Source organism: Methylobacterium sp. Gmos3, assembly GCF_056430985.1.
Window position 1 is genome coordinate 1 of record NZ_JBWJYL010000010.1, and the last position, 114,714, is coordinate 114,714.

Annotated in this window: 91 protein-coding genes and 1 tRNA gene (1 of these 92 only partly in view); 46 read left to right on the forward strand and 46 right to left on the reverse strand. The window is 68.6% G+C overall.

Going from position 1 to position 114,714, the window contains the following annotated elements; all coding sequences use genetic code 11:
- Positions 1 to 374: 374 nt before the first annotated feature.
- Together ACS5Q7_RS20660 and ACS5Q7_RS20665 are read right to left on the reverse strand one after the other, a co-directional pair.
- Positions 375 to 4,664, reverse strand: a complete 4,290-nt coding sequence (locus ACS5Q7_RS20660; protein WP_478341145.1) for a diguanylate cyclase domain-containing protein — start codon at positions 4,662 to 4,664, stop codon at positions 375 to 377.
- A 433-nt stretch (positions 4,665 to 5,097) separates the two neighbouring features.
- Complete coding sequence (locus ACS5Q7_RS20665) at positions 5,098 to 5,556, reverse strand: Ros/MucR family transcriptional regulator (RefSeq protein ID WP_478341146.1); 459 nt, start codon at positions 5,554 to 5,556, stop codon at positions 5,098 to 5,100.
- A 433-nt stretch (positions 5,557 to 5,989) separates the two neighbouring features.
- Here ACS5Q7_RS20665 and ACS5Q7_RS20670 point away from each other — a divergent pair, with 433 nt between their 5' ends.
- A complete protein-coding gene (locus tag ACS5Q7_RS20670) occupies positions 5,990 to 6,940 on the forward strand; it encodes an AraC-like ligand-binding domain-containing protein (protein WP_478341147.1) in 951 nt (316 codons plus the stop codon).
- 128 nt (positions 6,941 to 7,068) lie between these two features.
- Positions 7,069 to 9,465, forward strand: coding sequence for a PAS domain S-box protein (locus tag ACS5Q7_RS20675; protein ID WP_478341148.1), 2,397 nt, complete (start codon positions 7,069 to 7,071; stop codon positions 9,463 to 9,465).
- 71 nt (positions 9,466 to 9,536) lie between these two features.
- Here ACS5Q7_RS20675 and ACS5Q7_RS20680 read toward each other — a convergent pair whose 3' ends face one another.
- Entirely contained in the window at positions 9,537 to 10,331 is a 795-nt protein-coding gene (locus tag ACS5Q7_RS20680) for a Crp/Fnr family transcriptional regulator (protein ID WP_478341149.1), read from the reverse strand.
- Positions 10,332 to 10,397: 66 nt separating this feature from the next.
- Positions 10,398 to 11,495 (reverse strand): two pore domain potassium channel family protein, encoded by a 1,098-nt coding sequence (locus ACS5Q7_RS20685; RefSeq protein WP_478341150.1) that lies wholly within the window; start codon positions 11,493 to 11,495, stop codon positions 10,398 to 10,400.
- Positions 11,496 to 12,130: 635 nt separating this feature from the next.
- On the opposite strand from ACS5Q7_RS20685, the gene ACS5Q7_RS20690 reads away from it, so the two are divergent.
- A complete protein-coding gene (locus ACS5Q7_RS20690) occupies positions 12,131 to 13,306 on the forward strand; it encodes a zinc-dependent alcohol dehydrogenase (protein WP_478341151.1) in 1,176 nt (391 codons plus the stop codon).
- Positions 13,307 to 13,332: 26 nt separating this feature from the next.
- Positions 13,333 to 13,923, forward strand: coding sequence for a hypothetical protein (locus tag ACS5Q7_RS20695; protein ID WP_478341275.1), 591 nt, complete (start codon positions 13,333 to 13,335; stop codon positions 13,921 to 13,923).
- Positions 13,924 to 13,999: 76 nt separating this feature from the next.
- Here ACS5Q7_RS20695 and ACS5Q7_RS20700 read toward each other — a convergent pair whose 3' ends face one another.
- The 3 genes from ACS5Q7_RS20700 to ACS5Q7_RS20710 form a co-directional block, all read right to left on the reverse strand.
- Positions 14,000 to 14,695, reverse strand: coding sequence for a type 1 glutamine amidotransferase domain-containing protein (locus ACS5Q7_RS20700; protein ID WP_478341152.1), 696 nt, complete (start codon positions 14,693 to 14,695; stop codon positions 14,000 to 14,002).
- Between the two features lie 87 nt (positions 14,696 to 14,782).
- On the reverse strand, positions 14,783 to 17,476 hold the full coding sequence (locus ACS5Q7_RS20705; RefSeq protein ID WP_478341153.1) for an excinuclease ABC subunit UvrA: 2,694 nt from the start codon (positions 17,474 to 17,476) through the stop codon (positions 14,783 to 14,785).
- 105 nt (positions 17,477 to 17,581) lie between these two features.
- Entirely contained in the window at positions 17,582 to 18,352 is a 771-nt protein-coding gene (locus ACS5Q7_RS20710) for a helix-turn-helix domain-containing protein (protein WP_478341154.1), read from the reverse strand.
- Positions 18,353 to 18,553: 201 nt separating this feature from the next.
- Between ACS5Q7_RS20710 and ACS5Q7_RS20715 the strand changes: the two genes are divergently transcribed.
- The 12 genes from ACS5Q7_RS20715 to ACS5Q7_RS20770 all read left to right on the forward strand — a co-directional run bounded on the left by ACS5Q7_RS20715 (position 18,554) and on the right by ACS5Q7_RS20770 (position 29,543).
- The gene (locus ACS5Q7_RS20715) at positions 18,554 to 19,066 is read left to right on the forward strand and encodes a redoxin domain-containing protein (RefSeq protein WP_478341155.1); all 513 of its coding nucleotides are present in this window, start codon (positions 18,554 to 18,556) and stop codon (positions 19,064 to 19,066) included.
- Positions 19,032 to 19,562 carry a DsbA family protein gene (locus ACS5Q7_RS20720; protein WP_478341156.1) on the forward strand — a complete coding sequence of 177 codons (531 nt, stop codon included), beginning with the start codon at positions 19,032 to 19,034 and terminating at the stop codon, positions 19,560 to 19,562. Before ACS5Q7_RS20715 ends, ACS5Q7_RS20720 begins: the two co-directional genes overlap by 35 nt.
- Positions 19,563 to 19,673: 111 nt before the next feature.
- Positions 19,674 to 21,581, forward strand: a complete 1,908-nt coding sequence (dnaK, locus tag ACS5Q7_RS20725; protein WP_478341157.1) for a molecular chaperone DnaK — start codon at positions 19,674 to 19,676, stop codon at positions 21,579 to 21,581.
- A 140-nt stretch (positions 21,582 to 21,721) separates the two neighbouring features.
- Positions 21,722 to 22,342 (forward strand): nucleotide exchange factor GrpE, encoded by a 621-nt coding sequence (locus ACS5Q7_RS20730; protein WP_478341158.1) that lies wholly within the window; start codon positions 21,722 to 21,724, stop codon positions 22,340 to 22,342.
- Between the two features lie 56 nt (positions 22,343 to 22,398).
- Positions 22,399 to 23,274: a DnaJ C-terminal domain-containing protein gene (locus tag ACS5Q7_RS20735; RefSeq protein ID WP_478341159.1), complete on the forward strand. Its 876-nt coding sequence runs from the start codon at positions 22,399 to 22,401 to the stop codon at positions 23,272 to 23,274.
- 14 nt (positions 23,275 to 23,288) lie between these two features.
- Positions 23,289 to 23,612: a chaperone modulator CbpM gene (locus tag ACS5Q7_RS20740; protein WP_478341160.1), complete on the forward strand. Its 324-nt coding sequence runs from the start codon at positions 23,289 to 23,291 to the stop codon at positions 23,610 to 23,612.
- 145 nt (positions 23,613 to 23,757) lie between these two features.
- Positions 23,758 to 24,057 carry a putative quinol monooxygenase gene (locus ACS5Q7_RS20745; RefSeq protein ID WP_478341161.1) on the forward strand — a complete coding sequence of 100 codons (300 nt, stop codon included), beginning with the start codon at positions 23,758 to 23,760 and terminating at the stop codon, positions 24,055 to 24,057.
- 320 nt (positions 24,058 to 24,377) lie between these two features.
- A complete protein-coding gene (locus ACS5Q7_RS20750; RefSeq protein ID WP_478341162.1) occupies positions 24,378 to 25,532 on the forward strand; it encodes a glutathione-independent formaldehyde dehydrogenase in 1,155 nt (384 codons plus the stop codon).
- 85 nt (positions 25,533 to 25,617) lie between these two features.
- The gene (locus ACS5Q7_RS20755) at positions 25,618 to 25,947 is read left to right on the forward strand and encodes an FmdB family zinc ribbon protein (RefSeq protein ID WP_478341163.1); all 330 of its coding nucleotides are present in this window, start codon (positions 25,618 to 25,620) and stop codon (positions 25,945 to 25,947) included.
- A 59-nt stretch (positions 25,948 to 26,006) separates the two neighbouring features.
- Complete coding sequence (locus ACS5Q7_RS20760) at positions 26,007 to 26,573, forward strand: type 1 glutamine amidotransferase domain-containing protein (RefSeq protein WP_478341164.1); 567 nt, start codon at positions 26,007 to 26,009, stop codon at positions 26,571 to 26,573.
- 176 nt (positions 26,574 to 26,749) lie between these two features.
- A complete protein-coding gene (locus tag ACS5Q7_RS20765) occupies positions 26,750 to 27,670 on the forward strand; it encodes a Vgb family protein (RefSeq protein ID WP_478341165.1) in 921 nt (306 codons plus the stop codon).
- Positions 27,671 to 27,779: 109 nt separating this feature from the next.
- Positions 27,780 to 29,543 carry a PQQ-dependent sugar dehydrogenase gene (locus ACS5Q7_RS20770; RefSeq protein ID WP_478341166.1) on the forward strand — a complete coding sequence of 588 codons (1,764 nt, stop codon included), beginning with the start codon at positions 27,780 to 27,782 and terminating at the stop codon, positions 29,541 to 29,543.
- Between the two features lie 656 nt (positions 29,544 to 30,199).
- Here ACS5Q7_RS20770 and ACS5Q7_RS20775 read toward each other — a convergent pair.
- A complete protein-coding gene (locus tag ACS5Q7_RS20775; protein ID WP_478341167.1) occupies positions 30,200 to 32,770 on the reverse strand; it encodes a PAS domain S-box protein in 2,571 nt (856 codons plus the stop codon).
- A 692-nt stretch (positions 32,771 to 33,462) separates the two neighbouring features.
- Between ACS5Q7_RS20775 and ACS5Q7_RS20780 the strand changes: the two genes are divergently transcribed.
- Together ACS5Q7_RS20780 and glxR are read left to right on the forward strand one after the other, a co-directional pair.
- On the forward strand, positions 33,463 to 34,233 hold the full coding sequence (locus ACS5Q7_RS20780) for an HpcH/HpaI aldolase family protein (RefSeq protein ID WP_478341168.1): 771 nt from the start codon (positions 33,463 to 33,465) through the stop codon (positions 34,231 to 34,233).
- Between the two features lie 27 nt (positions 34,234 to 34,260).
- On the forward strand, positions 34,261 to 35,160 hold the full coding sequence (glxR, locus tag ACS5Q7_RS20785; protein ID WP_478341169.1) for a 2-hydroxy-3-oxopropionate reductase: 900 nt from the start codon (positions 34,261 to 34,263) through the stop codon (positions 35,158 to 35,160).
- A 14-nt stretch (positions 35,161 to 35,174) separates the two neighbouring features.
- On the opposite strand, the gene ACS5Q7_RS20790 is transcribed toward glxR, so the two are convergent.
- The 6 genes from ACS5Q7_RS20790 to ACS5Q7_RS20815 form a co-directional block, all read right to left on the reverse strand.
- Entirely contained in the window at positions 35,175 to 36,269 is a 1,095-nt protein-coding gene (locus ACS5Q7_RS20790; protein WP_478341170.1) for an ABC transporter ATP-binding protein, read from the reverse strand.
- Between the two features lies 1 nt (position 36,270).
- Positions 36,271 to 37,992: an ABC transporter permease gene (locus tag ACS5Q7_RS20795; protein WP_478341171.1), complete on the reverse strand. Its 1,722-nt coding sequence runs from the start codon at positions 37,990 to 37,992 to the stop codon at positions 36,271 to 36,273.
- Positions 37,993 to 38,002: 10 nt separating this feature from the next.
- Positions 38,003 to 39,094: an ABC transporter substrate-binding protein gene (locus tag ACS5Q7_RS20800; RefSeq protein ID WP_478341172.1), complete on the reverse strand. Its 1,092-nt coding sequence runs from the start codon at positions 39,092 to 39,094 to the stop codon at positions 38,003 to 38,005.
- Positions 39,095 to 39,200: 106 nt separating this feature from the next.
- The gene (locus ACS5Q7_RS20805; protein WP_478341173.1) at positions 39,201 to 40,178 is read right to left on the reverse strand and encodes a 2-hydroxyacid dehydrogenase; all 978 of its coding nucleotides are present in this window, start codon (positions 40,176 to 40,178) and stop codon (positions 39,201 to 39,203) included.
- A gap of 427 nt (positions 40,179 to 40,605) precedes the next feature.
- Positions 40,606 to 41,373 carry a YfdX family protein gene (locus tag ACS5Q7_RS20810; protein ID WP_478341174.1) on the reverse strand — a complete coding sequence of 256 codons (768 nt, stop codon included), beginning with the start codon at positions 41,371 to 41,373 and terminating at the stop codon, positions 40,606 to 40,608.
- Between the two features lie 1,372 nt (positions 41,374 to 42,745).
- A tRNA-Ser gene (locus ACS5Q7_RS20815) sits at positions 42,746 to 42,835 on the reverse strand.
- Between the two features lie 229 nt (positions 42,836 to 43,064).
- On the opposite strand from ACS5Q7_RS20815, the gene ACS5Q7_RS20820 reads away from it, so the two are divergent.
- The 3 genes from ACS5Q7_RS20820 to ACS5Q7_RS20830 all read left to right on the forward strand — a co-directional run bounded on the left by ACS5Q7_RS20820 (position 43,065) and on the right by ACS5Q7_RS20830 (position 48,397).
- The gene (locus ACS5Q7_RS20820; RefSeq protein ID WP_478341175.1) at positions 43,065 to 45,212 is read left to right on the forward strand and encodes a xanthine dehydrogenase family protein molybdopterin-binding subunit; all 2,148 of its coding nucleotides are present in this window, start codon (positions 43,065 to 43,067) and stop codon (positions 45,210 to 45,212) included.
- 270 nt (positions 45,213 to 45,482) lie between these two features.
- Positions 45,483 to 47,366, forward strand: a complete 1,884-nt coding sequence (gene mdoH / locus ACS5Q7_RS20825) for a glucans biosynthesis glucosyltransferase MdoH (protein ID WP_478341176.1) — start codon at positions 45,483 to 45,485, stop codon at positions 47,364 to 47,366.
- Between the two features lie 362 nt (positions 47,367 to 47,728).
- Entirely contained in the window at positions 47,729 to 48,397 is a 669-nt protein-coding gene (locus ACS5Q7_RS20830) for a L,D-transpeptidase (protein WP_478341177.1), read from the forward strand.
- A gap of 260 nt (positions 48,398 to 48,657) precedes the next feature.
- On the opposite strand, the gene deoA is transcribed toward ACS5Q7_RS20830, so the two are convergent.
- The 7 genes from deoA to ACS5Q7_RS20865 form a co-directional block, all read right to left on the reverse strand.
- On the reverse strand, positions 48,658 to 49,953 hold the full coding sequence (deoA, locus tag ACS5Q7_RS20835) for a thymidine phosphorylase (RefSeq protein ID WP_478341178.1): 1,296 nt from the start codon (positions 49,951 to 49,953) through the stop codon (positions 48,658 to 48,660).
- Between the two features lie 2 nt (positions 49,954 to 49,955).
- Positions 49,956 to 50,687, reverse strand: a complete 732-nt coding sequence (deoC, locus tag ACS5Q7_RS20840) for a deoxyribose-phosphate aldolase (protein WP_478341179.1) — start codon at positions 50,685 to 50,687, stop codon at positions 49,956 to 49,958.
- Entirely contained in the window at positions 50,684 to 51,502 is an 819-nt protein-coding gene (locus ACS5Q7_RS20845; protein ID WP_478341180.1) for a purine-nucleoside phosphorylase, read from the reverse strand. Before ACS5Q7_RS20845 ends, deoC begins: the two co-directional genes overlap by 4 nt.
- Positions 51,499 to 51,915, reverse strand: a complete 417-nt coding sequence (cdd, locus tag ACS5Q7_RS20850; RefSeq protein WP_478341181.1) for a cytidine deaminase — start codon at positions 51,913 to 51,915, stop codon at positions 51,499 to 51,501. Before cdd ends, ACS5Q7_RS20845 begins: the two co-directional genes overlap by 4 nt.
- Before the next feature lie 42 nt (positions 51,916 to 51,957).
- A complete protein-coding gene (locus ACS5Q7_RS20855) occupies positions 51,958 to 52,704 on the reverse strand; it encodes an anti-sigma factor family protein (RefSeq protein WP_478341182.1) in 747 nt (248 codons plus the stop codon).
- A 78-nt stretch (positions 52,705 to 52,782) separates the two neighbouring features.
- Positions 52,783 to 53,379, reverse strand: coding sequence for a sigma-70 family RNA polymerase sigma factor (locus tag ACS5Q7_RS20860; protein WP_478341183.1), 597 nt, complete (start codon positions 53,377 to 53,379; stop codon positions 52,783 to 52,785).
- Between the two features lie 39 nt (positions 53,380 to 53,418).
- Positions 53,419 to 54,543 (reverse strand): patatin-like phospholipase family protein, encoded by a 1,125-nt coding sequence (locus ACS5Q7_RS20865; RefSeq protein ID WP_478341184.1) that lies wholly within the window; start codon positions 54,541 to 54,543, stop codon positions 53,419 to 53,421.
- Between the two features lie 241 nt (positions 54,544 to 54,784).
- On the opposite strand from ACS5Q7_RS20865, the gene ACS5Q7_RS20870 reads away from it, so the two are divergent.
- Positions 54,785 to 55,945: an iron-containing alcohol dehydrogenase gene (locus ACS5Q7_RS20870; protein ID WP_478341185.1), complete on the forward strand. Its 1,161-nt coding sequence runs from the start codon at positions 54,785 to 54,787 to the stop codon at positions 55,943 to 55,945.
- A gap of 22 nt (positions 55,946 to 55,967) precedes the next feature.
- On the opposite strand, the gene ACS5Q7_RS20875 is transcribed toward ACS5Q7_RS20870, so the two are convergent.
- From ACS5Q7_RS20875 to ACS5Q7_RS20890, 4 genes are all read right to left on the reverse strand, one after another.
- Positions 55,968 to 57,809, reverse strand: a complete 1,842-nt coding sequence (locus tag ACS5Q7_RS20875) for a glycosyltransferase (protein ID WP_478341186.1) — start codon at positions 57,807 to 57,809, stop codon at positions 55,968 to 55,970.
- Positions 57,810 to 57,851: 42 nt separating this feature from the next.
- Positions 57,852 to 58,157: a glycosyltransferase family A protein gene (locus ACS5Q7_RS20880; RefSeq protein WP_478341276.1), complete on the reverse strand. Its 306-nt coding sequence runs from the start codon at positions 58,155 to 58,157 to the stop codon at positions 57,852 to 57,854.
- 62 nt (positions 58,158 to 58,219) lie between these two features.
- Complete coding sequence (locus ACS5Q7_RS20885; protein ID WP_478341187.1) at positions 58,220 to 60,277, reverse strand: glycosyltransferase family 2 protein; 2,058 nt, start codon at positions 60,275 to 60,277, stop codon at positions 58,220 to 58,222.
- A gap of 222 nt (positions 60,278 to 60,499) precedes the next feature.
- Positions 60,500 to 61,729 carry an ABC transporter substrate-binding protein gene (locus ACS5Q7_RS20890; protein WP_478341188.1) on the reverse strand — a complete coding sequence of 410 codons (1,230 nt, stop codon included), beginning with the start codon at positions 61,727 to 61,729 and terminating at the stop codon, positions 60,500 to 60,502.
- A gap of 257 nt (positions 61,730 to 61,986) precedes the next feature.
- On the opposite strand from ACS5Q7_RS20890, the gene cpaB reads away from it, so the two are divergent.
- The 7 genes from cpaB (at position 61,987) to ACS5Q7_RS20925 (ending at position 69,915) form a co-directional block, all read left to right on the forward strand.
- The gene (cpaB, locus tag ACS5Q7_RS20895) at positions 61,987 to 62,799 is read left to right on the forward strand and encodes a Flp pilus assembly protein CpaB (RefSeq protein WP_478341189.1); all 813 of its coding nucleotides are present in this window, start codon (positions 61,987 to 61,989) and stop codon (positions 62,797 to 62,799) included.
- A gap of 35 nt (positions 62,800 to 62,834) precedes the next feature.
- On the forward strand, positions 62,835 to 64,370 hold the full coding sequence (locus ACS5Q7_RS20900; RefSeq protein WP_478341190.1) for a type II and III secretion system protein family protein: 1,536 nt from the start codon (positions 62,835 to 62,837) through the stop codon (positions 64,368 to 64,370).
- A gap of 37 nt (positions 64,371 to 64,407) precedes the next feature.
- Entirely contained in the window at positions 64,408 to 65,163 is a 756-nt protein-coding gene (locus ACS5Q7_RS20905) for a CpaD family pilus assembly protein (protein WP_478341191.1), read from the forward strand.
- A 66-nt stretch (positions 65,164 to 65,229) separates the two neighbouring features.
- Entirely contained in the window at positions 65,230 to 66,483 is a 1,254-nt protein-coding gene (locus ACS5Q7_RS20910; RefSeq protein ID WP_478341192.1) for a CpaE/TadZ family protein, read from the forward strand.
- 18 nt (positions 66,484 to 66,501) lie between these two features.
- Positions 66,502 to 67,938: a CpaF family protein gene (locus ACS5Q7_RS20915; protein ID WP_478341193.1), complete on the forward strand. Its 1,437-nt coding sequence runs from the start codon at positions 66,502 to 66,504 to the stop codon at positions 67,936 to 67,938.
- 5 nt (positions 67,939 to 67,943) lie between these two features.
- Positions 67,944 to 68,933 (forward strand): type II secretion system F family protein, encoded by a 990-nt coding sequence (locus ACS5Q7_RS20920; protein WP_478341194.1) that lies wholly within the window; start codon positions 67,944 to 67,946, stop codon positions 68,931 to 68,933.
- Positions 68,934 to 68,946: 13 nt separating this feature from the next.
- Complete coding sequence (locus tag ACS5Q7_RS20925) at positions 68,947 to 69,915, forward strand: type II secretion system F family protein (RefSeq protein ID WP_478341195.1); 969 nt, start codon at positions 68,947 to 68,949, stop codon at positions 69,913 to 69,915.
- A 46-nt stretch (positions 69,916 to 69,961) separates the two neighbouring features.
- Here ACS5Q7_RS20925 and ACS5Q7_RS20930 read toward each other — a convergent pair whose 3' ends face one another.
- Complete coding sequence (locus ACS5Q7_RS20930) at positions 69,962 to 71,329, reverse strand: MFS transporter (protein WP_478341196.1); 1,368 nt, start codon at positions 71,327 to 71,329, stop codon at positions 69,962 to 69,964.
- A 350-nt stretch (positions 71,330 to 71,679) separates the two neighbouring features.
- Here ACS5Q7_RS20930 and ACS5Q7_RS20935 point away from each other — a divergent pair, with 350 nt between their 5' ends.
- The 5 genes from ACS5Q7_RS20935 (at position 71,680) to ACS5Q7_RS20955 (ending at position 76,209) form a co-directional block, all read left to right on the forward strand.
- On the forward strand, positions 71,680 to 72,444 hold the full coding sequence (locus ACS5Q7_RS20935) for a GntR family transcriptional regulator (protein ID WP_478341197.1): 765 nt from the start codon (positions 71,680 to 71,682) through the stop codon (positions 72,442 to 72,444).
- Positions 72,445 to 72,512: 68 nt separating this feature from the next.
- Positions 72,513 to 72,800: a UxaA family hydrolase gene (locus tag ACS5Q7_RS20940; protein ID WP_238247734.1), complete on the forward strand. Its 288-nt coding sequence runs from the start codon at positions 72,513 to 72,515 to the stop codon at positions 72,798 to 72,800.
- 7 nt (positions 72,801 to 72,807) lie between these two features.
- Positions 72,808 to 74,085, forward strand: coding sequence for a UxaA family hydrolase (locus ACS5Q7_RS20945; RefSeq protein WP_478341198.1), 1,278 nt, complete (start codon positions 72,808 to 72,810; stop codon positions 74,083 to 74,085).
- A gap of 64 nt (positions 74,086 to 74,149) precedes the next feature.
- Positions 74,150 to 75,142: an Ldh family oxidoreductase gene (locus tag ACS5Q7_RS20950; protein WP_478341199.1), complete on the forward strand. Its 993-nt coding sequence runs from the start codon at positions 74,150 to 74,152 to the stop codon at positions 75,140 to 75,142.
- A gap of 134 nt (positions 75,143 to 75,276) precedes the next feature.
- Entirely contained in the window at positions 75,277 to 76,209 is a 933-nt protein-coding gene (locus tag ACS5Q7_RS20955) for a hydroxyacid dehydrogenase (RefSeq protein WP_478341200.1), read from the forward strand.
- A 340-nt stretch (positions 76,210 to 76,549) separates the two neighbouring features.
- Here the strand turns inward: ACS5Q7_RS20955 and ACS5Q7_RS20960 are convergent, their stop codons facing one another.
- Both ACS5Q7_RS20960 and ACS5Q7_RS20965 read right to left on the reverse strand, forming a co-directional pair.
- Positions 76,550 to 79,687 (reverse strand): efflux RND transporter permease subunit, encoded by a 3,138-nt coding sequence (locus ACS5Q7_RS20960; RefSeq protein WP_478341201.1) that lies wholly within the window; start codon positions 79,685 to 79,687, stop codon positions 76,550 to 76,552.
- A complete protein-coding gene (locus tag ACS5Q7_RS20965) occupies positions 79,680 to 80,702 on the reverse strand; it encodes an efflux RND transporter periplasmic adaptor subunit (protein ID WP_478341277.1) in 1,023 nt (340 codons plus the stop codon). Before ACS5Q7_RS20965 ends, ACS5Q7_RS20960 begins: the two co-directional genes overlap by 8 nt.
- Before the next feature lie 240 nt (positions 80,703 to 80,942).
- Here ACS5Q7_RS20965 and ACS5Q7_RS20970 point away from each other — a divergent pair, with 240 nt between their 5' ends.
- Entirely contained in the window at positions 80,943 to 81,947 is a 1,005-nt protein-coding gene (locus ACS5Q7_RS20970; protein WP_478341202.1) for an SDR family oxidoreductase, read from the forward strand.
- A gap of 2 nt (positions 81,948 to 81,949) precedes the next feature.
- Positions 81,950 to 82,828: an alpha/beta fold hydrolase gene (locus ACS5Q7_RS20975; RefSeq protein ID WP_478341203.1), complete on the forward strand. Its 879-nt coding sequence runs from the start codon at positions 81,950 to 81,952 to the stop codon at positions 82,826 to 82,828.
- A 6-nt stretch (positions 82,829 to 82,834) separates the two neighbouring features.
- Here ACS5Q7_RS20975 and ACS5Q7_RS20980 read toward each other — a convergent pair whose 3' ends face one another.
- The 4 genes from ACS5Q7_RS20980 to ACS5Q7_RS20995 all read right to left on the reverse strand — a co-directional run bounded on the left by ACS5Q7_RS20980 (position 82,835) and on the right by ACS5Q7_RS20995 (position 90,067).
- The gene (locus ACS5Q7_RS20980) at positions 82,835 to 83,161 is read right to left on the reverse strand and encodes an NIPSNAP family protein (RefSeq protein WP_478341204.1); all 327 of its coding nucleotides are present in this window, start codon (positions 83,159 to 83,161) and stop codon (positions 82,835 to 82,837) included.
- Between the two features lie 82 nt (positions 83,162 to 83,243).
- The gene (locus ACS5Q7_RS20985; protein ID WP_478341205.1) at positions 83,244 to 85,619 is read right to left on the reverse strand and encodes a bifunctional diguanylate cyclase/phosphodiesterase; all 2,376 of its coding nucleotides are present in this window, start codon (positions 85,617 to 85,619) and stop codon (positions 83,244 to 83,246) included.
- Positions 85,620 to 85,773: 154 nt separating this feature from the next.
- Positions 85,774 to 86,805, reverse strand: coding sequence for a fumarylacetoacetate hydrolase family protein (locus ACS5Q7_RS20990; RefSeq protein ID WP_478341206.1), 1,032 nt, complete (start codon positions 86,803 to 86,805; stop codon positions 85,774 to 85,776).
- Positions 86,806 to 86,890: 85 nt separating this feature from the next.
- Positions 86,891 to 90,067: an efflux RND transporter permease subunit gene (locus ACS5Q7_RS20995; RefSeq protein ID WP_478341207.1), complete on the reverse strand. Its 3,177-nt coding sequence runs from the start codon at positions 90,065 to 90,067 to the stop codon at positions 86,891 to 86,893.
- Positions 90,068 to 90,166: 99 nt separating this feature from the next.
- Here ACS5Q7_RS20995 and ACS5Q7_RS21000 point away from each other — a divergent pair, with 99 nt between their 5' ends.
- Together ACS5Q7_RS21000 and ACS5Q7_RS21005 are read left to right on the forward strand one after the other, a co-directional pair.
- Positions 90,167 to 91,378 (forward strand): efflux RND transporter periplasmic adaptor subunit, encoded by a 1,212-nt coding sequence (locus ACS5Q7_RS21000; RefSeq protein ID WP_478341208.1) that lies wholly within the window; start codon positions 90,167 to 90,169, stop codon positions 91,376 to 91,378.
- On the forward strand, positions 91,365 to 91,667 hold the full coding sequence (locus ACS5Q7_RS21005) for a hypothetical protein (RefSeq protein WP_478341209.1): 303 nt from the start codon (positions 91,365 to 91,367) through the stop codon (positions 91,665 to 91,667). Before ACS5Q7_RS21000 ends, ACS5Q7_RS21005 begins: the two co-directional genes overlap by 14 nt.
- 30 nt (positions 91,668 to 91,697) lie before the next feature.
- Here ACS5Q7_RS21005 and ACS5Q7_RS21010 read toward each other — a convergent pair whose 3' ends face one another.
- Together ACS5Q7_RS21010 and ACS5Q7_RS21015 are read right to left on the reverse strand one after the other, a co-directional pair.
- A complete protein-coding gene (locus ACS5Q7_RS21010) occupies positions 91,698 to 92,438 on the reverse strand; it encodes an aspartate/glutamate racemase family protein (RefSeq protein WP_478341210.1) in 741 nt (246 codons plus the stop codon).
- 64 nt (positions 92,439 to 92,502) lie between these two features.
- Positions 92,503 to 93,771, reverse strand: coding sequence for an MFS transporter (locus ACS5Q7_RS21015; protein WP_478341211.1), 1,269 nt, complete (start codon positions 93,769 to 93,771; stop codon positions 92,503 to 92,505).
- Between the two features lie 285 nt (positions 93,772 to 94,056).
- Between ACS5Q7_RS21015 and frc (ACS5Q7_RS21020) the strand changes: the two genes are divergently transcribed.
- Positions 94,057 to 95,334 carry a formyl-CoA transferase gene (gene frc / locus ACS5Q7_RS21020; RefSeq protein WP_478341212.1) on the forward strand — a complete coding sequence of 426 codons (1,278 nt, stop codon included), beginning with the start codon at positions 94,057 to 94,059 and terminating at the stop codon, positions 95,332 to 95,334.
- A gap of 48 nt (positions 95,335 to 95,382) precedes the next feature.
- Here frc (ACS5Q7_RS21020) and ACS5Q7_RS21025 read toward each other — a convergent pair whose 3' ends face one another.
- The 3 genes from ACS5Q7_RS21025 to ACS5Q7_RS21035 all read right to left on the reverse strand — a co-directional run bounded on the left by ACS5Q7_RS21025 (position 95,383) and on the right by ACS5Q7_RS21035 (position 97,790).
- Positions 95,383 to 95,532 carry a hypothetical protein gene (locus ACS5Q7_RS21025; RefSeq protein ID WP_478341213.1) on the reverse strand — a complete coding sequence of 50 codons (150 nt, stop codon included), beginning with the start codon at positions 95,530 to 95,532 and terminating at the stop codon, positions 95,383 to 95,385.
- Positions 95,533 to 95,734: 202 nt separating this feature from the next.
- The gene (locus ACS5Q7_RS21030; RefSeq protein WP_478341214.1) at positions 95,735 to 97,504 is read right to left on the reverse strand and encodes a DEAD/DEAH box helicase family protein; all 1,770 of its coding nucleotides are present in this window, start codon (positions 97,502 to 97,504) and stop codon (positions 95,735 to 95,737) included.
- Positions 97,505 to 97,508: 4 nt separating this feature from the next.
- Positions 97,509 to 97,790 carry a hypothetical protein gene (locus ACS5Q7_RS21035; RefSeq protein ID WP_478341215.1) on the reverse strand — a complete coding sequence of 94 codons (282 nt, stop codon included), beginning with the start codon at positions 97,788 to 97,790 and terminating at the stop codon, positions 97,509 to 97,511.
- 382 nt (positions 97,791 to 98,172) lie between these two features.
- On the opposite strand from ACS5Q7_RS21035, the gene ACS5Q7_RS21040 reads away from it, so the two are divergent.
- Positions 98,173 to 98,856, forward strand: a complete 684-nt coding sequence (locus ACS5Q7_RS21040; protein ID WP_478341216.1) for a GntR family transcriptional regulator — start codon at positions 98,173 to 98,175, stop codon at positions 98,854 to 98,856.
- A gap of 57 nt (positions 98,857 to 98,913) precedes the next feature.
- On the opposite strand, the gene ACS5Q7_RS21045 is transcribed toward ACS5Q7_RS21040, so the two are convergent.
- From ACS5Q7_RS21045 to ACS5Q7_RS21055, 3 genes are all read right to left on the reverse strand, one after another.
- Positions 98,914 to 100,110, reverse strand: coding sequence for an HPP family protein (locus tag ACS5Q7_RS21045; RefSeq protein WP_478341217.1), 1,197 nt, complete (start codon positions 100,108 to 100,110; stop codon positions 98,914 to 98,916).
- 88 nt (positions 100,111 to 100,198) lie between these two features.
- Entirely contained in the window at positions 100,199 to 101,449 is a 1,251-nt protein-coding gene (gene frc, locus ACS5Q7_RS21050; protein WP_478341218.1) for a formyl-CoA transferase, read from the reverse strand.
- 50 nt (positions 101,450 to 101,499) lie between these two features.
- On the reverse strand, positions 101,500 to 101,943 hold the full coding sequence (locus ACS5Q7_RS21055; protein WP_478341219.1) for a PAS domain-containing protein: 444 nt from the start codon (positions 101,941 to 101,943) through the stop codon (positions 101,500 to 101,502).
- Between the two features lie 203 nt (positions 101,944 to 102,146).
- Between ACS5Q7_RS21055 and ACS5Q7_RS21060 the strand changes: the two genes are divergently transcribed.
- Positions 102,147 to 102,590 (forward strand): OsmC family protein, encoded by a 444-nt coding sequence (locus ACS5Q7_RS21060; protein WP_478341220.1) that lies wholly within the window; start codon positions 102,147 to 102,149, stop codon positions 102,588 to 102,590.
- Positions 102,587 to 102,994 (forward strand): hypothetical protein, encoded by a 408-nt coding sequence (locus ACS5Q7_RS21065; protein ID WP_478341221.1) that lies wholly within the window; start codon positions 102,587 to 102,589, stop codon positions 102,992 to 102,994. The genes ACS5Q7_RS21060 and ACS5Q7_RS21065 overlap by 4 nt, the downstream gene beginning before the upstream one ends.
- Here the strand turns inward: ACS5Q7_RS21065 and ACS5Q7_RS21070 are convergent.
- The 6 genes from ACS5Q7_RS21070 to ACS5Q7_RS21095 form a co-directional block, all read right to left on the reverse strand.
- On the reverse strand, positions 102,960 to 103,661 hold the full coding sequence (locus ACS5Q7_RS21070) for an alpha/beta hydrolase (protein WP_478341222.1): 702 nt from the start codon (positions 103,659 to 103,661) through the stop codon (positions 102,960 to 102,962). The two genes, ACS5Q7_RS21065 and ACS5Q7_RS21070, sit on opposite strands and share 35 nt — an antisense overlap.
- Before the next feature lie 208 nt (positions 103,662 to 103,869).
- Complete coding sequence (gene oxc / locus ACS5Q7_RS21075; RefSeq protein ID WP_478341223.1) at positions 103,870 to 105,630, reverse strand: oxalyl-CoA decarboxylase; 1,761 nt, start codon at positions 105,628 to 105,630, stop codon at positions 103,870 to 103,872.
- 178 nt (positions 105,631 to 105,808) lie between these two features.
- Complete coding sequence (gene oxlT / locus ACS5Q7_RS21080) at positions 105,809 to 107,143, reverse strand: oxalate/formate MFS antiporter (RefSeq protein WP_478341224.1); 1,335 nt, start codon at positions 107,141 to 107,143, stop codon at positions 105,809 to 105,811.
- A 449-nt stretch (positions 107,144 to 107,592) separates the two neighbouring features.
- Positions 107,593 to 107,823: a hypothetical protein gene (locus tag ACS5Q7_RS21085; protein WP_478341225.1), complete on the reverse strand. Its 231-nt coding sequence runs from the start codon at positions 107,821 to 107,823 to the stop codon at positions 107,593 to 107,595.
- A 54-nt stretch (positions 107,824 to 107,877) separates the two neighbouring features.
- Positions 107,878 to 108,165 (reverse strand): hypothetical protein, encoded by a 288-nt coding sequence (locus tag ACS5Q7_RS21090; RefSeq protein ID WP_478341226.1) that lies wholly within the window; start codon positions 108,163 to 108,165, stop codon positions 107,878 to 107,880.
- An 86-nt stretch (positions 108,166 to 108,251) separates the two neighbouring features.
- Positions 108,252 to 110,636 (reverse strand): hybrid sensor histidine kinase/response regulator, encoded by a 2,385-nt coding sequence (locus tag ACS5Q7_RS21095; protein ID WP_478341227.1) that lies wholly within the window; start codon positions 110,634 to 110,636, stop codon positions 108,252 to 108,254.
- Between the two features lie 354 nt (positions 110,637 to 110,990).
- Here ACS5Q7_RS21095 and ACS5Q7_RS21100 point away from each other — a divergent pair, with 354 nt between their 5' ends.
- The 4 genes from ACS5Q7_RS21100 to ACS5Q7_RS21115 form a co-directional block, all read left to right on the forward strand.
- Positions 110,991 to 111,590 (forward strand): cysteine hydrolase family protein, encoded by a 600-nt coding sequence (locus ACS5Q7_RS21100; RefSeq protein WP_478341228.1) that lies wholly within the window; start codon positions 110,991 to 110,993, stop codon positions 111,588 to 111,590.
- A gap of 182 nt (positions 111,591 to 111,772) precedes the next feature.
- Complete coding sequence (locus ACS5Q7_RS21105) at positions 111,773 to 112,645, forward strand: type 1 glutamine amidotransferase (RefSeq protein WP_478341229.1); 873 nt, start codon at positions 111,773 to 111,775, stop codon at positions 112,643 to 112,645.
- Positions 112,646 to 112,697: 52 nt separating this feature from the next.
- A complete protein-coding gene (locus tag ACS5Q7_RS21110) occupies positions 112,698 to 112,907 on the forward strand; it encodes a hypothetical protein (RefSeq protein WP_478341230.1) in 210 nt (69 codons plus the stop codon).
- A 103-nt stretch (positions 112,908 to 113,010) separates the two neighbouring features.
- A protein-coding gene (locus ACS5Q7_RS21115; RefSeq protein WP_478341231.1) for an ABC transporter ATP-binding protein crosses the window boundary here: on the forward strand, positions 113,011 to 114,714 show its 5' portion. It continues 156 nt past the right edge of the window; the window shows 1,704 of its 1,860 coding nt (coding positions 1–1,704); the start codon lies at positions 113,011 to 113,013; its stop codon lies beyond the right edge, outside the window.

The window sequence follows — 114,714 nt, forward strand, 5'->3', positions numbered from 1 at the left end:
TTTGCGAGCGACAGCGAAGCAATCCAGGGCAGCGGGACCTGAACGGATGTGGCGGATCCCTGGATTGCTTCGCTTCGCTCGCAAAGACGGGAGACGCAGCATGATCCGGGTTTTCCCGAAAACGCGCTAGCGTCGCGGAGTGCCGCCGCCGTACGCCCGAGCCCAGTGCAAATAAAAGGCTTTTGCTCGCTCCAAGTCCGCGCTCCGTAGGAACTGTTCGGGGCATCCGTCAAACGATGGGAACGGGTTCGACAGTGCGCGATCGTCCGTTGGCGAGGCCGCCGGATAACGGTGTGCAAGGGGCAGTCATGAACGGCCTGTAGCGTTGAGTCACACCGTCCGGCAGCTCGAATTCCGCTGGCGTCACCGAGCCATCAAGCCGAGCCTCCCGAGAACCATCGACCGACGGCAGCGCTGGGGTTCCACGTCTCCAGCAGCAACGGCACGTGCGTTCCGGCCATCGGCTGGGCATAGAGGTAGCCTTGAGCGTAATCGCAGCCCATGGCCGCGAGGTGCCGAGCCTGCTCGACCGTCTCCACGCCTTCCGCGGTGACGGTCATCCCGAGGTTCCGGCCGAGGCCGATCACGGCTGCGACGATCGCCGCGTTGTCCGCGTCCTGGTCCAGATCGCGCACGAAGCTCCGGTCCACCTTGATGTGATCGACCGGGAACTGCTTCAGGTGCGTGAGCGAGGCAAAACCCGTCCCAAAATCGTCGAGCGCGATCCTGATGCCGCTGGCATGCAGGCGTTCGAGCGTCGCAGGCACGGTTTCCGCACCCTGACCGAGGAACACAGTCTCGGTTACTTCAACCTCGAATTGTGCTGCGGGGACCTCGAAGCGGTTCAGAACATCGAGGATCAAGCCGGCCAGGTCAGGCTTGCGAAACTCGGCGGCAGCGAAGTTGACCGCCACGCGCCCGAAGCTGAGGCCCCGGTCGTTCCAGGCGCGCATGTCGGCCGCCGCGGTTTCGAGAATTGTGTCGCCGATCGCCGTGGACAGCTCCGGATCTTCGAAGGCCGAACCGAAATAGCCCGGCGTCAGCAGACCGTTCTCGGGGTGCCGCCAGCGTGCCAGGGCTTCGAAGCCGACGATCTGGCCCGTCGTGATGCAGACCTTCGGCTGGTAATACGGCACGATCTGCCCGGCCGCGAGGGCGGCGCGCACCTCGGCGGCGATCCGCACCCGGCGCAGGGCGTCCACCCGCATCGGGGCCGAGAACAGGACGACGCGGTCCCGACCCCGCACCTTGGCCTGGGACAGCGCGATGTCGGCATCTTTGAGAAGCTCGCGCAAATCGGTGTGGTGATCGGGGTAGGCCGCCACGCCGATGCTGGCCCTGCATGTCAGCGTCTGGTCCCGGATCTGCAACGGCTGACGCAGGCGCGCGATCAGCGCTTCCGCGTGCTGGACAGCGTGGGGCAGGCGCAGCGGGTGGACAAGGATGAGGGCGAACTCGTCGCCCGTGAGCCTCGCGAGCGTATCGCAGGGCCGCAGACCGACTTGCAGGCGGTCGGCGACCTCGCGGATCACGGCATCGCCGACATCGTGGCCGAACGCGTCGTTCACGTCCCTGAGATGGTCCAAGTCGATCAGCAGGAGGCTGACGCAGGTCCCGTCCCGCTCCGCCGCCGAGAGCGCCGCCTCCACACACCCGCGGAACAGTTGCCGGTTCGGCAGGCCCGTGAGCGCGTCGAGGTTGGCCGTCTGCCATAGCTTCTCCTGCGCGAGCTTGCGGTCCGTGATGTCGAAGGTGATCCCCACGAGCCGATCCGCACCGACCCGCTCAACCGACGAACACAGCCACTTCATCCGTCCGGCGGGCGACATGTACCGGAACTCGCGTTCCTCCCGCACAGCGCCGGTTCGGATGAAGTCCGCGATCTGAGCCCGATCATCCGGGTGCACGAGATCGAGGAACTCCGCTCGCGACTCTGCCGCGAGGCCGAGAACCTGTTGGGCATTCTCGGTTCGGGTGATCTGACCCGTCGTGAGATTCAGCTCCCACGCCACCATCCGGCCGGCTTGGAGGGCGAGACGCAGGCGCTCCTCGCTGGTGCGCAGCGCGGCGATCGCCTGCCGCTCCTCGGTCACGTCACGCACCGCACCGACCATCCGGATGGCCCGCCCCCGCTCGTCCCGGACGACGAAGGCTTGGTCGATCACCTCCTTGTAGCTTTCGGCGCCGGCACGGTAGCGGTACTCGGCCTGCCACCGGTCGTCCGTGCCGTCGATGGCTGCGGCAAAGCTTGCGGTCACACGCGCGCGGTCCTCGGGATGGATCGAAGCCGTCCAGCGCGACCACGAAGGCTTGCTCTCGTCGTCCGTGTAGGTGCGCACTTCGCCCGTGGCTTTGATCCAGGCGACATCGTCCGACGCCACGTCCCAGTCCCAGATGCCGTCCTGCGTGGCGCGCACCGCCAGACGATACCGCTCCTCCTGAACACGGATGGTCTCGGCGGCCTCGTGACGCTCATGAATGTCGGTGATCGTGCCGACCCACTCCCGGACCCGACCCGTCTCATCCTTCAGGGGAACGGTCCTGCCCAGGACCCAGCGATACCGGTCCTGGGCCTGCCGGACCCGGTAGGTGGCACTGGCCGCTTCTCCTGTCGCCATGGTCGCCTGCCAGATCGCGGCGATCGTCTCCCGATCCTCCGGGTGCACAAGCGTCAGCCAGCCATCGCCGAGATAGGCGTCCGTGGCCTGTCCCGCATAGGTCGCCCAGCCGCGGAGCTCGATGATGCAGCCGGCAGTGTCTGCGCGCCAGACCATCGTACCGGTGGCTTCGATCAGGGCCTGATAGCGCCGCAACGTGGTTTGCAGTTCGGCATCCAGAGCGACCTGGGCGGTGATGTCCCGGGACACGGCCAGAATGCGCCCGGAGCCGTCTTGGCCGCCCGCGAGCGGGCTCAGGTTGACCGCCCACCATTTCGGCTCCCCCGAGGGCGTCGGGCACAAGCCGCGGAAGCTGGCGCTTCGCCCGGCCCTCGCGGTCGCGAGCGCTGCCTCGGCCCTGTCGCGATCCGCTCCGTGCCAGAAGCCGAGCCAGGATCGTCCGAGGAGCGGCTGGATGTCGTCGATCTCCATCAACTTCCGACCGCCGGCGCTCATGAACTGGAGGTCGCCTTCCGGATCGACGAGCATCACGCAGTCCGTGTCGCTCTGGAGCAAGCCGCTGAAGAGCGCGTCGAACAGCCCGCGTTCGGTATGACCCGGGCAGGCAATGTCCGTCGTCAGGTCGCGTCCTCGCTCGTCCGCCGTCCAGGCGGCCCCTACCTCCCCGGACCCGTAGACGCGATAGCCGCCACGACCGTCGGCCTTGGCGCGGTAGAGCGCCTGATCCGCGCGCGACAACAGCCTATCGGCGTCAAGCCCGTCGTCCGGCGCCCGTGCGATCCCGATGCTGAGACCGATGCGCGCCGGATGGCCACCGAGATCGACCGGCGTTGCCACGGCCGCCAGCAGCCGCTCGGCGAGCGCGACCGCTTCCGCGACGCAGCCGTTCCCGGTCCGGATGATGACGAATTCGTCGCCGCCCAGGCGCGCTACCATGTCGGCGGCGCGCAGGACGCCTTTCAGCCGCTGCGCGACCGTGCGCAGCAGGCTGTCGCCTGCCTGATGGCCGAGCGTGTCGTTGATCGGCTTGAACCGATCCAGGTCGAGGCAGAATAGGGCGAAGCCGCCGCCACCGCGCTGCGCCCGCGCGATCTCCCGCGTCAGCCGCTCGCGGAAGAGGAGCCGGTTCGGGAGGCCCGTCAGCGGATCGTGACGCGCCATATGCGCCATCTGCCGCTCCGCCTCCTTGCGCTGGGAGATGTCCCTGATGACGGCGACGTAGCCGTCCGATGCCCCCGTCATCGGGTTGGTGGCGAGGTTGAACGAGACCTCGACCCAGACCCACCCGCCGTCCTTGCGGCGGTAGCGCTGCTGGCAGACCGCTTGGCTGAGCGTCCCACGCCGCACCTGTTCGAGCAGGCGCGCGAAGGCTTTGGCGTCCTGCGGGTGGACGGAGTCCATCGGCCTCGTGCCGACAAGCTCCTGCGGCTCGAAGCCGAGGAGCCGTTTTGCTGCGGGCGACACGTAGCGGCGCGTCCCGTCCAGGTCGCAGCGGACGATCACGTCGGTGGCGTTGTCAGCGAGCAGCCGGTACAGCGCCGCGCTTTCACGCGCCTCACGCTCCGTCTTGCTCATGCGCAGCATGGTCACGGCGATCTGCGCCAGGCTTCGAAGCTGCTCCTGCTGCTCGGACGAGAACGTTCGCGGCACCCGGTCGATGACGCAGAGGGCACCGAGTTGGATGCCAGGCGCCAGCACGAGGGGGGCACCGGCATAGAAGCGGATGTGTGGTTCGCCCGTGATCAACGGATTGTCGGCAAACCGCTCGTCTCGCGCGGCATCCTCGACCACCATCACCGCGTCGGACAGAATGGTGTAGCTGCACAGGGAGACCCCACGCGGCGTGCCGGGCGCTTCGAAGCCGCATCGACCCTTGAACCGCTGCTCCCCCTCGCCGACAAGGCTGACGAGGGCGATCGGAACGCCGAACAGCGCCTGCGCGGTCCGGCAGAGTGCGTCGAACTGGGGCTCGGGCGGAGTGCCGAACACGTCGAGCTCGTGCAGGACCTCCAGACGCCTCATCTCATTCGGATGAACCGGATGCATGTCTGATCCACTCAGGTTCGCTCGTACCCCTGCGGCTGCCTCGCCGCACTCGACCCGAGAACCAGCCCATCGAAGCGAATGCCGACAATTACTGTTTCAATGACGCAGATATTGAACAATCTATTGAGCTTATTGCCAATATTTCGGCAGAGTGCAGACTTATGCAAATATAAATGAGCTGCTCGCACCGAATAGACAATGATGCTCGCCCCCCGATCAGGGCCATTCACCCGGTCTCATCCTGCGCATCGCTCCCCGGGATGCGCGCCAATCTCGACACGGTGAAATTCTGAACGCGGCAGGAGCGCCGCCGTTCGTGAGCGTGACCCTCTCCCCCGGCTGGTATACGGACGATCCGTGACGGATACCAAAGCCGGCGGGCGAGACGAGGGACTGCGCGCAAGTATCGAGAATGACTTCAAAGATTCCATTCTTATCGGCCGCCACGCGTACCAGTCCTGCGTTGTTCGGCGCCCGCTCTCGACTGGCCGAGGCCGATCGCTTTGGCGATTTTGGAGCGCTGCTCGGCGTAGCCCGGGGCGACCATCGGGTAGTCGACAGGCAATCCGTAACGCTCGCGGTAGCTCTTCGGGTCGAAGCCGTTAACGGCCAAGTGCCGCTTCAAGGTCTTGTACGCCTTGCCATCGATGAAACTGATCAGCGCATCCGCCGTGACCGACTTGCCGATCTGCGCGGGGGTCGCCTTTCTTTCGCTCTCGATTGGTGGCTGAGGCGAAGTTCCGTCCACGAGCCCATTGAGAACCGCATGGATCCGGCCGATGAGGTTCGGAAGCTCCGACGCGGGGACGGAATTGTTCGCAACATAGGCCGAGACTATGTCGCCGGCTAATCCTATCGAACGGAAGGCTTTTCGCTCACTGACATCCATCATACGCCCCGTACACTCGATAATTATGTTTATTCTGGTTCGAAGTCGATCCAATTTACATTTTACTTCGTTGTACTTTTTGCATTTATCTGCGTCATATGCCGAATAAAAAACGATGTTATTCTGTTATGATATTGTGTATTGATATATGACAACTTGTATTATCTAAAACTTACGACGGTCGATGTTGACTCTAGCGGGATCGACGGGCTTCGTGCCGGATACCGATCTACGTTTGCTCGCTTGCCCATCGACAATGCAGCTCAGACGCACTGAGCATGCGCGTGCGAATTATCAGCATAACCAATTTTCTGTAATTCGATCTGGCGGAGCCCGATGCAGTCAGTCTACTTGATGGCCATATGCATCTCTTAGCGCGACTTTGGCTCGGCCGAGTCGGCCCTCATTATCGGCTATTCGAACGGGTCATTGCCAATTGAAGACCGTTTTTTCGACAGAGGATGTCCACCCACGTGATCGGTTCGATTTCTGGCACGACGTGGCGCGAAAGGATGTCGTCGATCACGCCTCCACACCAAAATGCCGGAACACTTTTCGCGCTCAGCTGCGCTCGGGAGCTGTCGGCTCCATCGGCTTGGTGTCGTTCGCGAACGCCGCGATGTCGGTCACCCATGCGCGACGCCACATCGCGCACACGAACACCGACGAGGTGCTGATCTGCCGGCAACTCGATGGCCAGGTCGCCCTCGAGCAGGACGGCCGACACGTCGTACTGGAGCCGGGGGATATCACTGTGATCGACCCGCGCCTGCAATACGAGGGGCGGTTTTCCGAAGCGTCGGACGTGCTTGTGTTGAAGATCCCACGGCACCTCTTGGAGGCCCGCCTCGGGGAGATCCGGGAGATGACCGCGCGCGCGATCAAGCCCTGTACGGCCGAGAACGGTCTGCTCTCGGCCAGCCTCGCGATGCTTCCGACCCACACGCAGAATCTGGGCGCGGCCGCTGAAGCGCTCCTCGAAGCCCACCTGCTCGATCTGTTCACCGTGTCGGCCGGTCAGACGATGGGGCAGGACAAGTTGCGCGCACCATCGTCCCGCGCCCTCGTCCGCGTGCGGCTGCGGGCCGTGATCGAAGCGCGCTTGGCCGACCGAACCCTCGATGCCTGTACGGTCGCAAGCGCAGCCGGAGTCAGCGTTCGATACGCCAATGCTGTGCTGGCTGACGAGAACACGTCGATCGTGCAGCTTGTCCAGGCAAGGCGCCTCGCCCGCTGCCGGCAGGCGCTGGAAGACCCGATGCAAAGGGGCCGGACGGTCAGCGAGATCGCCTATGGCTGGGGGTTTTCGGACATGACCCATTTTGGCCGCCGGTTCAAAACCGCCTATGGCGTCCTGCCCAGTGAGCATCGTCGTCGCGCGGGGTAGACGCGCTGAGCCACTCTGCAATCCTGAGGGTGCCGCGCACCTATCCTGCCTTGCGAATGACGTTTTCACGTATCGCACTGTGCTTCTCTTGGAAAAATGCGAACATGATGTTCCTCGCGGAAACATAGTTGACCGCAATTGTATCAAGCGCAAAGATTTATTTGATTCACGACGTTGCTGTTACCAGAAATGTCTCGAACTGTTTGACGAGGGATCGCCAGCGTGCGGATCTTCCGGACTATGCCGCGCTTCTCAAGAACGGCATTTCGGCGTCGGCGCAGAAAGTCGAGGCGAGGGTGTGCCAAAACACGAGCCCACAGGGAGGCGACAGGGCCGCTTCGCATGCGTCGGGCATGGATGGCTCGCGGCACCGCTTCGACGCAGATATTCCGTTCGCCGCGTTCGTTCGGCAGGCGCAGGTGTTCATCGGGATCGCCGACGCCAATCTCAGACTGGTCTACCTGAACCCGGCCGGACGCAGGATGGTCGGACTCCGACCCGCCGACGACATCTCGGCCATTCCGATCCCGGACTTCGTTCATCCCGCCGACCAGGCCGTCATCCGCGACGTCGCGTTGCCGACGCTATGGAAGGATGGCCGCTGGGAGGGCGAACTGCGCTTCCGCCATTTCGGAGGCGGTGCCGGAACGGCGGTCCGGTGGCGCGCCTTCACGCTCTACGGTGAGGATGGAAACCTCATCGGTGCCGCGATGATCGGGACGGACATCTCGGCGCGCAAACGCGCCGAGGCCCGGCAACGCGCGAGTGAGACCCGGCTGCAGGCCGCCATCGACCTCGTCGACCTCTCGGCCTATTCCTGGGATCCTCGCACCGGGGCGCTCGATTGGGATGCGCGCCTGAAGGCTCTGTGGGGCCTGCCACCCGACGCGCCCGTCGACGAGCAGGTGTGGCTCTCCGCCATCCACCCGGACGACCGTCCGCGCGTCGAGGCGGCGGTGGCACGCTGCACGGATCCGGCGGGGGACGGGGTCTACCACATCAAATACCGCGTGATCGGTATCAGCGACGGGGTCGAGCGCTGGGTCTCGACGCACGGCCGGACCAGCTTCGAGGACGGTCAGCCGGTGTCGTTCGTCGGCGTCGTGGTGGAGATCACCGGGCAGATGCGGGCCGAGGCGGCTCTGCGCGAGAGCGAGCATCGTCTCTCGGCGACGCTCGCCCAGTTGCCGATCGGCGTCGGCCTTGTCGATCCGGACGGCAGCATCGCGCTGGCGAACCGAGCGCTCGGACGCTACGCGCTGAAACAGATTCCCTCCGCAACGATTGAAGCGGGCGAGCGCTGGCGGGCCTACGCACCGGATGGGCGACGGCTGGACCCGTCGGAGTACCCGGGAGCCCGGGGTCTGCGGGGTGAAACCGTCGTCCCGGGCGTCGACTTCCTCTTCACCGACCCGAACGGCACCGAGTGCTGGACGCGCGTGAGCGCCGCGCCCTTCCACAGCATCGACCACGTGATCAACGGCGCCATCGTGGTGGTGCAGGATGTCGATCGGGAGAAACGGGCCGAGGCGGCTCTGCGTGCGAGCGAAGAGCGCTTCCGGCGCTTCGCCGAACATTCGGCGAACGTGCTCTGGCTCGCCGACCTGGAGAGCGGGCGGCTCGACTATCTCAGCCCGGCCTTCACGCAGGTCTGGGGCATGCCGCCCGAGGATATGCCGGACGTCGCGGCTTGGCTCGCCAGCGTCCATCCGGAGGACCGCGACGGCGCGGTGCGAGCGCTGGAACGGGTCGGCGCTGGCGAAACGCTGGTCCTGGAGTACCGGATCGTGCGTGCCAAGGACGGCGACGTGCGCTCCATCCGCGACACCCTCTTTCCGATCCCGGCAATGGATGGGCGCATCCGGTCCGCGGGCGGGATCGCTCAGGATGTGACGATCGACACCGGTCAGCAGACCTACGTGATCGCGGCCGGGGACGATGTCCGGCGCCAGCTCGGCGGCGCCCTGCAGGCCGCTGGTTGCGGAGTGCAGGCTTTCGCCAGCGGCCAAGCCTTTCTCAAGGTGAAGGACTCGCTGATGCCGGGCTGCGTCGTGCTCGATCTCGGTGACTCAGACGATCTGGGCGTTGCCCGCGAGCTGAAATCCTCGCGTGCGCATTTGCCCGTGGTGGCGGTCGGCGCGAGCGGGGGTGACGTCAGCTTCGGGGTACATGTCATGAAGGCGGGCGCGGTCGACTTCCTCGAAGCGCCCTGGGCACCGGACGTGCTGGTGTTCGCCGTGAGGACGGCATTGGCCGAGATCCACGATACCGAGAGGCGGACACGCGGGCACGACGAGGCCCGGGATCGGATCGCCACCCTGACGGAACGGGAGCGGGCCGTGCTGGAGGGCCTGCTCGCGGGCGGTACCAACAAGACCATTGCGCGCACCCTCGGCCTGAGCCCGCGCACGGTGGAGATCCATCGCGCCAAGGTCATGGAAGCGCTGGGCGCCCGCACCCTGCCCGAGGCGGTTCTCATCGCGACGGCGGCCGGGGTACGCCCCGCCGCGCAGCCTGCCACCTAGCGCTCCCGGGAGCATTTTCCGCCGAGGTGGGCGTCGGTTCGGCGTTCAAAAAATGCTGCAAGAGCAGAGCCCTAGAGATACCCGGCCTCGAACTCCGCGACCTGAGACAGTCGTTGCGGCGCGAGAACCTGCAGGCGGCGTCCTCGCGTCGCGATCAGCCTGTCGCGCCTCAGGGCTTGCAGCACGCGGTTCACGTGCACGCTCGACATTCCGAGCGCATCGGCGAGATCCGCCTGCGTCAACGGCAGATCGTATTGGCCGTTCGTGACGTGGCCGATCGACCCCAGGCGCTCCAAGAGTTCGCACAGGAGATGCGCCATGCGTTCGAGGCCCGAGCGCATGCCGGTACTGACCATCCATTCCCGGGCCGTCGCCTCCTCGGCGAGCCTCGCGCGCTGCAAGGCGAGGGCGATGCGTGGATGCCGACCGAGCAGGTCGAGGTAGGCCGGGCGGGGGACCATTGCGACCTGGCATTTGGTCAGGGCCTCGATCTCGTGGTCGAGCGCGTAGCCGTGCAGGGCCCCGCGGTCGCAGAAATCGCCCGGTACCAGAAAGGCTAAGATCTGGCGCCGGCCGGATACGCGGCGCTTATACCGGCCGGCGAACCCGGCGAAGACGATGAGCGCGTGATCGGCCACGCCTCCTTGCTCCGCGAGGACGGCATACCGCTCCACCGGGCGGACATAGCCGCCCAGATCCTCGAGCGCCGCGCGATCCGGGTTTGTCAGCGAAGCGAGGCCATCGAGCTTACGGGCCAGGGCACAGACGGGGCTGCCCGCTTCCGACGCCAAAGCCACATGCCTCGGGAGGCATGCGGCTCCGGAGACGCGGGCAGCCATTGCGGTGAACGGGACAAGTGTCTCCATCGGTTTTCCTCCAGGATGGGTGCCCATTCTCCCGTCACCGTGAGGTGAGTACATCCGGCCCGTCCCTTAGGGTGCCTCCGATCCGGTTCCCTCGATCTCGTCGCTCCGATAAGCCATCGCGGGGGCAAGCCGTGCGATGTGCGGGGACCATTGCGCGCGCAAGTTCAGGTAGGCCTGTGCCGCCGCGTCCTCATGCGCGGCTGCGATGTTTTCCTTGGCGAGCAGGGATACGGTGCTCGCCCAATGATCGCGCCACCGCTGCCGCTCCCCCGGGTCGGTGGCCGTCGCCCCCCGCGGATCCCCTGGGAGGAAGGTCGTTTCCAGTGTGACGATCAGCTTCTGAGCCACGCACCAGAGTGCCTCGACGGCCGCAGCCTCCTTCAGCCAGGCCGTCTCCTCGCCGGCGAGCGTGCTGCGGATCAAGGACACCGTGTCGAGGACGAGGTGTGCCTGCGCCGAAACCGAGTAGTACGGCTGCCGGAACCGAAAATAGAACAACACCGGGTAGAAATGGTGTGTCTCCTTCATCGCGGCCATCGCGTCGCCTAGCGAGACGAGATGGCTATAGCCGGCGTTGAACTGTCCCCGGGGGCCGAGCCGCGCCAGCAACACTCCGGCGTCTGAGGTTTCCCCCGAGAGAACGTGGAGTTGCAGCCCGAGCGCATTGCGCTGCCGTAGGGCGCCGTAGACCTGCATGACGTAGGTCAGGACCAGCGAGGTGACCGACAATCCGACCAGCGAATTCACCAGATAGAGGATGCGATAGGCATCGGTCGTCGGCTTGAAGTCGCTCGCGCCGACGATCGCCATGCTGCTGCCTCCCGCGTAGAGCGCGGTGACGAGATCCGTGGACGTTGGGCCGCTGCTCGCCTGCACGCCCGTGCCGAGCCCGGGATGGATGACGAGCCCTGCGCCGAGGGTCAGGCCGACTGCCCAGATCAAGACGTAGAGCAGAAGGATGACTGGGCCGCAGAAGGATAGCACCGTGCCGCTTCGCGAGCCGGCCGCGTCGGCAGCGCGACGCATCACGCTCCACGTGAAATGCGCGGCACGCTCGGCGATCAACCCGGTGCCGATGCGGGCGTAGAGGACGGTCAGGAATACGTCCAGAAGGACGATCCCCATCACGACGACGCCGGATGCGCCTTCAACGACGCGCAGCATGTGAGCCTTCCGCGAAGCCCCGGACTCCGGAGGCGGCACTTACGTCCCGAACCGGCCGTTGCCGTGCCCGTTCCTGCGAGAGATCCGTAGGACGATCCCTACCCGTCCCGGGCCGCGGGCGAGCGACCGTCCGGGGGCGCCCTCGGACCCGTCTCGGACACGCCAGCGCGGGTGGCATCCAGGCGATAACACCGATCGACGGCGGCCCAGAAGGCGACCTTAAGCCCGGGACACCGACGCTCGAGCACAGCCTCGATGTCCGCGGCGGCCGCACGCGCGTCGGCGTCGCGGTCATCGTGCGTGAGCGTATCGCTCATGGCGGAGCTCCATTCCGGCAGGGGCCAAGGCCCCCCGCGTCAGCGCGAGGGTGACGGACCGGATGCCGCTGGACGATCCGGGGATGTCCTTAGGCTGGATGCGGATTCGGGCTGACCGCGAGGCAGGTCCTGCCACGGCTTGAGGAATCCGCGCGTACCGGAGCCTTCCTAAGGATCGGTCCGCAGGAACGGGGCACCGTTCGCCCCGGTTCGCCCTGTCGAGAGCCCGAACCGTCATCGTTGCGAGGCTCCCCCTCCTGCAGGGCCCTACCGCCTTGCCGTCGGCTCTCGCCCCAAAACCGATGGGAGATGAATGCCATGCGAGCCCTGGTTTGGCATGGGAAGGAAGATATCCGCTGCGATAGCGTCACCGATCCGGAGATCGAAGACGGGCGTGACATCATCGTCAAAGTCACGAGCTGCGCGATCTGCGGCTCGGACCTGCACCTGTTTCACAACCTCATCCCCGCCATGCTCCCCGGCGACGTCATGGGTCACGAGACCATGGGCGAAGTCGTCGAGACCGGGCGCAGCCTCAATGGCAAGCTGAGGAAGGGCGACCGGGTCGTGGTGCCCTTCACCATCGTCTGCGGCGAGTGCGACCAGTGCAAGCGCGGATACTTTTCGGTGTGTCAAAGAAGTAACCGAAAGAAGCATCTCGCCGACAAAGCCTTCGGGCATACGACCGCCGGCCTGTTCGGCTACACGCATCTTACCGGCGGCTACCCCGGCGGCCAAGCCGAGTACCTACGCGTGCCGTTCGCCGACTCGACGGTCCAGAAGGTGCCCGACGGTATTTCCGACGAGAAGCTGCTCTTCCTCTCGGACATCCTCCCGACCGGTTGGCAGGCGGCCGTCCAGGCCGACATCCAGCCCACCGACACCGTCGCAATCTGGGGTTGCGGCCCTGTCGGCCAGATGGCGATCCGCTCGGCCGTCCTCCTGGGCGCCGAGCAGGTCATTGCCATCGATCACCTGCCCGAGCGGCTGGAGATGGCCGAGGCCGGGGGCGCCATCACCATCAACTTCGACGAGGAAAATGTCGTCGAGCGCCTGAACGAGCTGACCGGAGGCGAAGGTCCCGAGAAGTGCATCGACTGCATCGGCATGGAAAGCCACGTCACCCCGTCCATGCCGGATACGGTCTATGACCGCGCCAAGCAGATTTTCCTGGCCGAGAGCGACCGGCCGCACGTGCTGCGCGAGATGATCTATGTCTGCCGCCCCGGCGGGCTGATCTCGGTTCCAGGGGTCTACGGCGGCTTCGCCGACAAGGTCCCCATGGGGGCCGCGATGAACAAGGGCCTCACCTTCCGGATGGGGCAGACCCACGTCCAGCGTTGGACCGCCGACCTCCTGCGACGGATCGAGGAGGATCAGATCGACCCCTCCTTCGTCATCACCCACGAAGTTCCCCTCGACAAGGGTCCTGAGATGTACCGGACGTTCCGGGACAAGCAGGACAGCTGCATCAAGGTCGTTCTCAAACCCTGACACTTCGCGGAGGGACCATGACGAACATGTCGAACATCGCGAGCCTCTCGCACATCACGCGCTCCGAGGGGGACCCGAAGGTCATCCACGCAGGACCGAGTTCGCGCGGCGTACCGGACAGCCTCGCCAAGGCGCTCGGCTGGTTCAGCCTCGGCCTGGGTCTCACCGAACTCCTGGCTCCCCGGCGCATCACCTCCGCCCTCGGCATGGAGGGCAAGGAGGCGTTGGTGCGTGCCTACGGCGTCCGGGAGATCGGCAGCGGCATCCTCTCGCTGTCGGTCGATAAGAAGCTCGGGCTCTGGAGCCGGGTCGCCGGCGATGGCGTCGACCTCGCGACCGTGCTGTCGGCGCTGCGGTCGGACAACCCGAAGCGCGACAATGTCGTCGTCGCTTTGGCGCTGTTGCTCGGCATCACGGCGGTCGACGTGATCGACGCCCAAGCGACGACGGCGCGGCACAGCCGGAGCGTCGGCCGGAGACGATCCTACCAGGACCGCAGCGGCTTCCCGCGAGGCGTCGAGGCATCCCGTGGCGCGGCGCGGGACTTCAAGACGCCGCCCGACTTGAAACACGCCCCTCCCCTCGCGACGGTCTCGAAGCGTGCGTCGACCGCGTGACGCAGCCTCAAACAGCGGGCGGGCCGAGCGAGGTTTTGCCCGTTCGGTCCGCGGGTCAAGCGGCGGATTTACCGCCCTACTCTCTAGCCGCCTGGAGATCCGGATAGTCCTTGAGGCGCACGGCCGTCGGCCCGGAGGAGGCCGGGTTCTGGCCGGTGATCAGCAGCCCGTCCCCCACCACGTAGGGCTGCCAGTCGGCGGCCTTTGAGAACACCCCGCCCTTCCGCTTGAGCTCGTCCTCGACGAGGAACGGGACGATAGCGGTCAGGCCCACGGCCTCCTCCTCGGTGTTCGTGAAGCCGGTGACGGCCTTGCCCGCGACGAGCGGCTTGCCGTCGGGGGCCTTGGCGTGACGCAGCACGCCGGGGGCGTGGCAGACGAGGGCGACAGGCTTGCCGGCTTGGAGCGTCGTCTCGATCAGCCGGATCGAGGCGGGGTCCTCGGCGAGGTCCCACAAGGGACCATGCCCACCGGGATAAAACACCGCGTCGAAGCCCTCGTGAGTGACGCCGTCGAGCCGGACTGTGTTCGACAACGCGGCGTTGGCGTCGCCATCCGCCTCGAAGCGGCGGGTCAGGTCGGTTTGAGCGTCCGGTTCGCTGCTCTTGGGATCGAGCGGCGGACGCCCACCCTTCGGCGAGGCGAGGACTATCTCCGCCCCGGCATCCTTGAACACATAGTAGGGCGCAGCGAGCTCCTCCAGCCAGAAGCCTGTCTTGCGGCCGGTGTCGCCGAGCCGGTCGTGCGACGTCAGCACCATCAGAATCTTCATCGTTGGTCTCCGGGTCCGGTTTGAGGTCCGTCGTTCGAGAGGCCGTCGGCGTCTTCCGGTGCCGATCCAGCCCAGACTCCGTGTCGATCAGGGAAGTGGGGGTCGCGGGCCGCTGCCTTCGTCGGCGTCGAGCTCCTCCCGCAGATAGGGTGCCGTGCGGCTCGCTTGCGCCCGAGCCACGATCTCGGGGCGGCCAGCCGCCACGATGGTGCCGCCCAGGTCGCCGGCGCCGGGCCCCACGTCGATGACGTGATCCGCTCCCGCGACGACGCGCATGTCGTGTTCGACCATGACGACCGTGTTGCCCGCATCGACCAAGCCGTTGAGCTGCAGCATCAGGCGATCCACGTCGGTCGGGTGCAATCCGGTCGTCGGCTCGTCGAGGACGTAGAGCGTGCCCCCGCGCTGTCCCCGCTGTAATTCGGTCGCGAGCTTGATGCGCTGGGCCTCCCCACCGGAGAGTTCGGTCGCAGGCTGACCCAGGCGCAGGTAGCCGAGGCCGAGATCCCGCAGCACGATCAGCGGCCGCAGCACGGCGGGCTCATCCGCGAAGGCCGCGCAGGCGCGCTCGACCGTCAGCCCGAGCACGTCCGCGATGGTCAGCCCGCTCCAGGTGACCTCCAACGTATCGGGTGCGTAGCGGGAGCCGTGGCAGGTCGGGCAGGGGGCGTAGACGCTCGGCATGAACAGGAGCTCGACGCTGACGAAACCCTCGCCCTCGCAGGCCGGGCAACGGCCCTTCGCGACGTTGAAGGAAAAGCGCCCGGCGTCGTAGTGGCGCCGGCGTGCCTGGGGCGTGGCGGCGAACAGCTTGCGGACGGCGTCGAACAGGCCGGTATAGGTCGCGAGGTTCGAGCGGGGCGTGCGCCCGATCGGTTTCTGATCGACCTGGACCAACCGACGGATTCCCTCCATGCCGCCGACGATGCGCCCCTCGGTCGGGGCCGGCGCGTCGTCGAGAGGATCTTCCGGCTCGTCATCGGTGGCGATGGATCTGCCGAGGTGGTCGCCGACGAGGTCCAGCAAGGCCTGGCTGACCAGGCTCGACTTGCCCGAGCCTGAAATGCCCGTGACGGCGGTGAGGCATCCGAGGGGAAACGAGGTCGAGACGCCACGCAGGTTGTTGCGGGTGATCCCTTCCAGGTGCAGCCATCCCGTGGGCCTGCGCTGCGGACGCGTTGGCGGCTCGGCGAGTCCGAACAGGTGAAGGCGCGTGCGCGACGCCTCCACCGCGCGCAGGCCCTCCGGCGGGCCGCTGTAGAGCACGGTGCCCCCTTGCTCGCCCGCATCCGGGCCGACATCGACCAGCCAATCGGCGCGGCGCATCGTGCCGATGTCGTGCTCGACGACGAACAGCGAATTGCCCGAGGCGAGCAGCCCGGCGAGGGCATCGTGCATGGCATCGCCGTCGGCGGGGTGCAGCCCCGCCGTGGGCTCATCGAGCACGTAGGCCACGCCAAAGAGTTGCGAGCGGAGCTGAGTCGCGAGGCGCAGGCGCTGCAACTCGCCCGACGACAGGGTCGTGGTCACCCGGTCCAGCGACAGGTAGCCGAGGCCCAGCTCCGTGAGCGTCCCGATCCGATCGATGAGATCGGCGGCGAGGCGCTGGGCGGCGAGCCGTTTCTCGATGGAGAGGTTCGGCGTCGCGCGAACGTCCGGTGCACCGGCATGGGCCGACGCCCCGGAGGCGGCACGCTGGGCCCGATCTCGCCGGCCCGCTTCGCGATCGAGCGTCCCGGGGGCGGCGTTTCCGTCGGAATCGGACAGCCGGTCCTCGGCGGCCGGTCGCATCGCCTCGGCGAGGTCGGAGAGCGGCATGCGCGACAGGTCCCCGATATCGAGGCCGGCGAAGGTGACCGAGAGCGCCTCGGGCTTCAGGCGCTTGCCTTGGCAGCTGGGGCAGTCCTCGCTGACGAGGTACCGCGCCGCCCGTCGGCGCATGAGCGCGCTCTGTGAGGTGGTGAAGGTGCCGAGCACATGGCGGCGGGCGCTCGTGAAGGTGCCCCTATAGCTCGGCTCCAGGCGGCGCTTGCGGGCGAGCCGCGTCTGCTCCGGGGAAAGCCCGGCATAGACGGGCTCTTGCGGCTGGTCGTCCGTGAACAGGATCCAGTCCCGGAGCGTCTGCGGCAGGTCCTTCCAGGGCGTGTCGACATCGACTCCCCGGCTGACCAGGATGTCCCGCAGGTTCTGCCCGCCCCAGGCTTGCGGCCAGGCCGCCACGGCGCGCTCGCGGATCGTCAGCGAAGGGTCGGGCACCATCGACGCCTCGGTGGCCTTGTAGACTCGTCCGAGCCCGGCGCAGGTCGGGCAGGCACCCTGGGGCGTGTTGGGCGAGAAGTCCTCCGCGTAGAGCATCGGCTGGCCCGGCGGGTAGGTGCCGGCGCGCGAGTACATCATCCGCACGAGGCTCGACAGGGTGGTGACGCTGCCGACCGAGGAGCGGGCGCTGGGCGTGCCGCGCTGCTGCTGGAGGGCGACGGCCGGGGGAAGCCCTTCGATGGCATCGACGTCGGGCACGCCGACTTGGTCGATCATCCGCCGCGCGTAGGGGGCGACCGACTCGAAGTAGCGCCGCTGGGCCTCGGCATAAAGCGTGCCGAAGGCGAGGGAGGACTTGCCGGAGCCGGAGACGCCCGTGAACACCACAAGGGCGTCGCGCGGCAGTTCCACGTCAACGTCGCGCAGGTTGTGCTCCCTGGCGCCCCTCACCGTGACGTAGCCCGGCCGTCCCGCGCCGGATCGAGCGATCCCGACCGGTTCTCTGGGCTTCGGCTGATCCATCGAACATTCCTCTCGATGCCACTTCACCCGCAGGACACCGCATGTCGCCGCGCGGACGACGTGCTCGGCGAGATCGGCTAAAAGGTGCTCCCGACAGCTGAAAGACTAGCGCGCGTCGCGTATCTGGCCGCCGTTCATGCGCCGAAGGGCGCCCGGATCGAGGAGGGTGACAGTGCGGCCGCGCGTGGCGATCAGCCCGTCGCGGCGCAGCGTAGTGAACGTCCGGCTCACGGTCTCGTTCGAGAGGCCGAGATAGTCGCCGATGTCGGTGCGTGACATCGGCAACGCGATCGATCGACCGCTCGACACCCGGTCTATCAGGTCGATCAAAAAATACGCGAGCTTCCGCGTGGCGTTGGCGCGGCCGAGCGCCGAGAGATCCTGGGCGCGCTCGGTCATCCGCAGCAGCCACAGGAGAAGTTCGCTGGCGATCTGCGTATCGGACGCCGCGAGCGCGTTCAGCCGGGCACGGGAACAGCGTATGGCCCGCGTGCCGCTCACCGCCTCTGCGGAAGAGGCATGCAACGGGGACCGCTCCAGACCGAAGAAATCGCCGGACAAATGAAACCCGCGCACGACCCGATTGCCGTCGCGACCGACGTTGACCGTGCGGACCATGCCGGCAACCACCCAGTAGACGAACTCGCCAACATCGCCTTCGGCATAGAGTGTCGTTCCGGGCGAGAAATGCGCAACCCGGCCGAGGGCGGTGATGCGTGCCAGCGTGAGAGCGCCGGCGCCCAGGGCCGTGACAGGTGGCCGATGAACCTGCGGGCCGGGAGTGGGCAGGACACGACTATACTGCAGCATGTTGCTCCCCACGCGCGAGATCTCGAAGATCGGACATCGCAGCAGGTCGCACCATGCGGAGGGCATCTAGGGACTATCCCGGACCCCTCTCGCTCTCTGCGGCTCCGCGGCATCGGCGGCGCCTGTGCGCCGCAGGGACCGGCGCGGACGCGTTGAAGAAGCAGCCCGAATATCCGCCATCGGAACTGACGCTCGTCAGTGCCACGGCCCCATGCCGCGTCGTCAAATGCGCCATGGCCGCTCCGCAGGCCATCCAGGAGATGCAGGATGGGACACATCTTAGCGCCCGGAGTTACGGCGCCCGATTTCACACTGCACGTTACGCCGGATCAGACCCTTTCTCTCAATGATCTGCGCGGACGCCCCGTTGTTCTAGCGTTCTACCCCGCGGATTGGAGCCCGGTCTGCGGGGATCAGATGGCGGTCTACAATCAGGTCTTGCCGGAATTCCGGCGGCATGATGCCGAAGTCATCGGAATCTCGGTCGATGGTGCCTGGTGCCATCAGGCCTTCGCCGAGACGCGCCATCTCCATTTCCCCCTGCTCGCGGACTTCGAGCCGAAGGGCGCGGTCGCCCGCCAATACGGGGCCTACCGCGACGGCGACGGTGTCTGCGAGCGGGCGCTGTTCGTCGTGGATCGCGAGGGCCGCATCTTCTGGAGCTACCGCTCCCCGATCGCCGTCAACCCCGGTGCGGACGGCATCCTCGATGCGCTGGATCGACTTGATACTCAGGAGACAAGCGATGGCCGAACTCAGAGTGCCAGTGTCGGCGGCTGATCATGTCCGAGGCGGTGCCACCGGGCGGGTGGTGCTCGTCGAGTACGGCGATTACGAGTGCCCCTATTGCCGCGCCGCGCATGGTGAGGTCCTCCAGCTCGGCAGGCACTTCGGCGACGACCTCACCTACGTGTTCCGCCATTTCCCGCTTACCGAGATCCACCCGCTCGCGGAGCCGGCCGCGGAGACCGCTGAATTCGCGGGGGCGCAGGGTCGGTTCTGGGACATGCACGATGCGATCTACGCGCATCAGAACCAGTTGAGTCTGCCGTTCCTCGTGGGCGCAGCCCGGGCGCTCGGCCTGCCGGAGCGCGAATTCGAGCTTGCCCTCGAGACGAAGACCTATGCCCCGAAGGTCGCGCAGGACTTCCTGAGCGGAGTTCGAAGTGGCGTCAACGGGACGCCGACCTTCTTCGTCAACGGCCATCGGCATGATGGTCCGTTCGATTATCGGCATCTGGCGGATGCCATTCAGTCTCTGCGTTCCAGGCCATAGTCCACGTTTTCGGCGGCCGGCTTCACGCGGCCTGCGGGCCGCTGCAGGAGATAGCGATCCGGCCTCGCTCTCGATCGGTCCGCACTGCGCAGACAGGAAGGAGTATCTCCCATGGCGAAAGTGATCGGCATTGATCTCGGCACGACGAACTCATGTGTCGCGGTGATGGATGGCAGCAAGGCCAATGTCATCGAGAACGCCGAGGGCGGTCGCACCACCCCATCGGTGGTGGCCTTCACGGAGGCCGGCGAAGTTCTGGTCGGGCAGCCGGCCAAGCGACAGATGATCACGAACCCGGAAAACACCATCTTCGCCATCAAGCGGTTGATCGGGCGGCGTTACGACGATCCGGTCACCAAGAAAGATATCGGGATGGTGCCCTACAGAATCGTATCCGGGCGGAACGGCGACGCCTGGGTCGAGATCAAGGGCAAGACGTACAGCCCGAGCCAGATCTCGGCCTATATCCTGCAGCGCATGCGGGAGACCGCCGAGCTGAAGCTCGGTCAATCCGTGACGCAGGCGGTCATCACGGTGCCGGCCTACTTCAACGACGCGCAACGGCAGGCCACCAAGGATGCCGGCAAGATTGCCGGCCTCGAGGTGATGCGCATCATCAACGAGCCGACGGCCGCCGCGCTCGCTTACGGCCTCGACAAGAAGGGCAGCGGCCGCGTCGCGGTCTATGACCTCGGCGGCGGCACCTTCGACGTCTCGATCCTGGAGATCGGCGACGGTGTGTTCGAGGTGAAAGCCACGAACGGCGATACCTTCCTGGGCGGCGAAGACTTCGATAACCGCGTGGTCGAATACCTTGCGGCCGAGTTCAAGAAGGATCAAGGCATCGACCTGAGCAAGGACAAGCTCGCGCTCCAGCGCCTCAAGGATGCCGCCGAGAAGGCCAAGATCGAGCTGTCCTCGGCCACCCAGACCGAGGTCAACCTGCCCTTCATCACGGCCGATCAGGCCGGGCCGAAACACCTGAATATCAAGCTCTCCCGCGCCAAGCTCGAAGCCCTGGTCGACGACCTGATCAAGCGCACGATCCGGCCATGTGAGGCTGCGCTCAAGGATGCCGGGCTGCAACCGTCCGACATCGCGGAGGTCGTCCTCGTCGGCGGCCAGACGCGGATGCCGAAGGTGCAGGAGGTGGTCCAGTCCCTGTTCGGGCGCGAGCCCCATCGGGGCGTCAACCCCGACGAGGTCGTGGCGATCGGTGCCGCGATCCAGGCCGGCGTGCTCCAGGGCGACGTCAAGGATGTGCTGCTCCTCGACGTGACGCCGCTGTCGCTCGGCCTCGAAACGCTCGGCGGCGTGATGACCAAGCTGATCGAGCGCAACACCACGATCCCGACGAAGCGCAGCCAGACCTTCTCGACGGCGGAGGACAATCAGAGCGCCGTCACGATCCGGGTCTTCCAGGGGGAGCGCGAGATGGCGGCCGACAACAAGATGCTCGGCCAGTTCGATCTCGTCGGCATCCCGCCGGCGCCCCGCGGCACGCCGCAGATCGAGGTGACCTTCGATATCGACGCCAACGGCATCGTCAACGTGACCGCCAGGGACAAGGCCAGTGGAAGGGAACAGCAGATCCGCATTCAGGCCTCGGGCGGCCTGGACTCGAGCGAGATCCAGCGCATGGTGCGGGAAGCCGAGGCCCACGCGGAAGAGGACCGGCGCCGCCGGGAACTGGCCGATGCCCGCAACCAGGCCGATGCCGCGATCTACACCGCCGAGCGCAGCCTGGACGAGGCAGGCGAGCGCGTGCCGGGCGATCTGAAGACGGAACTGCAACAGGCCATCGAGGGTCTGCGCGGGGCGATCGGCGGCGAGGGTCTCGACCGCATCCGGCAGGCGACCGGGCGCCTGTCGCAACTGGCGCAACGCTTGGCTCAGGTGATGAGCGCGCAGCCCGAAGCACCCGAAGCCGGTGCGCGCGGCGGCGGAAGCGGCCCGCAGCCGGAGGTCGTCGACGCGGAATTCGAGGAGCACGGCCGGGGGGACCAGAGCGTGCACTGAAGCCGTAGTCCCGTCCCCCATCATCGGCTCGACGCGCTCGCGCCGAGCCGCTTTCACCACGTCGCAACCGAGCAGCCTGCCTGACCCGTTTCCGAGGCTTCCGGCAGCCTGACTTCATCCGCGTCGGAAGGAGGCATGCTATGGCCGAAAAGCCTTTGGATCACGCCGGCTCTCCGCCCGTCTCCCTGCGGCAGTTCTCGTCGCCGGATACCCCGGAGGTCGGTGCAGCTCCCGGCGCGGGGGTGGGCGAGACCGCCGCCCTGAAGATCGAGAATGCTGCGCTTCACGACCGGGCCTTGCGCGCCCTGGCTGAAGCGGAAAACACGCGGCGTCGATCGCAACGCGACTTGGAGAACGAGCGGAACTACGCGGTGACCGGCCTCGCCCGCGAGCTTTTGCCGGTTTTGGACAATCTGCGCCGGGCCATCGTCGCGTACGAGCAGGCGCCGTCCCAAGGGGCGTCCCAAGCGGCGTCCCTTACCGACGGGGTGCGCGCCACCGAGCGTCTGCTCACGGCGGTCCTGCAGCACGTCGGCGTGCAGCGGGTCGATGCCCTTGGCGCTCCGTTCGACCCGTCGCGGCATGAGGCCATGATGGAGGTCGATGACCCGGCGACCGCGCCCGGGACCGTCCACGACGTCATGGAGGAGGGCTACCTGCTCCACGATCGGCTGCTGCGCCCCGCTCGAGTCACCGTGACCCGTCGCGGCGTGGCTCGGGATGATCCCGGAGAGACCATTCCCTCGAATGAGCATTCCTAGAGCTTCGTCCGCAACGGGTGCGGGCTGCACTTCACGACGGCAGCAGGGAGGAGGCGTTGAGCGACGATCCCTATGCGATTCTGGGTGTGAAGCGCGACGCCTCGCCGGAGCAGATCCAAAAGACCTACCGCAAGCTCGCGCGCAAACTGCATCCGGACCTGAACCCGGGCAACAGGGAGGCGGAAGAGCAGTTCAAGAACGTGTCGCGGGCCTACGACCTGTTGAACGATCCAGAGAAGCGCGCACGGTTCGATCGCGGCGAGATCGACATTTCCGGCGTCGAGCGGCCAAGACAGCGCTACTATCACGACGTGTCGGAGCCATCCGCCGACCATGCCTATGCCAGCGACGCGGGCTTCGCGGATTTCGAGGTCGACGACTTCCTGTCCGAGATCTTCGGCCGCCGGGGCCGGGCGGATGTCCGACGCCGGGGCGCCGATGTCCGCTACCGCCTCGACCTCGATTTCCTCGATGCGGTCAACGGCACCACCCGGTCGGTAACCCTGCCGGACGGCGCGACGCTCGATGTCCGCATCCCGCCGGGCACGAGCGACGGGCAGACCCTGCGCTTGCGCGGCAAGGGCGAGCCGGGTCGGAACGGCGCGCCGTCCGGCGATGCGCTGATCGCAGTGGATGTGCGACCGCACCCCGTCTTCCGGCGCGCGGGCGACGACATCCATTTCGACCAGGGCGTCCCGCTGCACGTGGCGGTGCTCGGCGGCCGGATTGCCGTGTCGGCCCCGTCCGGGTCCGTGACCCTGACGATCCCGAAGTGGAGTACGTCGGGCAAAGTGCTTCGCCTCAAGGGCAAGGGCGTCCCGCGCGCGGACGGGACCGCGGGGGACGCCTACGTCAAACTGCTGATCAAGCTGCCGGACAAGCCCGATCCCGAACTCGAACGCGTGATCGCCGCGTGGCACCGGCCTGCATGAGGAGGGGTGACGGCATGGATGCGCGCGAATTCCAGGTCCGCTCGGACCTGCCCCCCGAAACGCTTGCGATCTGGCTCGACAGCGGCTGGCTCCAGCCGGCGCTCCGGGATGGAGCCTGGCACTACGTCGAGATCGATTTGGCCAGGGTCCAACTGATCCGGGATCTACAAGCCGATCTCGGTATCAACGACGAGGGTATCGCGGTCGTCCTCGACCTCATCGATCAGGTCGGCGGCCTGCGGCATGTGCTGCACGCGATTGTCCGGGCCTTGCAGGCGCAGCCCGACCTCGTCCGCCGGCAGATCGTCGAGGCCTGCGCGGCGCAACGCCGATCCTGACGGCGAACTGACCAGCATCAGGGCCGCCTCGCGGCCGACCGGCTAATTCGACACGAACCCGTCGCGACCAGGAAAGCGGGCCGGACCGGATCCCAAACGGCGGCGACGTCCGCAGTCACCCGGACTTTTCGAAAGGAACAGGCAGATGGTCAAGTTCGCGCTTCTCGTCGTCCTGAACGCCAAGCCCGGACAGGAAGCGGCGGTCGAGACGTTTCTGGCGGATAGCCAGCCCATCGTGCAGGACGAGCCCGGAACCATCGCGTGGTTCGGCCTCCGCCTGGGTCCTTCGACCTTCGGGATCTTCGACGCGTTTCCCGACGAGGCGGCACGGGACGCCCACCTCTCCGGCCGCGTGGCGGCGGCCCTGATGGAGAGGGCCCCCGATCTGTTCGTCACCGACCCGCAAATCGAGAAGCTCGACGTGCTCGCGGCGAAGCTGCCGTGACCTGTGGACCGGATCTCGTGCCGAAGCGACGCTCGCATCGGCAGGTGCGACCTCGAAGCATCGTCTGTCTTTTATACCTCACGTACCGACATCGTCATTTGCGAACGAAGCGAAGCAATAAGGCTTCGCGTCGAGCAAATTCGGCTGCCAAGACACAGTTTTTTCCATCATAAATCCAATCTGCCGATACAGACGAGGAGCATTTCTTACGAGCCTGGCGCTGCATTACGGAGAACACCGTAGGCATCGACCGGATAGTATGATTACCGGCGGCATGTACTCATTCGGGCCGGCAAACGACTTCAGATCAGGAGAGCGTGATGCGAGCAGTCGTCTACAATGGTCCACGTGACGTGGCGGTGCAGGACGTACCCGACGCGCGGATTGAGCGGCCGACCGACGTGCTGGTGCGCATCACGAGCACCAACATCTGCGGCTCCGACCTGCACATGTACGAGGGCCGGACCGACTTCCCGCGTGGGGGCGTCTTCGGGCACGAGAATCTCGGACAAGTGGCCGAAGTGGGCCCTGCCGTCGATCGGGTGAAGGTCGGGGACTGGGTCGCCCTTCCCTTCAACATCGGCTGCGGCTTCTGCAGGAATTGCGAGCGTGGCTTGAGCGCGTTCTGCCTGACGACGGCCGATCGCAGCGTCATGCCGAACATGGCCGGCGCCGCCTATGGCTTCGCCGACATGGGGCCGTATCGGGGCGGCCAGGCCGATCTGTTGCGCGTTCCCTACGGGGATTACAATTGCCTGAAGCTGCCGCCGGACGCGGAGGAGCGACAGAACGACTATGTCATGCTGGCCGATATCTTCCCGACCGGCTGGCACGCCACCGAGCTCGCGGGGCTGCGTCCCGGCGAGTCGGTCGTCATCTACGGCGCTGGCCCGGTTGGCCTGATGGCGGCCCTCTCGGCGATGATCAAGGGCGCCTCCATGGTGATGGTCGTCGATCGCCATCCCGACCGCTTGCGCCTCGCGGAGTCGATCGGCGCCCTGCCCATCGACGATTCGAAGGGCTCTCCGGTAGACCAAGTGCTGGCTTTGACGAACGGCATTGGCGCCGACCGCGGCTGTGAGTGCGTGGGCTACCAAGCACACGATCCGCAGGGTCACGAGCACCCGAACATGACCATGAACGACTTGGTCAGATCGGTGAAATTCACTGGCGGCATCGGCGTTGTCGGCGTCTTCACGCCGCAGGATCCGGCGCCGCAGGACTCTCTCTACAAGCAGGGCGAGATCGTATTCGACTACGGCCTCTTCTGGTTCAAGGGTCAGAAGATCGGCGTCGGTCAGTGCAACGTGAAAGCCTATAACCGGCAGTTGCGCGATCTCATTGCGGCGGACCGCGCGAAGCCGTCCTTCATCGTCTCCCATGAGCTTCGTCTGGGAGAAGCGCCGAAGGCCTACAAGCATTTCGACGCCCGTGACGAGGGTTGGACGAAGGTGATCCTCAAGCCGGCCGCCTGAGCTGCCGAGCCGATCTCTCGATCCGGGCGGTCGCTCGCCCGGCTTCTTCCCCGTCTCGACGGACAGGCTGGAGCGCGAGGACGCCATGCCGATCTACGATTACGCCTGCGACCTGTGCGGGCCGTTCACGGCCATGCGGCCCATGGCGCAGTTCCAAGCCCCCTGTGCCTGCCCCGAATGCGGTGCCGAGGCCGCACGGACGGTCCTGAGCGCACCGGCCATCGTCGGCGGCAACGCGGGTGGCCGCGCCGTCTTCGCTGCGACCGAAACGAGTACGCCCCCCTCGCGACCGGCTTCGGGGGGCCACCCGGCCGGCTGTGGCTGTTGTGTGCGCCGCCTGCCGCTTCCGGGCGCCCTGGCCGGAAGCGGACGGGTCTTCATGGCGCACGGACCAGTCCGGCATGGCGGTCCGTGAAACAGCCCGCAGGGGGCTGCCCCCATCGCACGCAAACCCGGCCAGACCGAGGAACAATCATGGCTTCCGACACCCTCACCGGCCTGAAGGTCGCAATCCTGATCACGGACGGTTTCGAGCAGGTCGAAATGACCGAGCCGCGCAGGGCGCTGGACGAGGCCGGTGCCGAGACCCGGATCGTGTCGCCGAAGGACGGCGCGGTGAAGGCCTGGAGATTCACCGAATGGGGCGATCAATTCCCGGTTGACGTGCGCCTGAACAGCGCTCGCCCCGATGAGTACGACGCTCTGCTGCTCCCCGGCGGCGTCATCAACCCCGACACGCTCAGGACGATCCCCGAAGCCGTGGCTTTCGCGAAAGGCTTCTTCGACGGAGGCAAACCCGTCGCCTCGATCTGTCACGGCCCCTGGACCATCATCGAGGCGGGCGCCGCGCGCGGGCGACGCCTGACCTCCTGGCCGTCACTCCGGACCGATCTCCGAAACGCGGGAGCCGATTGGGTGGATGAGCAGGTGGTCGTGGACGGGAACCTCGTCACCAGCCGCAAGCCCGATGACATCCCTGCGTTCAACCGGGCGGTGATCACGCTGCTTTCTGGCTCACGAGGGGGCGTTCGGCCCACTTGAGCCGCAACGACCACGCTCGATCGCACAGGGGCTCTCGCCCTTTCCCGCAGCCGAACGGAGATCCCGCCATGGGGCGAACCGAGGTCCGCGTCCCGCCGTCCGGAAACGTGCCGCGCCGAAGCGTCAGTCTCGCGCTGGCCGGGTGCCTCATCCTCGCGGCCGTTGGAGCCGGGACGATGGCGCGGGCCCCCCCCCGGGACACACGCGAGATCGCGCTGCCCGGAGAGGCCGCGTATCCCGAGAGCATCACGGCTACCGCGGATGGCACCCTCTACGTCAGCAACTTCGCGGGGGGCGGCGTCACCCGGATCGGGCCTGGGGCATCTTCGGGCGAGGTCTGGATCGCGCCCGGCGCGTTCGGGACCCGCTCGACCTTCGGCGTGCTCGCCGACGAGGCGTCGGGCACGCTCTGGGTCTGCTCGAACGATCTCTCGGCGCTCGGCATCCCAGGGCCCAGCGATGTCAAAGGCGCCGCGCTGAAGGGCTTCGACCTGAAGACCGGCGCCGGCAAGATCAGCGCGCCGTTCCCCGTCAGCCCGGCGATCTGCAACGACATCGCCCTCGGACCCGACGGGGCGGCCTACGTCACCAACACGCTGGGGCCGCAGATCCTGAGGCTGAAGCCCGGCGCGCAGACGCTGGAGGTCTGGAAGAGCGACCCGCAGCTCGCGCCCGCGGGCAAGGATGCCGGGCTCGACGGCATCGCCTTCGGTACCGACGGCAACCTCTACGTCGACACCTTCACCAAGGCCAAGCTGTTCCGGATCGACGTGAAGGACGGGGAGGCCGGCGCGGTGACGCCGCTGACGCCCTCGCGTCCGCTGGTCCTCACGGACGGCCTGCGGCCACTCGGTGACGGCTCCTTCCTCATGGCCGAGGGCGGCGGCCGGCTCGACCGGATGACCGTCTCCGGGGATACGGCGACCGTGGAGGTCTTACGGGACGGCATCGCCGGCGGCGTCACCAGCGCGGCCAAGGTCGGCGCGATGGTCTTCGTCACGGAGGGGCAACTCGCCGTCATCACCGAGCCGGCGCGGAGGGGCACCAAGCCCGAACTTCCGTTCCGCGTTCTGGCGGTGCCGCTGCCCAATCGCTGACGACCGCGGGCGCGCGAGGATTTCGCCATCGCACCGCCCGTGATCGGCCGCCCGTCTTCGGCTAGATCTTGCAACCGTGGTTCGTGGCATCGCCCCAGGAGGGCACACCATGCGTCGTATCCGTTCGTCGACCCTTGCCCTGTCCGCCGGCGTCGCGACCGCCGCCCTTCTCGCCGCCTGGCCGGCGGCTCGGCCCGCGCGGGCCGCCGACTCGACCTGTGACGGTGGCACGGGCGGCCTGAGCCTGCCGGCCGGCTTCTGCGCCTCGATCTATGCGGATCACATCGGCCATGCCCGGCAGATGGCCGTGGCGGTCGACGGCACGCTCTACGTCAACACGTGGAGCGGCGTGTACTACAAGAACGACACGCCCCCGCCGGGCGGCTTCCTGGTCGCGCTCAAGGATACCGATGGCGACGGCAAGGCCGACGTCACGGAGCGCTTCGGCGAGAGCCAGGCCGAGGGCGGCCATGGCGGCACCGGGCTGGCGCTCTACCAGGGCGCGCTCTACGCCGAGAGCAACGACCGCATCATGCGCTATCCGCTGACGACGGGCGAGAGGGCGCCCAAGGCCAAAGGGGAGGTCGTCATCTCCGGCCTACCGTTGACGGGTGACCACCCGATGCACCCCTTCGCGATCACGCCGAAGGGCGATCTCCTCGTCGATCTCGGCTCAGCGACGAATGCCTGCGAGGTGAGGAACCGCGTACCAGGTTCGCCCGGCAACGAACCCTGTACCGAGAAAGAGACCCGCGGCGGCATCTGGCGCTACGACGCGAAGGGGCGCGATCAAAGGTTCTCGCCCGCCGAGCGGTATGCGGCTGGCATCCGCAACGGCGAGGGCATCGCCCTCGACGCGCAAGGGCGGGTCTTCTCGACCCAGCACGGGCGCGACCAGCTCCACGAGGACTGGCCGAAGCTCTACACGGCCAAGCAGGGCTACGAGCTGCCCTCCGAGGAAGTGGTCGAGCTGAAGCAGGGCGCCGATTACGGCTGGCCGGAATGCTACTTCGACCCGGCGCAGAAGAAGCTGGTGCTGGCCCCGGAATACGGCGGCGACGGCGGTCACAAAGTTGGGCTGTGCGCCGACCGGCAGGGGCCGGTTGCGTGGTTCCCGGCGCACTGGGCACCCAACGACATGAAGTTCTACGTCGGGACCGGGACCGGATCGGCCTTCCCGACAGCCTATCGCGACGGCGCCTTCATCGCCTTCCACGGCTCGTGGAACCGGGCACCCGGCCCGCAGGGCGGCTACAGCGTCGTCTTCCAGCCGTTCAAGGACGGCAAGGCCGCGGGCGACTTCGTGGTGTTCGCCGATGGCTTCGCCGGCGCCGTGAAGGAGCCGGGCCGGGCCGAGTACCGGCCGTCCGGCCTCGCGGTCGGACCGGACGGGGCGCTCTACATCTCCGACGACGTGAAGGGGCGCATCTGGCGCGTCACCTACACGGGTGGCGATCCGAACGCGGCGGTTGCGGCCGCGCCGCCCCCGCGTAACGCCGCGACCGCGTCCAGGGAGGCGCCGCCGCCGGAGGGCGTGCACCCGGTTGCCGCGCTGCCGGTTCCGAAGGGCGCGACACGCGAGCAGGTCGCGCTCGGCGACCGGATCTTCCACGGGGAAGCGGCCGGCGCCACCTGCGGCGGGTGCCACGGCTCGGACGGCAAGGGCTCACCGGTGGGGGCGGATCTCACCAGCGGCCACTGGCTCTGGAGCGACGGCAGCTTGGCGGGCATCGAGCACACGATCGCCGCCGGCGTGCCCGAACCGAAGGAACACCAGAACGCGATGCCGCCCATGGGCGGCGTGGAGTTGTCCGAGACCGATCTGAAGTCCGTCTCGGCTTACGTCTGGGCTTTGGGCCATTACGGGAAGTAATGGGTCTCACCGCCGGGCGCGCCCACGCTGGCCGATTGGCATGACCCAACATACCGGGGGCGTGGCAGACGAGGACGACGGGCTTGCGGGCCCCAGAGCGTCATCTCGATCAGCCGGTCTGGGAGTGACGTGAGGCCTTCGCGCTCGTCCCGCGAGGCATGAGGGATGGGCGGTTCGCCGAACCGCGCCGGCTGGCGCGGTCACCGGGACCGTCCTTAGGGACACCCCTTAGTAAACCGGGGGCTCCCGCCTACGTTTGTCCACCACGACAAGGGTCGAGATAGGGGGCGACTCAGCACGCCGCCGACAACGCCGGCGTCGGCGCGCTCTCGCTGACGGAGGCTGATCTCAGTCAGCTCGACGCGGCATTCCCGCTCGGCGATCGGCCACGTCATCTTCCGATGCTGTAGGCCCGTGATGTCCGTGGAGCCGGAGCGGTCGCTCGCGCCTGGATCGTGCGCCTCGTCCGACCGGATGGACAGGTAGCAAAGGCCTCCCGTGTTTCGGCTTGCAACTTTATGTCCGACTCAATCTTGGTCCAAAGCCAACCGGTCAGGTCGCGGCGCTGCCCGTATCTCGGCCGCGCACGTGTAGCGGTCGCAAATTGGCGCCCCCCACGCGAAGGTATGTTTCCCGCTAGGGCGCTGGACTTTGAGTTAGTTGCCCTCGTGATTGTTGGGGCGTACGCCCGCTGCGGTCGCGATGAGAACGGCCTCGGGCAGGGTGTGAACGCCGAGCGTTTCCATGACCCGGGCACGATGGATCTCCACGGTGCGCGGGCTCAGGCCCAGCGTCCGGGCGATGGTCTTGTTGGTTCCGCCAGCGAGCAAACCCTCCAGCACCTCGCGCTCGCGCGCGGACAGTGTTGCGATCCGGCTCCGGGCCTCGTCGTCCCCGCGTGCCCGATCGGCCTCGGTATGGATCTCGGCAAGCGCCGATCTGACCGCGAACAGCAAGGTCTCGGGCAAACACGGGGCTTCGAGGTAATCGACTGCCCCCGCCTTCATGACGCGGACCCCGAAGCCGACATCGCCCCCGCTCGCGCCGACCGCCACGACGGGCAGATGCGCGCGGGCCGCTTTCAAATCGCTTAGGACAGCAAGGCCGCTGGCATCACCCACGCTGACGACGACGCAGCCCGGTATCAACGAACCCGCCATCTTGAAGAAGGCCTGACCGCTGCCGAATGCTTGCACCGCGTACCCGGCGGTCTGAAGTGTGCCGACGAGATCACGCCGGGCGTCATCCCCGGCCGCGACGACGTAGGCGCGCAGGCCCTTGTCGACCGTGACGTCCTGCGCGATCCCACCCGCCGACCGGATCCGTCCGTCACGGCCGGGGATCGGAAAGAAGGTGTCGCGGATACGGCGGACGGCGTGGTCCGAGGCGCGCTGGATGCGGTACTCGAGCACGAGCGTCTCGCCGTTGCCGACGCGCTCGACCGCCTGCGCGGCGGCGGCGCGGTCCTCGGGGTGAACGCTGACGAGCCAAGCTGCAATATCCGGCATGTCTTCAGGAGCCATACCCCAGACTTGCGTAAAAGCCGGGCTGAGGTAATCGAGCGCACCACTCTCCAAATCGGCGAGCCAGAGCACGTTCGCTGAATGCTCAGCGAAGCGCCGGAAGCGCTCCTCGCTTTCGCGCAGGGCCGCCTCGGCCTGATGGTGTTCGGTGACGTCGAGGGTGATCGCAAGGCCGCCAACGATGGCACCCGACCCATCGCGAAGGGCGCTGACGACGTTGCGCACCCACACTGTCCTGTCATTCGGACGCAGGTAGCGCTTCTCGATTGTGAAAGCTTCGCCTTCTGCCATCGCGCCCTGGTAGAGGGGTGCGTTGAACGTCCAATCCTCCGGGCGTGTCAGCTCTTCCACGGTGCGGCCGAGCAGATCATCCCGTGGGCGCCCCAGGATCTCGCAGTAGCGTTCATTGACGAAGCTCATCCGGTGGCTGGCATCGACGATGACGATGCCAGCCTCGGCTTGCTCGGCCACGGCCCGGAATCGCTCCTCGCTCTCGCGCAACGCCGCTTCCGCACGCTTTCGGCCGGTGACGTCGCTAAAGACAATCGCGACGCGGCGCCACTCCGGTTGTCCGATGCGGAAGGCATTGGCTTCGAACCAGCGGCCACCGAGCGCCATGCCTTGCGCCTCGAAGCGGTGCGGCTTGCCTGACAGCGCCACCTGGCCATACCGATCGAACCAAAACTGCTCATGGTCGGGCGCGATCTCGCGCATCAGTCGGCCCTTGGCTTCGTGTATGCCGGTATGGCGTTCGAAGGCGGGATTGACGTCGAGGAAACGATAATCGACTGCGGTATCGCCATCGAAGATCACCTCGATGATGCAGAAGCCCTCGCCGATCTGCTCGAAGAGCGAGCGGTAGCGCTCCTCGCTTTCACGCAATGCCTCCTCAGCTTGCTTGTGGGCATCGATGTCGATGTTCATCCCGACCCACTTCTCGATGCCTCCCTCGGCAGAGAGCACAGGGGCGGCGCGGACGTTGGTCCAGCGCCAGCCGGCATTGGGGGTACGAAGGCGGAACTCTGCGTTGACGAGCCCGCGAGCGGCGACTGCGTCTTGCCATTGCTGCTTGGCATAGGCGCAGTCATCGGGATGAATCGCGTTCAGCCAACCGTAGCCGAGCCACTCCTCCAGGGTCTGGCCGGTATAAGCACGCCAGCTCGGACTGTCGGCGGCCACAACGCCGGCGGAGTCGGTCTCCCACACCGCCTGCGCCCAGCTCTCGATCAGGAGGCGATGGCGTGTCTCGCTGGTGCGAAGGTCGCGCTCCGCCAGATGCTGAACGGTCGTCTCCTTGAACGTCCAGAGGACCCCGGCGATGCCGCCGGCGTCGTCGTGGACCGGAGCGTATTCCACATCGAACCAAGCCTCTGCGAAGCTGCCATTCCGAAGTACAGGGTATCGTTGGCCAGTCAGCCGAGCCGACGACCCAGCCATGCCTGCCGCCAATTCTTTGGCGAAGACATCCCGTGAGCGAGCAAAAATTTCGCAGGCCGGCCGACCCAAAGAGAGTTGGCCCTGCTCGCGAAGCAGTTCTGCAAAACTATCATTGTAGAGGTGGATCGCCTCCACTCCCCAAACAAGGCTCATTATGCTGGGCGAACGGAGCATTAGGTCGACGATGGTCTTCAGGCTCTGCGACCAGCCGGCGATCGGCCCAAGCGGCGTCGTCGCCCACGCGAAACGGCGAATGCGCCGGGCCATCTCGCTGTCGGCACTGGGCCATGAGTCGTTAGAGTAGACCATAGAAATATCAGGCAACCAGAATTCTCTGTGGTCAACTGATCCAGATTACCCTTTTATCGCGGCCGCCTCCACCTGGGCCTCATCATGTACTACCCCGTCCCGCTCTTGGTCGGGGATCGGATACGTGAACGCGTTATTCTGCGTGCCGGCACGGATGGTCATGTCCGTCCGGTTTCGGACACATCGTTAGTTCACTTCGAAATCTGAGTTGGGTTGGAAGCAGGTCGTCCGCTTTTCCGAGCGGCCTTCTCCGAAGTGGTCATTCCGCTATCGGCCAAATGCGGTCCCGTTAGCGGGGGCTCTAAATGACTGCGTCGGGTGGTTTCCTGTCCTTCTGCTTTCGGGTGCAAAGATCAAAAAAACGGATGTCCGGGGTCCGGCAGAAGCCGTCCGAGCGCAGACCAGCTGCTTCGAAGAGAGTAACTGCCATATTGAACAGGGCTCTACGGCTGCGGCGCGACTCTGTGAACCTCGCGTCGCTACGCGAAGTTCGCACGGATTGATGCACGTTTCACATCAATCAATCCAATTTTGGCGTTTGACCGAATACATCTCTCCATTCACGCTCGTCCAAGCAATGGCCGCATCGGGGGAGCCCCTGAAAGAATGGCCAGGCGCAGAATGCGCGACATCGTGGAGAGAAACAGACGATGATCAAGTGGAGGAACACGCTCAAGGAAGCTCTGCAGGGCGGCGAGCAGCAGATCGGTCTCTGGTGCAGCTTAGCCAACACCATTTCCACTGAGGTGGTCGCGGGGGCGGGCTTCGATTGGCTGCTTCTCGACATGGAGCATTCACCGAACGATCTGCGGGATGTCTACAGCCAGCTTCAGGTCATGACCGGCGAGGGCACCCAGCCCATGGTGCGAGTGCCGAGCGCCGACCCGATCGTCATCAAGCGGATCCTCGACGCGGGCGCCCAGTCGCTCATGATCCCGAACATCGACGATGCCGAGCAGGCCCGCATCGCCGTGGCGGCCACCCGCTACGCACCGCGCGGCGTGCGCGGTTTCTCTCAATCGCCCCGGGCCGCCCGGTTCGGGCGTATCCCGGATTACCACGCGACGTGCGAGGCCGAACTCCTCGTGGCCGTTCAGGTCGAGTCGCGCCACGCGCTCGACAATCTCGAGCAGATCGCAGCGGTGGACGGCGTCGACTGCGTCTTCATCGGGCCCGGCGACCTCTCGATGAGCCTCGGCTATCTCGGCCAGCAGAATCACCCCGAGATCGTCCGCATCATCGAAGAGACGATCCAGCGCATCGTGCGCACGGGCAAGATCGCCGGCATCCTGACCGCCAACGAGGATCTGGCCCGGCGTTACATCGCGGCGGGCACGCGCCTCACGGCGATCGGCTCGGATGCAGGTCTCCTGGCCCGTGCCTCGGAGGCCCTGGCGGCCCGGTTCAAGGATAAAGCCTGACCCGTCGCAACGAAGAGGACGACGCGCATGAAGATCGGATTCATCGGGCTCGGCATCATGGGCCGCCCCATGGCGGCGAACCTGATGAGGGCTGGCCACGACCTCTTCCTGAAATCGGGATCGAGGCCGGTGGCGGAGGATCTGGTCTCGGCCGGCGGCCGCGTCTGCGAGAGCGCCCGCGCCGTGGCCGAGCAGGCCGACGTGATCATCACGATGGTGCCGGACACGCCGCAGGTCGAGGCGGTGCTGTTCGGTCCCGCCGGTGTCGCGGAGGGCCTGAGCCCCGGCAAGCTGGTGATCGACATGAGTTCGATCTCGCCGATCGCCACCAAGGACTTCGCCCGCCGCATCAACGAACGCGGCTGCGACTACCTCGATGCGCCGGTCTCTGGCGGCGAGGTCGGGGCGAGGGCCGCCTCGCTCACCATCATGGTCGGCGGGCCCGAGGCTGCCTTCGCGCGGGCGATGCCGCTGTTCGAGGCGATGGGCAAGACCATCACCCTCGTCGGCGGGAACGGCGACGGCCAGACCACCAAGGTGGCCAACCAGATCATCGTCGCACTGAACATCGAGGCCGTGGCCGAGGCGCTGGTCTTCGCCGCGAAGGCCGGAGCCGACCCGGCCCGCGTGCGCCAGGCCCTCATGGGTGGGTTCGCCGCGTCTCGCGTCCTCGAGGTGCACGGCGAACGCATGGTCAAGGGCACCTTCGACCCGGGCTTCCGGATCGAACTGCACCAGAAGGACCTGAACCTCGCGCTCCAGGGCGCCCGGACGCTCGGCGTGCCGCTGCCCAACACGGCGACCGCGCAGGAACTCTTCAACACCTGCGCGGCGCAGGGCGGCCAGGGGTGGGACCATTCCGCGATGGTCCGGGCCCTGGAGCTCATGGCGAACCGCACCCTGGCCGGCCCGCCCGAGGTCGCCTGACCCCGCCGGGGAACTCAGTGTTCCAGCAGGATGCAATGGTCCGGGTCGGCCGACAGGGAGGCCGACTGACCCTCCGACCAGGGTTGCATGCCGGTCTGGCGGACGACCAATTCACGGCCGCCCCACTCCACATGAACCTGGGTGAGGTCGCCCAGGAAGATGGCCCGCTTCACGGTCACCGGCCACACGTTCGTGTCATGCGCCGGCGCCTGCGGCGTCAGCTTGAGATGGACCGTCCGGACGGAGAAGCTCGGCCGGTCGCCGACGGCGCGGCCGTGGGCCGAGCCGTGGATGAGGTGGCCGCCCGGGGTCTCCAGGGCGATCGCGTCGCCCCGGGTCAGGTCTGGCCTGATCCGGCCCTGGATGAGGTTGGCCGAACCGACGAAGTCGGCGACGAACTCGGTGCGCGGATAATTGTAGATCTCGGAGGGCGGGCCGCTCTGCTCGATCTGCCCGGCGCGCATCACGACGATCTTGTCGGACATCGCAAGCGCCTCCTCCAGGTCGTGCGTGACGTAGAGCGAGGTGACACCGAGCCGGTGCTGGAGCTCGCGCAGCTCGATGCGCATGTCGCCCCGCAACTTCGCGTCGAGGTTCGACAGCGGCTCGTCGAACAGCAGGACCGAGGGCGAGAAGGCGCAGGCCCGCGCCAGCGCCACCCGCTGCTGCTGCCCGCCCGAAAGCTGCGAGGCGTGGCGGTCGGCGTACGGCCCCATCTGGACGAGGTCGAGGGCGGCGCCTACCCGCTCGCGGATCTCGGCCGCCCCCTTCTTGCGCACCCGCAGGCCGTACGCGACGTTCTCGAAGACCGTCATGTGCGGCCAGATCGCGTAGGATTGGAACACCATCGACAGCCCCCGCGCCTCGGCGGGAACGTCGATGCCGCGCGCCCCGTCGTAGACGGTGCGGCCGCCGATGCGGATCGCGCCCGCGCTCGGCTTCTCCAGCCCCGCGACCGCGCGCAGCGTCGTCGTCTTGCCGCAGCCCGAGGGCCCGAGCAGCGTGAGCTGCTGGCCTGCGGCGACCGTGAAGCTGACCGGACCGACCGCAGCCACCGCGCCGTAGCGGATGACAAGGTCCTCGACCTCGATGTGCTGTCCCGGGTTCATGCTAGGCTCCGATCCGTCCATAGCGGCGGGTGATGGCGAGGAAGACGAGCATCGCGACCCCGACGAAGGCCGTCTGGATCAGCGCCATCGCCGCGGTGAGTTCACTCGATGAGGAGAAGAACGCCTCCACGATGGCGGGGGTCAGCACCTTCGAATCGGGCCCCATCAGCAGGATCGAGGCGCCGAGCTCCCGCACGCTCGCCACGAAGATGAGCAGCCAGGCGGCGAACAGGCCGGGCTTCAGGAGCGGCATGGTGATGGTGCGCAGCCGCTGGCCCCAGCTCGCACCGCACACCTCGCCACATTCCTCCAGGCTCTTGTCGAGCTGGACCAGCACGCCGCTGATCGCACGCACGCCGAGCGGCAGGAACACGGTGAGATAGGCGATCAGCAGGATCCAGATCGTGCCGTAGACCGGTATCGGGAAGACCAGCCACGCCCACATCATGCCGAAGGCGAAGACCAGCCGCGGCACCGCCTGCGGGAACATGACGATGTATTCGAGCATGCCCCGCCCCGCGAGGCGGGAGCGCTGGATCAGCCATGCGAGCAGCCCTGTCACGACGACACCGATCGTTGCGGTCAGCACGCCGAGGAACAGGCTGTTCCAGATCGCCTGCCGCACGGCGTTGAGCGAGAGCGCGGTGCGGTAATGCTCCAGGGTGAAGTTGTCGGCCGAGGGCAGCGCCACCGCGAGCCGCTGGACCGAGGCGTAGCCCAGCGTCGCGATCGGCAGGACGACCGAGAGGACGACATAGGCGATGCACAGCGCGAACAGCGCCCAGCGCAGGCCCCCGACATCCATCGGGCGCGGCCGGAAGGCCTTGCCGGTCACGGTCACGTAGCTGCGGCCGCGGGTGATGCGCCGGTAGGCGTAGAGCATCGCGAACATCACGACGAACAGCGACACGCCCATGGCGGCGGCGAGCGGCAGCTTCGGGGGGTACTGGGAGACGAGCTGATAGATCGCCGTGGTGATCACGTAGAAGCGGTTCGGCGTCCCGAGCACCAGCGCGGCCGCGAACGACCCGAGCATCTCGGCGAAGACGAAGAGCGCGGCCCCGAGCACGCCGGGGGCGACGAGCGGCAGGGTCACCTTCAGCATGGTGCGCAGCCGGCTCCCGCCGAGGATCTGGCTCGCCTCCTCTAGCGACGGATCCATCGACTTCATCACGGCGCTGATCATCACGAAGGCGACGGAGCCCTCGAACAGCGCCATCACCCAGGCAATCCCGACGGGCCCCGTGATGTCGACGATCGCCCCGGCGCCGCCCAGCGCACGCCAGATCTGGTTGATGAAGCCGCTCTCGGGCGCGCCGAGGAAGTTCCAGGCCAGCGCGCCGAGCAGCGGCGTGACGTAATAGGGCACCGCCATCAGCTGCTCCAGCGTGCCGCGGAAGGGCACGTTGGTGCGCGTCAGGATCCAGGCGAAGAGGAAGCCGAACACCATCGCCATCGCCGTCGCGGCGAAGGCGACGACGAGGGTGTTGAGCATCACCTCCCAGTAGTTCGGGAGCAACGCGTAATTGTCGAGGCCGTAGGCGGTCGGCGGCCGCACGTTCGGGTCGCCGACGTCCAGGGAGGCCTGGATCAGGTAGTAGATCGGGTAGAGCACACACAGCGCGGCGGTGATCGCCACGGCATAGCCGACGACCTTCTGCGTCGGGAAATGCCGGCGGTGCGCGACCATCGGCAGGGGCGGGGCGTCCGTAAGCGCGGTCATGGCCGGCGGCTCACAGGCCCATCATCCCGTTCCATTCCTTGACGAAGGCGGAATGGGACTGGGCAAGCTTCTCGATGTCGGGAAACAGGAGCTTGTACTCGCGCAGGTTGACCCCGCCGGGCATCGGCGGCGCGTCCCTGCGCAGGGAGGGATAATAGTAGAACGGGTTGTTCTGGTAGACGGCCTGCCCGCGCGGCGACATGAGCCAGTCCAGGAACAGGCGGGCGGCCTGCGGGTGCGGCGCCTTGGTGGCGAGGCCGGTGGCGAGCGTCGCGGTCGGCGCCCCATCCTCCGGCACCACAAACCGCACCGGAGCGCCCTTGTCCTTGGCGAGTTGGTAGCCGGCCCATTCGGCCATGCCGCAAATCTTGTCGTCGCCCTTCGCGAGTCGGTCGAAGATCTGGGCGCGGGAATCGAAGCCGCGCGGGCGCTGCTTGGCGAAGTCCTTCCAGAAGCCGTCGCCGTAGAGCCGCCGCAGCTCGTACCATTGCACGAACTGCGATCCGCTCGTCACCTGCTTGGTGCTGATCGTGCCGCGCCACTTCGGGTCGAGCAGATCCTTCCAGCTCTTGGGCGCCTCGGCCTCGGGCACGCGGTCGGTGTTGTAGGCGATGCCGATGGGCAGCACGCCGGAATGGAAGAAGTAGCCGGGCGGGGTATCGAGCGCGGTCTCAGGATAGGCCTTCGCCTGCGGCGAGACGTAGAGTTCGAAACCGTCCCTCTTGCGGAAGTCCATGGCGGTCGGGACTTCGGAGAACTGGATGACGTCGGCGGCGAACCGGCCGGCCGAGCGTTCGGCCAGGAGCTTGCTGTAGAGCGCGCCGGTCTGGGCGCGCAGGTAGTTGCCCTTGATCTTCGGGAAATCGGTCGAGAAGGCCTTCATCAGCGCCGCCGCCGCAGGATCGCTGTCGTGCGTGTAGAAAAGGATCTCGCCCTCCTTCTCGGCGGCCGCGACGTCGGCGCCCGTCTCGAAGCCGTGGACCGTGGTGGTCGCTTGGCCCTGCGCCCAGGCCTGCCGCAGGAGCGCGGGCGCGAGCGGGAGGGCGAGGCCGCCGGCGAGCAGTCCGCGCCGGGACGGCCCGCCCTTCGTCAATTCCGTCATCATGTCCTCCCGTATTGTTGTGATTTGGACGCCGCCTCCGGTCTTCGCCGGGGTTCGGCCCTTCCGGGTCCGCGTGGGGCGCGGCCTCGCCGACGGCCGTCTGGCTCTATGCGGCCGTGCGCGGCCCGGAGGTTTCCGGCACCGGTGTCAGCGGTCCCTTCCCGGCGAACCACGCGACGAGGTTGTCGACGACGAGGCGGGCCATCGCGTCCCGGGTGTGATGCGAGGCGGACCCGATATGGGGGAGCAGCACCGCATTGGCGCAGGCGAGCAAGGCCTCGGGCACCTGCGGCTCGTGCGCGAACACGTCGAGCCCGGCGCCCGCGATGGTGCCGTCGGCGAGCGCCCCGGCCAGGGCCGCCTCGTCGATGATCGAGCCCCGGCCGACATTCACCACGATGCCGTTCGGACCCAGGGCTTCCAGCACCGCACGCCCGACCAGGCCGTCGGTCGCGGCCCCGCCCGGCGCCGCGATGACCAGCGTGTCGACGGCTCCGGCGAGGTCGAGCACGTCCGCGTAATAGGGGTAATCGACCTCGGGCTGGTTGCGGCGGCCGCAATAGCTGACAGGCAGGCCGAACGCCTCGACCCGGCGGGCGATCGCCTTGCCGATCCGGCCGAGCCCGAGGATGCCGACGGAACGCCCGCGCAGGCTCGCCGTGGGGGGGAAGGCGCCCGCGAGCCAGGCGCCGCTCCGCAGGAAGCGCTCGGCCTCGCCCGTCCGGCGCACGGTCGAGAGCAGGAGGGCGAGGGCGATGTCGGCGACGTCGTCGGTGAGGACATCGGGCGTGTGGGTGACGACGATGCCGCGCCGGGCCGCCTCGGCGGCGTCGATGTGGTCGTAGCCGACGCCGAAGCTCGCGACGATCTCGAGATGGGGCAGACGGTCGAAGAAGCGCGCGTCGATCGGGTCATGGCCGCCGCCGGCCGCGATGGCCCGGATCGACGCCGCCTCGCTTCCGGCCAGCCCGGAATAATCCGTGTCGTTCGGGATCCGGACGGGCGTGAAATGCTGGGAAATCCCCGCATCGATCAGTGGCTTGGAGATGCCGTAATGCAGCACATGAGGCGCCGGCGAATGCATCGCGATAAATCCCCTCCCGGCCTATCCACTTGACGTGAGTGGATATTTGCTTTGATGACCAAGCCAACATTGTTGCTCGATCATGTCCAGTTCAAATGTTGCATTGATTGTTGCGCTTCGAGCATCAATCGCCGATGACAGGACCTGGATTGCGACGCGGCACTGCCACCACCGTCTTCTCGCAGCGATCAGTGCAGGCTGCCGAACCTTGCCACGTCCCGCGTCCAGGCGAGCGCCTGTTCGCTGAGGCTGATGCCGAGACCGGGGCGGGTCGGCGCCAGCATCCGCCCATCCTGATGGCCGTCGGCCGGTCCCGTTGCTGGTTGGCGTCGACCATCAGCGGGAAGGCGGCTCGATCGCGGAGCGGCGTCGGGTGGTCTGCCGGCCACAGCATCATCCGCTGCGGCCGAACCGGAGTTCGAGGTCGCTACTTATTGGCCTTCCCGGCGGCGGTAGAGCCGGTCGTCTGCGAAGAGGTCGTGTTCGCGGCACCCGCCTTCTGCGGTACCGCGATGGCGTCGATCACGTCGAAGCGCACCGCGTCCTGGGCGGTCTTCAGGACGGCGTTGGCCTCATAATACTTGCCTTGATTGATCAGCGTCGCCACCTGTTCCACATCCGAGATTGTCTTGTTCAGCGGCAGGACGGCCATGGTGAAGTCGACATCGACGTGGGCGAGCTTAAGCTTCTCCAGGGCGCCCTTCTGGTCCCCGTGCGCAAGGTTCTTGTTCGCCTCGGTGACGGCGGAGGCCTTCTCCGGTGTGGCCACGAAGTCGTCCCCCAGCGTCAGTTGTGCGTCGACGGGTACCCAGGCGACCTGCTCCTTCGATCCCGGCTTGGCCTCGGGCGTCGCGGCCTGCATCGTCCCCTTGTGGCCGGCGAGATCGGCCGGCGTCTTCAGATCAGCCTCGGCCTTGGTGAACTGCGCATCGTCGGTCTTCGCCTTAGCGAAGGCAGCCTGCGCCTTGGCGATCATGTCTTTAGCCTGGGCGGGGTTCGCCTCGAAGATGGCTAGGCGCGTCAGCTGAAGATCCCTGTAGCCCTGCGCCCCATCCTTCGACAGCTTGCCGACATCCTTGTCGATCATGCTCGTCTGCGAAGTGCTCTGCTGTGCAGCTTGCTCGGCGGCGAAGGCGGTTCCACCGAGGATCGTCGTGAGCACGAGCGCTGCAGCCATGGATCTGCGATAAGCCATTGTCTGTCTCCATCAGAGCGCGAAACACGGGATGTCGATTGCTTCGATCCGCTTGTCCCGTGTTTCAACAATAGCCGCCGCGACTGTTAATGGCGTGTCCAATAAGTTAAATTTCGGCAATGTAGAATGGAAAGGCAGGACAAGTTCTGGGTATACGTGATGCCATCCAGCGTAGAGTTGAGAAGTGAGCGGGCTGTGAGCCACGTCGCTAAGCGACCCGACCGGAATGAACGATCGTGGGGGTTGGCGTCACCCATGGAGCATTCGGTGCAGCGTCCATCCTGACGCAACTCTTCGGCTCGGTAGGCCGCAGAGCCCGATCCGGCCGCCTATGTTATTACCTTTGGTGTGTCTCGGACATTCGGCCAAGGCAGCGGAGGCGGCACCTGGCATCCCGCCCCGGGGCTAAGCGATGATGAAAGCCATCCTTCTCGCCCATGCTCTATCGCTAGCGTAAAGCCTTTCGGGGCCAGAGTCGGGCGACTTGCCGATGTCTGCCGATTCTGACAGATCTCGGATATCCGGGCGCCAGTGAAACAGGCGATCCACGGAACCCAACGTCGGTGCCACTATAGTCCCGTGCAGCGACGAGAATACGCGTGGTTTCCTCTTCGGTGTAATCACGCTTTGTGGATCGTCGCTGCCCTTTCACGGCAGGCCGAGGCTGCTTCAGACCGGAGAACGGATTGATCGGGCATTTCCCGTTCGCCACGGCCCATCCGTAGATCGCTTTAACCGCGTGGAGATCATTGGAGACACTCTTCACAGAGCGTTCACCGCGAGAGGCAATCTTCCAATCCGATGCATCCGACAGGGTCGCCCGATGGAAGGCGACACCACGCTCCGCCAGGATGGCGGTCCACCGGCGGATCTTGCTGGAGACGGTGTAGAACGTTTTTTCAGTCGGCTTTTGGTCGTTTCTTCACCACCCAAGAATCTCCTCAGGAGTCGATGCATCTGCCTTCCCGGGGGGCGACCAAGAACTGCGCTCCGGGCTTCCAGAATCATCACTTGATCGAAGAGCTGGAGTCGGTCGAGTGAGCCCGCTTTGTCGATCTCGGATGATAGTCATCACCTCGATCTCGGCTTCGACGAATGCGATGGAGAGGCGTCGATCCGCGGGTGATCCAAATTCGATGTTCAATCCTGCGTCGCCGACAGTCCTCATCGCATCGATGTCGAAATGAGTGGCGCCACAATCGCCGCGCGCGTTCGCGTCGCGTAGTTCAGCCTCTCCCACCGCGATGGCCTGCCCGAGGGCGTCGAACGCTTCGCGAGACATCGCTTTGGTAGCACTCCTTCGTGGCAGAAGCGCACTCAGAAGCCCGCGAAATCCAAAAAATATCGTTATTTCAGTGGGTTAGGGGGTAACTGGCGGAGAGGGGGGGATTCGAACCCCCGATGGGCTTGCACCCATGCCGCATTTCGAGTGCGGTGCATTCAACCGCTCTGCCACCTCTCCAGCCCGGCTCAGGCAGGACACCAGGGTGTCTCAACCGAAACCGTGCGCCGCCGAAACGGGGCCGGCACGGGGCGCGACCGTCGAACTCTGCGGATAGGCGCTCATAATCGGCCGAGGCGCCGAGGGCAAGGGGTTGCTGCGCTTGCTTCGCGCCGAGCCCCAGCGCCGCAGGGGGGAGCCCCCGGCGGGGCTGGCCGGTTGGCCTTGGCGCGGACGGCGGGAGGCGGCGATGGAATCGGTGCTCGGCAGGAGCCACACTCGGGTCGAGGGGGCCACCAAGGTCACCGGCTCGGCCGTCTATGCCTCCGATACGCCCCGCAGCGAGGCCGGAGGCGAGGTCGCGCACGCGGCCCTCGTCACCAGCACCATCGCCCGGGGGCGGATCGTCGCGTTCGATCTCGCCGCCGCGCAGGCGGTGCCGGGCGTGCTCGCCGTGTTCACCCATCGCGAGTGCGCCGGCAGCGTCGCCCCCGTGCCGCATCTGATGGCCGGCGGCTACGTCAACTCCTCGCACCGGCCGCTCGAGTCCGATGCGGTCGCCTATGCCGGGCAGATCGTCGCCCTCGTGGTCGCCGAGACTTCCGAGGCCGCCGCAGCCGGGGCCGCCGCCGTGCGGGTCGCCTACGACGAGGCGCCGGCCGCCGCCGGGTTCGATGCGCCCGGCGCCGAGACCATCCGCCTCGCGGACCTGAAGGCCCATCACGAGGATGTCCGCGTCGGCGATGCAGCGGCGGCGCTGGCGGCTTCGGCTCATCGGATCGAGGCGCGCTACGCCACGCCGATCCAGCACCACAACCCCATCGAGTTGTTCACCACCCGCTGCGCCTGGGAAGGCGACCGACTCACCGTGCACGAGCCGACGCGCTTCGTCGGCGCCGTCCAGCATGGGCTCGCGGCGCAGCTCGGGCTCGATCCCGCCAAGGTGCGCGTGGTCTCGGGGCTCATCGGCGGGCATTTCGGCTCGAAATTCGCCCTGTCGCAGCACACGGCCCTCGTGGCGCTCGCCGCGCGGCGCCTCGGACGGCCGGTTTCCCTGGTGCCGACAAGGCGGCAATGCTTCACCATCGCCAATTACCGGCCCGAATCGCGCCACGACATCCGCCTCGCCGCCGATGCGGAGGGACGCCTCACGGCTTTGGTCCACGAGGCCGAGGTCGTGACCTCGCGCTTCGACCCCTTCGCCATGGAAGGCGCCGACGTCACCGCGAGCCTCTATGCCTGCCCGGCGATCCGCACGGAGGAGCGAGCGGTGCGGGTGGACCGCAACACGCCCGGGCCGATGCGGGCGCCGCCGGAGGTGCCGTATCTCTTCGCCCTCGAGAGCGCGATGGACGAGATGGCGTGGCAGCTCGGCCTCGATCCGATCGCGCTGCGCCGCCGCAACGACACGGCGCGCGATTCCGTCAGCGGCAAGCCCTTCACCTCGCGCCCGCTGATGGCCTGTTTCGAGGCCGGGGCGAAGGCCTTCGGCTGGGAGCGGCGCCTGCCGCGCCCCGGTGCCATGCAGGAGGGGCCGTGGCGGGTCGGCCTCGGCTGCGCCACCTCGGTGCGCCCGGTGAAGATCGCCGCCGCGACGATCCGGGTCCGGCGCAACGCCGACGGCACGGTCGAGGTCGCCACCGCCCATCACGAGATCGGCAACGGCATCACGACGCTGCTGGCCATGGGCGCCGCCGACTGGCTCGGCGTTCCCGTCGAACGGGTGAGCGTCCATCTCGGCGACACGGATCTGCCGCCGGCCGGCATCTCCGGCGGGTCGAGCACCACCACCAGCTTGATGAACGCCCTCTCCCTCGGCTGCGCGCAGTTGCGCGACAAGCTCGCCGGGGCGCCGGAGGGAGAGGCGGTGGAGGTCGTGGCCGCGTTCGTGCCGCGCGGCAGCAAGCCGGACGCGCTGAAGGCGTTGCGCGAGGGGCATATCGGCCTGACCCTGCCGGACGATGCCCTCTCCTGGGCCTTCGGCGCGCAATTCGCGGAGGTGCATGTCCATGCCGAGACCGGGGAGATCCGGGTGCCCCGGCTCACCGGCGCCTTCGCAGCGGGGCGGGTGCTGAACCCGCTCACCGCCCTCAGCCAATTGAAGGGCGGGATGATCTGGGGCCTCGGCTCGGCCCTGCTGGAGGAGACGGTGCTCGACGGGGCGGCCTATCGCAACCCGGACCTCGCCGAATACCTCGTGCCGACCAGCGCCGACGCGGAGACGGTGGAGGCCATCCTCGTGCCCGACGCGGACGAGCGGGTGAACCCGCTCGGCGTGAAGGGCCTCGGCGAGCTCGGTGTCATCGGGGTGAACGCGGCCATCGCCAACGCGGTGTACCACGCCACCGGGCACCGCCAGCGCAGCCTTCCGATCCGCATCGAGGACATGATCGCCTGAAAACGACCGCCCGCGTCGGAAAGTCCCGCCCGAACGGCAGCTTGCGCCGTCGTTCTGTCGATATTCAGGCCGATGCCACTACTCAAAGTTTGACCGGCCGCCCGGTGCGAGGCATCGCACGCACCGCGGCGGCGGCATGGGGGGATCGATCGGTCGGCCTCCGGCGATGCGCCGGGGGTGCGGGGTCTTCGCCCTGCGCCGATCGTTCCGTCCCACGGCGCCCGCCCGGTTGGTGCGCCGCATGCCCGCCTCGGTCGAGTGTCCGCGCCCATGTCCCACAGCGCCCTTCCTGACCGCGACCCGCACGCCGCCCCTGCTCTGCGCGAGGCGTGGCACGGGGCGCCGCGCGCGCTCACGAGGCGGCGCCTCGCGCTGGCCGTGCCGAGCCTCGCCACCGCCGCCGCCATCGCGTGGCTCGCCTCGCGCGCCTACCCGGCGGTGGATGCGCTCTCCACGGCGGTGCTCGTCACCTTCTCCCTGGTGCTGGGATGGCAGGCTTTCACCGCCTGGCAGTACCTCTACGGCTTCCTCGCCGGCCTGTTCGGTGATCGGACCATCTCCGCGCTGGAGCGCGCCGCCGAGGCGGCGGGCCCCCTGCCGCAGGGAGCGGGACGGACGGCGGCGATCGTCGCGATCCATGCGGAGGATGCGGTCGCCGTGTTCGCGCGGCTGCGGGTGATGGCCCGCTCCCTGGCGCGGGAGGGCACGGACGACATCGACATCTTCGTCCTCTCGGACACCCGCGACGGCGCCATCGCCGCCGTGGAGGAGCACGAATTCGCCCGCATCCAGGCCTGGGCGGCGGCGGACCCGGCCCTGCCGCGCATCCGCTACCGGCGGCGCCGGGAGAATGTCGGGCGCAAGGCCGGCAACGTCGCGGAGTTCTGCGCGAGCCACGGCCGGGACTACGCCTTCATGATCGTGCTGGACGCCGACAGCCTGATGACCGGCGCGGCGATGACCCGCCTCGTCCGGCTGATCCAGGCGAGCCCGAAGGTCGGGCTGATCCAGACCGTCTCCTACGCCGCCGGCCGCGACACGCTGTTCGCCCGCGTGCAGCAATTCGCGGTGCGGCTCTATGCGCCGCTGGCCCTGCGCTGCCTGGAGACGTGGCAGGGGCCGGAGGGCAGCTACTGGGGCCACAACGCGATCCTGCGGATCGAAGCCTTCGCGGCCCATGCCGGCCTGCCGGTGCTCCCCGGCCGGGCGCCGCTCGGCGGCGAGATCCTCTGCCACGACATCGTGGAGGGCGCGCTGATGGTCCGCGCCGGCTGGGAGGTGCGGCTCCTGCCGGAATTCGGCGGCACCTGGGAGGAGATGCCGACGAACCTCATCGACCTGCTCGGCCGCGAGCGGCGCTGGTGCCAGGGCAACCTGCAGCACCTGCGCGTGCTGCCCTGGAAGGGCCTGCGGGGGGCGAGCCGCTGGCACATCGTGGTCGGCATCCTCTCCTACGGCGTGCTGCCCCTGTGGATCGCCTTCCTCGGCCTCGGCGCGTGGCAGGCGTCCCGCAGCGGCGATCTCGGCCTGCTGGCCTACGGGCTCGGCGGCGCGGGCCCGGTTGCCCATGTGCTGGCGGCGCTCGCCGTCGGGGTGCTGGCGGCGCCGAAGGTCCTGAGCCTCGTCCATGTGCTGGCCTCCCGCGAGCGCCGCGCCGCCTTCGGCGGTACCGGGCGGCTGCTCGCCAGCGCAGCGCTGGAACAGGCCGCCTGGGTGTTCCTATGGCCGGTGATGACCCTGTTCACGGCGGGCGCCGTCTGCGCGACCTTCCTCGGCAAGGTGGTCCGCTGGGAAACGCAGGCGCGCGACGACCGGCAGGTCTCCTGGGCCGAGGCGTTCCGCCTCCAGGCCGACGCGGTGGTGGTGGGCGTGACGATGCTGCTCGGCCTCGTCTGGGCGGGCAACCTTTGGCTCGGCCTGTGGCTCGCCCCCGTCGCGCTGGCGCTCCTCACCAGCCCGGCCCAGAGCGTCTGGACCAGCCGCTCCGATCTCGGCCGCGCGGCGCGGGCGCGGGGCCTGTTCCTGACGGCGGACGACACCGCCCAGGCGCCGGAACTCGCGGAGCTCGCCCAGATCCGCGGCATCCCCGCCGGCCCGGCCCGCACCGCCCCGCGCGAGCCCACCGTGTGGATCCCCGCCGCCGACGAGGTGTGACACCCTCACCGTCATTGCGAGCGTCAGCGAAGCAAACCAGGGCAGCGGGACGTCTCAGGACGACGCGGATCCCTGGATTGCTTCGCTGCGCTCGCAATGACGGGCGTGGGTTTGCAGTCGACAGCACCGTCAATCCCGCACCGAACACAAGACAGTCAGCCCGACACCCACCCGCCGCTTTATGGTCAAGCTGCCACAGTGTTGCCATGACATCACGGCGGCGGCGGAATGGCCGGGGCCAAGGGTTTCAGGCTTGGCTTTGGGGCCGGAGCGTTTAGGCCTTGGTGAGGATCGGCACGGCATCGTGTCCGCCAGCGTCCCTGCGTTCTCCGCCATTTTGCGCCTGCCCTCGTGAGGCTTCGATGCGTCGTTTTCTTCCCGCCCTCGCCGGCCTCGCCGGCGCGGCCGTTCTCGCCGCGCCCGCCTTCGCCTACGAGATCGATCCGCTGACCCGCCAGCCCATCGACAACGTTCTGACGGTGCGCGTGCGGCCCCAGGCCGTCGAGCCTGCCGCCACCGTGCCGGTGGTCAACACCGCCCTCACCACCGCCGACCCGCTGCAACAGAGCGCGGCCGTGCCGCAGATGTCCGCGATCCCGCGCGAGACGGTGGCCTATAACGGCCCCTACGGCGCCGGGACCATCGTGGTCTCCACGGCCGAGCGGCGGCTCTATTACGTGCTCGGCGGCGGCCAGGCCCTGCGCTACGGCGTCGGCGTCGGCCGTCCGGGCTTCACCTGGGGCGGCGTCCAGACCATCACCATGAAGCGTGAGTGGCCGGATTGGCGCCCGCCGGCCGAGATGATCCGCCGCCGGCCCGACCTGCCGCGCTACATGAAGGGCGGGGTCGAGAACCCGCTCGGCGCCCGCGCCATGTACCTCGGCGGCACCATGTACCGCATCCACGGCTCGAACGAGCCGGAGACGATCGGCACCGCCGTCTCCTCGGGCTGCATCCGCATGACCAACGAGGACGTGATGGACCTCTACACCCACGCCAAGGTGGGCACGAAGGTCATCGTCCAGCGCTGATCCGCGGCAGGCGGAACGGGTTCGGGGGCCGGCGGAAACGCCGGCCCTTTTTCGTGGGCGAGGGGCCGATGCGGTCTCCGTCCGACGCTCCTACGGCGTCATTGCGAGGCGGAGCCGAAGCAATCCAGGGCGCGCCTTGTCCGGATAAGGCGGCGCCGGCTGGATTGCTTCGCTCCGCTCGCAATGACGGGTTTGGCATGAGGGGACGGACGGGACCGGCGTCTCGCGCGACGGTTCTCGCCCAGCAGCGGAAGGCAGGGTCAGCCGTCGACCCGCTCGATCACCGCCGGGCGGTGCTCCTGCGGCTCGCCCATCCGGTAGGCGGCGCGCAGGGCCGCCTCGGCCCGGTCGGCGCCCGCCTCGTCAGCCGCGTGGACGATCCCGAGCAGACCCCCGGCATCGCCCGGTCGGGCAAGGTCGGTGAGGCCGACCGCCGGATCGATGCCGTCCTGCGGCCGGGTGCGCCCGCCCCCGAGGGCGATCACCGCGAGCCCGATCTCCCGCGTCGCCACCGAGGCGACCGTGCCCGGCGCCTCCACCCGGCGGCGCACGGGCGCGGCGGGCAGATGGGCGTCCGGCCGGTCGAGGAGATCGGACGGGCCGCCCAACGCCGCGACCATCCAGGCGAAGCGCTCCGCCGCCCGGCCCGAGGCGAGGGCGTCCTCCAGCCGGGACGCTGCCTCCTCGCGGGTCGCGGCGAGGCCGCCCAGCACCAGCATCTCGGCCCCGAGCGCCAGGGTGACGGCGTGGAAGCGCGGCTCCCGCCGCCGTCCGGTGAGATAATCGACGGCGTAGGCCACCTCGAGCGCATTGCCGGCGGCCGAGGCGAGTGGGGCGTCCATGTCGGTGATGAGCGCCGTCGTCGGCAGGCCGGCGCCGACCGCCACGGACACGATGCTCTCGCCGAGGGCGCGGGCCTCCGGCAGCCCTTGCATGAAGGCGCCCGAGCCCTGCTTCACGTCCATCACGAGCCCGCCGAGCCCGGCCGCGAGCTTCTTCGACAGGATCGAGGCGGTGATCAGGTCGAGGGATTCGACCGTGCCGGTCACGTCTCGGATGGCGTAGAGCCGCTTGTCGGCCGGCGCCATCCGCGCGGTCTGGCCGATGATGGCGCAGCCCACCTCGGCCACGACCCGGCGGAACAGGTCGGGATCGGGGGCGACGTCGTAGCCGGGGATGCTCGCGAGCTTGTCGAGGGTGCCGCCGGTATGGCCGAGGCCCCGGCCGGAGATCATCGGCACGTAGCCGCCGCAGGCCGCCACCATCGGCGCCAGCGGCAGGCTCACCGTGTCGCCGACGCCCCCGGTCGAGTGCTTGTCGAGGACGGGCCCCGGCAGGTCCCAGGCGAGCACATCGCCGGAATGGGTCATGGCCCGCGTGAGGGCGACCCGCTCCGGCACCGACAGGCCCCGGAAGAACACCGCCATGGCGAAGGCCGCCGCCTGCCCCTCGGTGACGGCCCCGTCCGTGAGGCCCCGGATGAAGGCGGCGATCTCGTCGTCGGAGAGGGTGCCGCCGTCGCGCTTGGCGCGGATGGTCTCCTGCGGCAGGCGCATCCTCAGCCCTCCCGCGCCTGCATCAGCACGCCGAACAAGCTGCTCGCCCCGAGCCGGAAGGTCGCGGGCCGCGCCCAGGCGGGACCCATCGCCCGGTCGGCGAGCGCCAGGTAGGTCCTGGCATCGTCCAGGGTGCGCAAGCCCCCGGAGACCTTCACTCCCGCCGGACGCCCGGAGGCCAGCACCGCGTCGAGGAGGATGCGCGCGGCCTCGGGCGTCGCCGAGACCGGGCTCTTGCCGGTGGAGGTCTTCAGGAAGTCGGCCCCGGCCGCCAGCGCCAGATCGGCGGCGGCGCGGATGGCGGTGGGGGTGCGCAGCTCGCCGGTCTCCAGGATGACCTTGAGCAGGGAATCGGGGCAGGTCTCGCGCACCGCCTCGATCACCTCCCGGGCCACCGCCTCGTCCCCGCGCAGGACAGCGCGGTAGGGCAGCACGAGGTCGATCTCCCCCGCCCCGTCGCGGCAGGCCTCGGCGGCATCGTCGGCCGCGCGGGCGGCATCCTCGTCGCCGGCGGGAAAGTTGATCACCGTCGCGATGCGGATGCCGGTGCCGGCGAGCCGTTCCACCCCCCGCGCCACGAAGGAGGGCCAGACGCAGATCGCCGCGACGCCCCCGGCACGGGCATCCCGGCAGAGGGCATCGACCTTGGTCTCGGTGCAGGTATCGCTGAGATCGGTCAGGTCCAGCAGGGCGAGCGCCCGTGTAGCGACGGCGCGGGATTCGTCGGTCGTCATGGGGTCTCTCCCGGCTCGGGCAGGGCGGCGGCGAAGGCGCGCACCAGCCGCGTGAGGTCGCCTGCGGCGGCGGCGGCCACCGCCTTGGTCTCGGCATGGTGGGGCGCGCCGCCCGCGATCCCCGCCGCGAGGTTCGTGACCGCCGAGACGGCCACGACCTTCAGGCCGAGGAAACGGGCGAGAAGGGTCTCGGGCACGGTCGACATGCCCACGAGGTCGGCCCCGAGGAGGCCCGCCATGCGCACCTCGGCGGGGGTCTCGAAGCTCGGGCCGGAGAACCACGCGTAGATCCCCTCGGCGAGCGGGATCCCCTCCCCCCGCGCGGCGTGCGCGAGCCGCGCGCGGAGGGCGGGATCGTAGGCATCGGTCATCGGCACGAAGCGGGCGTCGCTCGCCTCGCCGATCAGCGGGTTGAGGCCCGACAGGTTGATGTGGTCGGTGAGCAGGGCGAGCCGCCCTGGCCCGACCTCCGGCCGCAGCGAGCCGGCGGCGTTGGTGAGGAACAGGCAGCGCGCCCCGAGGTCGCGGGCGCAGGTCAGGGGCAGGCGCATGGCCGCCGGATCGCCGGTCTCGTAGGCGTGGGCGCGGCCCTCGAACACCAGCACCGGCCGCCCGGCGATGCGGCCCCGGTGCAGACGCCCGCGATGCCCGCTGACGCCCGCCCCCGGAAAGCCGGGAATCGCCACGTAGTCGAGGCTCGTGGCATCCTCCAGCCCCTCGGCCAGCGCCCCGAGGCCGGTTCCGGCCACCACGGCGCAGGCATACGGCCCCTGGAAGCCGGCCTCTCGCAGGGTCGCGAGGGCACGGCCCGTCACGACAGGGTCTCTGGGCCGAAGGAAGCGGGAAGCAGGCCGTCGAGGGTGTGGCGGGCGAGCACCCCCCCCGGCCCGGCGGCGAAGACGGGGGTGTCGGGGCCGGCGAATTCGCGGATGCGCTGGCGGCAGGCGCCGCAGGGGGTCACGGGCACGGCCCCGTCCGCGCAGACGAGGATGGCGGCGATCCGCCTGCCGCCGGCGGCGACCATGGCGGCGATGGCCCCCGCCTCGGCGCAGGTGCCGACCGGATAGGCCGCGTTCTCGACGTTGCAGCCGGCATGGAGAGCACCGGTTTCGTCACGCAGGGCCGCGCCGACGCTGAACCGGGAATAAGGCGCGTAGGCCCGTTGGCGGACGGCCAGGGCCGCCTCGAACAGGGCGCCGAGCCCTTCCTCTTCCGATCCCGCCCGCATGGCCCGTGTTTCGCACCAAGCGGGCCGCTCTGTCGAGGGCGCTCAGCCCCCGAGCAGGCTCGCCGCGCGCTGGAGCATCGGGTCGCGGGTCGGGCCGCTGACCGCGTAGGCATTGCCGCCGGAGGTCCACGCCAAGACGCGCCCCTCGGCGGTGTCGCCGAGCATGTGCGGGCTGGAGCGCCCATCGGCGCGGGTCGCGAACAGCGACACTTCGCCCAGCGATTCCGCTTCGAACGAGACCTCGATGCCGGTGCCGTGCCGCGACGGGAAGACCTGAAGGTCGCGCACCTTCCAGCCCTCGGGAAGGGGCGGCAGCTCGACGCCGGTGGCCACCCGCAGGCGGTCGCGGTCATAGGCAGCCGCATCCGCCGCCGTCACGGCGCGCAGCTGCGCCACGACGCGGGCTTGGCGCGCATCCTCCACGAGGCTCGCGTCCACGGTCGAGGCCAGGGTGTCCGGCACGCCGAAGCGGCCGATCTCGTCATGGGCGAGCCAGCCGGCCCCGACCATCACCGCGATGGCCGCCGCCCGCTTCATCCGAGAGGCGACCCGGCCCCAGCGGAGCGAGCGGTCGAGGCGCCGGGCCAGGGCGACGTTGCGGTCCGGACCGGGGCCGAGCCGCTCACGGAAGCTGGCGCGCAGGGCGTCGCGGTCGTGGAAATCGGCCATGACGCGGGCGGCGGCCTCCGGGTGGGCGGCCAGATGCGCCTCGATCTCGAGGCGGCGCATCGGGTCGATCTGCCCGTCGACGAAGGCGATGAGATCGCTGTCTGTGATCGGATCGATCATCGGTGACATCCTACGGTCTGCCGGTCTCCCGTCCGGCGTGACGGGCTCCCGGAAAGGGGGCGGGCGCAGCGCCCCGGATCACGATTCGCCCACGGCCCGCCGTGGGGCGCCGTTGCCGGTGACGAGCCGCAGGGGCGGACGCGCCGGCCGGGCCGGGTCCGGCGGTTCGTCCGCGTCGCGGCCGCGCCGCGCGCCCTCCTCGAAGGCGCGCAGGGCGGCGCGCCCGCGCCCGAGGCGGGACATCAGCGTTCCAATCGGGATGCCGAGCACGGCCGCCGCGTCGGCATAGGCCATGCCCTCGATGGTCACGAGGTGGAGCGCGGCGCGCTGCTCTTCCGGCAGGGTGGCGAAGGCCTCGCGGATCTGCGCGAGCCGCACCTGGCCCTCCTGGGCGGGCGGGCTCATCTCGTCGTGCATCCGCACGAGGGCGTCGGCGTGACGCAACTCGACCTGGCGACGGCGCTGCTCGTCGATGAAGACGTTGTGCAGCACCGTCATCATCCAGGTGCGCAGGTTGGTGTTGGGGCGCAGGGTCCCCTTCGCTTCCAGCGCGCGCACGAGGGTGTCGTGAACGAGGTCGTCGGCCTTCAGGGCGTCCCGCGTCAGGGCACGGGCATAGCGCCGGAGCGGCACCAGGAGGTCGACGATGTCCGGTAGGGCGTTCTTATCGGGCATGACAGGTGAACGCCCCGGGGCGGCGGATTAATCCCGGACTTATTGATAGGCCTCGCGCAGGTTGATGGTACAGGTCTGGCCCACCTGGTCGAAGTGCTGGCCGAGCCACGCCTGGGCCGCCGCGCGGCCCTTGTCGCGCAGGCGCAGGAACACCTTCCAGCGGGCGTCGAGCTTCGAGGCGGCGTTGTAATCCTCCAGCGCGTCGGTGCCGTCGATCCGGTGGATCAGCACGCGCTCGTAGCCGTTGCGCGCCAGCATCCCCTCCTCGATCAGCCCGTCCACGAAGTCGATCGCCCGCAATTCGCGCATCAGGTTGGCGTTGAAGGTGATCTCGTTCAGCCGGTCGCGGATCTCGGCCTCGGTGCGCGGGGTCTCCCGCCGCTCGACCGGGTTGATCTGCACCAGCAGGATGTCGCGGGTCTGCGCGCCCCGGTAGAGCGGATAGAGCGGCGGGTTGCCGAGATAGCCGCCATCCCAATAGGGCACGCCGTCGATCTCCACCGCCTGGAACACCGTGGGCAGGCAGGCCGAGGCCATCAGGTGATCGACGGTGAGGGTATCGCGCTCGAACACCGCGAGCTTGCCGGTCCAGACATTGGTGGCCGACACGTACACCCCCGCCGTCGGCGCGTCGCGCAGGCGCTCGAAATCCACCTGCTTCGCCAGGGCCTTGCGCAGCGGGTTGATGTTCAGCGGGTTCGACACGTAGGGGCTCGGCGTCAGCGCCTTGAGCCAGAACTCGGCAACGGGATTGCCCTTCCACAGGTTGAGCAGGCCCGAGACCATGTTGCGCTGCGTCGGGCCGAGATCGCCGTCGAGGCTCACCTCCCGCCAGAACTGCTCCAGCGCCTCGCGGGCGCCGTCCGGCCCGCCCTTGACCCAGCCGTCGACCATCACGACGGCGTTCATCGCCCCCGCGCTCGCGCCGGTCAGCGCCTCGAAGCCGAGCCGCCCGTCCTCGATCAGCGCATCGAGCACGCCCCAGGTGAAAGAGCCGTGCGCGCCGCCGCCCTGCAAGGCGAGGGCGACCGCCTTCTCGGCCTTCGGGCCGGCGAGGACGTGGCCCGCATAATGGGCGGTGTCGGGCGACACCATGTCCTGCGAATGCTCGGGGACGGCGGTGGCGGGGTTGTGCGGCTCGGCGCCGTGGGGATGCTCGCTCATGTCTGCCTCCTTTCTCTGCCGGAAAAGATCGGGGGGACGCTGACCGGCCGCAACGGCCGTTTTTGCAATGCAGCAATCCGCCATCGAACGCGCCAGGGCGAGAGCGGTTCATGGTCGGACAGTGCGATACTGCACGGGTGAAGCCTCCGAACCTGTCAGGATCCGTGGTTTCGCGAGGCGCGCCCGAGGCCTATGCAGGCAGGTGAAAGGCCCCGTGCAGCCGGGCCGCATGGAGGACACAATGGTCGCGTCGATCGCCCTGCCGCGCCTGATGCGCGTCGGCGCCGGGGCTTCCCGGCTCCTGCCGGAGGTGCTCGGCCAGCTCGGCCTGTCCCGTCCCTTCGTCGTCACCGATCCGTTCCTGGCGGGCAGCGGCGCGGTGGAGACCCTGACGGAGCGGCTCACCGCCGGTGGGGTGAAGGCGCGGATCTTTTCGAAGACGGTGCCGGACCCGACGGTGGCCTCGGTCGACGCGGCGCTCGCCGCGCTTCAGGAGGGGGATTACGATTGCGTCGTCGGCTTCGGCGGCGGCTCTCCCATGGACACAGCCAAGGCGGTGGCGGTGCTCGCCCGGCACGGCGGCCCGATGCGTCGCTACAAGGCGCCCCACATGCAGGAGGAGGCGGGCCTGCCCATCGTGGCGATCCCGACCACCGCCGGCACCGGATCGGAGGCGACGCGCTTCACCATCGTCACCGACGAGGCCAACGACGAGAAGATGCTCTGCATCGGCCTCGCTTACCTGCCGGTGGCGGCGCTGGTCGATTACGAGCTGACGCTGACCAAGCCGAAGCGCCTCACGGCCGACACGGGCATCGATGCGCTCACCCACGCCATCGAGGCCTATGTCTCACGCCGGTCGAACATCTTCTCGGACGGGCTCGCCCTGCAGGCGATGGGGCTGATCGCCCCGAACCTGCGCCGGGTCTGGACCGACCCCGGCGACCGCGCCGCCCGCGAGGCGATGATGCTCGGCGCGACCCAGGCCGGCATCGCCTTCTCGAACGCCTCCGTGGCCCTGGTCCATGGGATGAGCCGGCCGATCGGCGCGCATTTCCACGTAGCGCACGGCCTGTCGAACGCGATGCTGCTGCCGGCGGTGACGGCCTTCTCGGCCTCCGGCGCGGTGGCCCGCTACGCGGCCTGCGCCCGGGCGATGGGCGTGAAGTCCGGCCCCGGCGACGAGGCGGCGGTCGCGGCGCTGGTCAACGAGCTGCGCGCCCTCAACGACGATCTCGACGTGCCGAGCCCGCAGGAATACGGCCTCGACGCCGGCAAGTGGGAGGCGCTGATCCCGACCATGGCCGAGCAGGCCCTGGCCTCCGGCTCGCCGGGCAACAACCCGCGCGTGCCGAACGCGGAGGAGATCGCCGCGCTCTACCGGGAGGTGTGGGCGGGGTAGCGGGGGCGCGCTGCTCGCTCCCTCAGGCCGAAAGCAGGCGATCGTAATCGGCCGCCAGCGTCTTGGACGAGAAATCGCGCAGAAGCCGTTCGTGGCTGGCTTGGAGTTCTCCCCGGAGGCGCGGCAGCTGAGTGAGCCAGTGTCGGAAGGCCGGCTCGCTGTCCGACCAGTCGTCGACGATGAGGCCACCGCCGTACGCTTTCTGAACGATGCCGACATCGCCCACATCCGTGGACAGGAATGGAATTCCCATCGCCATGCATTCGAGAAGGGCAATCGGGAGCCCTTCATAATCCGAACAGATGACGAGGCCATCGATACAGGCGCCGATATCGCTCGCGCACTCGAAGTACTTCACGAAAGCGACGTGGCCGAGCTTCCTTTGTGCCACGTCGGCTTTCAGGCCCTCCTCGAGCGGCCCTTGCCCAATGACGGCGAACTGAGCCGATGGGAGGCCGCTGTGGTGGGCCGCCGCCAGATCGATGAAACGGTCCACCCGCTTCTGGGGGGAGAGGCGGCCGATCAAGGCGATCCTGATGCCGTCTCCGGAGAGGCCGAATTTGCTTTCGAGGGACCGGCGCCTCTCGCGCTTCTCCTGCACGTCACACACGCGTTCGAGCGCAATCGCCGGATAGATCAGTTCGATCTTCTGTTCCGGGATCCGGTATGTGCCCGTGAAGCGATCCTTGATCCGACGATTGACCGCGATGAACCGGTCGGATGCCAGGATTCCGGGATTCCAGAAAGACCCGATCCAACCGGCACGATCATCGTAAACCTGCTGATCGATGATCTTCGCCTGATCCAGCAGGAGTCTCAGCGCAGCGGCATGCTCGACGAGCCACGTCGCCCCATTGATGATCCAGGCATGACTGGGCTTGAGCGCCGCGACGATCGCCGCAAGACCGTCCAGGCAAGCGTCCGAAGGGATAAGATGGCCGAAATCGACGGCGGGAACGTCGAGCTCGTCCAATTGATGATGAAGCGAGCCGACACTCGTCGTATGCCGCTCAAACGTGACAAGTACGAAACGATATCTGTGGCGAAGATGGCGGATGATTTCGACGGTGTTACGCTCTACGCCACCGACCGCAAAGAAACCCGATAAGATGAGGATCGCCGGGCGGTCATCTGCGGGGAGGAGATCGGCGATCTCATGGCGTACGCCCTCCGGCTTCTCGCCTTCGCTCCCGCCGCGACCATGCGATGACACATAGATCGTATCTTTCTCCGGCGAATCGGAGGATTCCGGAATGCAAGCCGGAACGAGACGAAGGACTGGGCGACCTATCGCGCGATGATAGACGGCACTGGCCAGCATCTTTCGTCGATGAAAAGCATCAACCTGCTCATTTCGCTGTTGCCGCATGTCGGGGATGGTCGGCGCCACCCTGTGACCTCTGAAGAACGCCTGGCCATTAGCTGATAAATGCCGATTGCCGGCCAAAGCCGAGCGGAATGGCTCGCTGTCGCCCAAACCCGGAAAGTCCGCCCGCAGGGCGCAGATCATTCTCAAGACCTCGCTGTCGACGAGGACGCCGCTTTCCTTGATCGTGTTGGTTCCGTGGAGACGGTATTTCGTCAGGAACGCGCTCGATGCTACGACACGTCCGCACAGGTACGCGCGGATCGCAAAATCCCAATCGTGAACGTATCTATAGGGTGCAAATCCACCAATTCTATCGAATAAATCGCGATTGAAGATCATATTGCTCGTTGTCGCGATGTAATTCTGGCACAGCAAGCGTCGCAGCATCGCCGTATCCGAGAGGTCGCGATCATGGATGCTCGACGGAAATGCGTATTCGGGATCGGCCGGTCCCCGCTTCGACCCGATACCGCGCCCCTCCGCGTCGATCAGCAAGAGGGAGCCGGCGATCAAATCCGGCTTTGCGGCGCGGATGATCTAACGTGCAACTTGGAAGCGATGTGGGACGAACACGTCATCCGAGTTCAAGACAGCGAGCCATTGACTACGCGACTCACGGCACAGTTGATTCAGTCTCGCATGGCAGCCGACGTTGACCCCTCCGTCATCGAGGATGCGGACACGCGCATTCCCCTGAAACGACCGAATGATAGCCCTTGAGGCATCCGTCGAACCATCATCGACAACCAGCACCTCAGACACGGTCCTGTCCACGAGTGCCGAGTTGATGGCTTGGGCCACGTATCTTTCATGATTGTAGACAGGTATTAAGACCGAAAACATAATGTCATTTTCTGTTACGTTCAAAGATAATTTGGTTCATTGGACAATCCAATTGACTGGCTTCAACCGAACCAGTCTGCAACTTCGCAGCTGATCGATCGCCTGAGTTTCTTCAGGAATTGGTCGAGGGCGAAATTCAGACCCACGCCAAGATTATCCTCCCGGTCGGCGGCAGCGTTCAGGTACCCAGTGAGAAATGCAAATTCAAAGAAAGCAGATATTAACTCCTTATGGTACCCGTCCAATCCAAGCCGCCCTTTTGAATCCAAAATGTTGATCCACGCTCTAATCCCTTCAAAAACCGCCAAGTTGTCGGCAACATGCGTGTCCGCAGCGTTTGATCGCAATTTGATGACGGTGGAGATTTCGGAAAGGTTGAGAAGATCGGCGACCTCTGGATGCTTGTCGATAAAGACATTCGCCATCATGCCAGCGTTGAGCTGACGCTGCACAAAAGTGTCGAATGTGTAGGGATGGAAGTGGCACCCGACCGACATCGGATCATAGTAGATACAAAAACCCGGCAGCTTCTTGCCAACGCGGTAGGCAAATTCGGTATCTTCGAACCCGTAGAGATTAAAGTCGCTTGAAAATCCATCTTCAAACCAGTCATCGACGATCTCGCGCTTGACTGATATGTTTGATGTATAGAAAAATCTGAAATCATAGTACGTATAGGGAACCATGTCTGAAAAGCCGAACTGCTCCCCTTGTCTGCCTTGAATATGCGACATGACGAAATTGTTCGGCAAAAAATGAGCGCTCGGCCAAACAACCTTTCCGAGCATTGCATGATCGACGCTATTGTATCTCTGGTGAAATTCGCTGTGCGCACGGAAGAAATCGTCGTTCTGTGGGCGGATATCGTCGCCTAGAAACAGGATGACATCGTGCGAAGCGATCTGCGCTCCTTCGTTTCGCGCCGCACCCGGGCCTCTGTTTTGAGTTCGGAGAGGTACGAGTGTCGATTCCGGGAAGGATAGTTGACGGAGGAAATCGTATGTTCCATCCGTCGAGCCATCATCAACAACGATATATTCGATCGGAACACCGCCACGGTACATCTCACAGGCTTCCAACGTAGCCTTGAGACAGTCGACGCGATTGTAGGTTGGGATCACGACGGTGAGGGGATGCCACCCTCCGTTCCCGGGCAAGACTCCACCGTTGCGAGATGGGCCGGTGGCGGGCGCCAAGGTGCTCCTCCTCGACAACCGTGTCTGCCGCCCTTCGTCCAGACCGAAGACGACGTAATGGACGAGGGGATTGATCGATGCTTCCTTTACATCGGGGTTGAGACGCAGATAATCGGACGTGCTGAAGCCTTCGTTGGGATCGAGCCCGCGCTTGGCACCAATACTCAGATAGTGGCTGACCGGTATGCCGACATCGTCTTCGCGGAAGGACGCGATTTGATTGACGTAGAACCGGCTGTGAAAACGCGGGTGCGGATCGCGCAGCTCTGCGGCGCCGTTCGTGACAAAATGCTCGAGAGGATTTTCGCCGGCGACTTGAACGTCGGGGTTCTGTTCCAAATAAAAACTCAGCGAGAACAGAGGATGTGGGTCCGCGCCAAGTTTCATTCCTTCGGACATGAACAGAGCGAATGGCTCCCGACACGCCTCCTTGACGTCGGGAGGGAGTTGCTCAAGGAAATAGGCGATATCGAAGAGCGTGATCTCCGGCCAGGGCTGCTTCTGCCAATCACGCAGATAGACCAGCAGCGGATGTTCGCTCTCATCCGACAGGCCCATCGACCGGGCCATGCGTTGGGCTTGGAAGAATGGGCTGGTCGAACGCCCTTCCTTGGCACCATGCTTCAGAAAATGAACCAGCGGACAGACGTCGCCGGCGCGAACGTCTGAATAAGTCTTGAGATACCAAGCAGTCGAGAAATACGGACTAGGATCTCGCCCCTCACGCCATCCGATATTGAGATAATGCGCTGCGGCACCGCCCGGCGCCAGCCCGCCGATCTGCTTCGCATACCAAACCTTATCGAAGATCGGGCAGTTGGCGACTTGTGCGATCTGGGTCTTTCTGCGGACCGAAAGAGTGAGCCCGGACCTGATAGGACCGTACATCGCATTCCATCTTTCAATGGCGCGACTTTGCGTCATAGGACGCACTTTGACATTCCGGCCACAGAGCTACAATCTGGTGGAAGTTGTCGTACGCGCTTTACAATCAGGCGCTCAATAGACCACCAAGTTACGGCGCCGCAACAAATCTATCGTTGTTTTTGAATATTGATTGACATCTTACGGTAGAGCCTTGGCTCGCCGTCCTTTCGATCACCTCCGGCGCGCCGTCGCACGCCGGAGGACCGTTGCCTTCTGTCCTTACTTCCCCGCCACCAGCGGGCAGCCGCTCTCGGCCTCGGTGGCGTAGGCTTCCTTGCCGGGAATGGTGGAGACCAGCTTGTAGAGATCCCACTCGCCCTTCGAATCGGCGGTCTTCTTGATCTCGAACAGGTACATGTCGTGCACCATCAGGCCCGTCTGCTGGACGTGGCCGTTATGGGTGAACACGTCGTCCACCGGCAGTTCCTTCAGCTTGGCGTTGACGGCATCGGTCTCGTCCGTGCCCGCCGCCTTCACCGCCTTCAGGTAGGACAGCACCGCCGAGTAGGTGCCAGTCTGGATCATGTTCGGCATCCGGCCCGTGCGCTTCATGAATCGCTGGCCGAAGGCCCGGGTCTCGTCGTTGAGGTCCCAGTACCAGCCCTCGGTGAGCGTCAGGCCCTGCGCCGCCTTGATGCCGAGGCCATGGACCTCCGAGAGGGTGAAGAGCAGCGCGGCGAGCTTCTGGCCGCCGTCGGTGATGCCGTATTCGGCCGCCTGCTTGATCGAGTTCGAGGTATCGAGCCCGGCATTGGCAAGGCCGATCACCTGCGCCTTCGACCCCTGCGCCTGAAGCAGGAACGAGGAGAAGTCCTGGCCGGACAGGGGATGGCGCACGGAGCCCACCACCTTGCCGCCATTGGCCTTGACCACGGCGGTGGTGTCGTTTTCCAGGGCCGTGCCGAAGGCGTAGTCGGCGGTGAGGAAGAACCACGTCTTGCCCCCTGCCCGCGTCAGCGCCCCGCCGGTGCCGACGGCCAGCGCGTGCGTGTCGTAGGCCCAGTGGTAGCCGTAGGGAGTGCAGGCCTTGCCGGTGAGATCGCTGGAGGCCGCGCCCGTCGTGATGGTGATCTTCTTCTTCTCCTTGGAGAGGCCCTGCACCGCGAGCGCCACCGAGGAGGTCGTCAGTTCCATGATCGCGTCGACGCCGTCGCGGTCGTACCATTGGCGCGCGATGCCCGAGGCGATGTCCGGCTTGTTCTGGTGGTCGGCCGAGACGATCTCGATCGGCACCCCGCCGACCTTGCCGCCCATGTCCTCGATGGCCATCTTCGCCGCCTCGACGGAGCCGGTGCCGCCGAACTCGGCGTAGAGGCCGGACTGATCGTTGAGGATGCCGATCTTCACTACGTTGCCCGAATAGGCACCCTGTGCCGCGGCGGGGCCCGAACCGAGCGCCGAACCCGCGAGGACGGCCGCGAGCGCCGCGCCGCCGATACCCTTCACCATGCGTCCCATCCCGTCGTCTTCGAGAATCCCAGCCTGCTGACGGGCCGGGTCGAGCGCGAGCCTAGGGCAAGCCTGGAAGCGGCGCCACGGCAGGAACCACGGGGACGTGACGGTTCGCGACACCTTTCGCGCGGTGAGACAAGCCCCGCGGCGCTCCGGTCAGCAAGATTTAACCATGTTTACACCAATCGAGCGCAACTTCCGGTCATGTCCGCCGACCCGGCGCTCCGCAGACTCCAGGCCCGACCGGAAGCTCGATGAAACCCGCCCGCCTCGCCGTGCTCGGCATCGCCCTCCTCGCGGGCAGCGGGGCAGCCTACCTGATGGGAGGCAGCCCCCCGCCTCCGCCCCCTTCGCCGGAGAAGGTCGTTCAGGCACCGCCGCCACCCACGACCGACGTTCTGGTTGCAGCCGCCGACGAGCCGATGGGGCAGGTGCTCCAGGCGGCCGACCTGCGCTGGCAGAACTGGCCCGAATCGGCGGTCTCCCCCGGCTTCGTGACCCGCAAGGACAAGCCCGACGCCCTGGAGACGACGGTCGGCGCCACGGTGCGCTCGCCCTTCCTCGCCGGAGAGCCGATTCGCGCGCAGAAGCTCGTCCGGCCCGAGAGCGGCTTCATGGCCGCGATCCTGCCGGCCGGCATGCGGGCGGTGGCCATCGTCACCGACAGCCGGGGCACCAACTCGGCCGGCGGCTTCATCCTGCCGAACGACCGGGTCGACGTGATCCGCACCTTCCGCGACGACGCCGCGTCCAAGACGGCGGGGTCGGACGTGCAGGTCTCGCAGACGATCCTGCGCGACATCCGTGTGCTGGCCGTGGGCCAGCTCATCCAGGAAAAGAACGGGACCAACGTGGTCACGGGCGAGACCGCGACGCTCGCCCTCACGCCGCCCCAGGCCGAGACGGTGACGCTGGCCCAGAAGATCGGGTCGCTCTCCCTGGCGCTGCGCAGCCTCGCCGATGCGGGCCACACCGCCGACACCGAAACACCGGTCGCCGAGGCGGCCGGTCCCGAACCGGGGCTGACCGTGGTGCGCTTCGGCATCACCCGGCAGCACACGCCGTGAGCGCCATGACGGTTCGCGACAGGAAGGCTCGCGCCATGATCGACCGCCCCGCCGCCCCGCGCCGCCTCGGCGCCCTGGCGCTCGCCGCCCTCACGGCCCTGCCGGGTCCGGCGGCGGCGCAATTGCGCGGCTCGCAGGAGCGCGGCACCCTCGGGCCGGCGCCAATCGTCACCGTGGGCGCGGCGGAGGCGAACACCAGCCGCCGGGTCGAACTGACCGCCGGCCGCTCGATGATCGTCGACCTGCCGCGGGACGCGAAGGAAGTGTTCGTCGCCAATCCGGCGGTGGCGAACGCCGTGGTGCGCTCGACCCGCAAGGTGTTCGTGATCGGCATGGCCGATGGCGCCACCACCATCTTCATCATGGATGCGGAAGGCCGCCAGATCGCGGCCCTCGACGTCACCGTCGCCCGCGACCTGAACCTCAGCACCCTGCGCGAGCTGCTCCTGCAGAGCATCCCCACCGGGCGGTTCGACGTGCGCTCCTCCGGCGCCTCGGTGCTGCTCTCCGGCTCCGTGAATTCCTCGGCCGAGGCGCAGCAGGCGATCGACATCGCCAACGCCTTCGTCGGCCTTGGCTCCGGCGGCGCCACGGGCGGGGGCTCCACGGGCGGCGTCGCCGCCGGCGTGCGCGGCGCGGTGATCAACAACCTCACGATCCGCAACAAGGATCAGGTGATGCTGCGCGTCACCGTGATGGAGGTCTCGCGCAACGCCATCAAGCAGTTCGGCGTGAACCTGAACGGCAACTGGTCGGCCATCAACCCGCTCGGGTCGCTGGCGACCTCGCCCGCGCTCAGCAACCCGACCGCCTTCCCGATCACCGGCGGCAGCACGGGCAGCGGCCAGTTCCAGGCCTCGGCGCAGGGGGCGGGCTTCTCGCTCACGGCGACCGTCAAGGCCCTGGAACAAGCCGGCGTCTCGCGCATCCTCGCCGAGCCGACGCTGACCGCGATCTCCGGCGAGGCGGCGAAGTTCCTCGCCGGCGGCGAGTTCCCGGTTCCCTCCTCGGCCTCCTGCACCACCGGCTCCTGCACGCCGGGCATCGAGTTCAAGCAATACGGCGTGGCGCTCTCGTTCACGCCGGTCGTGCTCGCCGACAACCGCATCTCGATCCGTGTCGCCACCGACGTGACCGAGATCGATCCGCAGCAGAGCTTCAACTACACGTTCGGCTCCGCGTCGGTCGCCGTCCCGGGCACGCGGGTCCGCCGCTCCGAGACGACGGTGGAACTGCCCTCCGGCGGCGTGATGATGACCGCCGGCCTCATCCAGCAGGTCAACAAGCAGGCGCTCACCGGCCTGCCGGGCCTGATCAACCTGCCGATCCTCGGCGCCCTGTTCCGCTCCCGCGATTACCAGCGCCAGGAGACGGAGCTGATGATCATGGTGACGCCGTACATCGCCAAGCCGGTCGAGCCGCGTCAGGTCACCCGGCCGGACGACAACCTCGTCGACACGCCCGACACCCAGGCCGTGCTGCTCGGCCAGTTCAACCGCCTTTACGGCAAGGTCGGCGCCCCGCCGCTGGCTCCCACCTATCGCGGCCGCGTCGGCTTCATCGTCGAGTAGCCCCCCACCGAGCGCGGCCCGACCGCCGAGGACCGAGATGACCGGACGCACGACGCCCGCCCCCTCGCCGATTGTCACCAGGCTGCGGTTGCAGCTCGCCTGTGCCTGCGCGCTGGCGGCCCTGGCCGGCGCCTGCAAGACCGAGCCGCCCGTGACGGGGGCGATCACCCCCTCCGACTACCGCGCCCGTCACCCGATCGTGCTGGCGGACGGCACCCGCAGCCTCGACGTGTTCCCCACCGGCCCCGGCCATCTCGACCCCCGCCAGGGGGACGACGTGGACGCCTTCATGCTCGAATACCGCCGCTACGGGCGGGGGGGCATGCTGATGGAGGTGCCGCGCGGCCTGCCTCCGGCCCAGGCGGCGGCCACCGAGCGGACGGCGGGCCACATCCTGCAGCGGGCGGGCCAGGACGGCGTGGCCCGGCGCGACATCGTCGCCAACCCCTACGCGGTGGCCGCCCCCGGGCTCGCCGCGCCGATCCGCCTCAGCTTCCAGCGGATGCAGGCCAAGGTGGCCGATGCCTGCGGGACCTGGCCCCAGGATCTCGGCGCCAGCGACTTCGCGCGGGACAACAGCAACAAGCCCTTCTGGAATTTCGGCTGCTCGACCCAATCGATGGTGGCCGCCCAGGTCGCCGACCCGGTCGACCTCGTGCGCGGGCGCCCGGAGGGCCGGATCGACTCGGTCAAACGCATTCGCGACGTCGGCCAGCTGCGCGACGGCAAGGATCCGTCAACCCAGTGGCGTCAGGATGGGCAGACATCCGTGAAGGCGCAGGTCGGCAACTGATGTGTCACGCCGAGGCCTGGGTGGCCCCGGCGCCGAATAGTGAGTTTCAACCCCGAGAGTCCGTTGATGTCGGAGCAGAGCGAGACGGCCGAGCGCGTGATCGCCCCGGTGCCCCGGATCACGATTCAGGCCTTCTGCGAATTGTCCGAGACGGCGGCCATGATCGAGGCCGCCGCCGAGGACAGGCGTTTGCAGCGGGCCAGGGTCAAGGTCCGCATGGGCGGCGGCGCGGCCGCCATCGAGGCCTTCCGGCACGCCCCGACCCCGAACGTCATCGTCCTTGAGGTGCAGGGCGCGCGCTCGAAGCCGCTGGAATGCCTCGATGCCCTGGCCGAGGTCTGCGACGAGGGCACCCGCGTCGTGGTGATCGGCCACCTGAACGACGTGACGCTCTACCGCCAGCTCCTGCAACGGGGCGTGTCGGACTACCTGATGGCGCCGGTCGAGCCGCTGACGCTGATCGCCTCCATCTCCGAGATGTTCACCGCCGCCGGGGTCAAGCCGATCGGGCGGACCATCTCCGTCTTCGGCGTGCGCGGCGGCATCGGCGCCTCGACCGTGGCGCACAACCTCGCTTGGTCCATCGCCCGCAACCAGGGCGTGCCGACCGTGATCGCCGATCTCGACATCGGCTTCGGCACCGCCTCGCTCAACTTCAACCAGGATCCGCCCCAGGGCATCGCGGAGGCGGTCTTCGCCCCCGAGCGCCTGGACGCCGCGCTGGTCGAGCGGCTGCTCTCGAAGTGCAGCGACAACCTCAGCCTGCTCTCGGCGCCCGCGAGCCTCGACCGGACCATCGACCTGTCCGAGCCCGCCTTCGACACGCTGATCGAGCACCTGCGGGCGAGCGTGCCCTGCCTCGTCCTCGACGTGCCGCACCAGTGGAACGCCTGGACGAAGCGCGTGCTCGCCGCCTCCGACGAGATCCTCGTCGTCGCCGGACCGGACCTCGCCTCCCTGCGCAACACCAAGAACCTCCTCGGCGCCCTGAAGCACGGACGGCCCAACGATGCGCCTCCGCGCGTGCTGCTGAACGGCAGCGGCATGTCCAAGCGGCCGGAGATCGCCGCGGCCGAGTTCGCCAAGGCGCTCGACGTGCCGCTGGCGGCCACCATCCCGTTCGATCCGTCCCTGTTCGGCACCGCCGCCAACAACGGCCAGATGATCGCCGAGGTGCAGCCCGGCTCCAAGGTGGCCGAGCTGTTCAACGATCTCGCCGCCGCCGCCGTCGGCCGGGTGGAAACGCGGCGCAAGGGCGGGGGCGCGAGCCTGCTCGAGCCGCTGCTCGCCAAGCTCGCCGCCCGCCGCAAGGCCTCGTGATGCGGATCCGCAACCATCATGTTCGGTAGACGGCAAACCGGCTCGACCTCTTCGCCTCCGCCCCTTCCTCAGGCGCGGACGGTGCAGCAGCCCGCCCCCCTGCCCGCCCCGGCGCGCGACGCCCCCCAGCCGGCGCGTCAGGCGCCGATCGTGGTCGAGGCCGCGCGCTCGGACGACTATTACCGCACCAAGAGCCTGATCTTCGGCGCCCTGATCGAGGCGATCGACCTGACGCAGCTCGCCCATCTCGACGCGGAGACGGCGCGCGAGGAAATCCGCGACATCGTCACGGAGATCATCGGGCTCAAGAACATCGTCCTGTCGATTTCCGAGCAGGAGGAACTGCTCGACGACATCTGCAACGACGTGCTGGGCTACGGCCCGCTCGAACCGCTGCTCGCCCGCGACGACATCGCCGACATCATGGTCAACGGCGCCGGCCGGACCTTCATCGAGGTCTCCGGCAAGATCCAGCTCACCAACGTGCGGTTTCGCGACAACCAGCAGTTGATGAACATCTGCCAGCGCATCGTGAGCCAGGTGGGCCGGCGCGTCGACGACGCCTCGCCGATCTGCGACGCGCGCCTGCCGGACGGGTCCCGCGTCAACGTCATCGCCCCGCCGCTGGCCATCGACGGCCCGGCCCTGACGATCCGTAAGTTCAAGAAGGACAAGCTCACCCTCGACCAGCTCGTCCGCTTCGGCGCGATCTCCCCCGAGGGCGCCGAGGTCCTGAAGATCATCGGCCAGTCCCGCTGCAACGTCGTGATCTCCGGCGGCACCGGCTCCGGCAAGACGACGCTGCTCAACTGCCTCACCGCGTTCATCGAACTCGACGAGCGCGTCATCACCTGCGAGGACGCGGCGGAACTCCAGCTCCAGCAGCCGCACGTGGTGCGCCTCGAAACCCGGCCCCCCAACATGGAGGGCCAGGGTCAGGTCACGATGCGCGACCTCGTGAAGAACTGCCTGCGTATGCGCCCCGAGCGGATCATCGTCGGCGAGGTGCGCGGCCCGGAGGCGTTCGACCTCCTCCAGGCCATGAACACCGGCCACGACGGCTCGATGGGCACGCTGCACGCCAACAGCCCGCGCGAGTGCCTGTCGCGTATCGAATCGATGATCTCCATGGGCGGTTTCACCCTGCCCTCGAAGACGCTGCGCGAGATGATCTGCGGCTCGATCGACGTGATCATCCAGGCGACCCGCCTGCGCGACGGCTCGCGCCGCATCACCCACATCACCGAGGTGCTGGGGATGGAGGGCGAGGTCATCACCACCCAGGACATCTTCCTCTACGACATCCTCGGCGAGGACGCGAACGGCAAGATCATCGGCCGCCACCGGGCGACCGGCGTGGGCCGCCCGCGCTTCTGGGAGCGGGCCCGCTATTACGGCCTGGAAAGCCGCCTCGGCGCGGCCCTCGACGCCGCCGAAGTCGTCGAGGGGGCCTGACGTCCATGCCCGATCTCGGCTCCCTCCTGCCCGGCCTGCCCATCGCCACGGGGCTCGTGGGCGTGGCCGTCGCGCTGATCACCTATGCCGGCATCATCGCCCTGATGCCGGGGGAGCGGCGGGCGAGCAAGCGCCTGAAGCTCATCGCCGTGACCAACCCGACCGCGACGAGCCGGAGCGGCGGCGCCAACCGGCGCGATCAGGTCGCCAAGACGCTGAGCGAGATCGAGGCCAAGGCCAAGGGCGCGACGAAGGTCACTCTGGACCTGAAGATCGCCCGCGCCGGACTCGACTGGACCATCAAGACCTACTGGACCTTCGCCGGGGTCGCCGGGTTCGTCGTCGCCTTCTTCCTGTATCTGCTCACCGACAGCGTGTTCGCGGCCCTCGGCGGCGCCTTCTTCGGGGCCTTCGGCCTGCCGCCCTACCTGCTGCGCCGCCTGCGCCTGCGCCGGGTCGCGAAGTTCAACAAGGAACTGCCCAACGCCGTCGACGTGGTGGTGCGCGGCATCAAGACCGGCATCCCGGTGGGCGATTGCTTCCGCATGGTCTCGCGCGAGGCGGAGGAGCCCCTGCGCGGCGAGTTCCGCACCGTCGTCGAGACGCAGGCGCTGGGCCTCTCCCTCGGCGAGGCGGTGGCCCGGCTGCACGAGCGGGTGCCCACCGCCGAGGTGAACTTCTTCTCGATCGTCATCAACATCCAGCAGCAATCGGGCGGCAACCTGTCCGAGGCGCTGAGCAACCTCTCGCGGGTGCTGCGCGACCGCGCCAAGATGCGGGGCAAGATCCAGGCGATGAGCATGGAGGCCAAGGCCTCCGCCTCGATCATCGCCGCCCTGCCCTTCGGCGTGGCGGGGATCACCACCCTCACCAGCCCCGACTACATCTCGCTGCTCTGGACGACCGACGCCGGCAAGATCGCCCTGGTGGGCTCGGCGATCTGGATGACCATGGGCATCCTGGTCATCAAGAAGATGATCGCCTTCGAAATCTGACGGGGACGACGGCATGGTCGAAGAGATCGCCGGCAAGCTGTTCGACGCCCGCTTCGTGGGCACGGTGTTGGCCGCCGTGGCGGCGGCGGCGACCGCCTTCGCCGTGGCGCAGCCCTTCCTCGAGCCGGACAAGCTCGGCAAGCGGATGAAGCTCGTGAGCGACGAGCGAGAGATCATCCGGCGGCGCGAGCGCGAGAAGCTGACGCCCAAGGGCAGCCTGCGCACCGAGCCCAAGGCGTACATGAAGGACATCGTGGAGCGGTACAACCTGCGCCGCTGGCTCGGCACGGACACCGCCAAGCGCAAGCTCCTGATGGCGGGCTACCGGGGCCAGGGCGCCGAGACCGCCTTCCTGTTCTTCCGCCTCGTGGCGCCGGTCGGCGCCGTCATCGCGGCGATCTTCTACCTGTTCATCCTGGAGGCGTTCGACGTCTCCTACCTGATGCGCGCGGCCATGACGATCTGCGCGGCCTTCCTCGGCATCAAGGCGCCGGAACTGTTCCTCGTGAACGCCGCCAAGAAGCGCCAGACGGAGATCCGCAAGGCGTGGCCCGACGCCCTCGACCTGACGCTGATCTGCGTCGAATCGGGCATGGCGATCGAGAACGCCTTCCGGAAGGTGAGCACCGAGATCGCGGTCTCGTCCGTGGTGCTCGCGGAGGAACTGGCGGTGATGGTGGCCGAGATGTCGTTCCTGCCGGACCGGCGCATGGCCTACGAGAACCTCGTGATGCGCACCGGCCTCGATCCGGTGAAGGCGGTGGCCACCGCCCTCAGCCAGGCCGAGCGTTACGGCACGCCGGTCGGTCAGGCCCTCCGGGTGCTCAGCCAGGAAAGCCGCGACCTGCGCATGATCGAGGCCGAGAAGAAGGCCGCCGCCCTGCCGCCGAAGCTGACGGTGCCGATGATCCTGTTCTTCCTGCCGGTGCTGTTCGTGGTGATCATCACCCCGGCGGTCATCCAGATCATGCGCACCCAGTGAGGGGCCACACGCTCGGATCGTGTTCGCGCAGGTCCGGCCGGGACCGTCAGGCGGGCGAGCCGTTCATCACCTTGCCGCCGGCCGCCCTCCCCCCGTTCGCCTCGGCGATGTCGTCGAGGCGGCGGTCCCGCGTCTCGGGCGTGAGGGCCAGGGCCGCCACCGCGATGACGGCGTAGATCCCGTAGACGACGGGGATGTAGAACCAATTCCCCGCCACGTCCTGCCCGATCAGCCCGGCGAGCAGCGGCGGCGCGATGCCGCCGCCGAGGATCGCCGACAGGCTGTAGGAGATGCCCGCGCCGGAATAGCGATACTTGGTCGGGAAGCTCTCCGAGTTCAGGATCGGCGCGAGCCCGTGCAGGATCCCGACACCGGTGAGGGTGATGATGAATTGCAGGCCGAGCACCAGCCAGACCTGCTGGTGCAGGATGGCGAGCGCGTAGGGCACCGACAGCACCGCCGTGAGGATCACCGCGACGTAGCCGAGCTTCTTCCGGGTCATGAGATCCGCCGCCGGGCCGCTGATCACCACGCCGAGGAGGTCGCCGATCCGCGCGATGAAGATGATCACCGCCGTCGTCGCCAGCGGGATACCCGCCGACTTCATGAACGAGATGGCGTAGGTGCCGCTGACATAGCCGTCCATCTGCTGGAAGGCGCAGAACAGGGCGAGCAGCAGGATCGGCCGCCAGTGCTTACGCGTGACGTCGAGGCTCGGCATCTGGGACAGTTCGTCCTTGGCCTTCAGCTGCTCGAAGAGCGGCGAATCCGCGAGCTTGGACCGGGCGAGCAGGCCGGGCACCACCACGACCACCGAGAGCAGCATCGCGATGCGCCAGCCGCCGGTCGAGAAGCTGTCGGCCAGGACGTAGAGCACGGCGCTCGCCGCCATCGCCCCGCCGGGGATGCCGAGATTGGCGAGCGACACCCAGAAGGCCCGGTGCTTGCGCGTGGCGCCGAACTCCGCGAGCAGCGAGGCCGCCCCGCCGAACTCGCCGCCGAGCCCGATCCCCTGGACGATGCGCAGGGTGATGAGCAGGATCGGCGCGGCGATGCCGATCGTCTCGTAGCCCGGCAGCAGCCCGACCAGGAAGGTCGTGGCGCCGACGATCAGGATGTTGATGAGGAACGAGGTCTTCCGGCCGGCGCGGTCCCCGAAATGGCCGAACAGGTAGGCCCCGAGGAGGCGGGCCGGGAAGCCGGCGCCGAAGGTCAGGTAGGAGAAGATCAGCGCCCAGGTCGGCGAGATGTTCGGGAAGAAGGTGTGCGGGAAGGCGCTCGCCGCCGCATAGCCGAAGATGAAGAAATCATAGAACTCGACCAGCACGCCCGATGTCGCCGAGAAGGCGAGGAGCGAGATGGTCTTGCGATCCGTCGTCTCTGGACTCGGTGGTGCGGGCTGGCGCGTGGTCATGGCTCGACATCTCCGGGCTGGCGGTCTCGGCCGCGAGGAGCCCCGGCCCCGCTCGTCCCGATCGGGATGGGCCGGAGGCGCATGTCGGAAGGCCCCGCTGCGGCGGGGCGCGTGTCAGCGATGGCGGTGTCTGGAATGACGGCGCGTGCGCATGGGACGGGTGACCCCGTCGGTGCCGGCTTCTCGCCTCATCGCTCCCTCCCAGGAACGCCTGTGGTAGAACCGGCCAAGCCGGTTCGACTGTCCCCTTCGCGGGGATCTGCCACTAAGCTGGTCGTGAGGTCTTATATAAGATATCTAACGCAGTCAAGGCAGAGACCGCCGCCCTTCCGACGTCCCCCGAGCCCGCGATGAACGACCACCCCGCCGCGACCTTCAAGCCGGAGCTGAGGCCGCTCTACGTCCAGATCCAGGGCCTCATCACGAAGCGGATCGCGGATGGCGCGTGGAAGCCCGGTGACCTCCTGCCTACCGAGCACGAACTCGCCGCCGAGTATGGGGTGAGCCAGGGCACGGTGCGCAAGGCGCTGATCGCGCTGGAGGGCGAGAAGCTGATCGTGCGGCGCCAGGGGGTCGGCACCTATGTCGCCCGGCACGCGCGGGACACGGTGCTGTTCCGGTTCTTCCGCATCGTCACGCCGGAGGGCGCCCGGCTCTCCCCCAAGAGCCGGCTGATCGCGCAGGCGATCCGCCCCGCCACGGCGGAGGAGGCGCGGCAGCTCGCGCTCAAGGAGGGCGCGCCCCTGCACGCCGTCACGCGGGTGCGGACGCTCAAGGACGCCCCCGCGATCTACGAGTTCGTCTTCGTGCCGGCCGCCATCATCCCCGTCCTCGACCTCCCGGCGACGGAGGAGATGAGCGAAGAGATGTACGTGATCTACCAGGAGCGCCACGGCATACTGATCACCCGCGTGCAGGAGCGGCTCCAGGCCATCGCCGCCGGGCCGGAGGAGGCGGACGCCCTCGGCCTGCCGGAGGGATCGCCCCTGTTGGAGATCGTCCGCGTCGCCTTCGACGTGAGCGGGCGCCCGGTGGAACTGCGCATCAGCCGCTGCGACACCCGCGAGAACCGCTACTCGGCCGACATCGTCGACACCGACGGCGCCGTCGCCTGAGACCACCCTTGACCGCCCATTCTTAGGTCTTATACAAGACAGGCGGACCAAGCAGCGGGAGGCACGCAATGGGAGTTCCCCAACTCCTCGTCCACGACCCCAAGGATTCGGTGGGCGTCGTCGTGGTCGAGAACCTCAATGCCGGGACGGACATGCTGTGCGTGGTCACGCACGACAATTCGGACTTCCGGCTGACGGCGAAGCAGGAGATCCCCATCGGCCACAAGGTCGCCCTGAAGGACATCAAGTCCGGCGACACGGTGTGGAAGTACGGCCAGGACATCGGCAAGGCCGTGGCCGACATCGCCAAGGGCGAGCACGTCCACACCCACAATCTCAAGACGAAGCGTTGGTGAGGGTCCCATGAGCTTGCAGGCCGCCTTCGAGCATTCCATGCCCCCCGCCTATGCTGGCGGGGCCCCCGACCAATTCACCACCCAGGCGCTGCCGACGAAGCGCGCCTCGGAGGATTACGCCGGCGCCACCTTCATGGGCTGGCGGCGCGAGAACGGACGGGTCGGCGTGCGCAACCACGTCGTCCTCCTGCCCCTCGACGACCTGTCGAACGCCTCCTGCGAGGCGGTGGCCAATAATGTGAAGGGCACGATGGCCCTGCCGCACGCCTATGGCCGGTTGCAGTTCGGCGAGGATCTGGAGATCCACTTCCGCACCCTGATCGGCATCGGCTCGAACCCGAACGTCGCCGCCGTGGTGGTGATCGGCATCGAGGACGGCTGGACGTCCCGCGTGGTCGAGGGCATCGCCAAGACCGGCAAGCCGGTGGTGGGCTTCGGCATCGAGGGCCACGGCGACATCGCCACCATCGCCAAGGCGAGCTACGCCGCCAAGCGCCTCCTGCAATGGGCGAGCGAGTTGCCCAAGGAGGAATGTCCGATCACCGACCTGTGGGTCTCGACCAAGTGCGGCGAGTCCGACACCACGACGGGCCTCGCCTCCTGCCCGACGGTGGGCAACATGTACGACAAGCTGATCCCCCACGGGATCTACGGCGTGTTCGGCGAGACCTCCGAGATCACCGGCGCCGAGCACCTGTGCCGGGAGCGCGCGGCGAGCCCGGAAATCGCTGAGAAGTGGTACGCGATGTGGAAAGCGTACCAGGAAGACGTGATCGAGGCGCACAAGACCGACGACCTGTCGGATTCGCAGCCGACCAAGGGCAACATCGCGGGCGGCCTGACCACGATCGAGGAGAAGGCGCTCGGCAACCTCGAGAAGATCGGCCGCGAGTGCCGGTACATCGACGCCCTTCAGCCGGCGGAAGCCCCGGCCAAGGGTCCGGGTCTCTACTACATGGACACGTCCTCGGCGGCGGCCGAATGCGTGACGCTGATGGCGGCGGCGGGCTACGTGATCCACACCTTCCCGACGGGCCAGGGCAACGTGATCGGCAATCCGATCGTGCCGGTGATCAAGATCAGCGGCAACCCGAAGACCCTGCGCACCATGGGCGAGCACATCGACGTGGACGTGACCGGCGTGCTGCGCCGGGACATGACGCTGGATGCGGCGGGCGACGCGCTGATCGACATGGTGGTGCGCACGGCCAACGGCCGGCTCACGGCGGCCGAATCCCTCGGCCACCGGGAGTTCGTGATGACGAAGCTCTACCGCAGCGCGTGACGATCATCCCCTCTCCCCGCACGCGGGGAGAGGGGTAGGACCCGTTGGCAACTCCCGGAGCGCCATGGCCGACATCCTCACGATCCCGGACGCCGAGACGTTGGTCGCCGATGCCCTCGTCCGGGCGAACACCGCGCCGGGCAATGCCCGGCATGTCGCCGCCGCCCTGGTGCGGGCCGAGGCGGATGGCTTGAAGGGCCACGGGCTTTCGCGGGTGCCGAGCTACGCGGCGCAGGCCAAGGCCGGCAAGGTCGACGGCCACGCGACCCCCACCCTCGCGAAGCCCCGCCCGGCGGTGGCGGCCATCGATGCCGCGAGCGGTTTCGCCTATCCGGCCCTGGCGCTCGCCCTCGATACCCTGCCCGGCATGGCGCGGGAGAGCGGCCTCGCCGCCGCCGCGATCCGGCGCTCGCACCATTGCGGCGCGGCGGGGCTGTTCGTGGAGGATCTGGCGAGCAAGGGCCTCGTCGCCCTGCTCTTCGCCAACACTCCGGCGGCCATCGCCCCCTGGAACGGCAAGCGCGCCGTGTTCGGCACCAACCCCATCGCCTTCGCCTGCCCCCTGCCGGGGCGGGAGCCGGTGGTGGTCGATCTCTCCCTGTCGAAGGTGGCCCGGGGCAACATCGTCTCGGCCAAGCAGCGCGGTGAGCCGATCCCCGAGGGCTGGGCCGTCGACGCAGAAGGCCGCCCGACCACCGACGCCACCGCCGCGCTCGCGGGCACCATGCTGCCGCTCGGCGACGCCAAGGGCACGGCGCTCGCCCTGATGGTGGAGCTGCTGGCCGCCGGCCTGACGGGCGCGACCTTCGCGGCCGACGCCTCCTCCTTCCTCGACGACAAGGGCGGACCGCCCGGCACCGGCCAGCTCATCCTGGCCTTCGACCCGGACGCCTTCGGGGACGGTGCCCTGGACCGCTTCGCCCTCCTCGCCGCTGCCATCGAGGACCAGCCCGGCGCGCGCCTCCCCGGCCAGCGCCGGCTCGGGCTCCGCCAGAAGGCCGCGCGCGACGGGCTCGCGGTGGATGCCAAGCTCCTGGCCGAGATCGCCGCGATCTGAGCCCCCCGCGCCGTCATGGCGAGCGCAGCGAAGCAATCCAGGGGTGGCGGGCCGTTTCCGATAGTGGCGTGTCCCTGGATTGCTTCGCGTCGCTCGCAATAACGGGGTGGCAAGTCTCCCGAGGAGGATACCCGATGCCGGACATCGTCATCACCGAGTTCATGGACGAGGACGCGATCCGCGAATCCCTGTCGGGCTTCGACGTGGCCTACGATCCGACCCTGGTGGACCGGCCGGACGACCTGCGCGCCGCCCTGTCCGGGGCGCGGGCGCTCATCGTCCGCAACCGGACGAAGGTGAACGCGGCGCTGCTGGCCGCCGGCCCGGCCTTGCGCGTCGTCGGACGCCTCGGGGTCGGCCTCGACAACATCGACCAGCCGGCCTGCCAGGCGCGGGGCATCACGGTGATCCCGGCGACGGGGGCGAACGACGTCTCGGTGGCCGAGTACGTCGTCGCCACGGCGATGCTGCTGCTGCGCGGGGCCTACGGCGCCACGGCCGACGTCGCCGCCGGGACCTGGCCGCGCGGGCGGCTGATAGGCCGGGAGATCGCCGGCAAACGCCTCGGCCTCGTCGGCTTCGGCTCCATCGCCCGCGAGACGGCGCAGCGCGCCGCCGCCCTCGGGATGCAGGTGAGCGCGCACGACCCCTTCCTGCCCGCCGATCACCATGCCTGGGCGCAACCCGGCGGTCGCGTCGCCAGCCTCCCCCTGCACGACCTCGTGGCGGGGGCGGACGTGCTCTCGCTGCACGTGCCCCTGACGGACGCGACGCGGGGCCTCATCGATGCGCGGATGCTCGCGCGGCTGCCGAAGGGCGCGATCCTGATCAACGCGGCGCGCGGCGGCGTCGTGGACGAGCCCGCCGTGGCGCAGGCCCTGCGGGACGGCCATCTCGGCGGCGCCGCCCTCGACGTGTTCGACGCCGAACCCCTCTCGGTCGAGGCCGGGGCGATGTTCGCGGACTGCCCGAACCTGATCCTCACGCCGCACATCGCGGGGGTGACGGTGGAATCGAACGTGCGCGTCTCGCGGATGATCGCCAAGGCGGTGGCGGGGGCGTTGTAGGGAGAGGACGCCGCCCTTCCTCCGCCAACTTCATCTCCGGGTGCGGGTCCGAAACTGACTGTCGACAGCCGGAGCGCAACGTCTCTCGGTCGAGCGCGGGTTCCCCTCTCCCCGCGTGCGGGGAGAGGCCCGTTTGCACCCTGCCGTGCAAACGGGAAGCGGAGGCGAAGCCGAAGCGGCGGTGAGGGGGGGCGCCGGATGAGACGCCTCCGGGTCGCCCCCTCACCCCCGGCTGCCGCCTTGCTTCGCCCCCGGCAAGGGGGGCTCAGCCCTCTCCCCGCAAGACGGGGAGAGGGGGCAAGACAAGCCGCCCAGACTTCGCCCGATGCGGTGAGCCCCTTCACGCAGCCTCCCGCCAGTCCTCCCCCCGCCGGAAGCGGGCGAAGCGCAGGGCGAGGATCGGCAGGATCAGGAGGTTCAACACCGTCGAGGTGACGAGGCCGCCGAGGATCACGGCGGCCATCGGGCCCTCGATCTCCCGGCCGGGCTCGCCCGCGCCGAGCGCCAGCGGCAGCAGGCCGAGGCCGGTGACGAGGGAGGTCATCAGGATCGGCACCATCCGGTCGGCGGCGCCCTCGAAGGCCGTGGCCCGGTCCCAGGGGCGGCCCTCGCGGGCGACCATCTGCTCGTAATGGGCGATCATCATCACGCTGTTCCGCAGCGAGATGCCCGACAGGGTGACAAAGCCGACGATGGAGCCGAGCGACAGCGTGCCCCCCGTCAGCAGCACCGCCGCGACGCCGCCGACGAAGGCGAAAGGGAGGTTCGCCAGCACCAGGGCGAGGTTCGCCCCCGAGCCGGTGACGATGGCGAGCAGCACCACGATGCCGAACCCGGCCAAGGCCGTGTGGAACAGGAGGTCGCGCCGCGCCCGCGCCTGCGCCTCGGCGGCGCCCGCGAAGGTGATGTAGACGCCCGCCGGCAGACGCACCTCCTTGGCGATCTTGCGCTTGGCCGCCGCGACGAAGCCCGCGATGTCCCGCCCGACGACGTTGGCCGTCACCGCCTGCACCCGCTGCGCGCCCTGGTGCTGCACCTGATAGCGGCCGGTGCTCTCGTAGACGTCGGCCACCTGCGACAGCCGGAGGTAGCGTCCGCCCGGCGTCCGAAGGGGCAGGTCGCCGATGGTGCTCAGGCGCTCCCGCGCATGGGCCTCGAGGAGGACGATCACGTTGAACACCGCGTTGCCCCGGTAGGTCTGGCCCACCGTGTCGCCCTGGTAGGCGGTGCGCACCGCTTCCAGCACCTCGATGGCATCGAGCCCCCAATGGCGCAGATCGACCTGCCGCAGGGCAACCGTCACCTGCGGCAGGCCGGCGGGGGCGGCCTGCTGCACGTCCCGCGCCCCCCGGACCTCGGCGAGTTCCCGCGCGACGGCGCGGGCGGCGGCCTCGATCCGGTCGAGGTCGTTGCCGACCACGTTGACGACGACCGGCGCCGTGAAGCCGGAGATGACCTCCTCGATCCGCTCCGTCAGGAACGACTTCAGCGAGAAGGCCGGGCCGGGAAACCCGGCGATCAGGTCGCGGATCCGCCCCTCGATCCCGCGTTGCGCCGCCCCGCCGAGGCCGGGTTCGAGGTCGATGTGGATCTCGCTGTAATGCGGCCCGGCGGTGTCCTCGCCGGCCTCGGCCCGGCCGATCTGCGAGGCCACCGCGCGCACGCCGGGGATGGCCTTCAGCTCGGCGGTGATGAGGGTGCCGAGCCGCTGCGATTCCGTCAGCGAGGTGCCGGGCGCGGCCACCATGTGGAGGATCAGGTGCCCCTCCCTCAGGTCGGGCAGGAAGGACAGGCCGAGGCCGGGCACCAGCGCCGCCCCGGCGAGCGCGGAGACGATCCCGAAGGCGACCACCGTCCGCGGCGCGCGGCCGGCGCGGGTGAGCAGCGCGAGGTAGAACCGGCGGCTCCAGCGCACGGCGGGCGGGTCCATCGCCGGCCCGGCGCGTCCGGTCCTGCCGCCGAGGAGGACGAGCGACAGCGCAGGCGTCACCGTCAGGGCGACGAGGAGCGAGGCGACGACGGCGGCGACATAGGCCAGCGCCAGCGGCCCGAACAGCCGTCCGGCGACGCCGGTGAGCGACAGGACCGGCAGGAACATCAGCAGCACCGCGAGCGTCGCATAGGCGACGGAGCTGCGCACTTCCAGGATGGCGTCGCGCACCAGCCGTGCCCGCTGGCCGAGGGTGGCGCGCCCGGCCTCGCGCAGGCGGCGGGTGACGTTCTCGACGCCGATCACCGCATCGTCCACCACCTCGCCGATGGCGAGCGCGAGGCCGCCGAGCGTCATGGTGTTGAGGCTTTCGCCCCAGGCTTGCAGCACCAGGGCCGCCGCCACGAGCGAGAGCGGGATCGCCGCCGCGCTGATGAGCGCCGTGCGCCAATCCCCCAGGAAGACGAGGAGCACGATCACCACCAGCCCGCCGCCGAGGCCCAAGGCGAACAGCACGTTGCCGGTAGCGACCCCGACGAAGTCGGCCGGGCGGAACAGGTCAGGGCGCAGGGACACGCCCTCGCGGTCGAGGGCGGGGCGCAACTCGTCGAGGGCGGCTTCGAGCCGGGCGGTGACGGCGAGGGTGTCGACGCCGACCTGCGCGCCGACCATCATCAGCACGCCGGGCTTGCCGTCGACCAGGGCGGCGCTGATCGCGGGCTCCGGCGCGGCGGTGACGGTGGCGACGTCGGCCAGGATCACGCTGGCCCCGCCCTCGTTGGCGAGCACCGTGCGGCCGAGCGCCTCCGGGGTGAGGGCCTGCCCCTCGGTGCGCAGCACGACGCGCTGGTTCGGCGTGTCCACGAAGCCCGCCCCGCGCACGCCGGTCGCCTTGCGGGCGGCGGCGAGGACGTCGTTGAGGCCGATCTGGTGGCGGATCAGGTCGTCGGGGCGCACCTGCACCTGGAGGGAGCGCACCGCGCCGCCATAGACCGAGACCTGGGCGATGCCCGGCACCGCCTGGAGGCGCGGGCGCACGGTCCAATCGGCGAGCGTGCGCAAGTCCATGGCGTCCCGACGCGCGGAGGTGAGGCCGACGAGGAGCACCGTGAGGGTCGAGGAGGTGAGCGGCGTCATCGACGGCGCCGAGACGCCCTGCGGCAGGCGCCCCGGCAGGGCGGCGATGCGCTCGTTCACCCGTTGGCGCAGCTGATCGACGCCGCTCCCCGCCCGGAAGGTGGCCGTGACCACCGACAGGCCCTGGATCGAGGAGGAGCGCAGGGTCTCCAGCCCCGGAAGGCCGGCGACGGCCCCCTCCACGATCTGCGTCACCAGCACCTCGACCTGCTCCGGGTCGAGGCCGGGCGCCTCGGTCTGGATCGTGGCCGTGGGCGGCGTGAATTCGGGGAACACGTCGTAGCGCGCCCCGGCCAGGGCGTAGAGCCCGAAGACGAGGAGGGCGCAGGCCAGCGCCAGCACCACGCGGGGCAGCCGCACCGAGGCGCCGACCAGGGCCGCCTGGAGGCCCGAGGGCGTCTCCTCAGTCATCGTCGTCGCCGACGACGCGGATGCGGCTCCTCAGCTCCTCCGACAGGAGCGCCTGCGCCCCCGAAAGGACGATCTTGCTACCGTCGGGCAGATCCTCCACGACGAAGCTGTCGGCCGACATCGGCGCGTCGGGCCGCACGGGGTGGCGCACGTAGGAATCGTCCCCGAGGCCGCGATAGACCCAGGTGCCGCCCTCGGCATGGACCACCGCATCCTCGGGGACGAGCACGCCGGTCGCGGCCTTGCCGGTGGGCAGGAAGGCCATGACGCTCATGCCGGGCAGGAGCCCGCTCTCGCCGGAGACGAGATAGTAGAAGCTCTGTCCCTGGATCCTTGGATCCGTGCGCGTGGCGGGAGAGACGAGGCGGAGCGGCACCCGCTCGCTCTGCGGCGGCACCTCGGCGAAGGCGGTCTGGGGCGGCTTCGCCAGGGCTTCCCCCGGCGGCAGCGTCACCTGCATCAGGAAGTCGTCGCGCTCGATGAGCCGCGTCACCAGGGCGCCGCGCTCGATGATCGCCTTGCCGATCACCGAGCCCCATTCCTGCCGGGCGGTGGCGGCCAGCGTGCGCACCTGCGACTCGGCCGCCGTGACCGCCGCGAGGTCGGTGAGCGCCGTGCCCTCGGCGGTCTCGATCTGCGCCGTGGCGACCGCCGCCGCGCCGAGGCTCTTGAGCCGGCGCGCGGCGCTCACCGACACCTCGGCCCGCGCCTTCGCGGTCTGGAGGGCGGCCACGGCGCCCGCATAGCTGTTCGTGAGTTCGGTGACGCGGGCGACGTCGAGGAGGCTGCCGTAGCCGGTCGACTCGCGCGGATGCGGCTCTGCGGGCAGCACCTTCGTGACGATGCCGATCCGCGCCCGCTCGGCGGCGGTGAGACGCACGATCGTGCGCCCGTCCTCGACGGCCGTGCGCGGGGCCGGGAGCCGGGCGGCCGGAGCGGGCGTCCGGCCGGGCAGGAAAGCGTCCAGGGACTCGCGCCACCCGGCGAGGGCGGCGGTGGCGCCCGGCCGCGTCATGGCGAAGGCGCCGCCCGCGACGAGGACGAACAGCGTTCCGGTGAGCACGACCTTGCGCGCGAGGCCCAACGCCAACCCCCTCCCCGCCGATTGCCAAATCATCCCGTTTCCCAGGCGTTACACGCAACGGGAGCCCACGCCTACCCGGCGACACGCCGGCGTCCCGGAAACTTGAGCGGAGTTCCGTGGGTAGCCAACCCGAGCGGCATCCGTGCCGCGTCAGTTTCGGGAACACCGGCCATGCAGCACAAACCCCTCGCGGACCAGACGATCGTCGTGACCGGCGCCTCGTCCGGGATCGGGCTGGCCACGGCGCGGAGGGCCGCCGCCCAGGGCGCGCGGGTCGTGCTGGCGGCCCGGAGCGGCGCGGCCCTCGACCGGATCGCCGCCGACCTCGTCCGCGAGGGCGGGCAGGCCTTGGCCGTCGGCGCCGATGTCGGCGAGCGGGAGCAGGTGGAGGAGATCGCCGCGAAGGCGGTGGCCGCGTTCGGCGGTGTCGACACCTGGGTCAACGTCGCCGGGCTGACGATCTACGGCCCCCTCGCCGAGGTCAGCCAGGAGGATCACGAGCGCCTGATGCGCACGAATTTCTGGGGCACCGTCCACGGCTCGCTGGTGGCGGTCGGGCTGATGAAGAAACGGGGCGGGGCGCTGATCAACGTCGGCTCCATCGCCTCGGACCTCGCCTTCCCCTTCCAGGGGATGTACTCGGCCTCGAAACACGCGGTGAAGGGCTTCACCGACGCCCTGCGCATGGAACTGCGCCTCGACGACGCGCCGATCTCGGTGACGCTGGTCAAGCCCGCCTCCATCGACACCCCCCTTCCCCGCCGGGCGCGCAACTACCTCGACAAGGAGCCGATGCTGCCGCCGCCGGTCTACTCGGCGGACGAGGTGGCGCGGGCGATCCTCCACGCCGCCGTGCGCCCGCAGCGGGACATCGTGGTCGGCGGGGCGGGCAAGATGTTCATCGCCGGCAAGGAATTCGCGCCGGGGGCCTACGACCACCTCGCCGGGCAGATCGCCGCCCTGCAGAAGCGCACCATGGCGCCCCGCCGCCCGGCCGGGGCGCTGCACGAACCGCAACTCGACGACACCGGCCATGTCCACGGCGACCAGCCCTTCCCGGTGCTGCGCCGGAGCGCCTACACGCGGGCGAGCCTGCACCCGCTCGCCACGGCCTCGGCGGTGGTCGGCCTCGGCCTCGCCGCCGCGACCCTGCTCCGGCCGGGGCGGCGCTCCTGAGCGTGGACACGCCGGCGGGCGATATCGCGCGGACCCTCGTCACGCTGGCGGACGGGGGCAGCATCGCCTGCGCCGATACGGGTGCGGGCGAGGGCTGTGACGTGGTGCTGATCCACGGTACGCTGATGGCGCTGGAGGACATGTGGCTGCCGCTGATGCCCGGCCTCGCCGGGCGGCACCGGGTCGTCGCCGTGGACCGGCCGGGCCATGGGCTCAGCAGCCGGCGGCGGCTCGTGGACGCCTCGCCCTGGCGGCAGGCGGCGGCGATCCGCGAGGCGATCGACCATCTCGCCCTGCGGCGGCCGGTGGTGGTCGGCCATTCCTTCGGGGCGACGGTGGCGCTCTGCCTCGCCCTGTCGCACCCGGACTCGGTGAGAGGCGTGGTGGCCCTGGCGCCGCTGTGCTTCCCCGAACCACGCCTCGAACAGGCCCTGTTCGGCCCGCGCGCCGTGCCGGGCCTCGGCGACGGTCTCGCGACGATGCTGGCCGGAAGCCTCGACCGGGCGATGCTGCCGCTGCTCTGGCGGGCGATCTTCCTGCCGCAGGCGGTGCCGCCGGACTTCGCCGCGCGCTTTCCATGGCTCCGGGCCAGCGGCCCGGCCCGCATGATCGCGGAGGGCGAGGACGCGATGAGCGTCTGGCCGGCGCTGGCGCGGGCGGCGGCGGCCTACCCGACCTGCCGGGTGCCGGTGCGCATCCTCGCCGGCACGGCCGACATCGTCGTCAACAACGCCCTGCACGGCGCCGTGGCCGCCGCGATGATCCCCGGCGCCCGCTACACGTGGCTTCGCGGCACCGGGCACATGCTCCACCATTTCCACCAGGACCGCGTGGTCGCGGAGGTGGAGGCTCTGACCGGGGCGGCGGTCGCGATGGCCTGACGCGCCTCAGCGCAGGGCCGAGAAATCCGTCGGGGCGAGGAAGGTGTTCTCGATCCGCGCCACGATGGGCTTGTCCTTCTCGGTCTCGCCGCGCTTGGCGATCCATTCGGGATCGGCCTGGAAGGCGTTCCACTTTTGCTCGCGATCGGCGAGGCTGTCCCACTTCAGGAAGTAGGTCAGGGCGTGGTTGTCCGGCCCGACCAGGGTCGTGAAGAAGCCGACCTGCTCGATCCCGTACTTCTCGAAGAAGCCCATCGTGATGGTGCGGAACCGGTCGAGGAGGGCGGGAAGCCGGGTCGGGGCGCAGTAATAGACGCGCATTTCGACGATCATCGCTCGGTCCTTCGCGAGGGAGACGGAAGAACCCGGGCGTAGGCGCCGGCCGCGCCCACGTCAATTTCCCCCGCACGCCCTTTCAGGCGGCGAGGGTGCTGTCCTCAGGCGGATGGGTGAGGTGGGCGAAGGTCGCGATCCGGTTGGGACGGCCCATCAGGTAGCCCTGCGCCGCCGCGCAATTCTCGCCCACGAGGAAGCTCAGCTCCTCCGCCGTCTCGACCCCCTCCGCGAGGACCGGCATCCCGAGGCCCCGGCCGAGGCCGAGCACCGAGCGGACGATGGCCGCCGTCTGCGCGTTCGAATCCACGGTGCGGATGAACGAGCCGTCGATCTTGATCTTGTCGAACGGGTAGGCGCGCAGGTTCGAGAGCGAGGAATAGCCCGTGCCGAAATCGTCCATGGCGATGCGCACGCCGAGGGTCTTCAGCTGCCGGAGCGTCGTCTGGGCGCGGGCCGGCTCGCGGATCAGCGCGGTCTCCGTTACCTCGATCTCCAGGCGCTCGGGGGCCAGACCGGTCTCGCGCAACACCTCCTGCACCAGCGGCACGAGGTTCGGCGCGTGGATCTGCACCCCCGACACGTTCACCGCCACGGTGAGCGGATTGGTCCAGCCCGCCGCCTCGCGGCATGCCTCGCGCAGCACCCATTCGCCGATCGACAGGATCAGGCCGCTCTCCTCGGCGATGGGGATGAAGATCGCGGGCGAGACCGCCCCGCGCACGGGGTGCTGCCAGCGCAGCAGGACCTCGAACCCGATCACCCGGCCCGAGGCGACATCGCTCTGCGGCTGGTAGACGAGATGCATCTCGTCCCGCGCCACGGCATGGCGCAGGTCGTGTTCCAGGAGCCGCCGGTCGCGCACCTGCGCGCCCATCGTCGCCTCGAAGAAGCGATACGTGCTCCGCCCCTCCGACTTCGCCCGGTAGAGGGCGGTGTCGGCGTAGCTGAGAAGCAGCGCGCGCTCGTCGGCATTGTCCGGGTAGACCGCGATGCCGATGCTGGCGGCGGCGGCCGGGCCGACCATCTCGAGATTCTCGGTGCGCAGGGCGTCGAGCACCGCCTCCGCGAGGCGGCCCGCCGCCACCGCGTGGTCGCAGGGCATGAGGATCGCGAATTCGTCGCCGCCGAGGCGGGCCATCAGCTGGTTCTCGTCGAGGAGCGCCGTGATCGTCCGCGCCACGCTGACGAGGAGCGCGTCGCCCGCGGCGTGGCCGAAGAGGTCGTTGACCTCCTTGAAGCGGTCAAGGTCGAGGCACAGCACCGCGAGCTTGCCTTTCGTGGCCGCCGCCCGCTTCATCTCCCGCTCCAGCCGCAGGGTGAAGCTCGCGCGGTTGGCGAGGCCGGTGAGCGCGTCGTGGTGGGCGAGGAACTGGATCTGCCCCTCGGCCTTGCGCCGGGCGCGCAGGTCGCGCACCGCGACGGCGAAGTGGGGCTCGCTGCCGTAGGTGACGGGGCGGACGATGAGTTCCACCGGAATGATCTCGCCCTGCGCCCCGCTCAGCTCGGCCTCGATGGGCAGATCCCCCTGCCCGACCAGCGCGAGTTGCGCCCCCGCCCCCGGCAGGAAGCGCGTCAGGGGCACGCCGCCGAGGTCCGCAGCCGGCAGCCCGACGAGGGCGCCGAAGCTGTCGTTGCCGTTGACGATGGTCTCGCCCCGGCAGACCAGAAGCCCCTCGACGGCGGCATTGGCGAGGCTGTTCAGCCGCTCCCGCGCCAGGATCGCCTGGCGGCGCTCGCGCAGGTCGAGCATCAGCGCGCCGATGGCCATCAGGAGGATGGCGACGCTGGCGAGGGCGACGCCCATTCCGAGCCAGCGGGCCGGAATGGCGCTGTCGGTGATGGCGACCGATGGGTCGGGCACGATGGTGATCGCGCCCATGGCGGTGAAATGGTGGCCGCAGATCGCCGCCAGCAGCAGGAGCGCGCCGACGCCCCGCCCGGTCAGCCCCTGGCGCGCCAGTCCGACCTGAAGCCCGGCGGCGCCGAGCACCCCGCCGAGGATCAGCGAGGCGACGACGAGGGTGGGATCCCACCTGAGGTGGCCCGGCACCTCGAAGGCGGCCATGCCGGTGTAGTGCATCGCCGCGATGCCGCCGCCGAGGATCAGGCCGCCGAACAGGGGTGCGCCCGGCAGCGCCCGCCACAGCGCCACCGCAAGCCCAGCCCCGGTAAGGGCGATGGCATAGGCCAGCGAGAGGATCGTCAGCCTGATCGTGTAGCCGGTCGGAAGGCTCGGCTCGAAGGCGAGCATGGCGATGAAGTGGGTTGCCCAGATTCCGGAGCCGCCCGCCACCGCAGCGACGGCGATCCAGGCCCCTCGCCAGGGCTTCGGGCTCCGCCGGGCGTGGTGGAGCAGCACGATGCAGGCGGCCGAGGCCAGCGTGCAAACGAAGGCGGCGAGCGCAACCAACCATAGGTCGTGCTCACCGAGGAAACATCCTAACACCGTCAGCATCAGGCAACCGAAGATCGTTCTGTCGTTGCCCCTTACGGTAGCTGCCTCACCTTAACTTCCTTTTCCGCTCGACGAGGAATGCGGCCTCGATCGCGCGGAAAAGTCTGACGCATTTTGTCGCGAGCCTCCGTACGACGCTCGCTCAAGCCCGGTCTCAGGAATGAACCGGCTGGATCACGTTGCGCAGGGTGCCGAGGCCGACGATCTCGGTCTCCATCACGTCGCCGGGCTTGAGGAATTCCGGCGGCTTGCGGGCGAAGCCGACGCCGGGGGGCGTGCCGGTGGCGATGATGTCGCCCGGCACCAGGGTGAGGCCCCGCGACAGTTCCGAGACGATCCGCGCGACCTTGAAGTACATCTGCTGGGTCGAGGCATCCTGCTTCACCGCGCCGTTGACCCGCAGCAGCAGGCGCAGGTTCGAGGGGTCGATGTCCGAGGCGGGGACGATCCAGGGACCGAACGGCCCGTGGCCGTCGAGGCTCTTGCCCTTGAACCACTGGCCGCCGTGCAGGGTGCGCTGCATGTCGCGGGCGGTGGTGTCGTTCATGACGCTGTAGCCGAAGACGTGGTTCAGCGCGTCGGCTTCCTTGATGTTGGTTCCGCCCGTGCCGACGATGATCGCCAGTTCGGCTTCCCAGTCGATCTGCGTCGAGACCTCGGGATTGTAGGGAATCGGGTCGTAGGGGCCGTTCACCGTGTTCACGCCCTTGGTGAAGAACACCGGGTGGGCCGGGTATTCGGTCTTGGCGAGGCTGGTCGCCTGCCCTTCGGCGAAGTGTTCGAGGTAGTTCCAGCCCACGGCGTAGACGTTGCGCGTCGGCGCCGGGATCGGCGCCAGCAGGCGCACGGTCTCGACCTTCGGCCCGTCGCCGGAGGCGGCGGCGCGGCGCACCATGTCGAGGGCCTTCGGACCCGCCTCGATCAGCGAGACCATCCGCGTCGTGTCGAGCCCCGGCACGGCGACCTGCGACAGGTCGATCACGCGCCCGTCCCCCGTCACGGCGCCGAGGCGCGCGGCCTTGCCCGCATCGGGGACGAAGGTGACGAGGCGGAGCATGTCACCGCCGCTGGGCGGGATCGGGTGCCCCGGTCCGGTGGCCGGGCTCTCGGCCCTGGCCGGGGCCGCCAGGGCGCCGACGGCGGTGGCCGCCGCGGTGAGATGCAGGAAATCGCGCCGTGTGCTCATGGAAACCGTCTCCTCCGGCCCACCCTTCGTTGGGGCGGTACCGGAGAAGCTTCTGCCTCGCGCATTCAAAATGCAATGCGCTGTTTCACGTCGGCGCCGGCTCGGCCTCCCGCGCCTTTTCGGCGGGCTTTTCATCCTTGTCCTTCGCCGTGTCCTTGCTGCCGAGCAGGCGCTCGAAGGCGACGTAGAAGGTCGGCGTCACGAACAGGGTGATGAAGGTCGCCACCACGAGGCCGCCGATGACCACCGTCCCCATGGAGACGCGGGCGTTGGCGCCCGCCCCCGAGGCGATGGCCAGCGGGATCGAGCCGGTGATGAAGGCGAAGGAGGTCATCAGGATCGGCCGCATCCGCAGCCGCGCCGCATCCTGCGCCGCCTTGAGCGCGTCGTCGCCCTGCCGCCGCAGATCCTCCGCGAAGGAGACGAGCAGGATCGAGTTCTTCGCCGCGAGCCCGACGAGGAGCAGCAGCCCGATCTGCCCGAAGATGTCGAGGTCGAGCCCGCGCAGGGCGAGCGCCCCCACCGCGCCGAAGATCGCGATGGGCGTCGCCAGCAGGATCACGAAGGGCAGGCGCAGGGATTCGTATTGCCCGGCGAGCAGCAGGAAGATCATCAGCACGCCGAGCCCGAAGATCAGCGGCGCGTAGCCGCCCGCGACCTTCTCCTGATAGGCGACGTCAGTCCATTCCACGGCGTAATCCGAGGGGAGCTTGCTCTTGGCCAGCGCCTCGACCTCCTTCAGCACCGTCCCGGAGCTCGCGGTGGAGGCCACTTCGATGGCGACCTCGATGGCCGGATAGGTGTTGTAGGACAGGACCGCCGTCGGCCCGCTGGTGAATTCCGCGCGCACCAGGGAGCCGATCCGCACCGGCTCGCCGCGCCCGTTGAGGACCGGCAGGGCCTCCAGGTCCTGGATCGTGCGCCGGCCCGAGGCCTCGCTCTGCACGTAGACCTGATAGACGAAGCCGAACCGGTTGAAGAGGTTCACGAAGCTCGACCCGACATAGGTGCCCAGCGCGTCGAACAGGTTCTGCAGCGGCACGCCGAGCTGCTCGGCCTTGGCCCGGTCGATCTCAAGCCGGATCTGCGGCACGCCGTAGCTCGTGGTCGGCAGCGCCTGGCCGATATTCGGGTTCTTGCTCATCTCGTCGATGAAGGACTGCGCCGCCTCCGCGAGCTTGATCCCGCCCGTGCCGCTGCGATCCTGGATCTCCAGGGTCAGGCCGCTGCGGGTGCCGAGGCCGGGCAGCGGCGAGGGGTTGACCACCCGCACCTTGCCGTCCGGATCGTGCCGGAACTCCTTCTGCACGCGGGCGATGACGTCGTCGGCGGTGGCCGTGCGCTGGCCCCAGGGCTTCAGGATCGGGATCTGGAAGCCGTAGAACGGCGCCACCGCATCCGCGAGGATGCTGCGCCCGATCACCCCGATCGTGTGCTCCGCCTCCGGCATGTCCCGCAGGGACTTGCCCAGGCGCTCCACCATCCTGTCGGTACGGTCCACCGAGGCGCCCTTGGGCAGGGCGACGTCGGCGAAGAAATAGCCCTGGTCCTCGTTCGGCACGAAGCCGGTGGGGCGCTGCATCACCAGCAGCACCGTCACCGCCGCGAAGGCTGCGAAGGCAAGCCCGACGAGGACGACGTGGCGGCTCAGCGCGCCGATCATCGTCGTCAGCCCGTTCGCCGCCTTCTCCAGCGCCCGGTTGAACCAGCGCAGCGGCGCCTTCCAGCGGCTCTGGCGCTTGTCCGCCCCCTCCGGCCGGTGCTTCAGGATCATCCCGCACAGGGCCGGCGTGAGGGTGAGGGAGACCACCGCCGAGATCATCACCGAGATGGCGATGGTGAGCGCGAACTGGTTGTAGAGCTGGCCCGTCAGCCCGGGGATGAACGCCACCGGCACGAACAGCGCGGCGAGGACCAGCGTCGTCGCGATGACCGGGCCCGCCACCTCGTTCACCGCCTCGCGGGCGGCCGGGCGGGGCTCCATCCCCTCGTCCATCAGCCGCTCGGTGTTCTCCACCACGATGATCGCGTCATCGACCACGAGCCCCACCGCCAGCACCATGCCGAGCAGGCTGAGGGTGTTGAAGGAGAAGCCGAGCAGGGCCATCGGCCCGAACGTGCCCACCAGCGCCACGGGCACTGCGATGGAGGGGATGAGCGTCGCCCGCCAGTTCTGCAGGAAGATGTAGGTGACGACGACCACGAGGATCAGCGCCTCGAACAGGGTGTGCACCACCTCGGTGATCGCCTCGCGGACGAATTCCGTGCGGTCGAGGGCGATCTTGTATTTCAGGCCCGGAGGAAAGCGCCGGGCCAGTTCCTCCATCGTCGCCTTCACCCCGTCCATGACGTGGACGGCGTTGGCGCCGGGGGTCTGGTAGAGGCCGAGCGTCGCGGACGGCTTCCCGTCGAAGCTGGACCGGACGCCGTATTGCTCCGAGCCCAGTTCCACCCGCGCCACGTCGCGCACCCGCACCACCGAGCCGTCCGGGTTGGCGCGCAGGAGGATGTTGGCGAATTCCTGCGGCTGGCTGAGGCGCCCCTGAGTCACCACCTGCAACTCGAACGGCGTCGGCTTGCCGTCCGTCGGCGGCTTGCCGAGCGAGCCGGTGGTGATCTGCTCGTTCTGCTGGCTCACCGCCTTGATCACCGCGTCGGGGCTGAGCGCCAGGGCCTCCATCTTCACGGGGTCGAGCCACAGCCGCATGGCGTAGCGCTTCTGCGAGAAGTTCTGGATGCGGCCCATGCCGTCGACCCGGCGCAGCGGCTTGATGACCTGCGTCTCGGCCCAGTTCGCCAGGAACAATTCGTCGTAGGGCGAGCCCGGCTCGGCATAGAGCACGATGTTGCCGAGCTGCTGCCGGGTGCTCTTCTGGATCTCCAGACCTTGCGAGCGCACCGAGGCCGGCAGCCGCGCCTCCGCCCGGTTGGCGCGGGTCAGCACCTCGGCGGCGGCGGCGTCGAGGTCGGAGCCGATCTCGAACGTCGCGTCGAGGTTGACGCTGCCGTCGGTGTTGCTGGTCGAGGCGATGTAGAGCAGGTGCTGCGCGCCGTTGATCTCCTGTTCCAGCGGCGTCGTCACCGCGTCGTAGGCCTGCTGCGCGCTGGCGCCGGGATAGGTCGCCTGGATGTTGATGATCGGCGGCGCGATCTCCGGGAACTGCGCGATGGGCAGGGTCAGGCCCGCCACGGCGCCGATCAGGGTGATCAGCACCGAGATCACGCCCGCCAGGACGGGACGATCGACAAAGCGGGCGAACATCGAACCTCGTCGGTACAGGGATGGCCGCGAAAACCGGGCATGCAACGCGATCCGGTTTGGCGTGTTCCCCGTCCTGTTCGACGCGGGGGGTTCAGCGGCGTGCGCAGGGGCGTGAAGGTTGGGCTGGTGGGCGGCGGGCTCGCCCTCGCCCTGGCGGGAGGCGGCTGGTACGCGGCGGGCAGGCCCTCGCCCTCTGCGATGCTGGCGATGCTGCCGGGGGGGCAGGCGCCCGCCAAGGCCGACGAGGCCGAGCCCACGCTCACCGTGACGGCGGTGCCGGCGCACCGGCAATCGGTGCCGATCAACTTCGTCTACACGGGGACGATCATCTCGCAGCAGGACGCCGCCCTGCAGGCGCGGGTGACGGGCGACGTGACCGAGCGCCCGTTCGAGCCCGGCAGCCACGTGAAGAAGGGGCAGTTGCTCTTCCGCATCGACAAGCGCCCCTTCGAGGTCGCCCTCGCCCAGGCCAAGGCCCAGGAGGCGCAGGCCAAGGCGCAGCTGCAATTCGCCCAGGCCGAGGTGGACCGCACCGATTCCCTCGCGGACAAGGGCTACGCCTCCGAGCAGCGCCTGCAACAGTTGCAATCGAACGCGGCCTCGGCCGCCGCGCAGGTGCAGGGCGCCGAGGCCTCGATCGCCCGCCAAAACCTCAACCTCGACTACGCCGAGGTGAACGCCCCCTTCGACGGCCGCGCCAGCCTCTCGATCATCAACCCCGGCGATCTCGTCATCGAGAACCAGACGCAGCTCGTCACCGTGGTGCAGCTCGACCCGATCGACGTGCAGATGGCCCTCTCCTCGGAGGATTCGGAGGCCCTGCGCGAAGCGATGCAGAAGGGTCCCGTCGCCGTCGAGGTGCTGGACGAGTCCGGCAAGCCGATCCGCAAGGCCAGGGTCTACCAGCTCGACAACCGCTTCGACCCCCGCACCGCCCGCCGCCTCGTGCGCGCCCTGCTCCCGAACGACGACGAGCGCTTCCTGCCCGGCCAGTTCGTCCGCGCCCGCGTGACCCTCGGCACCGAGGACAAGCTTCTCGTGCCCACCATCGCGCTCTCGGCCCGCCTCGCGCAGCAGATCGTCTACGTGGTCGATGACCAGGGCGTCGTGCGCCAGAAGCCGGTGACGACGGGCGACAGCTTCGGGGACAACACCGCGATCATCGCAGGCCTGAAGGAAGGCGAGCGGATCGTGACCGACCACCTTCAGGACATGCGCCAGGACCTGAAGGTCGAGGTCCGCGCCCCGCAGGACGCGAACCGGGGCATGAAGGCCGACGAGACCGGGAGCACGCGCCGTGACTCGCAGTGACGCCCTCCGCCTCGCCCTCGTCGCGGCGGCACTGGCCGCCCCCCTCCCCGCCGCCGCGAAGGGCTGCCGGGTGGACCGGGCGCATTACGCAGCCCTGCACACGGGCATGACCCTCCACCGGGTGACGGAGCATCTCGGCTGCAAGGGGCGCCGCGTCTCCCACCTCACCATCGGGGACATCCACCGGGCGACCTATAGCTGGTCCGGACACGGCACCTATGGCGCGAACCTGACCCTGACCTTCCGCAACGGCCGGCTCACCGACAAGGCCCAGCTCGGCCTGCGGTGAGAAGGCCCTCCCCCGCACTCCGCGCGGGATTCATCCCCGTTCCGCGCCGGTCTCCGCGAGCAGGTCGCCGAGGGCCGGTCCGAGGGCGACGGTCTCGATGGACAGCGGGGCCGGACGCGCGAAGGGCGACCGGACCGCCGCGAGGGACGCGCGAACGCCCGCCTCGACCGAGCAGAGGACGGGCACCGGCACATGGGGCTGCACGCGCGACGCCAGGCCCGCCAGCGCCGCGCCACCCAGGATGACCGTCTCGGCCCCGTCCCGTTCCGCGCAATCCCGGCACGCCGCCGCGAGCGCCGCGAGGGCCGCCTCGGGATCCTTGGCGATCTCCCCGCCGGTCTTCTCGACGATGCGGATGCCGGCGAGCCCGTCGCCGAGGCCGAGCCCGGCGACGATCTCCTCCAGCATCGGCTTCCACAGGGCGCCGCCCGTGACGATGCCGTAGCGCCCCGCCATCCGCCGCGCTTCGAGGCAGGAGGCTTCGAGCATCCCCACGACGGGGACGGGCGACACCTCGCGCAGGGCGAGGAGGCCCGGATCGCCGAAGCAGGCGAGGAAGACCGCGTCGCAGCCCCGCGCATGGTCGGCGAGGCATTCGAGGGCCGCGTGCCCGGCGATGGCCAGGGCCGCGCGGCTCGCGATGTAGGCGGCCCCGAATCGGGCCGTCACCGGCACGAAGGTCGCCGCATCGCCCGCCACCTCCGCGACCCGGTCGGCCACGAGCCTCGTGACCGAGACGCTGGTGTTGGGGTTGATGAGGAGGATCCGCATGAGCCGCTTCCGGGTCGGGACGGGCGCGCCGCGTAGCGGGGCCGACGACGCATGGTGAGCGGGTCTAGCGCGAAGTCCAGCCCGCAGCCGAGGACGCACGCGGCGCGCGGCGTTCCACGAGCAGCGAGACCGCCCAGATCGCGAGGCCTCCGAGCGCCAGCCCCACGCCGACCCATCCCGTCGCGGGCAAACCGTACCCGGCCGCGAGCGCCAGGCCCGCCAGCCAGGGGCCGAGGGCGTTCGCGACGTTGAACGCGGAATGGTTGAGCGCGGCGGCCAGGGTCTGCGCATCCTCGGCCACGTCCATCAAGCGGGTCTGCAAGATAGTGGCGAGGCCGCAACCGCAGCCGATCAGGAAAACCGTCGGCGTCAGCGTCCACAGGCTCGCCGAGGCCATCGGATACAGGGCGAGCGCCGCCGCGCTCCAGACCAGCGTCGCCCCGGCGGCCGGCATCTGCGCCCGGTCGGCCGCCCAGGCGCAGACGAGGTTGCCGACCGTCATGCCCAGGCCGAACACGGCCAAGATCGCGGGAATCGCGACCGGCGCGACATGGGTCACGTCGAGCAGCGTCGAGGCGAGGTAGGTGTAGACCGAGAACAGGCCGCCGAAGCCGATGGCGCCCGTGGCCAGGGTCAGCCAGACCTGCCCGCGCTTCAAGGCGCCGAGTTCGCGCAGGGGGCTCGCGCCCTCGGCCGGTTCCCCGAGGGGGGCGTGGAGGCGCACCAGGAGGGCGGTGAACAGGGCGAGCAGGGCCACGAGGCCGAAGCTCCAGCGCCAGCCGGCGATCTGGCCGATGCCGTTGGCCAGGGGCACGCCCACCACGGTGGCGACGGTCAGCCCCAGGATCACCCGCGACACGGCCTGCGAGCGCCGCTCGCGCGGCACCAGGGAGGCGGCGACCAGGGCCGCCACGCCGAAATAGGCTCCGTGCGGCAGGCCGGCGAGGAAGCGGAAGGCGAGCATCCAGCCATAGCTCGGCGCGAGCGCCGACAGGCCGTTGCCCAGGGCGAACAGAACCATCAGGCCGATGAGCAGGCTGCGCCGGGCGACCTTGGCCGCCAGCACCGCGATGATCGGCGCGCCGACCACGACGCCGAGCGCGTAGGCGCTGATGACGTGACCGGCGGTCGGCGCGTCGAGGCCGAGGTCCGGCGCGAAGTCCGGCAACAGGCTCATCGCCGCGAACTCGGTCGTGCCGATGGCGAAGCCGCCCATCGCCAGGGCCGCGAGGACCAGGGTCGGGTTGGCGCCCGGTGCGGCCGTGGGCGGCGCGGCAGCGACCGCCGCCTCCGCATCGAGCGGAGCGGTCTCGCGAAGGTCGACAAGGGTCATGGATCAGCTCTGGGGCAGCGTTCGCCGGAATGGCACCGCCGTGCCGGCCTCACGCGGAAACGCCGCCCTCTTGGTTCGATCGGCCCCCCAATTCAACCTCGGCGGCGATACGACAGGATTTTGACAGTTGGTATGTGGTATGCCATCTTTGTCCGCGTGCTGGATGACCGTCGCGATCCTTTGCGTGTCGCGAGGGCGGCTCCGGCATCGACAGGCGCGCAGCGGCGCAAGGCGAACAAGCCCCCGCGACGCGTCCCGAGGACAGCGACGAGGGAGGATGCCATGATGGGCGCGCCGCTCGAGGGCGTGAAGGTGCTGGATTTCACGCACGTTCAGTCCGGTCCGACCTGCACGCAGCTGCTGGCGTGGTTCGGCGCGGATGTCATCAAGATCGAGCGCCCCGATGGCGGCGACGCGACCCGGCAGCAATTGCAGGACATCCCCGGCGTCGACAGCCTCTACTTCACGATGCTCAACCACAATAAGCGGTCGATCACGATCGACGTGAAGCACGCGACGGGCAAGGAGGTGCTGTGGCGCCTCATCCGCGAATGCGATGTCCTCGTCGAGAATTTCGCCCCCGGTGCCCTCGACCGGATGGGCCTGACCTGGGACGCGCTCCAGGCGGCCAATCCGCGCCTCATCCTCGCCTCCGTGAAGGGCTTCGGGCCCGGCCGCTACGAGGATTGCAAGGTCTACGAGAACGTCGCGCAATGCGCGGGGGGCTCGGCCTCGACCACGGGCTGGCGCGGCGACAAGCCGATGGTGACCGGCGCGCAGATCGGCGATTCCGGCACCGGGCTTCACCTCGCCCTGGGGATCGTCACCGCGCTCTATCACCGGGTGCAGAGCGGTCGCGGGCAGCGCGTCGATTGTGCGATGCAGGACAGCGTGCTCAACCTCTGCCGGGTGAAGCTGCGCGACCAGCAGCGCCTCGCGCGCGGACCGCTGGCGGAATACAGCCAGTTCGGCGAGGGTGTCCCGTTCGGCGATGCCGTTCCGCGGGCCGGGAACGATTCCGGCGGGGGCCAGCCCGGCCGCATCCTGAAATGCCGGGGATGGGAGCAGGACCCGGACGCCTACATCTACTTCATCGCGCAGGCGGCGGTGTGGAAGCCGATCTGCGACATCATCGGTGAGCCGGACTGGAAGACGGACCCGGATTACAGCTCACCGCAGGCGCGGCTGCCGCATCTCAACGAGATCTTCACGCGCATCGAAGCGTGGACGATGAAGCACGACAAGTTCGAGGCGATGGATATCCTCAACGCCTACGACATACCCTGCGGGCCGATCCTCTCCATGAAGGAGATCGCCGAGGACGAGGCGCTGCGCGCCAGCGGGACGGTGGTCGAGGTCGATCACCCGACGCGCGGTTCGTACCTCACGGTCGGAAATCCGATCCGCCTGTCGGCGAACCCGGTGGCGATCCAACGCTCGCCGCTCCTCGGCGAGCATACGGACGAGATCCTGCGCGACGTGCTCGGCTGCTCAGGGGCCGAGATCGACACGATCCTGTGGTCGGGCGCGCTCGGCCCGGCCCAGAAGATCGCGGCGGAATGAGCGGCAGCCGCCGGAGGGCGGGCTGCCCTTTCGTGAGCGGCGCCGGGCTCAGGCGTAGCGGGCGTGGCTGGGGGTGGGGCTCTGACGGCTGCTGCGGTCGTCGGCGGTGCCGGGGGTGAGCTTGTCGGCGACATAGACGACGAGCAGGCACTGCACCGAAGCGAAGAGGACGAAAGCGGCGAGGGCGGTGGCGAGCATCGTAATCTCCGGGGCCTATGTTGCGCTGCGATGAGAGCGATATAGGGCTCGGACTCGTTGTATACCAAGTGCAAAATACCAAGTTCGCGCATGCAAATTGTGCATGGCACAAAAGGCGCGAACGGGCTTCGGGGAGACGTGGCCCCTCCCTGCTAGGCCGTCGTCGCGAGAGACGCGAACCAAGGACGGTGGTGGGGACCCGTCAGGCCGTTGGTGCAGCGCGAAATCCGCCTGAACCGAGGGTCAGGTCCGCCGTGAAGGGCGGCCTGTCCGGCGGGCTCTCAACACCCTGTCCGGCAGCGAAGAGGCCTATGGCATCGCAGGTCGCGCGGAGCGTGGCATCGGCGCAGACGCGCTCCAGCACCACCCGGTCCCGCTCGACCAAGGCCCCATGCGCGAAGCGCGCATAGACGCGGCCCGTCCCGCGCTCGGCGAAACGCACCTGCCCGAGCCGGCGGATGCAGGCCTTCAGGAACCCGATATTGTGCTCCGGGGCGCGGTCGACGCCCGCGTAGACCGCGTCCGGCGTCTCCGCATAGACGTTGATCTTGCGGAAGCGCTCGATGTCGAGGAGCGCCGCCGGGTCGAGGATCGTCATCGCGTCGTTACCGCCGAAGGCGATCGTGCGGGGCACCTCGCCGTTCGGCACCGTGTTGTCGAGGAACTCGAAGGCGACGACCTTGTCGCGCCGCAGCGCCCACAGGAAGAACAGGCGCGGGATCCCCGCGAAGGCCTCGACATTGTGGGCGAGCAGATCCTCGACGGCCTTGTAGCGGCCGAACTCCTCGCCGCGCTTCCACGCCCGCTCCACCGTCTCCTCGGGGGGCGTCACCATGAATTGCAGGTAGATCGTGTGGCCGAAGCGGGTCAGCAGCTGGCCGGGACGGTCCATCGCGGCATCGACCGCGAAACTGTCGAAGCGGAACCGGTCGATCAGCAGATGGGACATCCGGCCCTCGGCCGCCTTTTGCGCCATGTAGAGGTCGAGCTTCTCGTCGACGATCTCGACCTCGTACCCGGTGAGCGGACCGGCGTAGCGCCGCGCCGGCCCCAGGCTGTCGTAATCGAGGAGGAACTTGCGCCAGACGTCGGGGGTGATGACCGCGAAATCGTGCCAATCCGCCCCGGTGCGCTCGGCCAGCGCCCGCTGGTAGGGGCGGATGGTGCTCTTGCCCGAGGCCGAGGCCCCCTTCACGTTCATGACGACCGGGCGCTCCTGGGCGCGGACCCGGCGATAGCCCTCGCGGGCGACGACGGCGTCGAACCAGGGCTCGATCATCACGCCGATCCGCCGGCTTCCGTAGGCGTTGGACACGAGGATCGCGCCGATCCGGCGCAGGAGATCCGCGTCGCGGGGCAGGTAGCCCTGGCGGGCGACGAGGCTCGCGGTCACGCTCCGCAGGGCGTCCCACACCGCCCTTTCCAGGCTGCCCGGTTCGCCGGCCGGCTCGTCGGGGCTTCGGGGGGCGGGCTCGCCGACGGGATCCGGTACCGTCGCGCGCAGGCCCCAGGTCAGGCGGTCGAGCCAGGTCCGGGAGACGCGCATCGGCGGCGCCTCCCGGACCGGTCCGTCGAGCAGGGTCGCGATCTGACTGCGCAGAAGCGAATCCGCCTTCTCGCGGATCGCCCCGAGTTCATCCCGGATGTCCGGCAGGCGCGCTTCGATGCCTTCGCGCCAGATCGTCGCCACGATCCGGCGGAAGTTCACGCCGAGATCGGCATAGACCGCGCCGAGGGGGATCGAGAGATCCGCCATGACGCGGACCAACAGTTCGTGGACGACGAGCCGGTCCGCCCGGAACAGGCTGAGCCGGCTGGCCTGGATCCCGCAGACGTCGCTCAGCTCTTCGCTCTCCGCGAAGCGCGTCTCGGCGTTCTCGGGCTGGAAGACGGTCGCCAGCGGCCGGATGTGGCGCGGCAGGCCCGAGCCGAGGCCGGGGTTCCAGGCGTGGAAGCCGGTCTCGGCGGACACCGCGTCAGGCGGCGGAGGCGGCGTCGATCGGTTCGAAGCGGATCTGATACTGGCCGTCCCAGATCGCCTCGGCCTTTTCGGACCAGTCCTTGCCGAAGTAGCGCTTGGCGAGGAACTCGCTCGTCCAGATGCAGACGGAGGTGATGCGGGCATCCAGCACCCGCACATGCTGGCTTTCGAGGCCCGACGTCACGCCGAAGCGCGGCAGCATGTCTTTGCTCGCCAGCCCATGATCGTTCTCGGCCGAATAGACGACCGGGCATTCCAGGATGGTCAAGTATTTCATCGGGTCGCTCGCCGGCTCGGTTGCGATTTCACGCGGACGATCGGTCATGCCGTTCGAGCCCCTGAACGGGCCACGGCTTGGCGATATCGGTGAACGGACACGGATCCGTGCGCGGCGACCCGGGCGGTTGCCATGGCGTCGTGCGTCCGGCCTGATAGGCTGGCCATCACGCTCCTCCTTCGGGTCCGCCCTTCTCGGAGCGGTTCCTCGGCTAAACTTTGGTATACATAATACCTGTTGTCAACAGGTGGTGAGATCCGCGCGCGAGACAGAGGGTTCGCCTTGTGTTTCGAAGGCCGAACGATCATCTTCCGAGCGTTGCGCGGCGGCGCCTTCGTGCCAGCGTCGCTCCCGTTTCAGCGCAGAAGTGTTGCGGACCAGCATGCAGAATCTTGCGATCAACCCGATCGTTCCGGCGACGAGTCTCCGTACGCTTGCCTATGAAGCGCTGAAATCCGCGATCACCGAAATGGATATCTACGGCCAGCCCGGCGATATCCGGCTGGACGAGCGCAGCCTGTCGCAGTCGCTGGGCGTCAGCCGCACGCCGATCCGCGAGGCGCTGACCGTGCTCGAACAGGAAGGCTTCGTGCGCAACGAGCCCCGGCGCGGCATCTTCGTGGTCAAGAAGACCCGCAAGGAGATCGTCGGCATGATCCAGGCCTGGGCGGCCCTGGAGAGCATGGCGGCGCGGCTGGCCTGCACGCGCGCGTCGGAGGACGACCTCGCCTGCATCCGGCGGATGTTCCCTGAATTCTTCGAGGGCAAGCCGCAGGAACACCTCGATGAGTATTCGGAAGCGAATATCCGCTTCCATCAGAAGATCCTCTCGCTGGGCCAATGCGAGGTGATCCAGGGCCTGTGCGGCAACCTGCTGATGCATGTCCGGGGCATCCGCAACATCGCCGTGCGGCAGAGCGACCGCGCCTCGACCTCGATCGAGGAGCACGTGAAGATCATCGAGGCGCTGGAGGCGCGTGACGCCGATCTCGCCGAGCGGCTGGTGCGCGAACACGGGCTGGGCCTCGCGACCCATGTCGAGACCTACGGCGACCATCTGGACTGAGGGCCGAATGCGAGGACGGTGCCGACCGATCCGGCAGCGCCTCCCGCCGAATCCGCTTCAGCCGGTGCGCAGGCCCGCCACGCGACGCTCGGGCACCGGCACGCCGGCAGGGTCGCTGGCGATGTCGGCCAGCATCGCGCCGATCAGGTCCATCTGGTCGACGATGCCGATCAGCCTGCCATCCGCACCGACGACCGGCGCCTGGTGAAGGCCCGCCTGCATCATCCGCCAGGCCGCCTGCCCGGCGACCATGCCCTGTTCCAGGGTCACGGCCCCCGTCGTCATGACGTCGGCGACCGTGCCCTGGGGGGCGCGACCGCGCTGAAGCATCAGGGCGAGCCGCCGCCCGAGGCCGAGGCGGGGCGTCCGCCGCTCCCAGTTGATCGTCTTGTCGATCAGGTCGTTCTGCGTGACGACGCCGAGCACCCGCGCGCTCTCGTCCGTCACCGGCACCATCGTCACGCGATGGTGGCGCAGGCTCGCCAGCGCGTCGCGTAGCGGCGTGTCCGGCGCGATCGCCCGGGTGCCGCGCGTGAGCAGGGCGCCGCAGGTCGTCTGGCCGGATTGGCGCAGGGAGGCATGCATCTGCGCCCGGCGCAGGATCGCCTGCAGGTCGCCGGGATCGATGTCGAGGACTTCGTCGAACTGGGCAAGCGCGGCGTCGATGTCGGCGCGGGTCAGGCCGGAGCCCGTCGCCGCGCTCGCATCGTTGGCCCCCTGGTTCGCTCCCGGCGCGGCGTGAGGGTAGCGGCGCCCCGTGAGGTTGTTGAACAAGAGCGCGCAGATCAGGAGCAGGAGCGAGTTCGCCCCGACAGGCCACAGGACGAAGGTGTAGCCGAGGTCGCGGATGGCGGGGCCGCCGAGCACCGCCGTGAGCGCGACCGCGCCGCTCGGGGGATGCAGGCAGCCGAGCAGCATCATCACCGCGATGGCCGCCGCCACGGCGACCGCGCCCGCGAGCATGGCGTCACCGATATGGGCGGCGGCGGTGACGCCCACCAGCGCGGCGACGATGTTGCCGCCGAGGATCGACCAGGGCTGCGCCAGCGGGCTCGCGGGAACCGCAAAGAGCAGCACGGCGGAGGCCCCCATCGGGGCGATCAGGATGGGCAGGTCCGGCCCCGAGCCGACGGCGGCACGGGCGATCAGGCCGGTGCAGAGGAGGCCGAGGAGCGCGCCGCAGGCGGATCTTGCACGCTCGAGGAGGCTGACCGGCGCGAGGCGGGGGACGAAGCGGTCTCGGAAGCGGGTCATCATCGATCCGTGTCTTCGCACCGGGGATGTGCCGCTGAAAAGGGGAACGGGGGCGGACCAGGTCCGCCCCCGCCGGGCCTTATCCTGCTCAGACGGCCTTGGCGTCGTGCAGTTCGGCGATCTGCTGCTGCGTGTAGCCGAGCTGGGCCAGGATGTCGTTGGTGTGCTCACCCAGCAGCGGCGAGGCCTTGATGTCGACCTTGAGGTCCGAGAACTTGATCGGGCTTCCGACCGTCAGGTACGAGCCGAGCTTCGGATGCGCGACCTCGACGATCGTCCCGCTCTCGCGGAGCGACTTGTCCTCGGCGATCTCCTTCATGGTGAGGACCGGCGAGCACGGGATGTCGAACTTGCGCAGGATGTCGACCGCCTCGAACTTGGTCTTGTCGGCGAGCCAGGCTTCGATGGTGTTGAAGATGTCGAAGATCTTGTCCTGGCGGGCGCGGGCGGTGTTGTAGGCCGGATCGTCGATCCACTCCTCGCGGCCGATGGCCTTGCAGATCGGCGCCCAGGCATGGCCCTGGATGGTGAAGTAGATGTAGGCGTTCGGGTCGGTCTCCCAGCCCTTGCACTTCAGCACCCAGCCCGGCTGGCCGCCGCCGCCCGCGTTGCCGCCGCGCGGAACCACGTCCGAGAACGTGCCGTGCGGGTATTGCGGGTATTCCTCGAGGTAGCCCACGGCCTCGAGACGCTGCTGGTCGCGCAGCTTTACGCGACAGAGGTTGATCACCGAATCCTGCATCGACACGGCGACCTTCTGGCCCTTGCCGGTCTTGGTCTTCTGGTGGAGCGCCGTCAGGATGCCGATGGCCAAGTGCATGCCGGTGTTGGAATCGCCGAGCGCAGCGGCCGACACGGTGGGCGGGCCGTCCCAGAAGCCGGTGGTCGAGGCGGCGCCGCCGGCGCATTGCGCGACGTTCTCGTAGACCTTCAGGTCCTCGTAATGGTGGCCGTCCGAGAAGCCCTTCACCGAGGCGAGGATCATGCCGGGGTTCAGTTCCTGGATCCGCGCCCAGGAGAAGCCCATGCGGTCCAGCGCGCCGGGGCCGAAATTCTCGACCATCACATCCGACTCGCGGATCAGCTTCTCGAGGACTTCCTTGCCCTGCTTGGTCTTGGTGTCGAGGGTCAGCGAACGCTTGTTCGAGTTCAGCATCGTGAAGTAGAGGGCGTCCGCATCCTCGATGTGGCGGAGCTGGTTGCGGGTGACGTCGCCCGCGCCGGGGCGCTCGACCTTGATGACGTCGGCGCCGAACCACGCGAGGAGCTGGGTGCAGGCCGGACCCGCCTGGACGTGGGTGAAGTCGATGATTTTGATGCCTTCGAGCGGCTGAGACATTTTAGTTCCTCCCGTGGATGGAATACTGACTCTCTGAAAGACTTCGTCTTTCAGGTCGGAATGCGCTCTTTGCTTTCGGCTTCTAAGTCCGAAATTCGCTGGCGGAGGCGCTTCTCCTCGCTCCAGCGCTCGGTTTCGTCGCGGATGACGGCGACGATTCCGGTCACCGTGCCGTCCTCGTCCTTGAGGAGGCCGACGGTGAAGGCGATGGACAGGCTGTGCCCGTCCTTGTGCAGGGCCGGCACGCGCAGGAGCTTCGTGCCGTACTTCGTGACCCCCGTGCGCATGGTGTTGGCGTAGCCATCCCAGTGGCGGCGGCGGTGGCGGTCGGGGGTGATCAGATCGAGGGGCTGGCCGAGCGCCTCGGCTTGGCCGAAGCCGAAGATCCGCTCGGCGGCCGGGTTCCACACCACGATGGCCCCGTCGGGATCGGACACCACCACGGCGTCGCCGACGGCATCCACTAGCCCGGAGAGATCGAGATCCTGTGCCATGATGCGCTCAGGCGCTCGGCCGGTCTGTGACCCGCGGCTCAATCATGGCGTTCTCTCCCTTGCTTCCTGCACGAGAGGCTCTCCCTCCCGACGGGTGACTCGGTGATTGGTATTTGGTATGCCACATGTAGAATGGCAGTCAAGCCGAATGTTCGATCCGCATCCGCGGGGCGAGCCGGAGATCAGCGGAGGACGCGGACGGCATGACGCTCGCACCCAGCATCACGATCACCCAGATCGAGGGCTTCAAGTTCGTGGTCGATTTCGGCGCCGCGTTTCCGACGCTGAACACGGACGAGCCTGATCCGATCGGGCACGGGTCGGGGCCTGCGCCGGAGCAATTGCTGATCGCGGGGGTCACCAACTGCCTCTGCGCCAGCCTCGCCTTCGCCCTCGGCAAGTTCGGGCAGGAGGGCGGCGGCGTCACGGCGCGGGCCTCCGCGGAGATCGTCCGCAACGCCGAGCGGCGCCTGCGCATCGGCGGGATCACGGTCGACATCACGCTCGGCGCCTCCGCCGGGGCCATGCCCCGGATCGAGCAGGTGCTCGCCCAGTTCGAGCGGTTCTGCACCGTCTCGGAGAGCGTGAAGGCGGGCGTTCCGGTCACGGTGGCGGTGCGGGACGGCAACGGGGAGCGGCTGCGATGAGCCGCCGGGAGGACACCATGCAGGAACAGCAGCAGACGCGCGCGGGCGCACGGGAGCCGGGGGACCTCGCGGGCCTGTTCAATGCCCGCGCCAATGCCGGAGACGTGGAGGGTCTGGTGGCGCTCTACGAGCCCGAGGCGGTGCTGGCGGCCGGCGCAATCGTCGCCACCGGACATGACGAGATCCGCCGGTTCTACACCGACCTTCTCGCCCGGAAGTCCGAGTTCCCGCAGGCGGAGACGTTGCCGGCCCTCGTGCGGGACGGCCTCGCGCTGACCTTCGCCCGGCTCGCGAACGGCGTCCTGTCCGTCGAGGCGGCGCGGCGTCAGGCGGACGGGACGTGGCTGTGGGCCATCGACCAGTTGAAGATCAAGCCCCGTGCGGAGGCTCCCGCTCGGTCATGAAGAAATCGACCGCGCGCCGCACGACCGCAGGGTCGTAGGCGTGCGGTCCGTCGTATTCGACGAAGGTGACGTCGTAGCCGGCCGCGCGCAGCAGTTGCGCATGGGTCCGGCCGCTGCGGTCGATGGGGATCTGCTCGTCCCGCGTGCCGTGCGAGATGAAGACGCGCGGTGCGCCGACCTGCGTCTGGACCGACATGAACCCTGCGGAGGACACGATGACGTGGCTGACGAGGTCGCCGTTGGTGAGCCCGAGGGAGAGGGCGTAGCTCCCCCCATCCGAGTGGCCCGCGAAGGCGATCCGGGCCGGATCGAGCAGGAAGTGCGAACCCAGCGCCTGGAGCGCGTGTTCGAGCCGGTCACGGTCGGGGCCGTTGCCCGCGATGACCAGATCCCAGGTCGGATGCAGCGATTGCGGGACGAGCAGCAGGAAGCCGCGCGCCTCCGCGTGGACCGCGAGCATCGGCATGATCTTCTCGGCGCTGCCCCCGCCGCCGTGGAACAGGACCACGAGCGGGACGGGCCGGCGCGGCGCGAGGCCTTCCGGCACGTAGAGCCGCGCGTCGCGCTCGGCGAAGAGGCCGAGGATGTGGCTGCCCGGCGGAAGGGGATCCTCCGTCGGGAGCCGGAGCGGGGCGTTGAGCCGTCCCGCGAGCTTGGGGGCGATCATGGTGGATTCCCGATCGGTTGTCCGGCCCGGCCACCGTTTGATCCCACCCTGTTCCTCATCCTGAGGTGCTGCGAAGCAGCCTCGAAGGAGAGATCCAGAGATCGCCGAGCCATCTGGAGCCCTCCTTCGAGGCCCGCCGAGGCGGGCACCTCAGGATGAGGTCGAGTGTGGGATCGATTGCCTTCTTTTCGCGAACGAAGTTTTCCCGTTACTTGCGCTTGATCACGCTCTGCGGGTTGAGGCTGCCGATATTGCCGCTCTCGCTGCCGGCGGCGGGGTCGATCACCGCGTTGATCAGCGTCGGCTTGCCGGAGTCCATCGCGGCCTCGACGGCGCGCTTCAGCTCGTCCGGCGTGACGACCTGGGCGCCGACGCCGCCGAAGGCCTCCATCATCCGGTCGTAGCGGGAATCCGGAACGAAGGTGGTCGTGCCCGGGTCGCGGCCGGTCGGGTCGGTGTCGGTGCCGCGATAGATGCCGTTGTTGTTGAAGACCACGATGCAGATCGGCAGCTTGTACCGGCAGATGGTCTCGACCTCCATGCCGGAGAAGCCGAAGGCGCTGTCGCCCTCGACCGCGAGGACCGGCTTGCCCGTCTCGACGGCGGCGGCGATGGCGAAGCCCATGCCGATGCCCATGACGCCCCAGGTGCCGACATCCAGGCGCTTGCGCGGCTGGTACATGTCGATGATGCCCCGGGCGAGGTCGAGGGTGTTGGCGCCCTCGTTCACGAGGATCGCGTCCGGCCGCTCCTTGATCACGGTGCGCAGGGCGCCGAGGGCGGAGTGGAAGTCCATCGGCGCCGTGTTCTTCATGAGCTTCGGGGCCATCTTGGCGATGTTGGCCTCGCGCTTGGACCGGATCGTCTCGACCCACTCGGCCGGCGCCCCCGTCCAGCCGTCGCGCATCCCGTCGAGCAGGGCGGCGACGCAGGAGCCGATGTCGCCCACCACCGGCGCGACGATCTCGACGTTCGAGTCCATCTCGCGCGGCTCGATGTCGATCTGGATGAAGCGCTTGGAGCCGGGCTCGCCCCAGGTCTTGCCCTTGCCGTGCGAGAGCAGCCAGTTGAGGCGCGCGCCCACCAGCAGCACCACGTCGGATTCCTTCAGCGCCGTCGAACGCGCGGCGCCCGCCGAGAGCGGATGCGTATCCGGCAGGAGCCCCTTGGCCATGCTCATCGGCACGTAGGGGATGCCGCTGCGCTCCACGAGTTCGCGGACGAGCTCGTCGGCCTGGGCGTAGGCCGCCCCCTTGCCCAGCACGATCAGCGGACGCTTGGCGTTCTTCAACTCGGCCAGAGCGCGGGCGATGGCGGACGGCGCCGGCAGCTGCGCGGGCGCCGCGTCGATCACCTTCACCAGCGACTTCGCGCCGGCCTCGGCATCCATCACCTGGGAGAACAGCTTGGCCGGCAGATCGAGATAGACGCCGCCGGGACGGCCGGACACGGCGGCGCGGATCGCCCGCGCGATGCCGATGCCGATGTCGCAGGCGTGGAGCACGCGGAACGCCGCCTTGCACAGGGGCTTGGCGATGGCGAGCTGGTCCATCTCCTCGTAGTCGCCCTGCTGCAGGTCGACGATCTCACGCTCGGACGAGCCGGAGATCAGGATCATCGGGAAGCAGTTGGTGGTGGCGTTGGCGAGCGCGGTCAGGCCGTTGAGGAAGCCCGGCGCCGAGACCGTGAGGCAGATGCCCGGCTTCTTGGTGAGGAAGCCCGCGATGGCGGCGGCGTTGCCGGCGTTCTGCTCGTGCCGGAAGGACAGGACGCGGATCCCCTCGGCCTGGGCCATGCGGCCGAGATCGGTGATCGGGATGCCGGGCACGCCGTAGATCGTGGTGATGCCGTTGAGCTTCAGGGCATCGATCACGAGGTGGAACCCGTCGGTCTGCTCCGTCGGCGAGTAGAACTCGGCGATGGCATCGTCGGCGGCCGACATGTCGACCTTCTTCGCCACAGCGGTCATGGTTGGGCCTCCCAGCAGCTTGTTGTGGTTACGGTACCGTCCCGACCGTCCGATCCGGTGCGGGGCACGATGCGCTCGGCTCGTTTGGCCAAGATTGGTATACGATATACCAGCGTTGAGAACAAGATTTCGCGTTCGAAAGGGCGCGCGCCGGCTCGGGGGCGGCGCGCGTCTTCGTTCACGCCATCCGTGCCGCCTGGACCTTCGCGGCCTCGGCGGCCCCGGCGGGCGCCTCGGTGAGGTAGCGGCGACGCAGGGGCTTCAGCACGAACATCGCGAGCGACGCGGCCACGATGTTGAGGCCGATGATCAGGGTGAAGACGGCCGACCAGCCGTAGCTCGCCGAGATCATGCTCGCGAAGGGGACGAGGAAGGCAGCGGTGCCCTTGGCGGTGTAGAGGAGCCCGGCATTGCTCGCCGCGAACTTCGACCCGAACGTGTCGCCGCAGGTGGCGGGGAACAGCGAGTAGATCTCGCCGAACACCCCGAAATACACGGCGGTGGCCAGGATGAAGACGTAAGGGTTCATGCCGAAGTTGAGCAGGACGATCATCGCCGTCGCGGCGATGCTGAACGCGAGGAACATCGTGTTCTCGCGGCCGATATTGTCGGACACCCAGCCGAAGAACGGCCGGCCGAAGCCATCGAAGATGCGGTCGAGGGAGATCGCCAGGGTCAGGGCGGTCATCTGAAGGCCGAACGGGCTGACCGCCACACCGGCGACCTTGAAGTCGTGGGCGATGGGGGCGATCTGCGCCGCCGCCATCAGGCCGCCGGAGGCGACCATGACGAACATGGCGTACATGACCCAGAAGACCGGGGTGCGCACCGTCTGCTTGGGCGTGCGGTCGACCTTCGTCTGGGGCACGCGCACGCTGCGCTTCTGGACCGGGCTGAGGGTGGACGGCTTGCGCAGCAGGAACGACACCAGGATCACCACGAGGCCCTGGCCGATTCCGAAATAGAGGAAGGCCGTCTCGTAGCCGCTCGACGCGATCGTCTTGGCGATCGGGACGACGGTGATGGCTGCGCCCGCGCCGAAGCCCGCCGCCGTGGCGCCGGCCGCGAGGCCACGCCGATGGGGGAACCACTTCAGGGCGTTGCCGACGCAGGTGCCGTAGACCGAACCCGCCCCGATGCCGCCGACCACGGCGCCGACATACAGCAGCGTGAGGGAATCGGCGTAGGAGTTGATCACCCAGGCGAGGCCGATCATGACGCCGCCGAAGCAGACCACGAGGCGCGGGCCGTACCGGTCGACGAACCATGTCTCGATCGGGACGAGCCAAGTCTCGGTGGCGACGAAGATCGTAAAGGCGATCTGGATGGCCGCGCGGCCCCAGTGGAACTTGCTGTCGATCGGGTCGACGAACAATGTCCAGCCGTATTGCAGGTTGGCGATCATCGCCATGCACAGGACGCCGAAGGCGAGTTGCCACCACTTCGCTGATTCGGGATCCCTCGGGGCGTCGCGATGAACCGCCGCCGTGCCAGAGGCTGATCGGTGTTCCATTGGCTTCCTCCCGCGTCGGCTTCTTCGAGCTCGCGTGGCTGCATCCTGCACGTTCCGCACAGGTATGCAATATACCAGAGTCGAGAAAACGGGACGCCGGCACTATCATGCAAGCGCAACGGGCCGTTTCGCCGGCCTCGCGAGCGGGCGGCGGGTCAGCTTCGAACGGGAGTGTGCGGGGACATCGGCCGCGACGCCGCAGGCCCGTTAGAGTGTTTCCGGGGACACTCGGCTCATACGGTATCACCCGTCTTCGCGAGCGGAGCGACACCATCCGGGGAACCGCCACATCCGGTCAGGTCCCGCACCATAAGGCCTGCTTCGCGACGATCGGGTCGACGCTTGCGCCCGGCTGTCGGAGCGCGATTCGGAGCTTCAAGCGGTGAAAGAGAGGCCGAATCGGCGCCGCCTTTCCGGGACGGACCCGGAAGGACGGCACCGGACGAGGTTCAGATCTTGGCGGCCAGGAGGCCGAGCCCAAAGCCGACGAGACCGGCGACCACGAGGGACGCATGGGGCCATTCGACGGAGGCCTGATGGCCCTCCCAGGCGTAGCGCCGGCCCTGTTCGAGCACGTCGCCGGCCTGATCCGAGACGTCGTCGGCCACATGCCGCGCGGCGTGCTGCACCTTGCCACCGAGTTCGCGGGCGGCGCCCGTGACCCTGTTCGTATCGACCATGTCGCTGCCCTGACGTCGTCTTCCGAGCGGGGAGGCCGCTCCCTTCGATGATCCTCAGTAGTTGTAGGACCGGCGCGGGTAAGTCTGGGACGAACCGTAACCGGTGTCGCGCGGCTGCACCCGCGAGCCGTATTCGATCTCCCTGCGCCGGGCATCCTGCCGCTTGGCGAGGTAGCGGCCCCCCAGGCACCCGGCCACGGCGCCGACGACGCCGCGCTCGGCGAGGTAATGGCCCGCGAGGCCGCCGATGATCGCGCCCTTGATGCAGCCCTTCGCCTCGGCCGCGCCGACGCCCATGAGCGTCACGAGGGCGATGGCGGCCGCGTGTCCGACGATGCGCATGCTGATGCTCCTGTTCGATCCCGAGGAGAATGCGCGCGCATCGGTCCCGTTCCGGGGGATATCGCCCCGAGGCTCACCGGCCGGGTTCAGGCCGCCGAACTCGCGCGCTCCCCGGCCCGCGCGAGGTGGCGCTCGATGAGGGCCTGCAGGTGCGCCCGGTCGAAGGGTTTGCCCACATGGTCGTCCACGCCGGCCGCGAACAGCGCCCGGACCTGCTCCGGCAGGACATGCGCCGTCATCGCGATGATCGGCAGGTCGCGGACCCGGCTGTCGAGGCTCCGGATCGTCTGAGTCGCGGTGACGCCGTCCATGATCGGCATCTCGATGTCCATCAGGATGAGATCGAAGGATTCGTCCTGGACCATGGCGATGGCCTCCCGCCCGTCGCAGGCGGTCGACACGCGGTATCCCATGGCTTCCAGGACCATCTGGGCGATCTCGCGGTTGATCGCGCCGTCCTCGACGACGAGGAGGTGGGCGGGCTGCGGCAGGGACTGGCCGAAGGCGCCCCGCGAGGCCGCCACGGGCGCACGGTCGGGGCGTTCCGCGGCGGTCGGCGCGGCGGGCAGGACGAGGCTGAACCAGAAGGTCGAGCCTTCGCCGTTCCGGCTCTCCAGGCCGATGACGCCGCCCATCGCCTCGATCAGCTCCTTGGCGATGGCGAGGCCCAACCCCGTGCCGCCGAACCGTCGCGTGGTGCTGCTGTCGGCCTGCACGAAGCGGGTGAAGAGCCGGGACTGGGCTTCGTCGGGGATGCCGATGCCGGTGTCGCGGACGGTGACGCGCAGGGCGATGCCGTCGGGCGTCGCCGTCTGGGTGATCGCGACGGTGACGGACCCGCGCGGCGTGAATTTCACCGCGTTGTTGACGAGGTTGAGCAGCACCTGCCGCAGCCGGGTCTTGTCCCCGATCACGAGCGCCCCCTCCGCCGGATCGCCCTCCATCCGCAGGTCGAGGCCCTTGCCCTCGGCGGTGCCGGCGACGAGGGCCACGGTCTCCTCCACGAGGGCGTAGGGCGAGAACGGAGCCGCCTCGAGCGTGACGCCGTCCGCCTCGATGCGCGCGTAATCGAGGATGTCGTTGACCACCGTGGTCAGGACCTCGCATCCGGCGCGCATCTGATCGATGCAGCGGCGTTGGGCCGGGGTGAGGCTCGTGTCGTCCCGCAGCAAGTCGCCGAAGCCGACGATGGCGTTCAGGGGCGTGCGGACCTCATGGCTCATCGTGGCCAGGAAGTCGCTCTTGGCCCGCTCGCCGGCTTCGGCGCGCGATTGCGCCGCCTCGGCCCGGTCGCAGGCCTCGGCCAGTTCGGTGGTCCGGGCCGCGACACGCCCCTCCAGATCGGCATTGGCCTGTTCGAGGGCGCGGTCGCGCTCGCTCAGGCGCGCGAGCAGGGCGATCAGCGCGTCCGTCAGTTCGGTGATCTCTAGATACCCGCGCGGCTTGGGAAGCCGCGTGCCGGCGGGGGCGTTGCTGATGTCGCCGGCCGCCCTGGCGAGGGCGCGCAGCGGATCGGCCAGACGCTCGGCCGCCCACCAGCCGAGCAGCGCGAACAGCAGCGTGAAGGCCGCGCCGCCGAGCATCAGCCGGTTGATGATCGGATCGGAGATGGCCTTCGCCATCTCGACGGGCTGACGGACCAGGATGGTCCAGGGCAGGGACGGCTTGTCGGCGGAGGGCTGCCCCCGGCTCGCGCCGGTGAAGAAATCGCCTCCGTCGGGCCACCGGCCGCGGGCGCTGGCGAGTTCGGCGCCCGCCGCCAGCCCCGACAGGGCAGGAAGATCGGTCTCGATCCTTTCGCCGGACTGGTCGCCGGGGCCGAGGACGACGGTGCCGTCGCCCGCGAGAATCAGCACCTCGACGTTCGGCTCCCGTTTCAGGGCCCTGCCGATGGCCGCCCGGCTCATCTCGCGCATCCAGCTGACGCTCAGATGGCCGCCGACGACGCCGACCTTGGCCCCGGACGCATCGCGGACCGGCATGGCGACATCGACGAAGCGCCGGGGTTCGCCGTAGGGCAGCGCCGGCAGATGCGTGGCGAGAAGCTTCGCCTCGTGGATGTCGATGACGGACGGCGCCTCGATGCCGCGCTCGAACCACGGGCGCGCCGCGACGCTCTCGCCCTCGAGGATGCCGCCGCTGCTCGCGAGGACGACGCCGTTCCTGTCCGCGAAGCCGATCCAGGCATAGGCGGGGTAGCTCGCGCGCAAGGCATCGACCCAGGTGCGCCGCGCCTCGGGCGTGGTCGCGTTCGTCCGGGCCACCGAGGCCAGCACGGTCATGTCGCCGAGCCGCTCCGTGATGTTGGCGTCGATGATCTGGCGGAGATGCTCCGCGAGTTCCGCCGTGTGCGCTTCGGCGCGGATCTGCACCCGCTTGGCGACGAACTGGGAGACGGCGATCGTGGCGGCGAAGGTGAGGAGCAGCGCCCCGGCGGCGAAGACGAGGGCAAGGAGCGTTCGCAACCGCATGACGACGTCCTCAACTGAACCGCCGGACCGTCGCGCGACCCGCCGGATCCGAAACCGGCGTGTCTCCGACGAGGCGGCCAGCGAACCGAACGGGTTCGGTCGGAAGAGCTGTCCGCCGCCGCGATACACGCACCTTTTCAAGACCGGAAGCTTAATGAACGAACCGTATGAAGTCGATTCGCGACACCACAGAGCATCTTCGTCACAACGTTCGGCTTTGTGCTCATCGGAACGCGCGACCATGCTGTCTCGGTAGGCCGAATACCCTGCATCCGCCGCCCTTGGGCCGCGCCGGGGGCTTGCCCCCGCGTCGATGCCCGCGCACATGCTACCCGAATTGAAGGGAGAAGCGGCATGTCGGATCTCGTCACCCTGCGCAACCTGTCCGGTCTCAGCCCGGAGCCGGCATCGCTCGAGGGCTCCGCCCTGGTGATGGTCGATCTGCAGAACACCTACCGCGAGGGCGTGATGCGCCTCGAGGGTGTCGAGCCGGCCCTCCGCGAGGCCGCCGCCCTGCTCGCACGGGCGCGCGACGCCGGCATCCCGATCATCCACATCCAGCACGATGCCGGGCCGGGCTCGCCCTACGACGTCCGTGCGGCGATCGGCCGGATCAGCGACGAGGTGGCGCCCAGGGGCGACGAGCCGGTGATCACCAAGGCCTATCCGAGCGCCTTCGCCGGCACCGACCTTCAGGCGAGGCTGGAGGCCGCCGGCGTGAAGGACGTGGTGCTGGCGGGATTCATGACGCACATGTGCATCAACTCCACCGCGCGCAGTGCCTTCACCCTGGGGTTCCGCCCCACCGTGGTCGCCTCCGCGACGGCGACGCGCGACCTTCCCGCGTCGGACGGCTCGGTCGTCCCGGCCGCGCATCTCCAGGCGGCGAGCCTCGCCGCCCTCGCCGATCTCTTCGCCGTGGTGGCCGCGCGGCAGGCCGACATCGCCGGCTGAGCCGCCCGCGAGACCCTTGGACGCCCGCGGCCCCAGCGCCGCGGGCGGGGCCGGCGTCCCTCCCTGCCAGGATGCCGCACGCATACGCACGGACGTTGCGGGGTTGATGCCATGCATCGCAACCCTCGTGCTCCATGCCGTTCGCCAACCCTGCCGAGGGATCATCATCGCAAAGGCAGAGTGTGGCCCCCGACCGTCCGAACCTGCGTCTGCTCATCGCCGAGAGCGAAACGCCCGACGCCCGCGAGAAGCGCCGCGCCAGCGTCGGCCGCTCCTCGGGCGAGACCTATCTCGATGTCCTGGGCCGGCTCGCGCCCGGCGCCGTCTGCGACCGGGTCTTTCCCGCCGACGCCGAGGCCGCGTTGGCCGAAGGCACCGCGCTCGCCGATTACGACGCGGTGCTGCTCAGCGGGTCGCCGCTCCACCTCTACGAGGAAACGGGCGAGACCCGGCGCACGATCGCGTTCATGCGGGCCGTCTTCGAGGCCGGCACGCCGTCGTTCGGCTCCTGCGCCGGGCTGCAGGTCGCGACCGTCGCGGCGGGGGGCAGCGTCCGTCCGAACGCCCGCCGGCCCGAGGCGGCGTTCGCGCGGCGGATCACCCCGACCGAAGCCGGCCGCACGCATCCGCTCCTGGCCGGCCGGCCCGGCGCCTTCGACGCGCCGTCGATCCATACGGACGAGGTCGAGTCGCTGCCGCCCGGCGCCGTGCTGCTGGCGGAGAACGGCGTCACCACGGTCCAGGCCGCCGAGATCCGGTTCGGGCGCGGCACGTTCTGGGGGGTGCAGTACCATCCCGAGATCGGCCTCGACGAGGTGGCCGGCGCCCTGCGGCGACAGGCGGACGGGCTCGTGGAGGCGGGCCTCGCCTCCGCCCGCGCCGATGTCGAAGGCTATGCCGACCAGATCGACGCGCTCCACCGCGAACCGGAGCGGCCCGACCTCGCGTGGCGCCTCGGCCTCGACGCCGAGGTGACCGACGAGCGGCGCAGGCTGACGGAGCTGCGCAATTTCCTCGACATGCTCCGGCGGGCTGCCCCCCGGAACTCGCGGTGACGCCGCGCGCTTGCCACCCATGCCGGCCCATCGGCCGGCCGGGAGGCGTGCCATGTCCAGCGACACCGAGAAGCACCATCAGTTGCTCAGCGCCCTGAAGGAGGCCCAGGACAAGCGTGACGGGTCCTTCGAGAAGGCGGTGACCGCCGCCTTCGACCATGTGTTCGAGCATCTGGCGCGGTTGAACGATCATGTCTCGCCCGGCGGCCCCGGCGGGGGTGAACCGCACCTCAAGCCGGGCGAGTCGCCGACGCTGCGCTAGTTTCGGCGGCGAACCGTCGATGCCGGGAGGCTGACCCGAACGCGGGGCATCCGCGTTGCGTCACCGCATCGTCTGAGACGGCGCGAGCGGGACGGGATCTGTTTTGCCTTCATCGAGCATCGCGCGGCTCCGCAGCGCAGCCGCGACACAAGCCGGCCCCCTCCGGCACCTGCCCGCCCTGTTCCGGCTCGCGTGGACCACGAGCCGCGCCCTGACGCTTCTGAGCGTCGGGTTGCGGCTCGCCCGGGCGTCGGTGCCGGCGCTGATGCTCTATGTCGCCAAGCTCGTCGTCGACACGGTGGTGGCGGGGCGGGCCGATGCCGCCGCGCAGGCGGGCGCCTCGGCCTGGTTCGCCAGCCCGCTCGTGCACCAGGTGGGGTTGCTGATCGGAATCGAGCTCGCCCTGGCGCTCGCCTCCGACCTGCTCGGGCGCGCGACGAGCCTCGTGGACGGCGTCCTGGCCGAGATGACCGGCAACGTCATCACGCTCCGGCTGATGGCGCACGCCGCGACCCTCGATCTCGCCCAGTTCGAGGATTCCGCCGTGCAGGACGGGCTGGAGCGCGCCCGGCGCCAGGTCGCGTGGCGCGCGAACCCGATGGGCCAGTTGCTGGGGCAGATCCAGGACGGCCTCACGGCCCTCTCGCTGGCCGTGGCCGTCGTCGCGTTCCTGCCCTGGCTCGTCGTCCTGCTGGTGCTCGCCCTGATCCCGGCCTTCTTCAACGAGCTTCACTTCAACCGGCAGGGCTATCGCCTCGCCTACCGGCGCTCGCCGGAGCGTCGCGAGGCCGACTACATGCGCCAGCTCGGGGCGGGGGCCGAGACCGCCAAGGAGATCAAGCTGTTCGGCCTCAGCGGCTACCTGGCCGAGCGTTTCGGCGCCCTCGCCGACCGGGCGCTGCGCGAGAACACCCGCCTCGCGCTACGCCGGACCCTGGCCGGAGGGCTCTTCGCCGGCCTCGGCACGCTGGCCTACTACCTCGCCTACCTCGTGATCGCGCTGCGGGCGGCCACGGGCACGCTCACGCTCGGCGACCTCACCTTCCTGACGGGCGCCTTCCTGCGCCTGCGCGGCCTCGTGGAGGGGCTGCTGCTCGGCCTCTCCCAGCTTTCGGGCCAGGCGCAGTATCTCGACGACCTGTTCACGTTCCTGGCGCTGTCGCCCCGGCTGCGCGCGCCGGAGCATCCCGCGCCGGTCCCGACGCCGATCCGCGATGGCTTCGTGTTCGAGGGCGTCGGCTACCGCTATCCCGGCGCGGAGCGCTGGGCGGTGCGGAACCTTTCGCTCACGATCCGGGCCGGCGAGGTCGTAGCGCTGGTGGGCGAGAACGGCAGCGGCAAGACCACGATCGTCAAACTGCTGGCGCGGCTCTACGACCCGACCGAGGGGCGCATCCTGCTCGATGGGCGGGACCTGCGCGAGTACGACCCGGATGGTCTGCGTACGCGGATCGGCGTGATCTTCCAGGACTTCGTCCGCTTCGATCTCACGGCGAGCGACAACATCGCGGTCGGGCGCATCGAGGCGCGGGCGGATGCGGCCCGGATCGAAGGCGCGGCGGGGCTCGCGCTCGCCGACGCCATGGTGAGGCGGCTTCCGGCGGCCTATGACCAGCGGCTGGGACGGCGCTTCGAGGACGGCGTCGATCTCTCCGGCGGCGAGTGGCAGAAGCTCGCGATCGCGCGCGCCTACATGCGTGAGGCCGAGGTGCTGGTGCTGGACGAGCCGACCGCCGCGCTCGACGCCCGCGCGGAGGCGGAGGTCTTCGCCCGCTTCCGCGCCCTCGCGGTGGGGCGCACCGCGCTC

Bases quoted from the DNA above. Each gene is read 5' to 3' on its own strand.
- ACS5Q7_RS20660 (WP_478341145.1), bottom strand. From the start codon at position 4,664: ATGCATCCGGTTCATCCGAATGAGATGAGGCGTCTGGAGGTCCTGCAC.
- ACS5Q7_RS20665 (WP_478341146.1), bottom strand. From the start codon at position 5,556: ATGATGGATGTCAGTGAGCGAAAAGCCTTCCGTTCGATAGGATTAGCC.
- ACS5Q7_RS20680 (WP_478341149.1), bottom strand. From the start codon at position 10,331: ATGGAGACACTTGTCCCGTTCACCGCAATGGCTGCCCGCGTCTCCGGA.
- ACS5Q7_RS20685 (WP_478341150.1), bottom strand. From the start codon at position 11,495: ATGCTGCGCGTCGTTGAAGGCGCATCCGGCGTCGTCGTGATGGGGATC.
- ACS5Q7_RS20690 (WP_478341151.1), top strand. From the start codon at position 12,131: ATGCGAGCCCTGGTTTGGCATGGGAAGGAAGATATCCGCTGCGATAGC.
- ACS5Q7_RS20695 (WP_478341275.1), top strand. From the start codon at position 13,333: ATGTCGAACATCGCGAGCCTCTCGCACATCACGCGCTCCGAGGGGGAC.
- ACS5Q7_RS20700 (WP_478341152.1), bottom strand. From the start codon at position 14,695: ATGAAGATTCTGATGGTGCTGACGTCGCACGACCGGCTCGGCGACACC.
- ACS5Q7_RS20705 (WP_478341153.1), bottom strand. From the start codon at position 17,476: ATGGATCAGCCGAAGCCCAGAGAACCGGTCGGGATCGCTCGATCCGGC.
- ACS5Q7_RS20710 (WP_478341154.1), bottom strand. From the start codon at position 18,352: ATGCCCTCCGCATGGTGCGACCTGCTGCGATGTCCGATCTTCGAGATC.
- ACS5Q7_RS20715 (WP_478341155.1), top strand. From the start codon at position 18,554: ATGGGACACATCTTAGCGCCCGGAGTTACGGCGCCCGATTTCACACTG.
- ACS5Q7_RS20720 (WP_478341156.1), top strand. From the start codon at position 19,032: ATGGCCGAACTCAGAGTGCCAGTGTCGGCGGCTGATCATGTCCGAGGC.
- dnaK (WP_478341157.1), top strand. From the start codon at position 19,674: ATGGCGAAAGTGATCGGCATTGATCTCGGCACGACGAACTCATGTGTC.
- ACS5Q7_RS20730 (WP_478341158.1), top strand. From the start codon at position 21,722: ATGGCCGAAAAGCCTTTGGATCACGCCGGCTCTCCGCCCGTCTCCCTG.
- ACS5Q7_RS20740 (WP_478341160.1), top strand. From the start codon at position 23,289: ATGGATGCGCGCGAATTCCAGGTCCGCTCGGACCTGCCCCCCGAAACG.
- ACS5Q7_RS20745 (WP_478341161.1), top strand. From the start codon at position 23,758: ATGGTCAAGTTCGCGCTTCTCGTCGTCCTGAACGCCAAGCCCGGACAG.
- ACS5Q7_RS20750 (WP_478341162.1), top strand. From the start codon at position 24,378: ATGCGAGCAGTCGTCTACAATGGTCCACGTGACGTGGCGGTGCAGGAC.
- ACS5Q7_RS20755 (WP_478341163.1), top strand. From the start codon at position 25,618: ATGCCGATCTACGATTACGCCTGCGACCTGTGCGGGCCGTTCACGGCC.
- ACS5Q7_RS20760 (WP_478341164.1), top strand. From the start codon at position 26,007: ATGGCTTCCGACACCCTCACCGGCCTGAAGGTCGCAATCCTGATCACG.
- ACS5Q7_RS20765 (WP_478341165.1), top strand. From the start codon at position 26,750: ATGGCGCGGGCCCCCCCCCGGGACACACGCGAGATCGCGCTGCCCGGA.
- ACS5Q7_RS20770 (WP_478341166.1), top strand. From the start codon at position 27,780: ATGCGTCGTATCCGTTCGTCGACCCTTGCCCTGTCCGCCGGCGTCGCG.
- ACS5Q7_RS20775 (WP_478341167.1), bottom strand. From the start codon at position 32,770: ATGGCCCGGCGCATTCGCCGTTTCGCGTGGGCGACGACGCCGCTTGGG.
- ACS5Q7_RS20780 (WP_478341168.1), top strand. From the start codon at position 33,463: ATGATCAAGTGGAGGAACACGCTCAAGGAAGCTCTGCAGGGCGGCGAG.
- glxR (WP_478341169.1), top strand. From the start codon at position 34,261: ATGAAGATCGGATTCATCGGGCTCGGCATCATGGGCCGCCCCATGGCG.
- ACS5Q7_RS20790 (WP_478341170.1), bottom strand. From the start codon at position 36,269: ATGAACCCGGGACAGCACATCGAGGTCGAGGACCTTGTCATCCGCTAC.
- ACS5Q7_RS20795 (WP_478341171.1), bottom strand. From the start codon at position 37,992: ATGACCGCGCTTACGGACGCCCCGCCCCTGCCGATGGTCGCGCACCGC.
- ACS5Q7_RS20800 (WP_478341172.1), bottom strand. From the start codon at position 39,094: ATGACGGAATTGACGAAGGGCGGGCCGTCCCGGCGCGGACTGCTCGCC.
- ACS5Q7_RS20805 (WP_478341173.1), bottom strand. From the start codon at position 40,178: ATGCATTCGCCGGCGCCTCATGTGCTGCATTACGGCATCTCCAAGCCA.
- ACS5Q7_RS20810 (WP_478341174.1), bottom strand. From the start codon at position 41,373: ATGGCTTATCGCAGATCCATGGCTGCAGCGCTCGTGCTCACGACGATC.
- ACS5Q7_RS20820 (WP_478341175.1), top strand. From the start codon at position 43,065: ATGGAATCGGTGCTCGGCAGGAGCCACACTCGGGTCGAGGGGGCCACC.
- mdoH (WP_478341176.1), top strand. From the start codon at position 45,483: ATGTCCCACAGCGCCCTTCCTGACCGCGACCCGCACGCCGCCCCTGCT.
- ACS5Q7_RS20830 (WP_478341177.1), top strand. From the start codon at position 47,729: ATGCGTCGTTTTCTTCCCGCCCTCGCCGGCCTCGCCGGCGCGGCCGTT.
- deoA (WP_478341178.1), bottom strand. From the start codon at position 49,953: ATGCGCCTGCCGCAGGAGACCATCCGCGCCAAGCGCGACGGCGGCACC.
- deoC (WP_478341179.1), bottom strand. From the start codon at position 50,687: ATGACGACCGACGAATCCCGCGCCGTCGCTACACGGGCGCTCGCCCTG.
- cdd (WP_478341181.1), bottom strand. From the start codon at position 51,915: ATGCGGGCGGGATCGGAAGAGGAAGGGCTCGGCGCCCTGTTCGAGGCG.
- ACS5Q7_RS20855 (WP_478341182.1), bottom strand. From the start codon at position 52,704: ATGATCGATCCGATCACAGACAGCGATCTCATCGCCTTCGTCGACGGG.
- ACS5Q7_RS20860 (WP_478341183.1), bottom strand. From the start codon at position 53,379: ATGCCCGATAAGAACGCCCTACCGGACATCGTCGACCTCCTGGTGCCG.
- ACS5Q7_RS20865 (WP_478341184.1), bottom strand. From the start codon at position 54,543: ATGAGCGAGCATCCCCACGGCGCCGAGCCGCACAACCCCGCCACCGCC.
- ACS5Q7_RS20870 (WP_478341185.1), top strand. From the start codon at position 54,785: ATGGTCGCGTCGATCGCCCTGCCGCGCCTGATGCGCGTCGGCGCCGGG.
- ACS5Q7_RS20880 (WP_478341276.1), bottom strand. From the start codon at position 58,157: ATGTTTTCGGTCTTAATACCTGTCTACAATCATGAAAGATACGTGGCC.
- ACS5Q7_RS20885 (WP_478341187.1), bottom strand. From the start codon at position 60,277: ATGACGCAAAGTCGCGCCATTGAAAGATGGAATGCGATGTACGGTCCT.
- ACS5Q7_RS20890 (WP_478341188.1), bottom strand. From the start codon at position 61,729: ATGGTGAAGGGTATCGGCGGCGCGGCGCTCGCGGCCGTCCTCGCGGGT.
- cpaB (WP_478341189.1), top strand. From the start codon at position 61,987: ATGAAACCCGCCCGCCTCGCCGTGCTCGGCATCGCCCTCCTCGCGGGC.
- ACS5Q7_RS20900 (WP_478341190.1), top strand. From the start codon at position 62,835: ATGATCGACCGCCCCGCCGCCCCGCGCCGCCTCGGCGCCCTGGCGCTC.
- ACS5Q7_RS20905 (WP_478341191.1), top strand. From the start codon at position 64,408: ATGACCGGACGCACGACGCCCGCCCCCTCGCCGATTGTCACCAGGCTG.
- ACS5Q7_RS20910 (WP_478341192.1), top strand. From the start codon at position 65,230: ATGTCGGAGCAGAGCGAGACGGCCGAGCGCGTGATCGCCCCGGTGCCC.
- ACS5Q7_RS20915 (WP_478341193.1), top strand. From the start codon at position 66,502: ATGTTCGGTAGACGGCAAACCGGCTCGACCTCTTCGCCTCCGCCCCTT.
- ACS5Q7_RS20920 (WP_478341194.1), top strand. From the start codon at position 67,944: ATGCCCGATCTCGGCTCCCTCCTGCCCGGCCTGCCCATCGCCACGGGG.
- ACS5Q7_RS20925 (WP_478341195.1), top strand. From the start codon at position 68,947: ATGGTCGAAGAGATCGCCGGCAAGCTGTTCGACGCCCGCTTCGTGGGC.
- ACS5Q7_RS20930 (WP_478341196.1), bottom strand. From the start codon at position 71,329: ATGACCACGCGCCAGCCCGCACCACCGAGTCCAGAGACGACGGATCGC.
- ACS5Q7_RS20935 (WP_478341197.1), top strand. From the start codon at position 71,680: ATGAACGACCACCCCGCCGCGACCTTCAAGCCGGAGCTGAGGCCGCTC.
- ACS5Q7_RS20940 (WP_238247734.1), top strand. From the start codon at position 72,513: ATGGGAGTTCCCCAACTCCTCGTCCACGACCCCAAGGATTCGGTGGGC.
- ACS5Q7_RS20945 (WP_478341198.1), top strand. From the start codon at position 72,808: ATGAGCTTGCAGGCCGCCTTCGAGCATTCCATGCCCCCCGCCTATGCT.
- ACS5Q7_RS20950 (WP_478341199.1), top strand. From the start codon at position 74,150: ATGGCCGACATCCTCACGATCCCGGACGCCGAGACGTTGGTCGCCGAT.
- ACS5Q7_RS20955 (WP_478341200.1), top strand. From the start codon at position 75,277: ATGCCGGACATCGTCATCACCGAGTTCATGGACGAGGACGCGATCCGC.
- ACS5Q7_RS20960 (WP_478341201.1), bottom strand. From the start codon at position 79,687: ATGACTGAGGAGACGCCCTCGGGCCTCCAGGCGGCCCTGGTCGGCGCC.
- ACS5Q7_RS20965 (WP_478341277.1), bottom strand. From the start codon at position 80,702: ATGACGCGGCCGGGCGCCACCGCCGCCCTCGCCGGGTGGCGCGAGTCC.
- ACS5Q7_RS20970 (WP_478341202.1), top strand. From the start codon at position 80,943: ATGCAGCACAAACCCCTCGCGGACCAGACGATCGTCGTGACCGGCGCC.
- ACS5Q7_RS20980 (WP_478341204.1), bottom strand. From the start codon at position 83,161: ATGATCGTCGAAATGCGCGTCTATTACTGCGCCCCGACCCGGCTTCCC.
- ACS5Q7_RS20985 (WP_478341205.1), bottom strand. From the start codon at position 85,619: ATGCTGACGGTGTTAGGATGTTTCCTCGGTGAGCACGACCTATGGTTG.
- ACS5Q7_RS20990 (WP_478341206.1), bottom strand. From the start codon at position 86,805: ATGAGCACACGGCGCGATTTCCTGCATCTCACCGCGGCGGCCACCGCC.
- ACS5Q7_RS20995 (WP_478341207.1), bottom strand. From the start codon at position 90,067: ATGTTCGCCCGCTTTGTCGATCGTCCCGTCCTGGCGGGCGTGATCTCG.
- ACS5Q7_RS21010 (WP_478341210.1), bottom strand. From the start codon at position 92,438: ATGCGGATCCTCCTCATCAACCCCAACACCAGCGTCTCGGTCACGAGG.
- ACS5Q7_RS21015 (WP_478341211.1), bottom strand. From the start codon at position 93,771: ATGACCCTTGTCGACCTTCGCGAGACCGCTCCGCTCGATGCGGAGGCG.
- frc (WP_478341212.1), top strand. From the start codon at position 94,057: ATGGGCGCGCCGCTCGAGGGCGTGAAGGTGCTGGATTTCACGCACGTT.
- ACS5Q7_RS21025 (WP_478341213.1), bottom strand. From the start codon at position 95,532: ATGCTCGCCACCGCCCTCGCCGCTTTCGTCCTCTTCGCTTCGGTGCAG.
- ACS5Q7_RS21035 (WP_478341215.1), bottom strand. From the start codon at position 97,790: ATGAAATACTTGACCATCCTGGAATGCCCGGTCGTCTATTCGGCCGAG.
- ACS5Q7_RS21040 (WP_478341216.1), top strand. From the start codon at position 98,173: ATGCAGAATCTTGCGATCAACCCGATCGTTCCGGCGACGAGTCTCCGT.
- ACS5Q7_RS21045 (WP_478341217.1), bottom strand. From the start codon at position 100,110: ATGACCCGCTTCCGAGACCGCTTCGTCCCCCGCCTCGCGCCGGTCAGC.
- frc (WP_478341218.1), bottom strand. From the start codon at position 101,449: ATGTCTCAGCCGCTCGAAGGCATCAAAATCATCGACTTCACCCACGTC.
- ACS5Q7_RS21055 (WP_478341219.1), bottom strand. From the start codon at position 101,943: ATGGCACAGGATCTCGATCTCTCCGGGCTAGTGGATGCCGTCGGCGAC.
- ACS5Q7_RS21060 (WP_478341220.1), top strand. From the start codon at position 102,147: ATGACGCTCGCACCCAGCATCACGATCACCCAGATCGAGGGCTTCAAG.
- ACS5Q7_RS21065 (WP_478341221.1), top strand. From the start codon at position 102,587: ATGAGCCGCCGGGAGGACACCATGCAGGAACAGCAGCAGACGCGCGCG.
- ACS5Q7_RS21070 (WP_478341222.1), bottom strand. From the start codon at position 103,661: ATGATCGCCCCCAAGCTCGCGGGACGGCTCAACGCCCCGCTCCGGCTC.
- oxc (WP_478341223.1), bottom strand. From the start codon at position 105,630: ATGACCGCTGTGGCGAAGAAGGTCGACATGTCGGCCGCCGACGATGCC.
- oxlT (WP_478341224.1), bottom strand. From the start codon at position 107,143: ATGGAACACCGATCAGCCTCTGGCACGGCGGCGGTTCATCGCGACGCC.
- ACS5Q7_RS21085 (WP_478341225.1), bottom strand. From the start codon at position 107,823: ATGGTCGATACGAACAGGGTCACGGGCGCCGCCCGCGAACTCGGTGGC.
- ACS5Q7_RS21090 (WP_478341226.1), bottom strand. From the start codon at position 108,165: ATGCGCATCGTCGGACACGCGGCCGCCATCGCCCTCGTGACGCTCATG.
- ACS5Q7_RS21095 (WP_478341227.1), bottom strand. From the start codon at position 110,636: ATGCGGTTGCGAACGCTCCTTGCCCTCGTCTTCGCCGCCGGGGCGCTG.
- ACS5Q7_RS21100 (WP_478341228.1), top strand. From the start codon at position 110,991: ATGTCGGATCTCGTCACCCTGCGCAACCTGTCCGGTCTCAGCCCGGAG.
- ACS5Q7_RS21110 (WP_478341230.1), top strand. From the start codon at position 112,698: ATGTCCAGCGACACCGAGAAGCACCATCAGTTGCTCAGCGCCCTGAAG.